Origin of the sequence: Bradyrhizobium sp. 190, from assembly GCF_023073415.1 — a bacterium.
Lineage (GTDB): Bacteria > Pseudomonadota > Alphaproteobacteria > Rhizobiales > Xanthobacteraceae > Bradyrhizobium.
In genome coordinates, this window is record NZ_JADPJL010000047.1 from 227,595 (window position 1) to 339,433 (window position 111,839).

115 protein-coding genes and 1 tRNA gene (2 of these 116 cut by a window edge) are annotated in these 111,839 nt (G+C 62.9%); 54 read left to right on the top strand and 62 right to left on the bottom strand.

Annotated elements, in window-relative coordinates; genetic code table 11:
* Both IVB22_RS25450 and IVB22_RS25455 read left to right on the top strand, forming a co-directional pair.
* Positions 1-235, top strand: the 3' end of a protein-coding gene (locus IVB22_RS25450; RefSeq protein WP_247519991.1) for a CCA tRNA nucleotidyltransferase. Its footprint begins 1,025 nt before the window's first position; 235 of the gene's 1,260 nt are visible here — the last part of the coding sequence; its start codon lies off the left edge, out of view; it ends in the stop codon at positions 233-235.
* Positions 232-993: a TSUP family transporter gene (locus IVB22_RS25455; RefSeq protein WP_247519992.1), complete on the top strand. Its 762-nt coding sequence runs from the start codon at positions 232-234 to the stop codon at positions 991-993. The genes IVB22_RS25450 and IVB22_RS25455 overlap by 4 nt, the downstream gene beginning before the upstream one ends.
* Positions 994-999: 6 nt before the next feature.
* Here the strand turns inward: IVB22_RS25455 and IVB22_RS25460 are convergent, their stop codons facing one another.
* The 6 genes from IVB22_RS25460 to IVB22_RS25485 all read right to left on the bottom strand — a co-directional run bounded on the left by IVB22_RS25460 (position 1,000) and on the right by IVB22_RS25485 (position 4,614).
* A complete protein-coding gene (locus tag IVB22_RS25460) occupies positions 1,000-1,728 on the bottom strand; it encodes an HAD family hydrolase (RefSeq protein WP_247519993.1) in 729 nt (242 codons plus the stop codon).
* Between the two features lie 144 nt (positions 1,729-1,872).
* Positions 1,873-2,148, bottom strand: coding sequence for a YodC family protein (locus tag IVB22_RS25465; RefSeq protein WP_247519994.1), 276 nt, complete (start codon positions 2,146-2,148; stop codon positions 1,873-1,875).
* A gap of 75 nt (positions 2,149-2,223) precedes the next feature.
* Complete coding sequence (gene hemF / locus IVB22_RS25470) at positions 2,224-3,111, bottom strand: oxygen-dependent coproporphyrinogen oxidase (RefSeq protein WP_247519995.1); 888 nt, start codon at positions 3,109-3,111, stop codon at positions 2,224-2,226.
* 6 nt (positions 3,112-3,117) lie between these two features.
* Complete coding sequence (locus IVB22_RS25475) at positions 3,118-3,483, bottom strand: 6-carboxytetrahydropterin synthase (RefSeq protein ID WP_247519996.1); 366 nt, start codon at positions 3,481-3,483, stop codon at positions 3,118-3,120.
* Positions 3,484-3,499: 16 nt separating this feature from the next.
* On the bottom strand, positions 3,500-4,132 hold the full coding sequence (queE, locus tag IVB22_RS25480; RefSeq protein WP_247519997.1) for a 7-carboxy-7-deazaguanine synthase: 633 nt from the start codon (positions 4,130-4,132) through the stop codon (positions 3,500-3,502).
* Positions 4,129-4,614 (bottom strand): tRNA (cytidine(34)-2'-O)-methyltransferase, encoded by a 486-nt coding sequence (locus tag IVB22_RS25485; protein WP_247519998.1) that lies wholly within the window; start codon positions 4,612-4,614, stop codon positions 4,129-4,131. The genes queE and IVB22_RS25485 overlap by 4 nt, the downstream gene beginning before the upstream one ends.
* 280 nt (positions 4,615-4,894) lie before the next feature.
* On the opposite strand from IVB22_RS25485, the gene petA reads away from it, so the two are divergent.
* The 4 genes from petA to IVB22_RS25505 all read left to right on the top strand — a co-directional run bounded on the left by petA (position 4,895) and on the right by IVB22_RS25505 (position 9,449).
* Positions 4,895-5,425: a ubiquinol-cytochrome c reductase iron-sulfur subunit gene (petA, locus tag IVB22_RS25490; protein ID WP_247519999.1), complete on the top strand. Its 531-nt coding sequence runs from the start codon at positions 4,895-4,897 to the stop codon at positions 5,423-5,425.
* 66 nt (positions 5,426-5,491) lie between these two features.
* The gene (locus IVB22_RS25495) at positions 5,492-7,564 is read left to right on the top strand and encodes a cytochrome c1 (RefSeq protein ID WP_247520000.1); all 2,073 of its coding nucleotides are present in this window, start codon (positions 5,492-5,494) and stop codon (positions 7,562-7,564) included.
* A gap of 249 nt (positions 7,565-7,813) precedes the next feature.
* Positions 7,814-8,488: a dienelactone hydrolase family protein gene (locus tag IVB22_RS25500; RefSeq protein ID WP_247520001.1), complete on the top strand. Its 675-nt coding sequence runs from the start codon at positions 7,814-7,816 to the stop codon at positions 8,486-8,488.
* 61 nt (positions 8,489-8,549) lie between these two features.
* Positions 8,550-9,449, top strand: a complete 900-nt coding sequence (locus IVB22_RS25505; protein WP_247520002.1) for an NAD-dependent epimerase/dehydratase family protein — start codon at positions 8,550-8,552, stop codon at positions 9,447-9,449.
* 184 nt (positions 9,450-9,633) lie between these two features.
* On the opposite strand, the gene IVB22_RS25510 is transcribed toward IVB22_RS25505, so the two are convergent.
* On the bottom strand, positions 9,634-10,635 hold the full coding sequence (locus IVB22_RS25510) for a VOC family protein (RefSeq protein WP_247520003.1): 1,002 nt from the start codon (positions 10,633-10,635) through the stop codon (positions 9,634-9,636).
* A 329-nt stretch (positions 10,636-10,964) separates the two neighbouring features.
* Between IVB22_RS25510 and IVB22_RS25515 the strand changes: the two genes are divergently transcribed.
* Together IVB22_RS25515 and IVB22_RS25520 are read left to right on the top strand one after the other, a co-directional pair.
* Positions 10,965-13,127, top strand: a complete 2,163-nt coding sequence (locus tag IVB22_RS25515) for an anthranilate synthase component I (RefSeq protein WP_247520004.1) — start codon at positions 10,965-10,967, stop codon at positions 13,125-13,127.
* Between the two features lie 16 nt (positions 13,128-13,143).
* Complete coding sequence (locus IVB22_RS25520) at positions 13,144-13,683, top strand: adenine phosphoribosyltransferase (protein ID WP_247520005.1); 540 nt, start codon at positions 13,144-13,146, stop codon at positions 13,681-13,683.
* A gap of 230 nt (positions 13,684-13,913) precedes the next feature.
* Here IVB22_RS25520 and IVB22_RS25525 read toward each other — a convergent pair whose 3' ends face one another.
* The 11 genes from IVB22_RS25525 to IVB22_RS25575 all read right to left on the bottom strand — a co-directional run bounded on the left by IVB22_RS25525 (position 13,914) and on the right by IVB22_RS25575 (position 24,778).
* The gene (locus tag IVB22_RS25525; RefSeq protein ID WP_247520006.1) at positions 13,914-14,243 is read right to left on the bottom strand and encodes a GIY-YIG nuclease family protein; all 330 of its coding nucleotides are present in this window, start codon (positions 14,241-14,243) and stop codon (positions 13,914-13,916) included.
* A 104-nt stretch (positions 14,244-14,347) separates the two neighbouring features.
* Positions 14,348-15,016, bottom strand: a complete 669-nt coding sequence (locus IVB22_RS25530; RefSeq protein WP_247520007.1) for a hypothetical protein — start codon at positions 15,014-15,016, stop codon at positions 14,348-14,350.
* A gap of 60 nt (positions 15,017-15,076) precedes the next feature.
* Positions 15,077-15,829: a hypothetical protein gene (locus tag IVB22_RS25535; protein ID WP_247520008.1), complete on the bottom strand. Its 753-nt coding sequence runs from the start codon at positions 15,827-15,829 to the stop codon at positions 15,077-15,079.
* A gap of 165 nt (positions 15,830-15,994) precedes the next feature.
* Positions 15,995-17,191 (bottom strand): M48 family metallopeptidase, encoded by a 1,197-nt coding sequence (locus IVB22_RS25540; RefSeq protein WP_247520009.1) that lies wholly within the window; start codon positions 17,189-17,191, stop codon positions 15,995-15,997.
* A gap of 34 nt (positions 17,192-17,225) precedes the next feature.
* Entirely contained in the window at positions 17,226-17,786 is a 561-nt protein-coding gene (locus IVB22_RS25545) for a LemA family protein (RefSeq protein ID WP_247520010.1), read from the bottom strand.
* A gap of 285 nt (positions 17,787-18,071) precedes the next feature.
* Positions 18,072-19,046 (bottom strand): small ribosomal subunit Rsm22 family protein, encoded by a 975-nt coding sequence (locus tag IVB22_RS25550; RefSeq protein ID WP_247520011.1) that lies wholly within the window; start codon positions 19,044-19,046, stop codon positions 18,072-18,074.
* A 169-nt stretch (positions 19,047-19,215) separates the two neighbouring features.
* Complete coding sequence (smc, locus tag IVB22_RS25555; RefSeq protein ID WP_247520012.1) at positions 19,216-22,680, bottom strand: chromosome segregation protein SMC; 3,465 nt, start codon at positions 22,678-22,680, stop codon at positions 19,216-19,218.
* A 238-nt stretch (positions 22,681-22,918) separates the two neighbouring features.
* Positions 22,919-23,575 carry a DsbA family protein gene (locus tag IVB22_RS25560; RefSeq protein ID WP_247520013.1) on the bottom strand — a complete coding sequence of 219 codons (657 nt, stop codon included), beginning with the start codon at positions 23,573-23,575 and terminating at the stop codon, positions 22,919-22,921.
* A gap of 116 nt (positions 23,576-23,691) precedes the next feature.
* Positions 23,692-24,171, bottom strand: a complete 480-nt coding sequence (locus tag IVB22_RS25565) for a DUF721 domain-containing protein (protein WP_247520014.1) — start codon at positions 24,169-24,171, stop codon at positions 23,692-23,694.
* 30 nt (positions 24,172-24,201) lie between these two features.
* A complete protein-coding gene (locus IVB22_RS25570; RefSeq protein ID WP_247520015.1) occupies positions 24,202-24,522 on the bottom strand; it encodes a HigA family addiction module antitoxin in 321 nt (106 codons plus the stop codon).
* Positions 24,494-24,778, bottom strand: a complete 285-nt coding sequence (locus IVB22_RS25575; protein WP_247520016.1) for a type II toxin-antitoxin system RelE/ParE family toxin — start codon at positions 24,776-24,778, stop codon at positions 24,494-24,496. Before IVB22_RS25575 ends, IVB22_RS25570 begins: the two co-directional genes overlap by 29 nt.
* Positions 24,779-24,850: 72 nt before the next feature.
* Here IVB22_RS25575 and mutY point away from each other — a divergent pair, with 72 nt between their 5' ends.
* Together mutY and IVB22_RS25585 are read left to right on the top strand one after the other, a co-directional pair.
* Positions 24,851-25,948 (top strand): A/G-specific adenine glycosylase, encoded by a 1,098-nt coding sequence (gene mutY, locus IVB22_RS25580; protein WP_247520017.1) that lies wholly within the window; start codon positions 24,851-24,853, stop codon positions 25,946-25,948.
* Positions 25,949-26,024: 76 nt separating this feature from the next.
* Positions 26,025-26,480 (top strand): PaaI family thioesterase, encoded by a 456-nt coding sequence (locus tag IVB22_RS25585; RefSeq protein WP_247520018.1) that lies wholly within the window; start codon positions 26,025-26,027, stop codon positions 26,478-26,480.
* Here the strand turns inward: IVB22_RS25585 and IVB22_RS25590 are convergent.
* Together IVB22_RS25590 and IVB22_RS25595 are read right to left on the bottom strand one after the other, a co-directional pair.
* Complete coding sequence (locus IVB22_RS25590) at positions 26,449-27,735, bottom strand: flavin-dependent oxidoreductase (RefSeq protein ID WP_247520019.1); 1,287 nt, start codon at positions 27,733-27,735, stop codon at positions 26,449-26,451. The two genes, IVB22_RS25585 and IVB22_RS25590, sit on opposite strands and share 32 nt — an antisense overlap.
* 106 nt (positions 27,736-27,841) lie before the next feature.
* Positions 27,842-28,216 carry a nuclear transport factor 2 family protein gene (locus IVB22_RS25595; RefSeq protein WP_247520020.1) on the bottom strand — a complete coding sequence of 125 codons (375 nt, stop codon included), beginning with the start codon at positions 28,214-28,216 and terminating at the stop codon, positions 27,842-27,844.
* 133 nt (positions 28,217-28,349) lie between these two features.
* Between IVB22_RS25595 and IVB22_RS25600 the strand changes: the two genes are divergently transcribed.
* The 3 genes from IVB22_RS25600 (at position 28,350) to IVB22_RS25610 (ending at position 30,369) form a co-directional block, all read left to right on the top strand.
* Positions 28,350-29,174, top strand: coding sequence for a helix-turn-helix domain-containing protein (locus IVB22_RS25600; protein ID WP_249805341.1), 825 nt, complete (start codon positions 28,350-28,352; stop codon positions 29,172-29,174).
* 19 nt (positions 29,175-29,193) lie between these two features.
* Entirely contained in the window at positions 29,194-29,670 is a 477-nt protein-coding gene (locus tag IVB22_RS25605; protein WP_247520022.1) for a nuclear transport factor 2 family protein, read from the top strand.
* An 81-nt stretch (positions 29,671-29,751) separates the two neighbouring features.
* On the top strand, positions 29,752-30,369 hold the full coding sequence (locus IVB22_RS25610; protein WP_247520023.1) for a glutathione S-transferase family protein: 618 nt from the start codon (positions 29,752-29,754) through the stop codon (positions 30,367-30,369).
* A 94-nt stretch (positions 30,370-30,463) separates the two neighbouring features.
* Here IVB22_RS25610 and IVB22_RS25615 read toward each other — a convergent pair whose 3' ends face one another.
* Positions 30,464-31,387 (bottom strand): LysR family transcriptional regulator, encoded by a 924-nt coding sequence (locus IVB22_RS25615; protein ID WP_247520127.1) that lies wholly within the window; start codon positions 31,385-31,387, stop codon positions 30,464-30,466.
* Between the two features lie 90 nt (positions 31,388-31,477).
* Between IVB22_RS25615 and IVB22_RS25620 the strand changes: the two genes are divergently transcribed.
* Positions 31,478-31,909, top strand: coding sequence for a nuclear transport factor 2 family protein (locus tag IVB22_RS25620; RefSeq protein ID WP_247520024.1), 432 nt, complete (start codon positions 31,478-31,480; stop codon positions 31,907-31,909).
* Between the two features lie 145 nt (positions 31,910-32,054).
* On the opposite strand, the gene IVB22_RS25625 is transcribed toward IVB22_RS25620, so the two are convergent.
* The 3 genes from IVB22_RS25625 to IVB22_RS25635 form a co-directional block, all read right to left on the bottom strand.
* Positions 32,055-32,741: a glutathione S-transferase family protein gene (locus IVB22_RS25625; protein WP_247520025.1), complete on the bottom strand. Its 687-nt coding sequence runs from the start codon at positions 32,739-32,741 to the stop codon at positions 32,055-32,057.
* A gap of 150 nt (positions 32,742-32,891) precedes the next feature.
* Positions 32,892-33,218: a hypothetical protein gene (locus tag IVB22_RS25630; RefSeq protein ID WP_247520026.1), complete on the bottom strand. Its 327-nt coding sequence runs from the start codon at positions 33,216-33,218 to the stop codon at positions 32,892-32,894.
* Between the two features lie 200 nt (positions 33,219-33,418).
* A complete protein-coding gene (locus IVB22_RS25635) occupies positions 33,419-34,552 on the bottom strand; it encodes a site-specific DNA-methyltransferase (protein WP_247520027.1) in 1,134 nt (377 codons plus the stop codon).
* Between the two features lie 256 nt (positions 34,553-34,808).
* Here IVB22_RS25635 and IVB22_RS25640 point away from each other — a divergent pair, with 256 nt between their 5' ends.
* Both IVB22_RS25640 and IVB22_RS42000 read left to right on the top strand, forming a co-directional pair.
* Positions 34,809-35,747: a neutral zinc metallopeptidase gene (locus IVB22_RS25640; RefSeq protein ID WP_247520028.1), complete on the top strand. Its 939-nt coding sequence runs from the start codon at positions 34,809-34,811 to the stop codon at positions 35,745-35,747.
* Between the two features lie 313 nt (positions 35,748-36,060).
* Positions 36,061-36,336, top strand: a complete 276-nt coding sequence (locus tag IVB22_RS42000; protein WP_374207655.1) for an integrase arm-type DNA-binding domain-containing protein — start codon at positions 36,061-36,063, stop codon at positions 36,334-36,336.
* 151 nt (positions 36,337-36,487) lie between these two features.
* Here IVB22_RS42000 and IVB22_RS25645 read toward each other — a convergent pair whose 3' ends face one another.
* Entirely contained in the window at positions 36,488-37,843 is a 1,356-nt protein-coding gene (locus IVB22_RS25645) for a PIN domain-containing protein (RefSeq protein ID WP_247520029.1), read from the bottom strand.
* A gap of 369 nt (positions 37,844-38,212) precedes the next feature.
* Here IVB22_RS25645 and IVB22_RS25650 point away from each other — a divergent pair, with 369 nt between their 5' ends.
* The 4 genes from IVB22_RS25650 to moaB all read left to right on the top strand — a co-directional run bounded on the left by IVB22_RS25650 (position 38,213) and on the right by moaB (position 40,378).
* Positions 38,213-38,464, top strand: a complete 252-nt coding sequence (locus IVB22_RS25650; protein ID WP_247520030.1) for a hypothetical protein — start codon at positions 38,213-38,215, stop codon at positions 38,462-38,464.
* Positions 38,448-38,663: a hypothetical protein gene (locus IVB22_RS25655; RefSeq protein ID WP_247520031.1), complete on the top strand. Its 216-nt coding sequence runs from the start codon at positions 38,448-38,450 to the stop codon at positions 38,661-38,663. Before IVB22_RS25650 ends, IVB22_RS25655 begins: the two co-directional genes overlap by 17 nt.
* Complete coding sequence (locus tag IVB22_RS25660) at positions 38,663-39,487, top strand: TIR domain-containing protein (protein ID WP_247520032.1); 825 nt, start codon at positions 38,663-38,665, stop codon at positions 39,485-39,487. The genes IVB22_RS25655 and IVB22_RS25660 overlap by 1 nt, the downstream gene beginning before the upstream one ends.
* Before the next feature lie 327 nt (positions 39,488-39,814).
* Entirely contained in the window at positions 39,815-40,378 is a 564-nt protein-coding gene (gene moaB, locus IVB22_RS25665) for a molybdenum cofactor biosynthesis protein B (protein WP_247520033.1), read from the top strand.
* Here the strand turns inward: moaB and IVB22_RS25670 are convergent.
* The 3 genes from IVB22_RS25670 to IVB22_RS25680 form a co-directional block, all read right to left on the bottom strand.
* Positions 40,353-40,508 (bottom strand): RSP_7527 family protein, encoded by a 156-nt coding sequence (locus tag IVB22_RS25670; RefSeq protein ID WP_247520034.1) that lies wholly within the window; start codon positions 40,506-40,508, stop codon positions 40,353-40,355. The two genes, moaB and IVB22_RS25670, sit on opposite strands and share 26 nt — an antisense overlap.
* Positions 40,505-41,434, bottom strand: a complete 930-nt coding sequence (locus IVB22_RS25675) for a helix-turn-helix domain-containing GNAT family N-acetyltransferase (protein ID WP_247520035.1) — start codon at positions 41,432-41,434, stop codon at positions 40,505-40,507. Before IVB22_RS25675 ends, IVB22_RS25670 begins: the two co-directional genes overlap by 4 nt.
* 145 nt (positions 41,435-41,579) lie before the next feature.
* On the bottom strand, positions 41,580-42,152 hold the full coding sequence (locus IVB22_RS25680) for a glycosyl transferase (RefSeq protein WP_247520036.1): 573 nt from the start codon (positions 42,150-42,152) through the stop codon (positions 41,580-41,582).
* 187 nt (positions 42,153-42,339) lie between these two features.
* Between IVB22_RS25680 and IVB22_RS25685 the strand changes: the two genes are divergently transcribed.
* The 4 genes from IVB22_RS25685 (at position 42,340) to IVB22_RS25700 (ending at position 46,592) form a co-directional block, all read left to right on the top strand.
* Entirely contained in the window at positions 42,340-43,500 is a 1,161-nt protein-coding gene (locus tag IVB22_RS25685) for a PA0069 family radical SAM protein (RefSeq protein WP_247520037.1), read from the top strand.
* A 201-nt stretch (positions 43,501-43,701) separates the two neighbouring features.
* Positions 43,702-44,151, top strand: a complete 450-nt coding sequence (locus IVB22_RS25690; protein WP_247520038.1) for a VOC family protein — start codon at positions 43,702-43,704, stop codon at positions 44,149-44,151.
* Positions 44,152-44,222: 71 nt separating this feature from the next.
* The gene (locus tag IVB22_RS25695) at positions 44,223-45,002 is read left to right on the top strand and encodes a ribonuclease HII (RefSeq protein ID WP_247520039.1); all 780 of its coding nucleotides are present in this window, start codon (positions 44,223-44,225) and stop codon (positions 45,000-45,002) included.
* An 81-nt stretch (positions 45,003-45,083) separates the two neighbouring features.
* Positions 45,084-46,592 (top strand): glycosyltransferase family 39 protein, encoded by a 1,509-nt coding sequence (locus IVB22_RS25700; protein WP_247520128.1) that lies wholly within the window; start codon positions 45,084-45,086, stop codon positions 46,590-46,592.
* A 102-nt stretch (positions 46,593-46,694) separates the two neighbouring features.
* Here the strand turns inward: IVB22_RS25700 and IVB22_RS25705 are convergent, their stop codons facing one another.
* Positions 46,695-47,522 (bottom strand): uracil-DNA glycosylase family protein, encoded by an 828-nt coding sequence (locus IVB22_RS25705; protein WP_247520129.1) that lies wholly within the window; start codon positions 47,520-47,522, stop codon positions 46,695-46,697.
* A gap of 134 nt (positions 47,523-47,656) precedes the next feature.
* Here IVB22_RS25705 and IVB22_RS25710 point away from each other — a divergent pair, with 134 nt between their 5' ends.
* The 3 genes from IVB22_RS25710 (at position 47,657) to IVB22_RS25720 (ending at position 52,277) form a co-directional block, all read left to right on the top strand.
* Entirely contained in the window at positions 47,657-49,315 is a 1,659-nt protein-coding gene (locus tag IVB22_RS25710; RefSeq protein WP_247520040.1) for an electron transfer flavoprotein-ubiquinone oxidoreductase, read from the top strand.
* Between the two features lie 267 nt (positions 49,316-49,582).
* Positions 49,583-51,364, top strand: a complete 1,782-nt coding sequence (locus IVB22_RS25715) for a tetratricopeptide repeat protein (RefSeq protein WP_247520041.1) — start codon at positions 49,583-49,585, stop codon at positions 51,362-51,364.
* 28 nt (positions 51,365-51,392) lie between these two features.
* A complete protein-coding gene (locus tag IVB22_RS25720) occupies positions 51,393-52,277 on the top strand; it encodes a 4-(cytidine 5'-diphospho)-2-C-methyl-D-erythritol kinase (protein ID WP_247520042.1) in 885 nt (294 codons plus the stop codon).
* A gap of 100 nt (positions 52,278-52,377) precedes the next feature.
* Here IVB22_RS25720 and IVB22_RS25725 read toward each other — a convergent pair whose 3' ends face one another.
* Both IVB22_RS25725 and IVB22_RS25730 read right to left on the bottom strand, forming a co-directional pair.
* Positions 52,378-53,007 (bottom strand): LysE family translocator, encoded by a 630-nt coding sequence (locus IVB22_RS25725; RefSeq protein ID WP_247520043.1) that lies wholly within the window; start codon positions 53,005-53,007, stop codon positions 52,378-52,380.
* A gap of 138 nt (positions 53,008-53,145) precedes the next feature.
* Entirely contained in the window at positions 53,146-54,153 is a 1,008-nt protein-coding gene (locus IVB22_RS25730; protein ID WP_247520044.1) for a polyprenyl synthetase family protein, read from the bottom strand.
* A gap of 133 nt (positions 54,154-54,286) precedes the next feature.
* Between IVB22_RS25730 and IVB22_RS25735 the strand changes: the two genes are divergently transcribed.
* From IVB22_RS25735 to IVB22_RS25765, 7 genes are all read left to right on the top strand, one after another.
* Positions 54,287-54,514 carry a DUF2007 domain-containing protein gene (locus tag IVB22_RS25735; RefSeq protein ID WP_247520045.1) on the top strand — a complete coding sequence of 76 codons (228 nt, stop codon included), beginning with the start codon at positions 54,287-54,289 and terminating at the stop codon, positions 54,512-54,514.
* Entirely contained in the window at positions 54,507-55,274 is a 768-nt protein-coding gene (locus IVB22_RS25740) for a tRNA1(Val) (adenine(37)-N6)-methyltransferase (RefSeq protein ID WP_247520046.1), read from the top strand. Before IVB22_RS25735 ends, IVB22_RS25740 begins: the two co-directional genes overlap by 8 nt.
* A 261-nt stretch (positions 55,275-55,535) precedes the next feature.
* Positions 55,536-56,447, top strand: a complete 912-nt coding sequence (locus IVB22_RS25745; protein ID WP_247520047.1) for a S49 family peptidase — start codon at positions 55,536-55,538, stop codon at positions 56,445-56,447.
* Between the two features lie 120 nt (positions 56,448-56,567).
* Positions 56,568-56,759 carry a hypothetical protein gene (locus IVB22_RS25750; RefSeq protein WP_247520130.1) on the top strand — a complete coding sequence of 64 codons (192 nt, stop codon included), beginning with the start codon at positions 56,568-56,570 and terminating at the stop codon, positions 56,757-56,759.
* Positions 56,760-56,876: 117 nt separating this feature from the next.
* The gene (locus IVB22_RS25755; protein ID WP_247520048.1) at positions 56,877-57,812 is read left to right on the top strand and encodes a glycine--tRNA ligase subunit alpha; all 936 of its coding nucleotides are present in this window, start codon (positions 56,877-56,879) and stop codon (positions 57,810-57,812) included.
* Entirely contained in the window at positions 57,812-60,106 is a 2,295-nt protein-coding gene (glyS, locus tag IVB22_RS25760) for a glycine--tRNA ligase subunit beta (protein WP_247520049.1), read from the top strand. Before IVB22_RS25755 ends, glyS begins: the two co-directional genes overlap by 1 nt.
* Positions 60,107-60,109: 3 nt before the next feature.
* The gene (locus IVB22_RS25765) at positions 60,110-60,712 is read left to right on the top strand and encodes a bifunctional 2-polyprenyl-6-hydroxyphenol methylase/3-demethylubiquinol 3-O-methyltransferase UbiG (RefSeq protein ID WP_247520050.1); all 603 of its coding nucleotides are present in this window, start codon (positions 60,110-60,112) and stop codon (positions 60,710-60,712) included.
* A 233-nt stretch (positions 60,713-60,945) separates the two neighbouring features.
* Here the strand turns inward: IVB22_RS25765 and IVB22_RS25770 are convergent, their stop codons facing one another.
* On the bottom strand, positions 60,946-61,308 hold the full coding sequence (locus IVB22_RS25770; RefSeq protein WP_247520051.1) for a DUF1236 domain-containing protein: 363 nt from the start codon (positions 61,306-61,308) through the stop codon (positions 60,946-60,948).
* 234 nt (positions 61,309-61,542) lie between these two features.
* Between IVB22_RS25770 and IVB22_RS25775 the strand changes: the two genes are divergently transcribed.
* From IVB22_RS25775 to IVB22_RS25810, 8 genes are all read left to right on the top strand, one after another.
* Positions 61,543-61,698, top strand: coding sequence for a DUF3096 domain-containing protein (locus IVB22_RS25775; RefSeq protein WP_247520052.1), 156 nt, complete (start codon positions 61,543-61,545; stop codon positions 61,696-61,698).
* A 193-nt stretch (positions 61,699-61,891) separates the two neighbouring features.
* Positions 61,892-64,762, top strand: a complete 2,871-nt coding sequence (ppdK, locus tag IVB22_RS25780; RefSeq protein WP_247520053.1) for a pyruvate, phosphate dikinase — start codon at positions 61,892-61,894, stop codon at positions 64,760-64,762.
* A gap of 518 nt (positions 64,763-65,280) precedes the next feature.
* Entirely contained in the window at positions 65,281-66,732 is a 1,452-nt protein-coding gene (locus tag IVB22_RS25785) for a cell wall hydrolase (protein WP_247520054.1), read from the top strand.
* Between the two features lie 307 nt (positions 66,733-67,039).
* A complete protein-coding gene (locus IVB22_RS25790; RefSeq protein WP_247520055.1) occupies positions 67,040-68,290 on the top strand; it encodes an MFS transporter in 1,251 nt (416 codons plus the stop codon).
* 43 nt (positions 68,291-68,333) lie between these two features.
* Entirely contained in the window at positions 68,334-69,320 is a 987-nt protein-coding gene (locus IVB22_RS25795; RefSeq protein WP_247520056.1) for an MDR family oxidoreductase, read from the top strand.
* Between the two features lie 107 nt (positions 69,321-69,427).
* Positions 69,428-70,045 carry a hypothetical protein gene (locus IVB22_RS25800; RefSeq protein ID WP_247520057.1) on the top strand — a complete coding sequence of 206 codons (618 nt, stop codon included), beginning with the start codon at positions 69,428-69,430 and terminating at the stop codon, positions 70,043-70,045.
* 223 nt (positions 70,046-70,268) lie between these two features.
* Entirely contained in the window at positions 70,269-70,502 is a 234-nt protein-coding gene (locus IVB22_RS25805) for a hypothetical protein (RefSeq protein WP_247520058.1), read from the top strand.
* A gap of 169 nt (positions 70,503-70,671) precedes the next feature.
* On the top strand, positions 70,672-72,360 hold the full coding sequence (locus tag IVB22_RS25810; RefSeq protein WP_247520059.1) for a methyl-accepting chemotaxis protein: 1,689 nt from the start codon (positions 70,672-70,674) through the stop codon (positions 72,358-72,360).
* On the opposite strand, the gene IVB22_RS25815 is transcribed toward IVB22_RS25810, so the two are convergent.
* The 5 genes from IVB22_RS25815 to IVB22_RS25835 form a co-directional block, all read right to left on the bottom strand.
* The gene (locus IVB22_RS25815) at positions 72,361-75,081 is read right to left on the bottom strand and encodes a DUF2339 domain-containing protein (protein WP_247520060.1); all 2,721 of its coding nucleotides are present in this window, start codon (positions 75,079-75,081) and stop codon (positions 72,361-72,363) included.
* A gap of 175 nt (positions 75,082-75,256) precedes the next feature.
* Complete coding sequence (locus IVB22_RS25820) at positions 75,257-75,763, bottom strand: tyrosine phosphatase family protein (protein ID WP_247520061.1); 507 nt, start codon at positions 75,761-75,763, stop codon at positions 75,257-75,259.
* Between the two features lie 92 nt (positions 75,764-75,855).
* On the bottom strand, positions 75,856-76,467 hold the full coding sequence (locus tag IVB22_RS25825) for an HD family hydrolase (RefSeq protein WP_247520062.1): 612 nt from the start codon (positions 76,465-76,467) through the stop codon (positions 75,856-75,858).
* Positions 76,464-77,090 carry a DNA-3-methyladenine glycosylase I gene (locus IVB22_RS25830; RefSeq protein WP_247520063.1) on the bottom strand — a complete coding sequence of 209 codons (627 nt, stop codon included), beginning with the start codon at positions 77,088-77,090 and terminating at the stop codon, positions 76,464-76,466. The genes IVB22_RS25825 and IVB22_RS25830 overlap by 4 nt, the downstream gene beginning before the upstream one ends.
* Complete coding sequence (locus IVB22_RS25835) at positions 77,087-77,968, bottom strand: folate-binding protein YgfZ (protein ID WP_247520064.1); 882 nt, start codon at positions 77,966-77,968, stop codon at positions 77,087-77,089. Before IVB22_RS25835 ends, IVB22_RS25830 begins: the two co-directional genes overlap by 4 nt.
* Before the next feature lie 151 nt (positions 77,969-78,119).
* On the opposite strand from IVB22_RS25835, the gene IVB22_RS25840 reads away from it, so the two are divergent.
* Complete coding sequence (locus tag IVB22_RS25840; RefSeq protein WP_247520065.1) at positions 78,120-79,454, top strand: dihydroorotase; 1,335 nt, start codon at positions 78,120-78,122, stop codon at positions 79,452-79,454.
* Between the two features lie 134 nt (positions 79,455-79,588).
* On the opposite strand, the gene IVB22_RS25845 is transcribed toward IVB22_RS25840, so the two are convergent.
* The 5 genes from IVB22_RS25845 to IVB22_RS25865 form a co-directional block, all read right to left on the bottom strand.
* Entirely contained in the window at positions 79,589-79,855 is a 267-nt protein-coding gene (locus IVB22_RS25845; RefSeq protein ID WP_247520066.1) for a hypothetical protein, read from the bottom strand.
* 152 nt (positions 79,856-80,007) lie between these two features.
* Positions 80,008-80,643 carry an HAD family hydrolase gene (locus IVB22_RS25850; RefSeq protein WP_247520067.1) on the bottom strand — a complete coding sequence of 212 codons (636 nt, stop codon included), beginning with the start codon at positions 80,641-80,643 and terminating at the stop codon, positions 80,008-80,010.
* A 6-nt stretch (positions 80,644-80,649) separates the two neighbouring features.
* The gene (locus IVB22_RS25855) at positions 80,650-81,027 is read right to left on the bottom strand and encodes a TIGR02301 family protein (RefSeq protein ID WP_247520068.1); all 378 of its coding nucleotides are present in this window, start codon (positions 81,025-81,027) and stop codon (positions 80,650-80,652) included.
* A 63-nt stretch (positions 81,028-81,090) separates the two neighbouring features.
* A complete protein-coding gene (locus IVB22_RS25860) occupies positions 81,091-81,510 on the bottom strand; it encodes an NUDIX hydrolase (RefSeq protein ID WP_247520069.1) in 420 nt (139 codons plus the stop codon).
* Positions 81,511-81,603: 93 nt separating this feature from the next.
* Positions 81,604-82,119, bottom strand: a complete 516-nt coding sequence (locus IVB22_RS25865; RefSeq protein ID WP_374207660.1) for a hypothetical protein — start codon at positions 82,117-82,119, stop codon at positions 81,604-81,606.
* A 62-nt stretch (positions 82,120-82,181) separates the two neighbouring features.
* On the opposite strand from IVB22_RS25865, the gene IVB22_RS25870 reads away from it, so the two are divergent.
* Positions 82,182-82,946, top strand: coding sequence for an SOS response-associated peptidase (locus IVB22_RS25870; RefSeq protein WP_247520070.1), 765 nt, complete (start codon positions 82,182-82,184; stop codon positions 82,944-82,946).
* A gap of 105 nt (positions 82,947-83,051) precedes the next feature.
* Here IVB22_RS25870 and IVB22_RS25875 read toward each other — a convergent pair whose 3' ends face one another.
* Genes IVB22_RS25875 through IVB22_RS25890 form a run of 4 tightly spaced genes read right to left on the bottom strand, consistent with a single transcriptional unit; the run spans position 83,052 to position 86,563 of the window.
* Positions 83,052-83,633: a GDP-mannose pyrophosphatase gene (locus IVB22_RS25875; protein ID WP_247520071.1), complete on the bottom strand. Its 582-nt coding sequence runs from the start codon at positions 83,631-83,633 to the stop codon at positions 83,052-83,054.
* A gap of 23 nt (positions 83,634-83,656) precedes the next feature.
* The gene (locus tag IVB22_RS25880; protein ID WP_249805357.1) at positions 83,657-84,085 is read right to left on the bottom strand and encodes a GNAT family acetyltransferase; all 429 of its coding nucleotides are present in this window, start codon (positions 84,083-84,085) and stop codon (positions 83,657-83,659) included.
* A gap of 29 nt (positions 84,086-84,114) precedes the next feature.
* A complete protein-coding gene (locus IVB22_RS25885; RefSeq protein WP_247520073.1) occupies positions 84,115-85,542 on the bottom strand; it encodes an FAD-binding oxidoreductase in 1,428 nt (475 codons plus the stop codon).
* A 28-nt stretch (positions 85,543-85,570) separates the two neighbouring features.
* A complete protein-coding gene (locus IVB22_RS25890) occupies positions 85,571-86,563 on the bottom strand; it encodes an L-threonylcarbamoyladenylate synthase (RefSeq protein ID WP_247520074.1) in 993 nt (330 codons plus the stop codon).
* A gap of 69 nt (positions 86,564-86,632) precedes the next feature.
* On the opposite strand from IVB22_RS25890, the gene IVB22_RS25895 reads away from it, so the two are divergent.
* Positions 86,633-86,709 (top strand) — tRNA-Pro (locus tag IVB22_RS25895).
* Between the two features lie 821 nt (positions 86,710-87,530).
* Entirely contained in the window at positions 87,531-88,211 is a 681-nt protein-coding gene (locus IVB22_RS25900) for an ankyrin repeat domain-containing protein (RefSeq protein WP_247520075.1), read from the top strand.
* A 175-nt stretch (positions 88,212-88,386) separates the two neighbouring features.
* Here IVB22_RS25900 and IVB22_RS25905 read toward each other — a convergent pair whose 3' ends face one another.
* The 7 genes from IVB22_RS25905 to IVB22_RS25935 form a co-directional block, all read right to left on the bottom strand.
* Positions 88,387-89,319, bottom strand: a complete 933-nt coding sequence (locus IVB22_RS25905; protein WP_247520076.1) for a hypothetical protein — start codon at positions 89,317-89,319, stop codon at positions 88,387-88,389.
* Positions 89,316-90,647, bottom strand: coding sequence for a tetratricopeptide repeat protein (locus IVB22_RS25910; RefSeq protein WP_247520077.1), 1,332 nt, complete (start codon positions 90,645-90,647; stop codon positions 89,316-89,318). The genes IVB22_RS25905 and IVB22_RS25910 overlap by 4 nt, the downstream gene beginning before the upstream one ends.
* Before the next feature lie 2 nt (positions 90,648-90,649).
* A complete protein-coding gene (locus tag IVB22_RS25915) occupies positions 90,650-91,846 on the bottom strand; it encodes an AAA family ATPase (protein WP_247520078.1) in 1,197 nt (398 codons plus the stop codon).
* Positions 91,843-92,409, bottom strand: a complete 567-nt coding sequence (locus tag IVB22_RS25920) for a hypothetical protein (RefSeq protein ID WP_247520079.1) — start codon at positions 92,407-92,409, stop codon at positions 91,843-91,845. Before IVB22_RS25920 ends, IVB22_RS25915 begins: the two co-directional genes overlap by 4 nt.
* Before the next feature lie 260 nt (positions 92,410-92,669).
* Entirely contained in the window at positions 92,670-92,837 is a 168-nt protein-coding gene (locus IVB22_RS25925; RefSeq protein WP_247520080.1) for a hypothetical protein, read from the bottom strand.
* Between the two features lie 533 nt (positions 92,838-93,370).
* Positions 93,371-93,664 carry a hypothetical protein gene (locus tag IVB22_RS25930; RefSeq protein WP_247520081.1) on the bottom strand — a complete coding sequence of 98 codons (294 nt, stop codon included), beginning with the start codon at positions 93,662-93,664 and terminating at the stop codon, positions 93,371-93,373.
* Positions 93,665-93,841: 177 nt separating this feature from the next.
* Entirely contained in the window at positions 93,842-94,930 is a 1,089-nt protein-coding gene (locus IVB22_RS25935) for a mandelate racemase/muconate lactonizing enzyme family protein (RefSeq protein WP_247520082.1), read from the bottom strand.
* 654 nt (positions 94,931-95,584) lie between these two features.
* Between IVB22_RS25935 and IVB22_RS42005 the strand changes: the two genes are divergently transcribed.
* The 3 genes from IVB22_RS42005 to IVB22_RS25945 all read left to right on the top strand — a co-directional run bounded on the left by IVB22_RS42005 (position 95,585) and on the right by IVB22_RS25945 (position 97,516).
* Positions 95,585-95,818, top strand: coding sequence for a hypothetical protein (locus tag IVB22_RS42005; protein WP_374207662.1), 234 nt, complete (start codon positions 95,585-95,587; stop codon positions 95,816-95,818).
* Positions 95,818-96,063, top strand: a complete 246-nt coding sequence (locus tag IVB22_RS25940; protein WP_247520083.1) for a hypothetical protein — start codon at positions 95,818-95,820, stop codon at positions 96,061-96,063. The genes IVB22_RS42005 and IVB22_RS25940 overlap by 1 nt, the downstream gene beginning before the upstream one ends.
* A 145-nt stretch (positions 96,064-96,208) precedes the next feature.
* Positions 96,209-97,516 carry a hypothetical protein gene (locus IVB22_RS25945; RefSeq protein WP_247520084.1) on the top strand — a complete coding sequence of 436 codons (1,308 nt, stop codon included), beginning with the start codon at positions 96,209-96,211 and terminating at the stop codon, positions 97,514-97,516.
* A 204-nt stretch (positions 97,517-97,720) separates the two neighbouring features.
* On the opposite strand, the gene IVB22_RS25950 is transcribed toward IVB22_RS25945, so the two are convergent.
* Complete coding sequence (locus IVB22_RS25950) at positions 97,721-98,659, bottom strand: LysR substrate-binding domain-containing protein (protein WP_256467450.1); 939 nt, start codon at positions 98,657-98,659, stop codon at positions 97,721-97,723.
* A 214-nt stretch (positions 98,660-98,873) separates the two neighbouring features.
* Between IVB22_RS25950 and IVB22_RS25955 the strand changes: the two genes are divergently transcribed.
* Together IVB22_RS25955 and IVB22_RS25960 are read left to right on the top strand one after the other, a co-directional pair.
* Complete coding sequence (locus IVB22_RS25955; RefSeq protein ID WP_247520086.1) at positions 98,874-100,625, top strand: acyl-CoA dehydrogenase family protein; 1,752 nt, start codon at positions 98,874-98,876, stop codon at positions 100,623-100,625.
* A gap of 3 nt (positions 100,626-100,628) precedes the next feature.
* The gene (locus IVB22_RS25960) at positions 100,629-101,411 is read left to right on the top strand and encodes a 2-keto-4-pentenoate hydratase (RefSeq protein ID WP_247520087.1); all 783 of its coding nucleotides are present in this window, start codon (positions 100,629-100,631) and stop codon (positions 101,409-101,411) included.
* Positions 101,412-101,477: 66 nt separating this feature from the next.
* Here the strand turns inward: IVB22_RS25960 and IVB22_RS25965 are convergent, their stop codons facing one another.
* On the bottom strand, positions 101,478-101,792 hold the full coding sequence (locus IVB22_RS25965; RefSeq protein ID WP_247520088.1) for a hypothetical protein: 315 nt from the start codon (positions 101,790-101,792) through the stop codon (positions 101,478-101,480).
* 231 nt (positions 101,793-102,023) lie between these two features.
* Here IVB22_RS25965 and IVB22_RS25970 point away from each other — a divergent pair, with 231 nt between their 5' ends.
* From IVB22_RS25970 to IVB22_RS25980, 3 genes are all read left to right on the top strand, one after another.
* The gene (locus tag IVB22_RS25970) at positions 102,024-102,224 is read left to right on the top strand and encodes a hypothetical protein (RefSeq protein WP_247520089.1); all 201 of its coding nucleotides are present in this window, start codon (positions 102,024-102,026) and stop codon (positions 102,222-102,224) included.
* Positions 102,225-102,532: 308 nt separating this feature from the next.
* Entirely contained in the window at positions 102,533-102,850 is a 318-nt protein-coding gene (locus IVB22_RS25975; RefSeq protein ID WP_247520090.1) for a hypothetical protein, read from the top strand.
* Between the two features lie 297 nt (positions 102,851-103,147).
* Positions 103,148-103,393: a hypothetical protein gene (locus IVB22_RS25980; protein ID WP_247520091.1), complete on the top strand. Its 246-nt coding sequence runs from the start codon at positions 103,148-103,150 to the stop codon at positions 103,391-103,393.
* Positions 103,394-103,742: 349 nt separating this feature from the next.
* Here IVB22_RS25980 and IVB22_RS25985 read toward each other — a convergent pair whose 3' ends face one another.
* The 7 genes from IVB22_RS25985 to IVB22_RS26015 form a co-directional block, all read right to left on the bottom strand.
* Complete coding sequence (locus IVB22_RS25985; protein WP_247520092.1) at positions 103,743-104,711, bottom strand: ABC transporter ATP-binding protein; 969 nt, start codon at positions 104,709-104,711, stop codon at positions 103,743-103,745.
* On the bottom strand, positions 104,708-105,700 hold the full coding sequence (locus IVB22_RS25990; protein WP_247520093.1) for an ABC transporter ATP-binding protein: 993 nt from the start codon (positions 105,698-105,700) through the stop codon (positions 104,708-104,710). Before IVB22_RS25990 ends, IVB22_RS25985 begins: the two co-directional genes overlap by 4 nt.
* A complete protein-coding gene (locus tag IVB22_RS25995; RefSeq protein WP_247520094.1) occupies positions 105,700-106,620 on the bottom strand; it encodes an ABC transporter permease in 921 nt (306 codons plus the stop codon). The genes IVB22_RS25990 and IVB22_RS25995 overlap by 1 nt, the downstream gene beginning before the upstream one ends.
* Positions 106,586-107,545: an ABC transporter permease gene (locus tag IVB22_RS26000; protein ID WP_247520095.1), complete on the bottom strand. Its 960-nt coding sequence runs from the start codon at positions 107,543-107,545 to the stop codon at positions 106,586-106,588. The genes IVB22_RS25995 and IVB22_RS26000 overlap by 35 nt, the downstream gene beginning before the upstream one ends.
* Positions 107,546-107,572: 27 nt before the next feature.
* Positions 107,573-109,363: a peptide ABC transporter substrate-binding protein gene (locus IVB22_RS26005; RefSeq protein WP_247520096.1), complete on the bottom strand. Its 1,791-nt coding sequence runs from the start codon at positions 109,361-109,363 to the stop codon at positions 107,573-107,575.
* A 292-nt stretch (positions 109,364-109,655) separates the two neighbouring features.
* Positions 109,656-111,074 (bottom strand): M20 family metallopeptidase, encoded by a 1,419-nt coding sequence (locus IVB22_RS26010; RefSeq protein ID WP_247520097.1) that lies wholly within the window; start codon positions 111,072-111,074, stop codon positions 109,656-109,658.
* Between the two features lie 515 nt (positions 111,075-111,589).
* Positions 111,590-111,839, bottom strand: partial view of a multidrug effflux MFS transporter gene (locus tag IVB22_RS26015; RefSeq protein ID WP_247520098.1) — the 3' portion only. The gene runs 998 nt beyond the window's last position; only the last 250 of its 1,248 coding nucleotides appear in the window; its start codon lies off the right edge, out of view; the stop codon is at positions 111,590-111,592.

The following is a 111,839-nucleotide window of genomic DNA, read 5'->3' on the forward strand; positions in this document are numbered from 1 at the left end:
CGCCGCGCGCTGGCACGATCTCGCGACTTTGCCGCAGCGCTGGAGCGCGCCGAAATTTCCGTTGAGGGCGGCCGATTTCATCTCCCGCGGCATTGCCGAAGGCCCCGCGCTCGGTCACGTGCTGACGCTTGCGGAAGACGCCTGGTTGGCCGCGGATTTTCCGCTGGATGCGTCCGCGCTTACCGCGATCGCCGACCAGACCGCCGCCCGTTTCACCCGCGATCACCGGCTGTGAATATTCTGGCCGGCTTCGCCGATATTTCGCTCGGCCAACTCGTGCTGGTTGGCGGCATGGCGCTGCTGGCCTCCATCGTCGGCGGCCTTGCCGGCTATGGCACCGGCGCCTTGATGCCGCTGGTGCTGGTGCCGTTGGTCGGTGCCGAACCCGTGGTGCCGATCATCGCGATATCAGCGATCATCACCAATATCAGTCGCTTCGTGGCCTATTTCCGTTACGCCGACCGGCGCCGCGCCCTGATCGTGATCGGGGCCGCCGCGCTGACCACCGCGCTCGGCGCCTACGGTTACACCCGGCTTAGCAGCGCGGGCGCGGCGCTGGTGATCGGCACCATGCTGATCCTGAGCGTGCCGCTGCGCCGGTTGGCCAAGAAGCGCGAGATCAGGATTGGCGACACCGGCCTCGGTGTGGGCGCGGTGGGCTATGGCGTGGTGGTCGGCGGCACCTCAGGTTCCGGCGTGATCCTGCTGTCGCTGCTGATGGCGTCGGGGCTCGAGGGAGCGGCGGTGATTGCGACCGACGCCATGATTTCGGTGGTGACCAGCCTCATCAAGATTTCGGTATTCGGCCTGGCCGGCGTCGTCACCGCGCAGGTGCTGGCCTTTGCCCTCTTGATCGGCGCCATCGCGATTCCCGGCGCGTTCCTCGCAAAAGCCTTCGTCGAGCGCATGCCGGTGCATATCCACACGGCGATCCTCGACGCAGCCGTGATGGTCGGCGGTGTGGTCATGATCACGGCGGCGCTGCGGCACTGATCTCTATCAGCGCTCGCGGGCCAGCAGTTCCGTCAGCGAGCGGATGATGCGATCGGGCTTCACGGTGGAGTCCGGAGGCAGTCCGTCGCCATGCACGTCGATCCAGATGGCGTAGATGCCGAGCCGCTGCGGCGCCACGACCTCCCATTCCAGATTGTCGCCGATCATCCAGGTGTCGGATGCGGTGACGCCGAGCGTCTGCATGGCGTGCAGATAGGCGCGCTCGTCCGGCTTTCCGAAACCGTGCTCGCCCTCGATCTGGATGTGATCGAAACGGTGCGACAGCGCAAACCGTTCGACCTTGGCGCGCTGGGTGCCGGCGGCACCGTTGGTCACCAGCGCCAGCTTGACGCCGCGCACCTTCAATTCGTCGATGGCGTCATGCGCGCCGGGGAAGACGAACATTTCCTCTTCGCGGTAGGCGGTAAAGCGGTCGGCGAACCTTATCGCCAGCTCTTCAGGCAGGACATGGCCGCCTGCGGCAAGGGCGGTAAATCCGTTCTGGACGGTCATGCGCCGCGCCTCATCCAGCTTCAGCCGCCATTCGGCCCCTGCGACCGCCCAGAATTTGCGCGCGGAATCCAGGACTGCGTTGGCAACCTGCTGCGAGGTGAATGGCCCGAACTCGGCGGCGAATTCCGCGGCGACGTTGTGCCAGGCGATCTCGGGGCGGCCATAGGCCGACAGGATGGTGTCGTCCATGTCGATCAGCATGGCAAGGGGCAGGTGGGTCATCGTTTCACGGCCATTTCGCTTCCAGCGCTGTCGACCGCGGACAACCGCGGCCGATTTGCCGCGAATATCAGATCCTCCGCACGGGGTCCAATTCCAGGAAACGACGTCGCCGGGCTGTGGATGCCGGGCGACGTCGAAATTCGCTTAGGCGACCTTGCTTTTGTGCTCGCCCTCTTCGTCGTCCTCGTCATCCTCTTCTTCGTCGTCATCCTCTTCTTCGTCGTCTTCCTCTTCTTCGTCGTCGTCATCCGACGTATCGTGCTCGGCGAGTTCAAGGACGGCTAGCGGAAGCGTCTCGCGAAAGAGGTCGCCTTCATTGCCCATCCACACGCACAAGACATTGCCGTCGTTGACTTCCACCACGCTAAGCGGATGGCCGCCGGACTTTAGAATGACGACGTCGCCTGGTTTCAAATCCATGATCTGCTCCTTGAAATGCATGACGCGATTCACATTCTAGCTATCGGTCATGACAAGCCGATCATGACAGTCCAATCATGGCCACTTTACCTCCGGCGGCATCGACGAGAGAATAGAATCCACATTGCCGCCGGTTTTCAGCCCGAAGATTGTTCCGCGGTCATACAGCAGGTTGAACTCGACGTAGCGTCCGCGCCGGATCAACTGCTCCTCGCGGTCGGCGGCATTCCAGGGCAGGGCGAAATTGCGCCGGACGAGTTCGGGATAGATTTTCAGGAAGGCGCGGCCGACGTCCTGCGTGAAGACGAGGTCGGCATCCCAGTCGCCTGAGTCATGCCAGTCGTAGAAGATGCCGCCGATGCCGCGCGCTTCCTTGCGATGCGGCAAGTAGAAATATTCGTCGCACCATTTTTTGTATTTGTCGTAGTCGGCCACATTGTTCGATTCCCCGCAGGCTTGCTTCATCGCCTGATGGAAGGCCAGCGTGTCCGGGTCCTCCTGGGTGCGCCGCCGATCCAGCACCGGCGTCAGGTCAGCCCCGCCGCCGAACCACGCCTTGGTAGTGACGACGAAGCGGGTGTTCATATGCACCGCGGGCACGTGCGGATTGCGCAGGTGCGCGATCAGCGAAATGCCTGACGCCCAGAACCGGGGATCGTCGGCCGCGCCCGGAATCTGTGCACGGAATTCGGGCGCGAACTCGCCGTGCACGGTGGAACAATGCACGCCGACCTTCTCGAATAGCCGCCCGCGCAGCATCGACATCACGCCGCCGCCGCCGGGCTTGCCGGTGTGGTCGGTGCGATCCCAGGGCGTGCGTACGAAGCGTCCGGCGTCGCCGGGATAGAGTGAAGCCGGCGCATCGTCTTCCAGCCGCTCGAAGGCCGCGCAGATGTCGTTGCGCAAGGCTTCGAACCAGCCCCTCGCGCGCGTCTTGCGATGCTCGATGACAGACATGTCCATCGGTGTTCAGCCCTGTGGTCCGAAATAGGTGCAGCTCTCGCTGCAACTGTCGCGATGAACGCTGACGCGGGTGATCTTGCCGGCGTGCTGGACCCGTTCGAAGATGTAGCGCGAGATATTTTCCAGCGTCGGTGCTCCCAGCGCCTCAACCTTGTTCAGGAGCTTGTGGTCGAGCGTCTTGCGGACTTCTTCCATGCTGCGTTCGAGCAGGCCGAGATCCACCACCATGCCGGTGGCCGGATCGGGCGTGCCGCGCACGCTCACCTCGGCGCGAAACGAGTGGCCGTGAATTTCCTCGCTGTCGGCGCCAAACGTCGTCCCCTTCAACGAATGCGCGGCTTCGAAGCGAAATGATTTCGTCAGTTCCCACATCTTGAAAATCTGGTTCCTATCTGATGCCGAGTGTCTTGTGTGTCTGCAGACTGAGCCGCCATTGCGGATGGCGCAGGCAGTAGTCGACCGTGCGCGCGGTGTTTTCGATCACGTCGGGTCCATCCATCGGCTGCAGCGAAAAACGTTCGAAATCGAGCCCCGCAAAATCTTCCGGCGCGGCGCCTTCCTGCGGATAGACCAGCTTCAATTCGTGGCCGCGGCGCACCACGAGCCCGGCGCCGGCTTTCGGGCTGACGCAGACCCAGTCCATCCCGTCGGGCGGTTCGATCGTCCCGTTGGTCTCGATACCGACGGCGAAGCCGCGCGCATGCAGCGCATCGATGAAGGGGGTATCGACCTGCAGTAGCGGCTCGCCGCCGGTCAGGACCACATAGCGGTTGGTATTCTCGCCGGTCCATTGCCCGGCGATGGTATCGGCCAGTTCGTCCGCCGTAGCGTAGCGGCCGCCCAGCGTGCCGTCGGTGCCGACAAAGTCGGTATCGCAGAACGTGCAGGTGGCGCTGGCGCGGTCCTGTTCGCGGCCGCTCCAGAGGTTGCAGCCGGAAAAACGGCAAAACACCGCCGCGCGGCCGGCATGCGCGCCTTCGCCCTGCAAGGTCAGGAATATCTCTTTGACCGCGTAGCTCACACTTTCTCCCTGGAGCCGATCTCGCCCGCAGTCGGGTGATCCGTTTGCCGCAGCGCCTCGCCCAATGCCATGGCCGCCGCCATGGCCACATTGAGTGAGCGCAGGCTGGGCCTGATCGGGATCACCAGCCGCGCATCGGCAGCGGATGCGACCTCATCGGTAACCCCCGCGGATTCCCGCCCGAATAGCAGCACATCGTCCCGCCGGTAGCTGAAATCCAGATAGGAACTGGCTCCCTTGGTCGTAAACAGCACCAGCCGGGACCCGGCTTCGTTACGCCATTGCTGGAATTTTGACCATGAGTCATGGCGCGTAAGGGCGACGTGGTCGAGATAGTCCATGCCCGCCCGGCGGAAATGCCGGTCCGAGATCGGAAAGCCGGCCGGCTCGATGATGTGGGCAGCCGCGCCCAGGCATGCGCACAGGCGCAGAATCGTTCCCGTGTTCTGGGGAATATCGGGCTGGAAAAGCGCAATCTGCATGGTGTCGAGGCTTCGGCAGCGTGGGTGAATGTATTGAATAAATCACGGTCGGGCGCGGATTTAGTGCATTGCACGCTTGCGAGCCGATAGCGGGCTTGCGCTCTTACGGCAAGGGTGCCAATAGAACGATTCTGGACTGCTTGTTCCGCCGGTTTGGGGGAGGAATAGCGGTTTTTCTGCCGCCGCGGGGGCCGCGGGCGCCGGCAGCCTCTTCCGGTCGCGCTTTCAGCGTGCCCCGGGGCGGTTCCGCTGGCTGCAGATTAAGAAAGGGCTTGGAATCGTGACGACAGCGTCTTCGGCGGACCATCCGACACGCCGTGATTTCCTTTACGTTGCAACGGGAGCCGTCGCCGCCGTAGGCGCGGCTGCCACGGTCTGGCCGCTGGTTGCCCAGATGAACCCGGATGCCGCGACGATTGCGGCCGGTGCGCCGATTGAGGTCGACCTGACCCCGATCGCCGAAGGACAGGACATCAAGGTGTTCTGGCGCGGCAAGCCGATCTACATCAGCCACCGGACCAAGAAGCAGATCGACGAGGCCCGCAAGGTGCCGGTCGCGAGCCTGCCGGATCCGCAGAGCGACGAGTCGCGCGTCAAGCCGGGCCATGACCAGTGGCTGGTCGTGATCGGCATCTGCACCCATCTCGGCTGTATCCCGATCGCCCATGAGGGCGCCTACGACGGCTTCTTCTGCCCCTGCCACGGTTCGGTCTACGACACCTCGGGCCGCATCCGTCAGGGACCCGCGCCGACCAACCTGCCGGTGCCGCCCTACACCTTCGTCTCCGACACCAAAATCCAGATCGGCTAAGGGCTCGGACGCCAGTCCGAGACCCCTTAACCCGTCGCGTCGTTTTACTTCCTCAGGATCGCATCAATGAGCGGACCATCCGATTTCCAGCCGACCAATCCCGCCTTGAAGTGGATCGAACGGCGCCTCCCGATCATGGGACTCATGCACTCCTCGTTCGTGGCGTATCCGACGCCGCGTAACCTGAACTATTGGTGGACCTTCGGCGCCATCCTTTCGCTGATGCTGGGCGTGCAGATCCTGACCGGCGTGATCCTGGCGATGCACTACACGCCGCATGCCGATCTCGCGTTCAAGTCCGTCGAGCTCATCGTCCGCGACGTCAATTACGGCTGGCTGCTGCGCAACGTCCATGCCTGCGGCGCGTCGATGTTCTTCTTCGCCGTCTACATCCACATGTTCCGCGGCCTCTATTACGGGTCGTACAAGGAGCCGCGTGAGGTGCTGTGGATCCTCGGCGTCATCATCTACCTCCTGATGATGGCGACCGGCTTCATGGGCTACGTGCTGCCGTGGGGCCAGATGAGCTTCTGGGGCGCCACCGTCATCACCAACCTGTTCTCGGCCGTGCCCTATTTTGGCGAGAGCATCGTGACGCTGCTGTGGGGCGGCTATGCCGTCGGCAATCCGACGCTGAACCGCTTCTTCTCGCTGCACTACCTGCTGCCATTCGTGATCGCGGGCGTGGTCGTGCTGCACATCTGGGCGCTGCATGTCGCGGGCCAGAACAATCCGGCCGGCGTCGAGCCGAAGACTGAAAAGGACACGGTAGCGTTCACGCCTTACGCGACCATCAAGGACATGTTCGGGGTTTCCTGCTTCCTGCTGTTCTTCGCGTGGTTCATCTTCTACATGCCGAACTATCTCGGCGACGCCGAGAACTACATTCCGGCCAATCCCGCTGTAACGCCTGCGCATATCGTGCCGGAATGGTACTATCTGCCGTTCTACGCCATCCTGCGCTCGATTCCGAACAAGCTCGCCGGCGTCGTTGCAATGTTCGGCGCGATCATCATCCTGGCATTCCTGCCCTGGCTCGACAGCGCGAAAACGCGTTCGTCGAAGTACCGCCCGCTGGCCAAGCAGTTCTTCTGGATGTTCGTCGTGGTCTGCATCGGGCTCGGCTATCTCGGCGCCCAGCCGCCGGAAGGCATCTACGTCATCGTGGGCCGCATCCTGACCATCGCCTACTTCGCCTACTTCCTGATCCTGTTGCCACTGCTCTCCCGGATCGAGAAGCCACGTCCGGTGCCTAACTCGATCGCCGACGACGTGCTCGCGAAGTCGGGCGGCAAGGCGGTCCCGATGGTGTCGAGCGTGGTTGCCCTGATGGTTGCCGGCGGCTTGCTGTTGGGCGGCGCAGAGAGCGCCCGCGCTGCCGAAGGTGCACCCAAACCGCCGGCGCAGAAGTGGTCGTTTTCAGGCCCCTTCGGCACGTTCGATCGCGGCGCATTGCAGCGCGGCCTGCAGGTCTACAAGGAAGTTTGCGCTTCCTGCCACGGCCTGTCCTTCGTCGCATTCCGAAACCTCGCCGAATCCGGCGGTCCCGGTTATTCGGTGGCCCAGGCCGCGGCGTTCGCCTCCGAATACAAGGTCAAGGACGGCCCGAACGATCAGGGCGAGATGTTCGAGCGGCCGGGCCGGCCTGCCGATTATTTCCCGTCGCCGTTCCCGAACGAGCAGGCGGCTCGCGTGGCCAATGGCGGCGCCTTTCCGCCCGACCTGTCGCTGATCACCAAGGCGCGTTCCTACGGCCGCGGCTTTCCGCAGTTCCTGATCGACTTCTTCACCCAGTATCAGGAGCAGGGCCCGGACTACCTGGTGGCTCTGATGCAGGGCTATGAGGACAAGCCGCCGGCCGGTTTCACGCTGCCCGAGGGCTCTTACTACAACAGGTATTTCCCCGGCCACGCCATCAAGATGCCGAAGCCGCTGAACGACGGCCAGGTCACCTATAGCGACGGCTCGCCGGCAACGGTTGCCCAATACTCGAAGGATGTCACCACGTTCCTGATGTGGGCTGCGGAGCCGCACATGGAAGCGCGCAAGGCGCTCGGCCTGCAGGTGTTCGTGTTCCTGATCCTGCTCACCGTGCTTCTGTACTTCACCAAGAAGAAGGTCTGGGCCAACGCCCACTGATCAAGGTGCACGCGATTTCGGAAAAAGCCCCTGCGGGGGCTTTTTTGTTGCCCTGACCCGACCATAGCGTTTTCGAGAGAAGTGGGTACCGGTTCGCGTGAAGAAAACGCGTCAAAACAAGAATCTAGAGCTTCGGTTCTGATTCAATCAGAACCGATAATGCTCTAGGCGCGGATCAAGCGATTGCTTCCGGAACGCACTGCGGACAAAATGCCGGTCAATCATCCAGAAATCAGCGCGGAGGAACCCATGGGTACCAGCATCACTTTCAAACGGCCGGACGGCAAGGATGCCAGCGGCTATCTCGCCAATGCCGCGCGCGGCAACGCGCCGGGCGTGGTCGTGATCCAGGAATGGTGGGGCCTGCAGGACCAGATCAAGGGCCTGTGCGATCGGTTCGCGGTGGCGGGCTTCGATGCGCTGGCACCGGATCTCTACAAGGGCACGGTGGTGCCGTATCACGACACGGATGCGGCCGGCAAAGAGATGAACTCGCTGGATTTCATGGACGCCACTACCCAGACCGTGCGCGGCGCCGCGCAGTATCTGTCGCGCAACGGCGCCAAGGTCGGGCTGACCGGCTTCTGCCTCGGCGGCGCGGTGACCATCATCGGCGCCACCAAAATTCCCGAGCTTGCGGCCGGCGTGGTGTTCTACGGCATTCCGCCGGAGCAGGCGGCAAAGCCTGCGGATGTGAAGATTCCGCTGCAGGCGCATTTCGCCAACAAGGACGACTGGTGCACGCCGCAGGTGGTCGATGCCTTTGAGCAGGGCATGAAGGCCGCCGGCAAGTCGCTCGAATTGTTCCGCTATGACGCCGAGCACGCCTTCGTTAACGAGCAGCGGGAATCGGTGCATGACCGTCAGGCTGCGGAACTGGCTTGGGGAAGGGCGACGGACTTTTTCAAGAAGCATCTCGGGTGAGCTGCCCGTCGGATGCGCCAGCTATCGCCGAGTTCGGCAACGACTCGCTTGAGGTTCTGAGATGAAAATCTTTTGCACGGGCGCGTCGGGCTATATCGGCGGATCAGTTGCGGCGCATCTCATCGCCGCTGGACATCAAGTGACCGGATTGGTCCGCTCGCCTGAGAAGGCCGACGCAGTTCGCGCGCGGGGCATCCAGCCCGTGCTGGGAACGCTCGACGACGGGCAAATTCTGGCGCGGGCGGCGCAGGCCGCCGACATCGTCGTCAATGCGGCGAGCGCCGATCACAAGGGCGCGGTCGAAAGCCTGCTTGGCGCGCTCGCCGGAAGCGGCAAGCCGTTCATCCACACGTCAGGATCAAGCATTGTCGGCACGCGCGCCAAGGGTGAACGTTCGGACGCAATCTTCGACGAAGATGCGCCGGTCACGCCCTCGCCGGCACGCGTGGCGCGGGTCGCGTTGAACGAGTTCATCCTCTCACACCGCGACAAGGGCTGCCGGCCGGTCATCATCTGCCCGAGCCTGATCTACGGCGTTGGGCTTGGCGCCGGGCCTGACAGCGTGCAGGTGCCGTTACTGATCAGGCTGGCAAAAAAGCGCGGCAACGCGGCGCACGCCGGACCTGGCGAGAACATCTGGTCGAACGTGCATATCGACGATCTCGTGACGCTCTACGCGCTTGCGATCGAAAAGGCGCCGGCGGGAGCGTTCTATTTCGCCGAGAACGGCGAGCATTCGATGCGCGAAGCCTGCGAGACCATCAACCGCATGCTGGGCTTTGCAGGGCCGCCCACAGCGATGTCGATGGCAGAAGCGGCCGCCGAATGGGGTGAGGGCACGACAGAGGATACGATGGCATCGAACAGCAGGGTGCGGGCGAAGCGAGCAGCGCAGCTTGGCTGGAAGCCGAACGCGCGGGGACTGATCGAAGAGATCGAGCAGGGGTGTTACCGGGAGTAGCGCCGCAAACTCACTGTCGTCCCTGCGAACGCAGGGACCCATACGCCGCGGCCTATCGTTTTGAGAAATGCTGTTCGACGACTTCGCGCAACGACAACTCCCTGTGGTTATGGGTCCCTGCGCCTGATGCGCAATTGCGCACTAGGCAGGGACGACAGAGGTAGTTGGGCGACCTTCCGACCGTCTAATTCTCCCCGCGCACCCCGTCCCACCACGCGCACGTTCCCGACATCAGCTTGTAATTGCCCTCCATCACCTGCACCGGGGCGCGCAAGCCCGAAGCTGCGGCGCGCAGGCGCATCTCGCGCGCGACCTCGCGGTCTTCGGGCGGCAGCCAGACGCGTTCGTGGCCCCACAGGCTCGGGCCGTCATGCATCTCGACCGGCTGCCACGTCGCGGGATCGATCTCGCGGCCGCCCCAGCCGCATTCGATCATGAAGGACGACGGCGTCTTGGCGTAGAACGAGGTCATGAAATCGTTGGTGTGCCGGCCGAGCGTGACGCCGACACGGTCCTGTTGCGTCAGCGCGATGTCGTAGCACTGGCCGACGTCGTCGAGCGAGAACAGCTCCACCATCAGGTGATGCATGCCGTTCCTTCCGGTCTCGATCAGGGCGAGGCTGTGATGCCGCGCGTTGACGTGGAAGAAATAGGCGCGGAACGGTTTTGAGATGTAGTCGGAGAGGCCGAAGCCGAGCACGTCGACATAGAATGCCATGACCGGCTCGATATTCTCGACCGTCAGCACGGCATGCCCGAGCCCGAGCGGGCCGGTGCGGAATCCCGAAATTGATCGTCCCGGCGTAAAGGGCGTATCGTCGATCTCGGGGTCGTAAAAGGCTTCCAGGCGATTGCCAGCGGGATCACGAAATGAAATCAGGCTGCGGACGCGCCGGGCATCGGCCAGCGTCTGCGGCTCGGCCGTGACATTCACGCCGGATTTTTCCAGGCGGACTGCGAGTGCGTCCAGCGCCGCCGCGTCGGCGACTTCCCAGCCGAAGAAGCGCGTGCCTTCGCCCATCGCGCGGTCGATCACGATGCGCTGCTTGCGGTCGTCCATCCGGAACGCCAGCAGCGAATTGCCGCGTTCGACCGCCTGCAGCCCGACCAGGCCGGTCCCGAACTGCCGCCAGTCCTCGAGGTTATCAGATCCGAAACCGGCATATCCCAGACCCAGCAATGCCATCGCCTGCCTCCCTCGTTTGCAATCTTTGCGCGCCAGAAAGCGCCGCTGCTTGCTCAAATCCTACGCAAGTTTTCCGCTTTCCGACACCCCGGGATGGGCCCGGGGGCGGGGCGTCCCGGCCGGCCCCTCTCTTGACATCGTCAGCGGCGGATGTGATTAGGCTCCCATGAACACCGTTATCAGCCCATCTCGTCTTTGGTGGCGCACCTCTTAAAGAGGTGGCCGGTGCGATTTCATTTTTTCAATCGTCGAAGGTCGCCATCGCAGTGCGACGGTCCCTTCGTTTGTCCTGTGTGGCGCTCCCTCCCGAAGTTTCGTAAGAGGATCACATGAACAGGACAGCCTTCTCCCTGCCGGAGCACAGCGAATACCGGACCAGCGGCGGCCTCGCGATTTCGCGTGCCGTCGAGCAGTTCACCGGCAACGCCAAGCGCCTTGACGACCTGATCGAGCTGCTCGATCGCCGCCGCGGTGTGGTGCTGTCCTCCGGCACCACGGTGCCGGGCCGCTATGAGAGTTTCGACCTCGGCTTTGCCGATCCGCCGCTGGTGCTGGAAACGGCTGGCTCTGACTTTTCGCTTTCGGCGTTGAATGCGCGCGGTGAGGTGCTGATCGCATTTCTCGGCGACGTGCTGCACGAGCCCTGCGTGGTCATTTCTGAAAAGAGTCCGACCCGTCTGGCTGGCCACATCATCCGCGGCGTGGCGCCGGTCGAGGAAGACCAGCGCACCCGCCGCGCCAGCGTGATGTCGCTGGTGCGCGATCTCGTCGCCGCCTTGTCAGCCAATGACGACCCGCTGCTCGGCCTGTTCGGCGCGTTCGCCTACGACCTCGTATTCCAGATCGAGGACCTCGTGCAAAAGCGGGCGCGGGAGAGCGACCAGCGCGACATCGTGCTGTATGTGCCGGATCGCCTGCTGGCCTATGACCGCGCCACCGGCCGCGGTGTCGTGTTGAGCTACGATTTTTCCTGGAAAGGAAAATCCACCAAGGGTCTGCCGCGCGACACCGCCGAGAGCGTTTACGCCAGGACGCCGCGGCAGGGATTTGCCGATCACGCGCCCGGCGAATATCAGGCCACCGTCGAGGTCGCGCGCGCAGCATTCGCGCGCGGTGACCTGTTCGAGGCGGTGCCGGGGCAATTGTTCGCCGAGCCCTGCGAGCGTTCGCCGGCCGAAGTGTTCCAGCGGCTTTGTCGTATCAACCCGTCGCCCTACGGCGCGCTGATGAATCTCGGCGACGGCGAGTTTCTGGTGTCGGCCTCGCCGGAAATGTTCGTCCGCTCCGACGGTCGCCGGGTCGAGACCTGCCCGATCTCAGGGACTATTGCGCGCGGCGTCGATGCGATCGGCGATGCCGAGCAGATCAGACAGTTGCTGAACTCGGAAAAAGACGAGTTCGAACTCAACATGTGCACCGACGTCGACCGTAACGACAAGGCGCGCGTTTGCGTGCCCGGCACCATCAAGGTTCTGGCGCGGCGGCAGATCGAGACCTATTCGAAGCTGTTCCATACCGTCGATCATGTCGAAGGCATGCTGCGTCCGGGCTTCGATGCGCTCGATGCCTTCCTGACCCATGCCTGGGCAGTCACCGTGACCGGGGCGCCGAAATTGTGGGCGATGCAGTTCGTCGAGGACAATGAGCGCTCGTCACGGCGCTGGTATGCCGGCGCGATTGGTGCTGTGAATTTCGACGGCAGTATCAATACCGGGCTCACCATCCGCACCATTCGCATGAAGGACGGTCTGGCCGAAGTGCGCGTCGGCGCCACCTGCCTGTTCGATTCCGATCCTGCGGCGGAAGACCGTGAATGCCAGGTCAAGGCGGCGGCGCTGTTCCAGGCGCTGCGCGGCGATGCGCCAAAACCGCTGTCGGCGTTTGCGCCCGATGCTACTGGCTCCGGCCGGAAGGTGCTGCTGATCGATCACGACGACAGTTTTGTGCACATGCTGGCGGATTATTTCCGTCAGGTTGGCGCCAGCGTCACGGTGGTCCGGCATGTGCATGCCCAGGAGATGCTGAAGAAGAACTGGGATCTGCTGGTACTGTCGCCCGGTCCGGGCCGGCCAGAGGATTTCGGGATTTCGAAAACCATTGGCACGGCGCTCGACCGGAAACTGCCGATCTTCGGCGTCTGTCTCGGCGTGCAGGCGATCGGTGAGTATTTCGGCGGCCAACTCGGCCAGCTCACCCACCCCGCGCATGGACGGCCGTCGCGGGTTCAGGTGCGCGGCGGACGGCTGATGCACAACCTGCCCAATGAAATCGTGATAGGCCGCTATCATTCGCTCTATGTCGAACGCGACAGCGTGCCGGAAGTTCTCGAGGTCACCGCGACCACCGAGGACGGCGTTGCGATGGCGATCGAACACAAGACCTTGCCGGTCGGCGGCGTACAGTTTCACCCGGAATCGCTGATGTCGCTCGGCGGCGAGGTGGGGCTGCGTATCGTCGAAAATGCCTTTCGTCTGAACGTGCCAGTCAATTGAGGATTGCGAGATACCGATGACATTCGATCATGACCTCAAGGCCACCGTCCGCACCATTCCGGATTACCCGAAGAAGGGCATCCTGTTCCGTGACATCACGACCCTGTTGGCGGATGCGCGCGCCTTCCGCCGCGCGGTCGATGAACTGGTGCAGCCCTGGGCGGGATTGAAGATCGACAAGGTCGCCGGCATCGAGGCGAGGGGATTCATTATCGGCGGCGCGGTGGCGCATCAGGTCTCCGCCGGCTTCGTGCCGATCCGCAAGAAAGGCAAGCTGCCGCACACCACCGTGCGGATCGCGTATTCGCTGGAATACGGCCTCGATGAAATGGAGATGCATGTCGATGCGATTCAACCCGGCGAGCGCGTCATCCTGGTCGATGATCTCATCGCCACCGGCGGCACCGCCGAAGGCGCGGTGAAACTGCTGCGCCAGATTGGCGCGAACGTGGTCGCCGCCTGTTTCATCATCGACCTGCCGGATTTGGGCGGCGCCGACAAGCTGCGCGCGATGGACGTGCCGGTACGCACGCTGATGGCGTTCGAGGGGCATTGAGTTTTCGTACCCACATGTGTGCAGCGACATGCGGGCCACGCTTTCATCCTCCCCTGGAGGGGGAGGATCGGTTCGCATGCAATGCGAACCGAGGTGGGGTGACGGTCTTTCCACATTCGACAGTGCCCGTGTTGAGAGATCACCCCACCCCGTCTCACATTACGCTGCGCTCCATGTGAGCCGACCCTCCCCCTCCAGGGGAGGGTGAGCAGCGCGCCGGTGATGGATCACTACACCGCCTCTGCGGCCAACTCCTTCCGCCAATGCAGCGCGCGCTCCTTCAGCAGCGCATCGCGGATGTAGGATGTTTCTTCTTCCATCCGTTCGCATTCCTCGAACATCAGGCTGTCAGGCCCATGCGCGGTCCATGCCGCCTGCAGGGTGCGGCAGGTGTGGCTGCCCTGGCGCAGCGTGAACCAGATCCGGTTCTGGATCTTCTCCAGATTGGGCGTCTGGCCGACCCATGCCTGGGGCGAGGCCTTGCAGCGGATGACGAAGACCCCTGCGAAGGTTTTCCGCTCCTTGTAGGCAGTGATCGCCGCCTTTCTGTCTGATGTCATAGGGTTGGTCTCGCCAGTTAGGTCAGGCGGAGGCGATACCAGACAAGGCAGGTTACGTCAATATTACCCGGGTAATATTATGACGTGGCACTCGTCGCGACGACTCACGATCGCTGCGGGAGCAGGCTGAACTCAAGCTCCCGAAAGCTGGTGTAATTCCTGCGGATCCACTGGTGCAGCTCGGTCGACGAGTCCCTCTCGTTGCGCAGGTAGTCGGTGAAAGAGAAGGTCAGCCGGTTGACATAAGTCTTCAGGAACGAGGGCAGGGCCGATATTCGTAGCACCCGCCCCAGCCCCATGTCCTCGGGCAGTTCGCCACGCACCACATACTCATTGTCGATCGTAATCAGTGTCTTCAGCGGGATCTGCTCCCGTAATGTCGGATAGGCGCGCGCGGAAACGCGATCGGTATCGGCCACGAACAGGATGATCGGCGCGACGCTGCGCCGCGCGGCTTCTTTCAGGAAACCGATCTCGTTGGTCATCTTGAAGAACTCGTCGAACGCATGAAAGCCGAGGTCGACCACCTTGGCGACACCGTCATCGACGATCAGGCGGTCCATGAGCTGCATCTTGCCATAGGTGTCCATGACGTCGGCCGTCTCGGTCAGGCGCGGCAGATATTCGAGCAGCGACGGTTCCTTCAGGTTGATGTCGAAGGAAGATACTGCGCCGTCTTTCAGCAGCAGGAACTCGCTCAGGAGCCGCGCAAGTAGCGTCTTGCCGACCAGCGGTCGGGGCGAGCAAATGATGTAGACGGGCGTGGGGTTCATCACCCGCTATATCAAAGGAATTTTTCGGCTATTCCAGCCCCCATCGCGGCAGGTGCGCGACTATTTTTCACCGCCGCGCACGCCAGGCTTGGCGCCGACCAGATCGGTCAACTTAATGCGGTCGAACTCGCTCCAGACATTGGCGAGCCAGTGCCGGACATAGCCGCGCAGCACGAACGAATAGTTCGCGGCTTCGTCGTCCTTACCCTTGTTGGCGACGAATTTGAGGAACGGCACCGAGGAAACCTCGACCTGCTCATAGGCCATTTCGTTGAGCTTGGGGATCGTAAGTTCGGTGGCGTCCTTGATGCGGTGGAAATAGGAATTGTAGGTCGCCTGGTCCCACTGGAAAAACTGGGTGTCGTTGATGAAGTTCTTCACCAGGTAATATTTGGCCCCTTGCATAAAATTCGCGGTCTCGGCGATTTCGTCCAGCGAGGCGATCGAGGGGCCCAGTATATGGAACACGGAAAAGGTGATCTGTCCCGCCTTCGCCGCATCGAGAAAGCCGATGTCGCGCAGCGAGGCCAGCGCCGGGGAGAGCAATCCGGCGCGGACGTCGATCACGGTGACCGAGGGGCTGGCCGCGTTCAGCGTATCGAAGATTTTCATCTGGTCCGAGGTTGTCGTCATATCGACGATCTCGGTGATGTCGGGGTGGAAGCGCTTCAGGGTGCCGCGCGGCGATTCGGTGTCGAATGCCCGGGTCGGCACGTTGTTGGCACTGAAATAGTCCAGAAGCGTCCGGGATACGGTCGTCTTGCCGACCCCGCCCTTATCCGCGCCCACCACAATCACGACTGGCTTTGCCATGGAATTCCCTTGAAGAGCAGTTCCGACCGCGGGAGCGGCCGGCAGTCCCATTCCCTGCTTTGGGCGCGAACATGGCAGAAACAAGGGATAATTCAATTCCTTGGACGGCCATCGCCGTTATTCATAACGGAATTCGTTAATCCGGGGCAACGACGGGACGGCTCCTCAGCGGTGAGGGCCCCAAGGGCCCTCTGAGGGGCCGGGGCGCTTGCCGGGAACGCCGGCAGGCTCGCTGGCAGGCTCGCTGGCATCGTTCCACGGGTCGCGGGGAACCGGCGGTTGGATTTGCCCGGCGGCCGATTCCTCCGGCTCATCGGATTCGTCCGCCGTATCCGACGGCAGGGCGAGCGGGCCGGGGTCATGACCGCCGGCAAACTGCACCAGCGCCTTGACGCGCTTATCGACCGACGGATGGGTCGCGAACAGGTCGGCAAATCCCTCGCGCGGATTGTCGACGCAGAGCTCCATGACCGCGGACGTTGCGCCGGGGAGCTCGCCGCGGTTCTCGATCTTGCGCAGCGCCATGATCATGGCATCGGGATTCTTGGTCAGTTCGACCGAGCCGGCGTCGGCCAGCAACTCGCGCGACCGCGATAGCGCGAGCTTGACGACTTGCGACAACAGCCATGCCAGCAGGATCAGCACCACCGCGATGATAACAGCGATGATAGCGCCGCCGGCCCCCTTGCTGTCACGGTCGGACGATGATGACGAGGCTGAAGATGAGGACGAGCCGCCGCTGCCGCTGGAATTCCACGACAGGTTGGTGAACATGCGAAAGAACAGTTCGCCGAAGAATCCGACCACGCCGGCGATGATGACCGCGATCACCATCAACTGCACGTCACCGTTGCGGATGTGTGTCAGCTCGTGGCCGAGCACGGCCTCGATTTCCTGGTCGTTGAGCGCCTCCAGAAGCCCCGACGTCACCGTAACGGCGTATTGCCGCTGGTTGAGGCCGCTTGCGAATGCGTTCAGCGCTGGGCTGTCCATCACCTTCAGCTTCGGCATCGGGATGCCGCGCGAGATGCAGAGATTTTCCAGCAGATTATAGAGCCGCGGCTGCTGCTGCCGCGTCACGCTCTCGCCGCCCGTTACAGCGTCGATCATGTTCTGGTGGAAGAAATAGGCGATCACGATCCACAGCGCGGCGATGATTGTCGCGTAGGGGAAGGCCGCAATCAGATCGCGCGATGCGCGCGTCAGGTAATAGTCGACCGATTTACCGCTATGCATCAGCGCTTCGGCGACCAGCGCGCCGGCAAACACCAGCACGTAGATCAGCAGAAACAGGCCCGCGAGCATCAGCATCGAACGAAACTTGTTCGATGCGATATGCGTGTAGAGACCGTAAGCGGCCATGACGTGCTGCTCTTGGGGGACGCGTTGTCGGGCCTTAGAACTTCACGGTCGGCACGGCCTCGACTTCGGTGCGGCTGGCACCGAGGTCGAAGAAATCCTTGCGGGTGAAGCCGAACATGCCGGCAAACAGCGCCGCGGGAAGCTGCTGGATGCCGGTGTTGTATTCCTGGACCGCGTTGTTGAAGAAGCGCCGGCTGGCCGCGATCTTGTTTTCGAGGTCGGACAATTCGCTCGCCAGCTGTTGGAAATTGGCGTTGGCCTTGAGATCGGGGTAGGCCTCCGACAGCGCGATCAGGCGTCCGAGCGCGCCGCTCAACTGGTTCTCGGCGGCGGACACCTGTGCCGGCCCCTGCGCCGACATCGCCGAATTGCGCGCCTTGATGACGTCGTCGAGCGTGCCGCGCTCGTGCGAGGCGTAGCCCTTGACGGTCTCGACCATGTTCGGGATCAGGTCGTGGCGCTGCTTGAGCTGGACGTCGATGTCGGCAAAGGCCTGACTGACGCGCTGGCTGAGCGCGACCAGGCGGTTATACGCGCCGAAGGCAAACAGCACGATGATGACGATGACGCCGAGAACGATCCAGCCGGTCGACATGACGGACAACTCCTGTGGGACGAAGAGGCAGGGAAACTAGATGAAAAACCGGGCGCGCGGCAGCCCGCCGCGGCTTGAAGGGCAACTTGGGGCATGGCTTTAGTCGGATGTAAGGCGGGATAAGTTCATTCGGTCGTGTCCCGGACGCGGTGCAGCGTCCCTTGACGGTGCACCGCAGAGCCGGGACCCATCGCCGCTCGGAGAGCTGGGCCCGGACCAGCAGCGCATCACGCCGCAAGAGCGGCGCGCTGCACAGCATCCGGGGCACGGGGACCGCCGTCTGAATCAGCTTTCTTCCATCACCGCATCGCCCCACCGCCAGCGCCGGGCGGCGGCGTACTCCGCCTTGGCGCGGCGAGGCACCTTTGTGACGGCGAGACCTGCGGGGGTGCAGAGCTTTGCTGTTATTTCGATGCTGACGGCCGGTTGCGCCAGCACGCGGGAAGGGCGCCGTGCGACCGCCGCGCGCGTCAACGCGACATAGGCGAACTTCTCGTCCTCAAACGGCAGCTCCGCACCCTTGACCTGCTTGTGCGCGCGGGAGCGTTGCAGGCGCTGGGTGAAATGGCACCAGTCCGGCGGCCGCAGCGGGCATTTGCCGTCATGTGGGCAGGGAGCCGCGACGTGCGCGCCTATTGCGATCAGTTGCCCGCGTAGCGCGATGATCCGTGCGTAGCCGGCGGGCGTACCGGGTTCGACGATGAGCAGCGTGTCGGCGGTCTTTTCCCACATCAACTCGGCGAGTGCGCGTTGTTCGGCATCGCCGATCTCGCCGATCATGTAGCTGGCGACGATGAGGTCGGCGGCATCCGCTTTGGCCAAGGCAGCGCGGGCCTCGCCGCGTTCGTAGCCGATATTCCCTAACCGTGTGCTGTCCCGTGCGAGGTCGAGCGCCAGCGCGCGCAGCGCGTCGTTGGCGTCGAGCAGCGTGAAATCCTTCAGGGAAAGGAAAACTTCGGCGGCCGCCCAAGTCGCTGTGCCCGGCCCGGCACCGATGTCGAGCAGGCTGATGGGCGCAAAATCCGGCCTGATCTCAACAAGCGCGTTCAGGCTTGCGACGACAGCGGCATAGGTCGCGGGCATTCGCGCCAGCGCATAGGCGAGGGCGTCGGCCTCGGAGCGGATGGCGCCTGAGTTGCCACCGTCGCGATAGGCTTTCGAGATCGTTGCGGAGCGGCTGGCGGCGTCGCTGCGCGAAAAACCGCGCAGCTTGCCGTCGAGCGCGGCTTTCAGTTCGGCGGGAAGGTTGGGTGAGGTCATCTCGTGATCTTTTCCCTCTCCCCTTGTGGGAGAGGGTGGCACGGACGCGCGGAAGCGCGTTCGTGACGGGTGAGGGGTATCTCTCCGCGAATTGTATCTTCGTGGTGAGATTACCCCTCATCCGGCGCTTCGCGCCACCTTCTCCCACAAGGGGAGAAGGGAAGAAACGTCACGCCACGTTCTGATCCAGAATCTTTACGGCGTCGTCGAGGCCGACCGAAACCAGTTGCGACACGCCGCGTTCGGCCATGGTGACGCCGAACAGCCGGTTCATCCGCGCCATTGTGATCGGGTTGTGCGTGATGATGATGAAGCGGGTTTCCGTCGACGACGTCATTTCGTGCAGCAGGTTGCAGAACCGCTCCACGTTATGGTCGTCGAGCGGCGCGTCGACTTCGTCCAGCACGCAGATCGGCGACGGGTTGGTGAGGAACACCGCGAAGATCAGCGCCAGCGCCGTCAGCGCCTGCTCGCCGCCCGAGAGCAGCGACAGCGTCTGCGGCTTCTTGCCGGGCGGTTTTGCGATGATTTCGAGGCCGGCTTCCAGGGGATCGTCGCTTTCGATCAGATGAAGCGCCGCTTCGCCGCCGCCGAACAGTTCGGTGAACAGCCGCTTGAAGTGCTCGTTGACGGTCTCGAACGAGGTCAGCAGCCGCTCGCGGGCTTCCTTGTTGAGGCTCTGGATGCCCTGGCGAAGCCGCTTGATGGCTTCGACCAGATCGTCACGCTCGGTGGTCAGCGCGGTGTGCTGGGTCTCGACCTCGCGCAGCTCTTCCTCGGCGCGCAGATTGACGGCGCCCAGGCGCTCGCGATCGCGGCGCAGCTTTTCGAGGCTTTCCTCGATCTCGTTGAGCGGCGGCAGTTCCGCGCCCGGCTCGATCTCGGCGAGCGCGGCCACCGCATGCGGCTCGACTTCGAGCATGTCGTGGATTTCGCGCTCGATGTCGGAAAGCCGGCGCTTGCTGCCTTCCATGCGCTCCTCGGCGCGGGCGCAGGCTTCGCGGGCAGAGGAGAGCGCTTCGAGCGATGCCTTGGCTTCGCGGTCGGTCTGCGCCATCACGCTCTCGGCAGCGGCGAGCGCGTCGGCGGCGACGCGGCGGGCGCTTTCGGCGGATTCGATTTCGTTGATCAGCGCGCGACGCTTTTCGGCAAACAGAGCCGGCGCATCTTCAAGCTCGGCGCGCTCGGCCGTCACTTCGGTGATACGTGCCTCGACGGTGGCGACCTGGGAGGCCGAGCTTTGCCTGCGGTTCTGCCATTCGGTGCGTTCGGCCGTTATCGCCTGTACGCGCTTGTCGGCCAATTCGGCCTCGCGCGCCAGCGCCTGGGCTTCGGCCCGCACTTGCGCGGCAAAGCGGCGGTGCCCGTCAATCTCGCTGCGAACGGCGCTAAGTTTCGCTTCTGTCTCGTCGGTCGGCGGCAACTCGTCCAGCGCGGCGCTGGCGCTCTCATGCGCCGCCTCGGCCTCGCTGCGATCGGCGGCGAGACGGGTATGGGCTTCGGTCAGCGCGGATTTGCGCGCGGCGTGGCGATTGATCTCACGCTCGGTCGTGGCATGGCGCTCGCGCGTCGCATCGGCTTCGCGCTGCGCGGCACGCCAGGCCTCGCGGGCGGCGGACTCGGCGGCGGAGGCGGCTTTCAGTTCGGCCTCGGCGTCTTCGAGCGCCTGCCGCTTATTGGCGGCGTCGGTGCGGGCCTGCTCCAGCTCGTGCTCGATATCGACGAGGCGCGCGCGTTCGGCGAGACGCCGTGCGGCGCCGGTCGGCGCATGAGCAGCCGCGACAAATCCGTCCCAGCGCCAGACATCGCCTTCCAGCGACACCAGCCGCTGGCCGGTCTTCAATTGCGAAACCAGTTCGGCGCCGCGCTCCTTCGGCACGACGCCGATCTGCGCGAGACGACGCGCCAGCTCGGACGGCGCCTCGACATGGGCGGCAAGCGGGTCGACGCCTGCCGGCAGCGACGGATCGTCGAAGCTTGCGCCCGCATTGGTCCAGCGCATCGGCGCGGAGGGGTCGACGGGGGCGTCAAGATCGTCGCCGAGGACGGCGCCGATCGCCTTTTCATAGCCCTTGGTGACGGTGACGCCGTCGATGATCGGCGGCCACAAATTCTTGGTCTCGCCGTTGACGAGTTTTGAAATCGTGCGCGCTTCGGTCTCCAGCCGCTGCACGCGCTTGTCGGCCTCAGTGAGCGGCGCGCGGGAGGCTTCGAGCTTCTGCCGCGCGGCGACGTGACCGGTCTCGCTGGCTTGCGCGGCAGCTTCGGACGCGGCCAGCGTTTCCTGCGCGGTTTCCATGGCCGCGGCAAGCGCGTCGAGGTCGCCGAGATTGCCGGTCTCGTCGCTGAGCTTCTGCTCGTCGGCCTGAACGCTGGCGATTTCCTGATCGAGCCGGGCCAGCCGGTCGCGATGGGTGCGCACGCCGGCTTCGAGCTGTTTGCGCTTCGCGGTAAGGTCGGCGAGCGCGGTGGTCAGCTCGCCGAACATGCGCTCTGCGGCGGAAAGCGTCGCTTCTGCTTCGGAAACACGTTCATCAACGCCGGAGCGCTTTTCGACGCGTGACTTGATCTCTTCCTTTAACTCGGCGTCTTCGGTATCGAGTCGCTGCAGCGCGATCTCGGCGTCGGACGTCTGCTGCTGCTCGCGCGCAATGTCGGCGGCGAACTGCGTCAGGCGTCGGTCGAGCTCGGCGACGCGCTCCTTGGCGCGCTCTTCCTCGCGGTCGAGCTGTTCGCGTGCATTGGTAAGCCGCTGCAGTCCCGCCGCGGCGCGGGCTTCGCCCTCGCGGAGCGCCGGCAGTTCGGAGGCGCGGATCGCCTGGATACGTGCGGCCTCGGCCTGTTCGCGGGTACGCTCGGCCATTTCGCGCACGTTGATGTCGTGGGTATGCCCGGCTTCCGCAACGTCGGCATTGGCCTCCAGCCAGCGCAGATGGAACAGCGTGGCCTCGGCCTTGCGCACCTTGGCGGCGACTTCGCGGAAGCGAATGGCCTGGCGCGCCTGCTTCTTCAACCCGTCGATCTGGCCGGACAATTGCCCGATCACGTCCTCGACGCGGGTGAGGTTGGTTTCGGCCGCCTTCAACCGCAGCTCTGCTTCGTGGCGGCGGGCGTGAAGTCCGGCGACGCCGGCGGCGTCTTCCAGCACGCGGCGGCGTTGCTCGGGTTTCGCCTGAATGATCTCGCCGATCTTGCCCTGGTGAACCAGCGCCGGCGAACGCGCGCCGGTCGCGGCATCGGCAAACAGGATCTGCACATCGCGGGCCCGGACGTCGCGGCCGTTGATGCGATAGACCGAGCCGGCCTCGCGTTCGATGCGGCGGGAGATTTCCAGCACCTGGCTGTCATTGACGGCGGCCGGCGCGGTGCGATCGGCATTGTCGATCGTCATGGTGACTTCGGCGTGGTTCCGCGCCGGACGGTTGCCGGAACCGGCAAAGATCACCGCATCCATGTCGGCGGCGCGCAGCGATTTGTGCGAGGTTTCGCCCATCGCCCAACGCAGCGCCTCGACCAGATTGGATTTGCCGCAGCCGTTCGGACCGACCACGCCGGTGAGGCCGGGTTCGATCATGAAATCAGTAGCTTCGACGAACGACTTGAAACCGTGGAGGCGGAGGCGCGTGAGTTTCATGAACACAAATCTCTGTTGGCCGGGCGCGAATCTCCCTGCCGTGACAATACCATAGAAGGCAATGTCGGTGTGTGGACGAACAGCCTGTTGCGGCTCTTATCGGTGCGACAATGGCGAGGCCGGGGCCGAAGGGCAACGGTCCTGGGGAGCTTTTCCCAAGAGTTTTAGGGCCTTTTGAGGCGCTTTTGTCCAGTCTTTTGCTGGACTTATGGCCGCGTGTGAATCCAGCAGAAGCGAATCAGCTCTTCAGCATCGCATTGATGCGCTTTGCGAATTCTTCGAAGGTCTGCTCGCCCTTGATCATCTCGCCGTTGATGAAGAAGGTGGGTGTCGACTGCACCTTCAGCACATCGGCGGCGAACTTCTGGTCGGCCGCGATCTTGTCGAGCAGCGCCTGATCCTTCAGGCAATCCTCGACCTGCGCCTGGGTGAGGCCGGCCTGCTTGCCGATCCGGGTCAGCGTCTCCGTGGTGTTCTTCACCACCCAGTCGTTCTGCTGTCTGAACAGGAGGTCGATGACGGCGAAGTATTTCGGCGCGTCGTCCTTGGCGATGCAACGCGCCAGCATCGAGCCGGCGGCAGCCTTGATGTCGAGCGGGAATTCGCGGAACACGAAACGGATCTTGCCGCTGTCGATGAATTCCGACTTGATCTTTGGAAACACTTTCTCGGTGAAGGCCGCGCAGTGCGGGCAGGTCATTGAGGCGTATTCGGTGATGGTGACCGTAGCGTTGGCCGGCCCAAGCGCCATGTCGGGCAGGGACTGCGGCTTGGCGACGTCGGCGGCGCTCTGCGCCATCGCGTCCGTGATCAGCCGCAGCGGCGAGAGGCCGGCCAGCAGGCTAAGCCCGGTCAGCGACAGGGCGGCGGTGAAAGCGCGGCGCGTGATCATCAAGGTCTGCTCCCGAGTGGCGCGTTCACGCCCGAAAGAAGTACGAAAAGAAGCCTTCGCTAGCTTGAAACGCCAGTTGTGGCAATGGCGGGTTGCAGCGGCTGCGCCGCGCCCAAGGCTCAATTTCGCTTGATCGCGGCGCCGAGCCGCGCCAGTGCGGCGCGCAGTTCCTCGTCCTCTACCGCGGACAGGGTTTCGGCGACCTTGGCCACCGATTTCGGGTCCGGCACGCGGCTGGGCGCGGGGCCTTTGCGGCGCGACAGCGGCGCTTGCCGCAGCGCCAGCCGGCCGACCGCGCTCCAGCCGAAGAAGCGGTTGACCCGTTGCAGGATCACGTCGGAGGAATGCTGGATCTCCAGCGCCATCGGGCCTTCGACCCGCAATATCAGCGTGGCCGGTTCCTGCGGCTGCCCCTCCACCGGCCGCGGCCATTGCATCTTCAGCGGCTCGGAATGGGCTGATATTTCGGGTCCTGCGATGTCGGCCCAGCGCGTGACGAGTTCGCGCGCGGCAAATCCCTGCTTGGCGTAGGCGTCCGAAAACACGTCGCTGAGCAGGACGGAAAGGGGTTTTGCCGAGATCGGGCGAGGTTTTGCCATGGGGTCTTATACCCGTGGCGGCGGTCGGGGTCACGCCGCGCGCGGCCGTATCGTCTTCAGGTCGCGGTCGATCTCACGCCGCCGCTGCATCAGATCGTAGTCCATCTGCAACCCGAGGAAAAATCCCTCCGACAGACCGAAGTAGCGCGCCAGCCGCAGGTCGGTATCGGCCGTAATATCCCGCTTGCCCAGTACAATCTCGTTGATGCGGCGCGGGGCGACGTGAACGGCACGCGCCAGCCCGTTCTGGCTGAGTCCCATCGGCTTGAGGAACTCCTCAAGCAGGATTTCGCCGGGATGCGGGTTTTGAAGCAACCCGCTCCTAGACGTGGTAGTCGACGATTTCGACATGCGTCGGTCCTCCCTCATTCCAGACGAAACAGATACGCCACTGGTCGTTGATCCGGATCGAGTGCTGTCCTTGTCGATCCGCTTTCAAGGCTTCAAGTCGATTGCCCGGGGGAACGCGAAGATCGCCGAGTACCCGAACCTGGTTCAAAAGACGAAGTTTTCGGAGCGCGACATTCTGAATATCGGCCGGTAGTCGTCGGCTCCGCTGGCCGGACCAGATCCGCTCTGCTTCCGGATCGGCGAAGGTTTGAATCACGCGCGACTATAACGCGTCGCGTTATAGCTTGTAAACTCTGGTCATGGGTCGAATCCGATTTTAAAGTGAGGCGTGCCCTCACTCGCCGCCAGCAAGAAAAAGCAGTCCGCCACAGAACACGGCGCCTCCCGCCCCGCGTTGTTGCTCGACTGGTATGACCGCCATCGCCGTCGCTTGCCCTGGCGGCCGCCGGCGGGCGAGCGGGCTGATCCGTACCGGGTCTGGCTGTCCGAAATCATGCTGCAGCAGACCGGCGTCAAAACGGTCGGGCCGTATTTCGAGAAGTTTCTGGCGCGCTGGCCGGATGTCGTCTCGCTCGGCCGCGCCTCGCAGGACGACGTGCTGCGGATGTGGGCCGGGCTGGGCTATTATTCGCGCGCGCGCAATTTGCATGCCTGCGCCGTCGCTGTGCTGCGCGACCATGGCGGGGTGTTTCCCGATACTGAGGAAGGCCTGCGCAAATTGCCGGGGATCGGCCCATATACGGCGGCGGCGATCGGCGCGATTGCCTTCGATATCAGGACCATGCCGGTGGACGGCAATATCGAGCGCGTGGCGTCGCGGCTGTTTGCGGTGGAAGAACCGCTGCCGCAGGCCAAGCCGCTTATTCAGCAATTGGCGGCGACGCTGCTCGGCGAATCTCGGGCCGGCGACAGCGCGCAAGCGCTGATGGATCTGGGCTCCTCGATCTGCACGCCGAAGAAGCCGGCCTGCGCGTTGTGCCCGCTGAACGCGGATTGTGTGGCGCGCGCGCGGGGCGATCAGGAGACTTTTCCGCGCAAGGCGCCGAAGAAGGCGGGTACGCTCCGCTGCGGCGCTGCCTTCATCGTCACGCGGGGCGATGAGCTCCTGGTCCGTACACGGGCGGAAAAGGGTCTGCTCGGCGGTATGACCGAAGTACCGGGATCGGAATGGCTGGCCGGACAGGACGACAAGGCGGCGCTGAAGCAGGCGCCTGCGCTCAAGGGCGTGGCGCGCTGGCACCGCAAGGCGGGCGTCGTCACCCACGTCTTCACGCATTTTCCGCTCGAGCTTGTGGTGTACACCGCTGATGTCACTGCGCGCACGCGGGCGCCGGAGGGCATGCGCTGGGTGCCGATCGCAACGCTGGCCGACGAGGCTTTGCCCAACGTGATGCGCAAAGCGATCGCACACGGGCTGGGCCTCTAGGCGCGGCGCGCCGAAGTCTGCTGACACCATGCTGGCAGCAGGCCCTCGATACAGAGGGAGCCTAACGGAGGTTCCCATGATCAGCACCGCCCTCGATAATTTCACTGCCCCGCCGTCTTCCAGACTGCTCGGCTGGCACGTGCTCGACGCGCGGCCGAAGGATGGCTGGATCCGGATCGGCTTCGACGGCAAGCCGGATTTCTGCAACCCGGCCGGCTTCGTTCAGGGCGGCATTCTCTCGGCGATGCTCGACGACACCATGGGGCCGGCGGTGTTCACCATGACGGACGGAAAGCTCTACACGGCGACCATCACCATGACGGTGAATTTTCTGGCGCCGGCCAAGCCCGGGCCGATCACCGGCGAGGCCAAAGTCACCCAGCTCGGCAAGACCGTCGCCTTCGTGGAGGGGCGGCTGACGGCCGCGGATGGCACACTGCTGGCGACCGCCACGACCAGTGCGCGGCTGGTTGAGACCGCAAAGGCGATCGCGCCTTCCGCTAGCTCGCTGCCCGCGGCGCTTCCGGCTTGAACTGGACGATCGGCGGCTTGGCGTTGAGCCCCTCGACCTGGAAGCCGGCAACGCGTTTGTAGTTCGCGGCGATGTCTTCCAGTTCTTTCAGCGACAATACGTCGGTGACGACGTCATAGCCGTTGGGCGCGCGCTCTTCGACCATCTGCATGACCTGCTCGGGGCCGTTGCGACGGTTGAGCATGACGAGGTCTGTGGTAGCGGGCCGGCGCTCCGCCTCATAGGCCACAAGCGCGGCGTTGGTCGCGCCATGCGCCAGGATCTCGCGGGTGATGACGCGGGCGTCCAAAATCGCCTGCGACGCGCCGTTGGAGCCGATCGGGTACATCGGATGCGCGGCGTCGCCCATCAGCGTGACGCGGCCGAACGTCCATTGCGCAACGGGATCGCGATCGACGAGGGGATACTCATAGGCGTGCGGGCAGTTCTCGATCAGGCCGGGCACGTCGAGCCAGTCGAATTTCCAGTCCTTGAACCAGGGCAGAAACTCTTCGAGCCTGGCGGCCCGGTTATAGTCCTCGCGCCGCCACTGATAGGTTGGCGGCATGTGCCGCTCGGCAACCCAGTTGATCTTGAATTTGCCTGCGCCGTCTGCCTGCTTCGAAATCGGATAGCAGACGAATTTCAGGATTTCGTGGCCGGCCATGATCATGGTGCGGCCGGACAGGAAGGCGTCGCTTTCGGTAATGCCGCGCCACAGGATGCGCCCGTTCCAGATCGGTGGGCCTTCCTGCGGATAAAGCTTTTCGCGAACAGCCGAATGGATGCCATCCGCCGCGATCAGCAACGTGCCATCGTGATGGCCTTGTGATTTTCCGGTTGCCCTGTCGATGAATTCGGCGCGGATGCCGTTCGCCGTTTCGGTCCAGGTGGAGAGGTGATGGCTGGTGAGGATGTTCTCTGCTCCCAACCGTTCGATCGCGGTATCGAGCAGGATCTGCTGCAGCGTGCCGCGATGGATTGAGAACTGCGGCCATTTGTAACCGGCCTCGACGCCGCGCGGCTCGCTCCAGATCGGCTTGCCGTGCTTGGAGAAATAGGCGAGCTCCTTGGTGCGCACGGCTGACACATCGAGCCGGTCGTGCAGGCCGAGTTCGATCAGCTCGCGCACCGCATGCGGCAGCACGTTGATGCCGACGCCGAGGGGTTTCAGCTCGGACACGCTTTCGAAAACTCTGGCGGGAATGCCGATCTGGTGCAGGCTGAGCGCCAGCGTCAGCCCGCCGATGCCACCGCCGGCGATGAGTACGGTCATGATACGCCCCTGTTACTACACCCCTGTTATTCCCCGGGCGTCATGACATGAGAGGCGGCAGGGGGCAACTGCGAAAGCCTGGCAGATATCCCCTGCGCCAGACAGGTTACGGGAGTGAGGGGGGCGGGCCGAAGAAGCCGATGATCTTGACCAGCCGGCCGTCGGGACCGACCTCGCCAAAATCGATCGACGTGTCGCCGCAGGTTCCATCCGCGCGCACCAGGCGCCAGAGGAAGCGGACCACGTTGTGATGCACGTCGATACCGCTCATGAACTCAAGCCGCGCGCCCGGCCGCCCGGCTTGAACCGTGGCGATGTGGCGCGCGAGGGCTTCGCGCCCGGCCAGGGAAACTTTCGGGTCGACGTAAACCCCGCCTTCGCTCCAGCATTGCTCCAGCAGCGCGTGTCTGGCCGCAGCCTCTGGTTCGTTCCACGCCGCCATGTATTGCGTCACGATGTTTGCGATTGCGTTGCCGTCCATGAATGCTCCCCGTTCCGTCTCCGCAAAGGTGTTCGTTGCACCTGCGTCCGCTGAATTCTCGCAAGGATTTGCCGGCTCGTCACTTACATCCGAGGTAATTGCCCTTCTGACGTGATGGTCTAGATTGCCCGGCATGGATGCGCCAAACCGGAATTCGCAGGTTATTCCAGCCGGGCATTTCAGTAGCCTGCTGAAGCATTGGCGAAGTGTGCGCCGGCTTACCCAGATCGAACTGGCGGCGGATGCAAATGTCTCCGCCCGGCATCTTTGCTTTCTGGAGACCGGCCGGTCGCAGCCGAGCCGCGAGATGGTGCAGTTGCTCGGCAGTGCGCTCGATCTGCCGCTCGAGGAGAGGAATGCCCTGCACGTCGCGGCGGGCTTTGTGCCGCCCTATGGCGACAAGGGATTGGCGGCCGAAAATTTGCAGCCGGTGAGGCAGGCGCTGGATTTCATTCTCCGGCAGCAGGAGCCCTATCCGGGAATCGTGATTGACGGACGCTGGGACGTTCGCATCCGCAACCAGGGATCGGCGCGCCTGCTCAAGCCGTTTCGTGATTCATACGAGATGGAAAACGGGCTTGCGGACAACGCCATGCATGTCGTTTTTCATCCAAAGGGCCTCCGGCAGTTCATGTTGAACTGGGACGAGTTCGCCCGGCAGTTGATCCAGATACTGCATCGCGATGTCGCGCAAGGCAGCCGGGCGGCGGCGCAATTGCTCGATGAAATCATGACCTATCCCGGGCTGTCGGCCGAATGGCGGCTTCCACGCCATTCGCAGGCGTCCTCGCCTGTCATGACGATGCAACTCGCGAAGGGCGACTATCGCCTTGCCTTCTTTTCCACCTTTACGACGCTGGCGATGCCGACGGACGCAGTGCTGCAACAGATCAAGATCGAATGCTTTTTTCCGGCTGATAACGCGACCGCCGAGAAGGCGCGACAACTCGCAATTTGACAAAACTCAGGAGATTGAAATGCAACTTGCCCTGCGTGATCATCAATCGGCCGAGACCATGAACGAACTGCGCGCGTTGAACGCCCGCTTCATCCATAATTTCGTGACCAACGACGTGCCCTCGCACGACGCGATACTTCATCCAGCCTTCATCACCATCTTGCCCACGGGCCAGCGATGGGATCGTGCGACTTATCTAAAGTATTGGGCGACCGCGTTCGATCCTGATGTCATCGTGTACTGGGACGTCCGTGATGAACTCATTACCGTCATCGGCGACGTTGCGCTGGTGCGTTCCACCAACAAATGCACGCGGCGCCGCGATGGAAATGAAGTGACCGGCATGACCACTTATACCGATACCTACCTGTTCGAGAACGGCGCGTGGAAGTGCATTCAGGCCCAGATCACCGCGGTCGCGCCCGAGCATTATCCCGCCGATGACACGATCGTCAGCGTCTATATCGAGGGAAAGCTTCAGCCGCGCGCCAGTTGAACTACGACGGCTGCTCCACCCGCTGGGGGTGGACGGCGGATGAGCGTGCCGTTAACGTCCGGCTTTCCCATGAGGACAGCCATGCTCAAGCTTTACTACGCCCCCGGCACCTGCGCGCTGGCTTCGCATATTGCGCTGGAAGAGGTCGGCGCTCCCTATTCTGCAGAGCGGCTCGACTTCAAGAACAGCCAGCAGACCACCCCGCAATATCTTGCGATCAATCCGAAGGGGCGGGTGCCGGCACTGGTGACGGACCGTGGCACCTTGACCGAAACGCCGGCGATCCTCGCCTACATCGCGCAGAGCTTCCCGCAGGCCAAGCTGGTGCCCGACGATCCCTTCGCGTTCGCACAGGCGCAGGCCTTCAACAGCTATCTCTGCTCGACGGTGCACGTTTCCCACGCCCACAAGATGCGCGGCTATCGTTGGGCGACTGAGGAGTCGTCGTTCGCCGACATGAAGCGCAAGATACCGGAGACTATGGCCGCCGGTTTCGCTCTGATCGAGCGGGATATGCTGCAAGGACCGTGGGTGATGGGCGAGCAGTACACGGTCTGCGATCCCTATCTGTATACGATCGGGCTTTGGCTCGAAGCCGATGGCGTTGATCTTGCGTCGTTGCCGAAGGTGGTGGCTCACCGCAAACGGATGTCGGAGCGGCCCGCGGTGCAGACCGTGCTGGCCGAGGAGAAGGCTTAAGCTTGTAGGGTGGGCAAAGGCGCTCTTGCGCCGTGCCCACCATCCATCCGCATCGTCATTGGTGGGCACGCTTCGCTTTGCCCACCCTACGCAGCTACGCAGCCTTCCGCTTGTCGCGCTCCATTTCGCGGCCGATGCCGAGCATGATGTTGCGCAGCCAGATCGAGCCGGGGTCCATCTGCGCGCGGGTCGGGTAGAACATGAACTGCTCGTCGATCCCGGGATCGAGCGGTGGCGCGATCGTTGTCAGCGACAATTGCTTCGACAGCGCGGCGATCAGGCGGCGCGGCACGAAGGCGACGAGGTCGGTGCGCGCCGTGACGTGCAACGCTTCGATATAGCCGGGCACGACCAGCGCGATCCGCCGTTCGATGCCCTTGGAGCGTAACCAGCCGTCGATCAGATCCTCGCTCTGGCCGCGGATCACGACCGCGACATGCCGCGCATCGAGAAAGACTTCGTGGCGTTTCAGCCGCGCGCCGGCGGGGTGGCCACGCCGAACGGCGAGGGCGTCGCTGTCGATGTAGAGCCGTTGCCGGTGAAATCCCGTAAAGGCGTTGCCGATCGAGATCACCATGTCGATCGTGCGGGCGAACTCCGCCGTGAAGATCGCCGGCCCCCGCCACGGCACCACATCGATCCGCACGTTCGGCGCCGCTCTTGTGATCTTCTCCATCAGCGGCGGCATCAGAAGCTCGACGGCGAGATCAGGCATCATCAGGCGAAACTGACGCTCGCTTCGCGCCGCGTCGAATTCATCGGGAATGAACAGGGATCGCACCTGATCGAGCGCCTGCGCCAGGGGCGCGCGTAGCGCCTGCGCCCGCGGCGTCAGCTCCATCCGCGCTCCGGTCCGCACCAGCAGCGGGTCGCCGATCAGGTCGCGCAGCCGCTGCAGCGCATGGCTGGCGGCCGGCTGCGATAGTCCGATCCGCATCGCGGCGCGGCTGACATTGGCTTCCCTGAGCAAGGCGTCGAGCGCGACCAGCAGATTGAGGTCAAGCGAATTCAAATTCATGAGATGAATATATATCATATTCACTATCAATTGGAAGAATGGCGTGCCGCGCGCGATGATCTGCAACCCAGATCAAAAGGAGAAGCCGCCATGAGCGCAGCAGCGAACAAGAAACTAGTGCAGCAGGTCTACACGGATTCCGCCAACCGGAGCGGGACCACCTTCGTCGACAATCTCGCCGAGGACGCGACCTGGATCGTGACCGGCCAATATTCCTGGTCGCACGAGTTCAAGGGGCGTGATGCCATCAACAACGGCCTGATGGGCCATTTCCGCTCGTTCTTCGCCGTGCGGCCGCGCACGGTGGCGTTCAACTTCATCGCGGAAGGCGATTATGTCGTGGTCGAAGCCCGCGGCGACAATGTCACCAAGTCCGGCGTGCGCTACGACAATCAATATTGCATGGTCTGGCGCATCGAGGACGGCAAGATCAAGGAGATCAAGGAATATTGCGATTCCGCGCTGGTCGAGCGCGTGCTCGGGCCGTTCCCGGCAGAGCGAAAGCTCGCCGCCGCGGTGTGAAGCATTGAGCTGCTGCGAAGCATTGAGCTTGTAGGGTGGGCAAAGCGAAGCGTGCCCACCATTCTTCAAGCGTCAGAGATGTTTCGAAAAGAAAAAGGTGGGCACGGCTGCGCCTTTACCCACCCTACGACTTTCTCGGTGTTGATCAGGCCGCCTTCACCGACATATGCTTGAACATGTTGCCGCGGGCCTCGTCGTCCATCTCGGCCTTGAACTTGAAGCTATCCTTCAGCGCGATCGCCTTGGCCGCCGCAGGCCGTGCCATGATCTCGTCGACCAGCCGCTTGACGTTGGGATATTTCGCGACCGCGTCCTCGCCCATCACGAAGGGCATCATGCGGGCCCAGCCCCAGACGTCCATGTCGACGATCGTATAGGTGTCGCCGACCATATAGCGGCGGTTGGCGAGGTGGTCGTTGAGAATGCCGAAATGCCGCTGCGCCTCGAACTGATAGCGGTTATGGGCGTAGTCGATCTTCTCCGGCGCAAAATGCTTGAAGTGGACGGCCTGGCCGGAATACGGGCCGACGCCGGTGGCGACGAACATCAGCCATGACAGCAATTCGGCCCGGTTGGCGGGCGTGTTCGCGGGGAGAAACTTGCCGGTCTTTTCCGCGAGATAGAGCAGGATGGCGTTGCTGTCGAACACCTTGACGCCGTCGTCGTCGATCGCAGGCACCTTGGCGTTCGGATTAATGGCAAGATATTCCGGCTTGAACTGCTCGCCCTTGCGGGTATCGACGGCGACCGGCTGGTAGGCAATGCCGGCTTCCTCGAGGAAGAGGGCGACCTTGGTCGGGTTGGGCGATCCGTTGAAGTAGAATTTGAGCATTTGGAATTTTCCCCCATTGCTTCTTGCAGGCAGGCTTGTTGCGGATTCCGGACACGGCAGGATGCCACCGGACCGCACGTCCATGCTCAAATTTTTATAGGGTGCGCAAGCGACGAGTTCGTGAAAGGCAGCCTTACGAAAAAATTGGCCTTACGACATGGCCAGGCCAGCTATGCCGGCGACGGCAAGGGCGCCGCCGGAAGCAATCATCACCTGCGCAAAGCGAATTTCCGAACGCAATGCGGTGCGCTGCCCCCTGCGTTCCGATCCTTTTGCATAACCGTGGACGATGATCTGCTCACTGAAGGTGCCGTTGGCGTCCAGAATGTCGGTCAGGCCCGCGCTGGCGATCAGTATGCCGAGGATGATCAGGCCGGCGGGGCCCAGCAAGCTCATCAGCAGCATTGGAAAGATGCCGATCAGGAAGATCGGCAGCAGAGGCAGCACAATGAACGACTCGGAGCCTCGCGTGCGCATGACAGTAATCTCTTTTGAGAAATAAATGTAGCACGTATGCCCTCAAATGGGAGCGAAAAGGCGCACCGCCAACTGCGTGCATGACACGGCTGCCATGCTGGCGGATCACGCCGGCTGCGCGAGGTATGGGCAAGGCCGCATTTCGCGCCGTCGTCGGCCCGGCGAACCATACGCACGTTGCGGTGCTTTGACGCGGCCGCTCAGCCCACCGCCATCCCGGAGCGGATTTCGGCGCGCAGTTCGTCGATCAGCCTGAGGCCGGTCTTGGTCTCGACATGCCAGAAGGTCCAGCCGTTGCAGGCGCCAGAGCCCTGGGCAACCGCGCCGATGCGATGGATCGAGCCGACCTTGTCGCCGAGCATGATGGCGCCGTCGGCACGAACCAGGGCGCCGTGGCGCTTCTTGGAATCGACCAGCTTGGTGCCGGGCGGAATCATGCCGCGTTCGATCAGTTCGGAGAAAGCCACGCGGGGGGCGTCGCGCGCGGTCATGAACGGCGCCAGCGTCGCCTCGGGCAGCGGTTCGACCGCCGCAATGCGCTCCTCGGCCGCTTTCGCGTAGATCTTGTCACGTTCGAAGCCGATATAGCGGCGGCCGAGACGTTTTGCCACGGCGCCAGTGGTGCCGGTGCCGTTGAAAGGATCGATCACGAGGTCGCCGGGCTTCGACGACGACAGCAGCACGCGCGCCAAAAGGCCCTCGGGCTTCTGGGTCGGGTGCACTTTCTTGCCGTCGGCGCCCTTGAGGCGTTCTTCACCGGTGCAGAGCGGGATCAGCCAGTCGGAACGTGCCTGCACGTCCTCGTTGGCGGCCTTCAGGGCTTCATAATTAAACGTATAGCCCTTGGCCTTTTCGTCGCGCGCCGCCCAGATCATGGTTTCATGGGCATTGGTGAAGCGGCGGCCGCGGAAATTCGGCATCGGGTTGGTCTTGCGCCAGACGATGTCGTTGAGGACCCAGAAGCCGAGGTCCTGCATGATCGCACCGACGCGGAAGATGTTGTGATAGGATCCGATCACCCACAGCGTCGCCGACGGTTTCATGATCCGGCGGCAGGCGAGCAGCCAGGCGCGGGTGAAATCGTCATAGGCGGCAAAGGATGAAAACTTGTCCCAGTCGTTGTTGACGGCATCGACATGGGATTCGTCAGGGCGCTTCAGGTCGCCCTTCAGCTGAAGGTTATACGGCGGATCTGCGAACACCAGATCGACCGAACCGGCCGGAAGCTTCGACATCTCGGCGACGCAATCGCCGACGACGATGCGAGCGCTGGAATCAGACTCAAATTTAGTGCGGGGCGCCCTTGCAGACGCCCCGCGACGCGACACTACCATGACTCAATTACTCTGACTCAGGCGACGCTGTCGGCGACGCGGGACTAAACAACCGACTGGCGATACATTGACCCGGCAAAGTAAAAATCGACTTAATCGGTAGAGTTGCTGAGAAGAGATTGCCGAGAGAAATTGCGGGGTTGGTTGCACTAGGCAATATTTGCCGGGCGGGTTATTGATTAATGGAATGGAAATTTTACGTGATTGCTGCGTTGGGTATTCAAGCAAACAGCCCCGGGGATGAGGAAACAGCGCCATGCGTTACGATGATTTCCGTCGCAGCGACGAAATCGACGACCGCCGCGACGACAGCGGCGGCGGAATGGGTGGTGGCGGCGGCGGGTTTGGCCTGCCGATGGGCGGTGGCGGGCTCGGCATCGGCACCATCATCGTGCTCGGTCTCGTCGGCTACGCCTTCGGCATCGACCCGCGCATCCTGATCGGCGGCGCCGAAATCCTGACCGGCGGCAATCAGGCGCCGACCTACCAGACCGATCGCAAATCGGGACCGGCCAAGAGCGGCGCGCCGAAGGACGAGGTCGGCAGCATGATCGCCGGTATTCTCGGCGAAATCGACGACCGCTGGAGCGAGATCTTCCAGTCCAGCGGACAGAATTACACGGGACCCCGCATCGTGCTGTTTCGCAACGCCACCAATGGCGGACGCTGCGGCATGGCGCAGTCGGCGATGGGGCCGTTCTACTGCCCGCCGGACAAGCAGATATTCCTCGACACCAGTTTCTTCCGCGAGGTCGAGACGCGGTTTCGCGGCTGCTCGGGAAGCGCCTGCAAGTTCACGACGGCCTACATCATCGCGCATGAGGCCGGCCATCACATCCAGAACCTGCTCGGCATCCTGCCGCGCGTGCAGCGGCTGCAGCAGCAGGCCGGCAGCAAGGCGGAAGCCAACTTGCTGCAGGTCAAGGTCGAGCTGCAGGCGGATTGTCTTTCCGGCGTCTGGGTCAACCGCGAAGAAAAGAAACGTCCGGGCTTCCTCGAACCCGGCGACATCGACGCGGCATTGAGGACGGCAGCCGCGATCGGCGACGACACGCTGCAGCGGCAGTCGACGGGCAGGGTGGTGCCGGACAGCTTCACCCACGGCTCCGCCGCGCAGCGCAAGCAATGGTTCATGACCGGCTACCAGCAGGGCACGGTGCAGGCCTGCAACACGTTTGCTGCGGGAGCGTTGTGAGTTGAAACAAAACGTGGATGTCCGGCACAAGGGCAGGCCCCCACTCGTAGCCAATTGCAGGCGGTCGCAACTCCTCCGTTCGTTCTTGCAGCCCTGTCCCCGACTGGTTGCATTTGGTTGCTCGGGGTCGCACTTGGATGCGCCAATCTGCTGCCCCGGCGTTTGCGCCACAAGGACGCTGATTTTCAAGGTCGTATCCCGGGATAGAACGGGACGACGCCGCTATGAGAAGAAATTTCACCGACAAGTTTGTCCGCGGCCTCCAGCCTGCGCCGCCAGGCAAGCGGGTCGAGCACTGGGACGCGAAGGTGCCGTGCTTCGGGTCCGCGTTACCGACCGAGGGCACAAGACGTTCTTCCTCTACCTGCGTTGGCCAGGCGCGCGATGGGCGGCCCTGCGTGAGATTGGAAACGAAGACCGTCTGCCACTGGAGGCTGCCCACCGGGTCGCCCGGGAGTGGCTGGCCAAGGTCGAATTGGGCGTCGATCCTCACGAGGTGCGCCGGCTGACGCGGTCAAACGGATCGCTGAGCAGCGAGCAAGGGACAATGCCTTCGAGATCGTCGCAGGGCGGTGGTTCGCCACCCTAGACGGTCAGCGCCGCTGCAGGGAGGTCAGATCGGACGTGCGCCGCGAGCTCGTCGAGCGCTGGTGCGGTCGTCACCGAGATAACGAAGGCGAAGGCACGCAATCCCTCGGATAGCAACGTGATCGCGCTCCGCCGATGATCCAGGGGGAGGTTTACTCTTCGTCGTCTTTGAGAATGTCTCGAACGATTTCATCGGACCAGTCAACGGCTTTTTCGACTATGTTAAGTTTTGCCAGGATGTCGATGGGCGCGGGCAGGTTCTCGGCACTCACGTGAAGACGAATACTCATCGTCGTAGGCAAATTATCAAAGGACATGACGAAAATCGAATCGCGAAATTTGCGTGTGGCTCTAAAATCTTGGCACTGCAACGCACTGTGCTTTCCGCCGATATTTGGGCGATCGTACCAATAGAAATGGACAGGATCTCGCGGCGACCCTAGGTCAGGCAGATTGGGAAAATGCGAATACTTCTCAAACTGATCCAGGATCGAGCGGGGTTTTGCCGGGGGTTCAGGCATTCTTGATTTCTTGTGGCCCAGAAGATGGTGTGTCCGATCAGCGAGCAATGTTCCATTGCCTTCGAGATCGAATTCAACGCGCAACCCCTTTGCCGATACGCCGCTATCGTTCTCCACGAAGTAGCGAATCGCAACAGAAGCACCCATCTTTCGCACTTGTTTGTGGAGGTTCGCGAAATGCGCGCGGACATTGGATTGGAATTTGTTGTAATCTTCGTTGTAGCGCTCAGCTTGCGACTCGGAGACGCCAGCGAAATGACCACTCAGTTGATGAGCGAGACCTCTCGGTCCCGTGTATAGTGAGGCCCGCGGGTGCTTGGCCAAGTATTCATTGGAGAGCTGCTCTATCTTCTCTCGCTCAAGCTGCTGAAGAACAGGAATGATCGCCCGCACTTCGGCAGTTGACTCGTCGTAGTTTTCGAAGGCCGCAATGATGGTCGGACTGTTGCTGAGAGCCCTCCTAAGGTCGCGTTCTAAGCTGGTCACCCTTCGCTGCTCGTCTGTTTGCTCGATGGGGAGCATCCATTCGGGTAGCGGTTCATAAGACTCAAGCCCAGCGATGCGCGCTCGAATTCGGGGGCCAGAGTCATGCGAAAATACTGCAGCGCCATTGCCGCATGACAATGCTTCGGCGACAAGCTGATCATCAGGCTTTGCGGGATCAAGAACAGAATGGCTTGCCCAATCAAAACGGGGCGCTGCGGAAATGACGATCCGCACGCGGACCGGTTCCTCTCTGACAACTATCGCTAAGTCGGCTTCACGCGCCGCTCTGTCTATGAGTTGCAGCGCGGCTCGCGCACGGTCGCGCCGACGCTGATTGGTGCCAGACTTATGTTTGTCGAGTTCTTCGATAACACGTGGCGCGACCATCACATCGACGGCCCGTACGTCGTGAAACATGTCTCGCCATGGAATATCTTTCAGGTCGCGAACCTGAAGAAAGGCGTTCGTGTCTGCATAGAGCGTTTCAATTTCGGGGGGCATGCCATGTCATTTAAGACCATCTGCACGGGCTCGCAATGATCCAGCCAAGGCATATGATTCTAGCGACAATATTTCTCGACCGCTGCGGTATCCGCTCGTCGCGGCGTATTGCCCGCCACTATCGCGTCGATGGCCTGCTTGGGAGCGCCCCTGGGGCTACCCCCTTGCGGCAAGCTTTGTGCGTTGCAGCATTGGTAGGTCCGTCGCACCAGCTGAGGCGCGGGTAAACGCGCCGTCGAAGCGCTATCCGGAGGTGGGTGCGCCTACATATGCGGGGATTAGGCGGTGGATTTCGGTCAGCGGCCCAAAACCTGATGTATCAGAGATCGATTGCTCTTACCGATTCGCACAACCCTCGCGAGGTGAAAAGTGGCTGATAATAAGGAGACGCTAGACATTTGGCTGCCAGTTATCGGCAACGCCTTGGCTTACCTCTGCTTGGACCGGCACGAGCGCAAGTATCCCGACAAGACCGACAGCGTCCTTAAGAAAGTGAAGTTTCTTACAGGCCTTGGCGTTCCAGAGAAGGACGCCGCTGGCGCGGCAGGCAGCACGGCAGAATCGGTCCGCGTGATGAAAATTCAAGGTGGGAAGGGAGGTAATCGTGGCCGCAAAAAGTAGTATCGTCGAGCCCATCGAGAAAATAGCGCGGCTGCTCGCCATTCATGTGACGAGCGGCATGGATAAGGAAGAAGCAGCTAGGCGACTCCTTGCCTCAGGTTTCACAGCTCCTGAAATTGGTGGGCTTCTGAACGTCAACGCCAACTTCGCCAACGTAGCGAAGAGCAGGAAACCAAAATCGGCGAAGGATAAGAACTGATGGCTGAGCGCATTCCGCCTAAGCTGCTGGAGAAGCTTGTCAACGTCCTAGGCGTGACGCGCCGTCGAGTGTACAGGCTAATCGAGGAACGAGCGACCGCGAACCACTTCTCAAGCGTGCTTGGCGCGCTGCTGCTTGCTTCCGAAAACGGAGTAAGCATTCAGCGTTTCGCATCGGAGGACCAACTCGCGATCTTGCGCGGTGCACCGCGTGCTGCGCCGGTGCAATCCGCGGCCGAGCCTGCCCCGTCAGCCAAGAAGTCCTCGCCGCCGCCGCGGCGGCCATTGGCAATCCGGACAACGAAGGACAATTCAATCTTCGTGGTACACGGTCGTGATGCGAAGCTAAACGAGGATATGTTTGGTTTTTTACGTGCAATCGGTCTTAACCCTAAGGAGTGGAGTCAGGCGATAAAGGACGCCAAGGGCGCGAACCCGAATGTCGGTCAAGTCATCAACAACGCAATGAAGCAAGCGCAGGGCGTGCTCGTGATGTTCTCGCCCGACGAGGACGCGAAGCTCAAGAGTAAGTTCTGCGGCGTCAAGGATAAGAAGAAGGGCCTCGACAAGCTCGACGGACAGGCGCGTCCTAACGTTCTGTTCGAAGCCGGGCTTGCGCTGGGGGCCCATCCCGACAAGACACTTCTCGTCCAGGTCGGAGACACCCGGGACATTAGCGATATCGCCGGCATGCATCTCATCAATCTGTCGGACGAACCCAGCAGTCGTAAGGAGCTAGCTCAGAGACTAGCAACCAAGTTGAAGTTCAAGGTGGACATGACGGGTACTTCTTGGCTGTCGAATGCGTTCAAGTTCAATCGGTAAGGCTCTGGAGACTGTGGTTTCGCCTAGCCTAGGGGGCTCCCAGATCCTGCGGCCGCAGCCACTCGAACGCGCGTTCTGTTACCTTGCGAAACCCCGGATAATCCTGCGGGATGACTGGACAAGGTGAATCCATCATGCATGCCCCTGCACTCTGGATGACGGTCAAGACGAACCGCCGCCAGTCGGGGCCCTTCCTGTTCTCGGCTGGCGGCTTTCCCGGATAAGGTGCTGCCCTGGTCTCGACCGGCGTCGGCATATGTCGTATTTCTCGTGAAATCAAAGGATGGGTGCCCGGCACAATGCCGGGCATGACGAGAAGAAAAAATCATGTCTTCCATCGATGAATCCAAGCAATTCGTGCCGCTCAACATCGCGGTGCTCACCGTTTCCGATACGCGCACGCTAGCGGACGATAAGTCCGGCACGACGCTGGCGGACCGGCTGACCGCGGCCGGTCATAAACTCGCCGCGCGCGAGATCATCGTCGACGACGTCGATGCGATCCGCGTCATCATCAAGCGATGGATCGCGGATGCGGGCGTCGATGCGATCATCACCACCGGCGGCACCGGTTTCACCGGCCGCGACGTGACGCCCGAGGCGATCGAGCCGCTGTTCGAAAAGCGGATGGATGGTTTTTCCATCGCCTTCCACATGCTGAGCCATGCCAAGATCGGCACCTCGACGGTGCAGAGCCGCGCTACCGCAGGGGTCGCGGGTGCGACCTTCATCTTCTGCCTGCCGGGGTCGCCAGGCGCCTGCCGCGATGCGTGGGACGGCATCCTCGCCGCCCAGCTCGATTACCGCACGCGTCCCTGCAATTTCGTCGAGATCATGCCGCGGCTGGACGAGCACTTGCGGCGGCCTAAAGCACAAGGCGCTTCAGCCTGACCAGCAGCGCGCCTATCGCGCGCCACATGTCGCGATAGGCTTCGATGCGCAATTGATGCGCGCGCTTGATATGGAAGTCGATGAGTGCAGGCGTCACGCGCCGCGAGGTGTCGCGACGCACGGGCTTCACAGTTCCAGTTCCCAGGTTTCGCCGATCAGATCCTGGCCGAAACTGCGATGCGGCTCGGTGGCGACCAGTTTGAATCCGGCCTCCTGATAGATTTTGCGGGCGGCAACCAGATTGCTCTGGGTCCAAAGCGTGATCCGGCGATAGCCGCTGGCCTTCGCGAACGCGACGCACTCGCCGACCAGCCGCCGGCCCAGCCCCTGTCCGCGCCCGGCCGGATCGACCAGCAAGAGGCGCAGCTTCGCTATGTCATCCGTATGTCGCACCAGAAAGATCGAGCCGACCTGCGCTCCATCGATATCGGCGATCCAGCAACGCTCGCGCGATGCATCGAACGAGGCGAGGAACTTTGCCGCGATCTCGGCGACGAGGCCCTCGAACGAAGAATCGAAACCGTATACGCGGGCGTAAAACGCGCCGTGGCTCTGCACCACCCACCCCATGTCGCCGGGACGCGGCGCGCGCAGCACCGCGGGCGAAGGCAGGCCGCCGGATTCACCGAGCAGCCGTTCGATCGCGGCCATCGCACCGATCAAGCGCGTTTTGCCGTCGTGCGGCAACTTCGCCAGCATCGCGGCAACTTCGTCCTGCATGCTGCGCTCGAGTTTTGCGAATGTCTGACGCCCCTTGGCCGTCAATGCGAGGCGGTATTGCCGGCGGTCGGACGGCAGCGGTTCGCGGCTGATCAACCCGGCTTCATCGAAATTCTGCACGATGCGGCTGAGATAGCCGGCATCGAGACCCAGTTCGGCCCCGATCTCCTTTGCCGAGAGATTTTCACGGTGGTCGAGTTCGTACAGCACCCGGGCCTCGCTCAGCGAGTACGGACTCTTCAGCAGTTGCTGGTCCAGTACGCCGAGCTTGCGGGTGTAAAATCGGTTGAAGGCGCGGACCGCCGCGACTTCCTGTTCGGAATCCAGTTGGGGCATGGTTCTCCCTCGATACTTGCTATTATCAAATATATAGTTGCTGTTGGCAACTATTTTCTCGTGAAAAGCGTCCTGGCTTGATGCCGCTTCTACTTTGCATGGGGTTGTTTTCGATATTTTGAGTCTGGCCCTGCGGTGTACCGCTTTAGGCGACGACCATGATCCGGCTGCGCAGCTGGGTGCGTGCGGAGCGGCCGAGTTGGCGCAACAGCCGCGTCTCTGAACGGCGGGAATCCGGACGGTAGCCGCCAAGCCGTTCATAATGATCGCGCGCGATCAGGAGCCCCTGTTCCGCCGACGGCCCTGTAATCATGCGGGCGACGAATTTGAAGCCGTCGCGCAGCCGCGTGTCGGCATAGGGCGAGCGGGCATAGCGAAAGACGCCAGCGCGCGGCCGGTCGCTGCTCGATACGTTCTGGATGAATTGCGTGGTCTCGTCGATCCAGCCGCTGTCGAGCACAGCGCCGGCATGCAGGAACATCAGCCATGGCGAGCGGGCCGCCCGCGCACCGGCGGCCAGCGCCGCAGCGCGTGTTCCTTCAAACCCGAGAAAACGGCAGCCGGCGACATCGGCCACCCGTTCGATCACGCCGTTGCCGGCCGTGTCGACCAACAGCACCTCACGGATGACGCCGGCTGCAGCTCCCGGCACCAGCGCCGCCAGCGTTGCGACGGCGGGCTGCTCTACTCCTTCGGTCGGAATGATCACGCTCAACATGAATGAGGCTTCGGTGGCTCAACGGGAAAAACGCTGCACTGTTATCACCTTGTCATAATCAAAGCAGCCGTTTGCGTGCAGTTTTTTGCGGCACTGCCGCTAATGCCTTTTCCGACGTTTGCGCCGCGTTGTGAATTGTTCTCGATGATGTTCTTGATTTGTTCTTTTGACGTGCTATGTTCGCTTCATGAGCCGAGCATCCTCTCATGCCCTCAAGCACCCGCCGGTCACGGCGCCCTCCGAGCCGGCGGGTGCGACACCTTTTCCTGAGCTTGCGGTCGCCATCGAAAGCCAGCGACGGCGTGGCCGCGGCGCGCAATCCAACCAGAGCGGCCGGTTCGAGGCTGAAGCGCGGGTCGCCTTCGACGATGGCTGGCAGAGCCTGGACGAACTGCCGCCGTTCAAGACGACGGTATCGCTCGATACCTCGCGCAAGGTCATCACCCGCAACGACTCGCCCGACATCGGCTTCGACCGCTCGATCAATCCCTATCGCGGCTGTGAGCATGGCTGCGTCTATTGCTTCGCGCGGCCGACCCACGCCTTTCTCGGAATGTCGCCCGGACTTGATTTCGAATCCAAGCTGCTGGCCAAGCCCGACGCACCGGAATTGCTCGAGAAGGAACTGGCCGCCTCGGGTTACGAGCCGCGCATGATCGCGATCGGCACCAACACCGATCCCTATCAGCCGATCGAGCGCGAATACAAAATCATGCGCGGCATTCTCGAAGTGCTTGATAGAGCCGGCCATCCCGTCGGCATCGTCACCAAATCGGCGCTGGTGACGCGCGACATCGATATTCTGCAGCGGATGGCGAAGCGCAATTTGGCCAAGGTCGCGATATCAGTGACCACGCTCGATCCCAAGCTCGCACGCACCATGGAGCCGCGCGCCTCGACGCCGCCGAAGCGGCTGGAGGCGCTGCAGCAATTGTCGGAGGCCGGAATCCCTGCGACCGTCATGGTCGCGCCCGTCATCCCCGCGCTGAACGATTCCGAGATCGAGCGCATTCTCGATGCCGCAGCCCATGCCGGCGTCAAGGAAGCAAGCTACGTGCTGCTGCGGCTGCCGCTGGAGGTGCGCGACCTGTTTCGCGAATGGCTGATGGCGAACTACCCCGACCGTTACCGTCACGTCTTCACCCTGATCCGCGACATGCGCGGCGGGCGCGATTACGACTCGCAGTGGGGAACGCGGATGAAGGGTACCGGCCCGATGGCCTGGATGATCGGGCGGCGGTTCGAAATCGCCTGCGAAAAGCTCGGCCTTAACAAGCGCCGCTCGAAACTGACGACCGATCATTTCGTCAAGCCGAACCGCAGCGGGCAGCAACTGAGTTTATTCTAGGTAGTTATCGTCATTGCGAGCCACCGGGTCGCGCGAATGCGCGCCCGATGACAGGCTCCGCGACGCAATCCATGCATCCGCGCAAGAAGTGTGGATTGCTTCCGCCTTCGCTCTTTGAGCTACGGCGGACAAGTCGTCGCTATCACTCCCTTGCGCAAACGCTTCGCGTTTGTCGCAGGCAATGACGGATAGGAGAGTAACATGAACACCAAGGCGCCAATCCCGCGGTTCACGGTCATCACGCTCGGCGTCAGCGACATGCGCGCCAGTATCGCGTTTTACGAAGCGCTCGGCTTTGCCCGAAAGATGCAGGCAACCGGTGAGGCCGTCGCGTTCTTCGACACCGGCGGCACGGTGATTGCGCTTTTCCCGTGGGATCAACTCGCCCGCGACGCCACGCTGCCGGATGAGCCGCGGCCGAAAACCTTTCGCGGAACGACGCTCGCCTGGAATTGTGGCTCCGTCGAGGAGGTCGACGCCGTGCTGGATTTCGCTATCACCTGCGGCGCGTCGCTATTGAAGTCCGCACACAAGACCGATTACGGCGGTTACTCCGGCTATTTCGGCGATCCCGACAACCATGCCTGGGAAGTCGTGGTCGCGCCCGGCATCGAGGTCGGCGACGACGGGCGGGTTCACCTGCCGGATTAGATGGACTGAATAACGGGAATTGTGCCGGGTTCCCGGTTGCGCCGGGGCGCGCACTTCCGCACGATCCCGGCATGATTCGGGACAAGTCCGCCAAGAAAATCGACAAGAAAGCCGGCAAGGAACAGGCCGAGCTGCCCAAGGGCATCATCGCGATCGCACCGCCGAGCTTTCGTCGCGAACGGGGGCTGATCAAGCGCGGCGTCTGGCCGGTGGCCGGCTGCGACGAGGCCGGGCGCGGTCCGCTGGCCGGTCCGGTGGTGGCCGCCGCCGTCGTGCTCGATCCCAAGCGAATTCCCAAGGGTATCGACGACTCCAAGCGGCTGACGGCCGAGCGCCGCGAGGAATTGTTCGAGGAGATCTGCGCGACATCGTCCTTTGCGGTTGCCTTTGCCTCGCCGGCGCGGATCGATCGCGACAATATCCTGCGTGCCTCGCTCTGGGCGCTGGCGCGCGCGGTCCGTGCGCTGCCCGAGTTGCCGAAACATGTGTTCGTCGACGGCCGCGACAAGATCGACGTGCCCTGCGACTGCGATGCGGTGATCGGCGGCGACGGCATTGTCATGTCGATCGCAGCCGCCTCGATCATCGCCAAGGTGACGCGCGACCGCCTGATGAGCGCATTGGCGCTGGATTGCCCGGGCTACGGCTTCGAAAACCACAAGGGCTACGCCGTGCCGGAACATCGCGAGGCGCTGGACCGGTTAGGTCCGAGCATCCACCACCGCCGATTTTTTGCGCCGGTGATTGCCGCGCGGCTGAAACATTACCCCGAGACGGTCGAAGAGACGCTCGAACCCGATCTCTTTACCGTGGACGGGGAGATTGCTTCCGACGTTTCAATCTCGATCTGAGGCCGGTTGCCTCAGCGGCTCGTGCGCTCTATCAAACGTCCCTGGGGGACAGGGCTGCTCGGCCCGGTATTCGGACGTTTCATGCGCTTCACCTCGCTCGTTGTCGAACTGATCCGTGCCCGGCCGCGGCTGGTGGTCTGGATCGTGGTGCTGGCCCAGGCCGCACTTTGGCTGATCCTGCCGATGCTGCTCTATCCGAGTCCGCCCGGTGACCTTGCGGCCGTGCTGGCTTTTGGCCGCGAATACCAGGTCGGAACCTGGCTCGGTCCGCCGCTGGCGTTCTGGCTTGCCGACATCGCCTTCCGCGCCGCCGGCAACAACATGTTCGGCGTCTATCTGCTGGCGCAAGTCTGCGCCGTCGTCACCTTCTGGATCTATTATCACCTGGCCCGCGCGATCGTCGGCGGCCAGCAGGCGGTGCTCGCGGTTCTGCTCTCGATGACGGTGGTGGCGTTCAGCTCGCCCGGCGTCGAGTTTGGCCCGCTGGTGCTGGCGCGCCCGCTATGGGCGCTGCTGTTGCTGCATTCCTGGCAATTGATCGGCCAGAACCGGCGCAACGCGTGGTTCGCCTGGTCGATCGAGGCCGGGCTGTTGCTGCTGACGACCTCGGCAGCGCCCTTAATATTGCTGCTGCTCGCCGGATTTGCCGTTGCCACCGCGCGGGGGCGGCGCGTGCTGATGTCGCTCGACCCGCTCTATGCGCTGCTCGTGATCGTTGTCCTGGTGTTGCCCTATCTGATCTGGCTGCTCCGCGCCGACGCACTCGCCATGCCGCCGTGGCCCGCAATCTCAGATCTCGGCGCGCGCGTCCTGCAATGGGGCGGGCTGCTCATAGGCCTGGTGCTCGCGATGTCCGCCATCGTGCTGCTGGTAATCCTCAACTCCGGCTGGTTCGCCCGCAACGCCGGGGAAGCGCCGATCATCTACCGGCCACCGGTCGATCCGCTGGCGCGCGACTTCGTCTATTTCTTCGCCATCGCGCCCGCGCTGCTCGGAAGTTTCCTGGCGGGGCTGTTCAATTTCGACCATGTCGTGGGCGGCGCAGGCGTTGCCTTGCTGATGTCCGGGCTTGCCGTGATCGTGGCGACCGGCGATTTGCTCCATCTGCGGCGTCAGCGCGTGCTGCGGGCGGTGTGGGCTGCTGCGCTCGCCGCTCCCGCCCTCGCGGTGATAGCGACCACATTTTTTGTGCCCTGGACCGGCGTTGCCGAAGTGCCGACCTCGCTGCCGGCGAAAGCGATTGCCGCATTCTTCGGCGACAATTTCGAACGGCGAACCAACCAGCGGCTGCGCGCCGTGGCCGGCGATCCGCAACTGGCAAGTTTCATTGCGATGAACCGCGGGCGCCCGCATCTGCTGCTCGATGCCACGCCGGAACGAACGCCGTGGCTGTCGGTCGCGAAATTCAACGAGACCGGCGGCGTCGTGGTCTGGCGCGCCTCAGATACATCAGGCACGCCGCCTCCCGAGATCGCGCAACGCTTTCCGGGCCTGGTGCCGGAAGTGCCGCGCGCTTTCGAATGGATGGTGAACGGCCGTCAGCCGCTGTTGCGCGTCGGCTGGGCCATCGTGCGGCCGAAAGCGCCGTAGCCGGATCCTGAGATTGTAGGGTGGGCAAAGCGAAGCGTGCCCACCACTTTGAATCGTATTTGGATAAATGGTGAGCACGGCGCAATTGCGCCTTTGCCCACCCTACGAAGCTGTCTGTTCCAGCGCCTTCGCGATCGCGCGCAGGTCCTGCCACGACATCCGCTTGTAGGACGGTGAGCGCAAAAGATAGGCCGGATGGAACGTCGCCATGGCGCGGATGGTGCGGGTGCCGGTGTCGTAGTCGAACCATTTTCCGCGGGTTCTCATGATGCCCTCGCGGGTCGACAGCAGCGTTTGCGTCGAGGGATTGCCGAGCGTCACCAGCACGTCCGGATTGACCAACTCGATTTGCCGCTGGATGAACGGCAGGCAGATCTGCGTCTCCTGCGGCGTCGGCGTGCGGTTACCGGGCGGTCGCCAGGGAATGACATTGGCGATGTAGGCCTTGCTGCGGTCGAGCCCGATCGCCGCAATCATCCGGTCGAGCAACTTGCCGGAGCGTCCGACAAAGGGCAGGCCCTCGATGTCCTCGTCGCGCCCGGGCGCTTCGCCGACGAACATGATGCGCGCCTGCGGATTGCCGTCGGCAAACACCAGCCGCGTCGCGGTGTTTCGAAGCGCGCAGCCCTCGAAATTTTCCAACAGCGCGCGCAGCGCTTCCAGCGTCGGCGCCGTTCGGGCCGCTTCGCGCGCGATCGCGATGGCCGCTTCCGGCGGGGGCGCTATTTCGCTGCGCGGAACAGCCGGCGTCGCGGCGGGCATTTCCCTGATCGGGCGGGGTTGCGCAGTCTCGCGGACCGGGGTGGGGGCTGTGGGGGCGTCGGGCTCGCTCAGCCGATCGACCGGCTCCTCCGCCAACGCGCAATCGACCCCGGCCTCCAGATAAAAGGCCAGCAATTGCCGAAGATTAGGCGCGGGTTCGGGGATCAAATCCATTATTCCAATCTAATATGGATCGCGCCTGCGTGAAACGCCTCGCATTACCATTTCCATGGTTGTCCTCCCCGCAAAAATCGGAAACAACGAGCCTTTAGAGCCGTTCTCAATCGGGCTGAGATCAGATCATGAGTGCAGAAGAACTTCCTCCTCGCGAATCCATGGAATTCGACGTCGTTATCGTCGGCGCCGGGCCGTCAGGCCTCGCCGCGGCGATCCGGCTGAAGCAGCTCAATGCCGATCTCAGCATCGTCGTGGTGGAGAAGGGTTCCGAGGTCGGCGCGCATATCCTGTCGGGCGCGGTGATCGATCCGGTCTCCCTCGACAAGTTGATCCCGGATTGGCGTGAAGACGCGGATTGTCCGTTGAAGACGCAAGTCAAGGACGACCGCTTCTACTGGACCACGGCAACCAGCGCGATCCGGCTGCCGAACTTCGCCATGCCGCCACTGATGAACAACCATCACTGCTATATCGGCTCGCTCGGCGATGTCTGCCGTTGGCTGGGGCCGAAGGCGGAGGCGCTCGGCGTCGAAATCTATCCGGGCTTTGCCGCGGCCGAGGTGCTCTACGACGATAACGGCGCGGTGCGGGGTATTGCGACCGGCGACATGGGCGTCGCCAGGGATGGCAGCCTCAAGGATTCTTTCACGCGCGGCATGGAGCTGCTCGGCAAATATACGCTGTTCGCCGAAGGTGCGCGCGGCAGCCTCAGCAAGCAGCTGATCGCGAAATACTCGCTCGACGCCAAGAGTGAGCCGTCGAAATTCGGCATCGGGTTGAAGGAAGTCTGGGAGATCGATCCCGCCAAGCACCAGAAGGGTCTGATCCAGCATTCGTTCGGTTGGCCGCTCAACAATTCGACCGGCGGCGGCTCGTTCCTCTACCACTACGACGACAACAAGGTGGCGGTCGGCTTCGTCGTGCATCTCAACTACGACGATCCGTATCTGTCGCCGTTCGACGAATTCCAGCGCTTCAAGACGCATTCCGCCATTCGCACCGTGTTCGAAGGCGGCAAGCGGATTTCCTATGGCGCGCGCGCCATCACCGAGGGCGGATATCAGTCGGTGCCGCGCCTGAGCTTCCCGGGCGGCGCGCTGATCGGTTGCGCGGCCGGCTTCGTCAACGTGCCGCGCATCAAGGGCGTGCACAACGCGATGGGCAGCGGCATGCTGGCCGCCGAACATGTCGCCGCAGCGCTTACCGCCGGCCGCGCCAATGACGAACTGGTCGAGTACGAAAACGCCTGGCGGAATTCCGCCGTAGGCCGAGACCTGCACCGGGTCCGCAACGTCAAGCCGCTATGGTCGAAGTTCGGCACCATCATCGGCGTAGCGCTTGGCGGCTTCGACATGTGGTGCAACACGCTGGGCTTCTCGCTGTTCGGAACCCAGTCGCATGCCAAGCTCGACCGCTCGACGCTGGATGCGGCGAAGACGCACACCCCGATCGCCTATCCCAAGCCGGACGGCAAGCTGAGTTTCGACAAGCTGTCTTCGGTGTTCCTCTCCAATACCAACCATGAGGAGGACCAACCGGTTCATCTCAAGGTCGCCGACATGAACCTGCAGAAGGCGTCCGAGCACGATGTCTATGCCGGTCCGTCGAACCGCTATTGTCCGGCCGGCGTGTATGAATGGGTCGAGGAGGCCGCAGGTCCGCGCTTCCAGATCAACGCCCAGAACTGCGTCCACTGCAAAACCTGCGACGTGAAGGACCCGAACGGCAATATCACCTGGGTTCCGCCGGAGGGCGGCGGTGGGCCCAACTACCAGGGTATGTAGAGAGGCCGTATCGACCACGATTGCGTGAGCTGGAGGAGGGTGATACCGCCTCCGGCCACGATACCGCCATAGTAAAAGCGTTTCCGGGTTAGGCTGGCTAAATCGGAGCCCCCAAGGGCCTAATCTGCCAATCGATTCGCCAACCCGTATCCTTGCGGTTAAGGGCCAAAAGCGGCATTGTCGCTGCCCGAGATGCCGCCGCTTGGGTTTGCATTCGAGACCGATCGTAACGATCCCGCCATACATCCTGGAGCTAGGCGAACCGTGATGCTTTCCACTCGTATGAATCGTTGGACCTTCGCCGCAATTACTCTCGCCGCACTGGCCGCACCGGCTGCGGTTTTGGCCCAGACGCCCGAACACACGGGCGATAGCGCCGCGCAATTTCCGAGCAAGGCCGATCTCAAATCGTTGACGACGTCCGGCAGCTATCTTGCCGCGCGCCACGCCAGCGTCGAGCGCGACGCGGCTTCGGCGGCGGCATTCTATCGCTCCGCGCTGCGCACCGATCCGAAGAACAACGAACTCTTGGACCGCGCCTTCATCTCCTCGCTGGCCGATGGCGACATCGATGAAGCGGTCAAGCTTGCCGACCGCATCCTGACGATGGACAAGGCGAACCGCGTTGCGCGGTTGGTCGTCGGCGTGCGTGACCTCAAGCAGAAGAAATATGCGGCCGCGCAACTCAACATCAACCAGTCGATCCGCGGACCGATTACCGACCTGGTGGCGACGCTGCTGTCGGGATGGGCGAGCTACGGCGCGGGCGATGCGAAGGCGGCGGTTGCCGGTATCGACAAGCTGACCGGCCCTGAATGGTATCCGATCTTCAAGGATCTCCACACCGGCATGATCCTCGAGACCTCGGGCAAGGACAAGGATGCCGGCACGCGGTTCGAGCGCGCCTACAAGCTCGACGATTCGATGCTGCGCGTGTCCGACGCCTATGCGCGCTGGTTATCGCGCAACAAGGATGGCGCGGCGGCGGCCGGCATTTACGAGGCGTTCGACAAGAAGCTGCCGCGGCATCCGCTGGTGCAGGAAGGGCTGCGCGACACCAGGGCCGGCAAGAAGTTGCCGCCGCTGGTCGATTCGGCGCAGGCCGGCGCGGCCGAAGCGCTGTACGGCATCGGCGCCACGCTGACCCGCCGCGGCGGCGAGGATCTGGCGCTGGTCTATTTGCAACTCGCACTCTATCTGCAGCCCAACCATCCGCTGGCGCTGCTGTCGCTCGCCGATCTCTACGAGTCCGTGAAGAAGCCCAAGATGGCGATCAAGGTCTACGAGCGTATGCCGGCCAGTTCGCCGCTCAAGCGCAACGCGCAGATCCAGCTTGCCACCAATCTCGACGCCGCCGACCGCAGCGACGAGGCGATCAAGATCCTGAAGGGCGTCACCGCGGAAGCGCCGAAAGACATCGAAGCCATCATGGCGCTCGGCAATATCGAGCGCGGCCGGAAGAAGTTCAACGATTGCGCTACGACCTATTCGCTCGCGATCGATGCGAACCCCGGGGTGACGGACAAGAACACCTGGGTCACCTACTATTATCGCGGCATTTGCGAGGAGCGTTCCAAGCAGTGGAGCAAGGCCGAGGCCGACATGCGCAAGGCGCTGGAGCTGCAGCCTGAGCAGCCGCATGTCCTGAATTATCTCGGCTATTCCTGGATCGACCAGGGCATCAATCTCGACGAAGGCATGAAGATGATCAGGCGTGCCGTCGATCAGCGTCCCGACGACGGCTACATCGTGGATTCGCTGGGCTGGGCGTTTTACCGGATCGGTAACTTTGAGGACGCGGTAAAGAATCTCGAGCGCGCGATCGATCTCAAGCCCGAGGATCCGACCATCAACGATCATCTCGGCGATGCCTATTGGCGCGTCGGGCGGACGCTGGAAGCCAAATTCCAGTGGGCCCACGCCCGCGACCTCAAGCCCGAGGCGGAGGAGTTGCCGAAGATCGAGGCCAAGATTGAGAACGGCCTGCCCGACGACACCTCTTCTGCGGCTTCCGCCGACAAGAAGAAAGAAGACGGCAGGGGCGGCTGAAGCAAGGACTTTGGGGGCCTGTTCGGTAATGCCGGCATTGAGTGATGAGGCGCGCGCCAAGGTCAACCTGACCTTGCAGGTGAACGGCCGTCGTGCGGACGGCTTTCATGATCTCGAAAGCGTGGTGGCGTTCGCCGACTGTGCCGACCGGCTGACGCTGACGCCGGGTTCGAATCTGGAATTGAAGATGTCCGGGCCGCTGGCGCAGGCTTGCGGTGAGGCGTCGGACAATCTGGTGCTCAAGGCCGCACGCCTGCTGGCCGAGCGCGTATCAAATATGAAGGCCGGCAGCTTCTCGCTCGACAAGGTCTTGCCGGTCGCGGCCGGAATCGGTGGTGGTTCGGCCGACGCAGCGGCCGCGCTCCGGCTGCTTTCGCAGCTGAACGGGCTCGCGCTCGACGATCCCCGTATCATCGAGGTCGCGCAACTGACCGGCGCCGATGTGCCGGTCTGCGTCAACTCACGCTGCTGCGTCATGACCGGCGTCGGCGAAACGCTGCAGCCGCTGAACTTGCCGAAAATGCCCTGCGTGATGGTCAATCCCGGCGTTCCCGTAGCGACCCGCGACGTTTTCAACGCACTCGGCCTGCGCAATGGCGAATTGCTGGTCGGCGCCACCGACGTGTTGCTGCAGGATCGCTGGCCCGACGAGAGGGCATCGCTCGAAGACTGGGTTGAAGCGCTCGCCGCCAGTTCCAACGATCTGGAAGCGCCGGCCATGCGCGTCCAGCCCGTGATCGGTAAGGTCATCTCGGCGCTCAACGCGACCAACGGCGCCTGGCTGGCGCGGATGTCCGGATCGGGCGCCACCTGCTTTGCAATCTACGAGAACACCGCCGAAGCCGGCCGCGCCGCGGAGAAGATCCGGCGCGATCACCCGGGATGGTGGGTGCATGCGGGAACGCTGAGCTAGGCCGATTTCGAAGGGTGGGCAAAGCGAGAGCGTGCCCACCATTCCTGGCGGAGTGCTGATGGTGGGCACGGCGCAAAAGCGCCTTTGCCCACCCTACGGCCTAGCTTGCGGGCCGCCGCGCCAGCGCAAGCGAGATACCGAGGCTTGCGATGAACAGCCCGGAGCCCTGCTGCAATCGTAGAAGCAAATCCGGCTTGCGCGTGAGACCGCTGCGCGCAGTCGCGGCCATCATCACCACGACGACATCGGCCAGCGTGTTGAGCGCTACCGAGATCAATCCGAGCGTGATGAATTGCAGCGCAGGATAGCTGCTGGCCGGGTCGAGGAATTGCGGAATGAAAGCCAGAAAGAAGGCCGCAGTCTTCGGATTTAGCGCTTCGACCAGCACGCCTTCCCGAAATGCCCGTTGACTGCCGACAGCGATCGCCTGTTGGGGCAGCAGGTCGCGCGCCTCGCGAAACGTCTTGAGGCCAAGCCAGACCAGATAGAGCGCGCCGGCGAATTTGAGTGCGGTGAACAGTTCGGCGCTGGCAAGGATGACCGCCGAGACGCCAAGCCCGCCCGCGATCACATGCACGAGCCCCCCGAGCGCCGTCCCGAACGTCGACGCGATGCCGGCGCTTTTACCACCCGACAGCGTCCGTGCTGCGACGTAGAAGATTCCGGGACCCGGGATGGCGGCAATGACGAGCGCGGCCAGGAGGAATAATGTGAAATTGGTGCCGTTCAATGCGATCTCTTTTTTAGGATGGGTTGAGCCAGGTTGATTTCGTAGGCTGGGCAAAGAGCGTGCCCACCATTCCTGGCGGAGCGCTGATGGTGGGCACGGCGCAAGAGCGCCTTTGCCCACCCTACGGCCTTGCGGCAATCAATGCGATCTCGCCAGACAGAACGCCACGACCTGCTCAAGCGCGGTCTTCATGGGCGAGGCCGGGAACAGCGCCAGCGCGTCGACGGCCATCGCGCCGTAATGCTGGGCGCGGCTGATCGTGTCTTCCAGCGCGCGGTGCTTGGTCATCAGGCCGATGGCATGATCGAGGTCGCTGTCGCCGATCTCGCCGCGCTCCAGCGCCTTGATCCAGAACTTGCGCTCGCTGTCATTGCCGCGGCGGAATGCCAGCACCACCGGCAGCGTGATCTTGCCTTCGCGGAAATCGTCGCCGATGTTCTTGCCGAGTTTCGCGGCCTTGCCGCCATAGTCCAGCACGTCGTCGACGAGCTGGAACGCGATGCCGAGATTCATGCCGACCGAGCGGCACGCGGTCTGCTCGGCCTTCGGCCGGTTGGCGATCACGGGTCCGACCTCGCAGGCGGCCGCGAACAGTTCGGCTGTCTTGCCCCGGATGACGGCGAGGTATTCGTCCTCGGTGGTCGCGGTGTTCTTGGCCGCCGCAAGCTGCATCACTTCGCCCTCGGCGATGGTTGCCGCAGCGGAAGAGAGAATATCCAGCGCGCGCAGCGAGCCGACCTCGACCATCATGCGGAAGGCCTGGCCGAGCAGGAAGTCGCCGACCAGCACGCTCGCCTCATTGCCCCACAGCATCCGCGCCGACAGCTTGCCGCGGCGCAGTTCGCTCTCGTCGACCACGTCGTCATGCAGCAGGGTCGCGGTGTGCATGAACTCGACGGAGGCGGCGAGCTTGATGTGGCCGTCGCCGGAATAGCCGGTGAGGTTGGCCATCGCCAGCGTCAGCATCGGGCGCAGACGTTTGCCACCGGATGAGATCAGGTGGTTGGCGACTTCCGGAATCATGGTGACTTCCGACCCCGTCCGCGACAGGATCGTGGCGTTGACCCGCTCCATGTCGGCGGCGACGAGCCCTACAAGCGCATCTATCGAGGCGTTCGGGCTTTCGAAGGGTACAATAACCGCCACGCGGGTCTCCAATTTTGGCCAATTCGCACTATCCTTAATCTACAATAGAAAGTGCGGGCTATGGCGGCAAGGGCAGGTAGCGGTTGACAGGCCCGATGCCATCGCCGCACCGGGGCAAAAAGGAGAGCGTCACGTGCGGGAATTGCTCAGGACCAACGATATCGTGCTGGTTTCCGCAGTCGGCGCGCTGCTCGACGGCGCCAATATCCATCATCTGGTTCTGGACCAGAACATGAGCGTCATCGAGGGATCGCTCGGCATCCTGCCGCGCCGAATCCTGGTTCATGAGGACGACAATCGTGCGGCCCGCCAGCTGCTGTCCGACGCGGGCCTGGCTCACGAATTGCGCCCCGATGACTGACCCCGTCCTCGAACTCACCGAGGACGCGTTTCTCGGCGGGCAATTGCGTCTGATGCAACTGAAATCGGGACATCGCGCCGGTCATGATGCGGTGCTGCTGGCGGCGGCGACCGCGGCCCGTTCGGGCGATCGCGTAGCTGATCTCGGTGCCGGCGTCGGGGTTGCGGGCCTGGCGGTTGCCAGGCGGGTGACCGGCATCGATCTGGTCCTGGTCGAGATCGATGCGGCGCTGGCGGGACTTGCGCGCGCCAATGCGGATGCAAATGCGATTCAAGCCGACGTGATCGTGCTCGATGTGGAAGCCGATGCCACAGCCTTTGCCGCTGCCGGGTTAGCTCCAGATAGCGTCGATGCGGTGCTGATGAATCCGCCCTTCAACGATCCCGCGCGGCACCGCGTCTCGCCGGACACCGCGCGCGGGATCGCGCATATGGCGACCGCAACGACGCTCTGGAAATGGGTTCACGCGGCGCGGCGCATTCTCAAATCGAGGGGAGCGCTGACGCTGATCTGGCGCGCTGATGGAATTGCCGAGGTGCTCTCGGCGCTCGATCACGGGTTCGGGAGCTTGCAGCTCCTGCCGGTTCACGGCGAGCCGCGGGCGCCTGCCAATCGCATCCTGGTTCGCGCTACCAAGGGTGGACGGGCGCCGACGCAAATCCTTCCCGCTCTGATGCTCAATGACGAGCAGGGCGTGCCCAATGAAAGGGTGCAGGAGGTTCTGGCCGGGAGGGGGAGCTTGCCGCTCTCGAACCCGTAAAACTGGCTCGCACGCCCAAATTCCTGGAACAGGACGCTATTGCGGAAGCGTCTCTGACTGTTGCTTGGGCGCTGATGTAAAATGGATCGCGGCCAGAAGGCTGCCGATGAGCATTATCAGCAGGTAGATTTTCATGTCAGTCTCCGCTGCGCCATTGCAGCTTTAACGTCTGCAATGCAAAAGGCGTTCCGGCCAAAAACGGCGTTTCTGCCTTTGCAATGACAGTGGTGCGATAAAAAATGGTTAATTCGAGGTAACGGCATGAGTGAACAAATAAGTGATCGCGCGGGATTGCCGAACCTCATTGACAGGGTGAAGCAACTCATTCCGGCAAAATTCCGGCGCGACGCCGCCGTCGTTCCGGTGGTGCGCCTGTCGGGTGTCATCGGTGCGGTGACGCCGTTACGGCCGGGCCTGACGCTCGCGGGCATCGCCAAGACGCTCGAACGCGCTTTCGCCACCAAGCACGCCAAGGCGGTGGCGTTGGTGATCAATTCGCCCGGCGGCTCGCCGGTGCAATCGCGCCAGATCTATTTGCGGATCAGGCAGCTTGCCGCGGAAAAGAAACTGCCGGTGCTGGTGTTCGTGGAGGATGTAGCGGCATCCGGCGGCTACATGATCGCCTGCGCCGGCGACGAGATATTTTGCGATCCGTCCTCGATCCTTGGCTCGATCGGCGTGGTCGGCGGCAGTTTCGGTTTTCAGGACTTGCTCAAGAGAATTGGCGTCGAGCGGCGGCTTTATACGGCAGGCGAGCACAAGGCGATGCTCGATCCGTTCCTGCCGGAAGACCCCGATGACGTGGCGCGCCTGAAGGCACTTCAGCGCGAGATCCACGCCATCTTCATCGCGCTGGTCAAAGGCAGCCGCGGTGCGCGGCTCAAGGGAACCGAGGACGTCCTGTTCACCGGCGAGTACTGGGCGGGCGAGAAGTCCGTGTCGCTGGGCCTTGCGGACAAGATCGGCGATATCCGCTCGACGCTGCGCGAGCGCTTTGGCGAGAAGGTGCTGACGCCCGTCATTGCGCCCGCAAGCGGGATGCTGGCCGGCCTGTTGGGCCGGAAGTCGCCGGGGGCGGGCTCGCTGGCCGCATTCGACGGTATCGGAGGATTGCCGGATGACCTGATTTCCGCGCTCGAAACCCGGGCGATTTGGGCCAAATTCGGGTTCTAGAAATCAACTGGAGGTCATCGAGCCGCGCCATTTAGTCCCAAAAGCGGAATTGCGGCGCAGGCCGGCTTGGGCGACAATGCACCTATTGGGGGCTGACACGTGAACGACAAGGATCGACCGATGCCGCCGCTGATCGCATTCGCGGGTGCCCTGGGTGGGCTCGCCGTGGTCCGATGGGCCTACAAGACTGCCGTCCGCATCAACAGGGAGCTGGAAGAGGCGCGCCTGGCACGCGTCGCCGAAGCCGCCCAGACGTCCGACATTCCGACGCTGCGCCGCGACCCCGTCACCGGCGCTTATCGGCCGGGTTAGAACAAACCCTTAGCGCCAATTGGGCGGTGCCATACCACCGGCACCGCCTTGATTCCCTGCTTCCGCGTCGATACGGTCCCGCGCTCTTCAACCCCCTTCGCGAGACCGATTCTGCCGATGGACGCACTTCCTGCCCATATGCGCCCGGAACGTTCGTTCCAGGGCTTCATCCTTGCCCTGCAACGGTTTTGGGCGGAGCAGGGCTGCGTGATCCTGCAGCCCTACGACATGGAAATGGGCGCCGGTACGTTCCATCCCGCGACGACCCTGCGTGCGCTCGGGCCGAAGCGCTGGAACGCGGCCTATGTGCAGCCGTCGCGACGGCCCAAGGACGGCCGCTACGGCGAAAATCCCAACCGGATGCAGCACTATTATCAGTTTCAGGTGATCATGAAGCCGTCGCCGCCGAACCTTCAGGACCTGTACCTGAAGTCGCTGGCCGCCATCGGCATCGATTCCAGCCTGCACGACATCCGTTTCGTCGAGGACGATTGGGAGAGTCCGACGCTCGGCGCGTGGGGGCTGGGCTGGGAGTGCTGGTGCGACGGCATGGAAGTCAGCCAGTTCACTTATTTCCAGCAGGTCGCGGGCGTCGAATGCGCGCCTGTGGCGGGCGAGCTCACCTACGGGCTGGAACGATTGGCGATGTATGTGCAGGGTGTCGATCGCGTCTACGATCTCAACTTCAACGGTCGCGACGGCGCCGACAAGGTCACCTATGGCGACGTCTTCCTGCAGGCCGAGCAGGAATATTCCCGGCACAATTTCGAATATGCCGACACCACGATGCTGTTCGAGCAATTCAAGATGGCCGAGGACGCCTGCAAAAAGTATCTCGCCGCTGGGTGGCGCGAGGGCGGCAACCAGAAAGAACATCTGATGGCGCTGCCGGCCTATGACCAGTGCATCAAGGCGAGCCACGTCTTCAACCTGCTCGACGCCCGCGGCGTGATCTCGGTGACGGAGCGGCAGAGTTACATCATGCGCGTGCGCGAACTGGCAAAAGCCTGCGGCGACGCCTGGGTTCACACCGAAGCGGGCAGGGCGGTCTGATGCCTGATCTTCTGTTAGAACTTTTCTCCGAAGAGATCCCCGCGCGCATGCAGGCGAAGGCGGCGGACGATTTGCGCCGCATGGTCACCGACAAGCTCGTCGCCGAGGGCCTTGTTTACGAAGGCGCAAAAGCGTTCGCGACGCCGCGGCGGCTGGCGCTCACCGTGCACGGCATTCCGGCGCGGCAGTCCGACCTGAAGGAAGAACGCCGCGGCCCGCGCGTCGGCGGCCCCGATGCGGCGATCCAGGGATTCTTGAAGGCCACAGGCCTTGTCCGGATCGAAGACGCCAAGATCCAGACCGACCCGAAGAAGGGCGACTTCTACATCGCGCTGATCGAAAAGCCGGGACGTGCCACGATCGACGTGCTCGCCGAGATCCTGCCTGTCATCATCAGAACCTTCCCCTGGCCGAAATCGATGCGCTGGGGCGAACGCTCGGCCAAGTCGGGTTCGCTCTCCTGGGTGCGGCCGCTGCATTCGATCATCGCGACCTTTGGTCCGGAGACCGAAGAGCCCGACGTGGTGAAGTTTTCCGTCGACGGCATCGAGGCCGGGCAGACCACGTTCGGCCACAGATTCATGGCGCCGGCTGCGATCTCCGTGCGCCGCTTCGAGGATTACGAAGCCAAGCTGAAGGCGGCCAAGGTCGTGCTGGACCCGCAGGCGCGCAAGGACATCATCCTCGCCGACGCCAAGCAGTTGGCGTTCGCGCAAGGTTTTGAACTCGTCGAGGACCAGGTGCTGCTGGACGAGGTCGCCGGCCTCGTGGAGTGGCCGGTTGCGCTGATGGGGTCGTTCGACGAGGAATTTTTGTCGATCCCGGGCGAAGTGATCCGCGCCACCATCCGCAACAACCAGAAATGCTTTGTCGTCAGCGATCCCAAGACGGGCAAGCTCACCAACAAGTTCATTCTCACCGCCAACATCGAAGCCGCCGACGGCGGCAAGACCATCATCGGTGGCAACGAACGCGTGATCCGCGCGCGGCTGTCGGACGCGAAATTCTTCTACGAAACCGACCTGAAGACGAAGCTCGAAGCCCGCTTGCCGAAGTTCGAGCAGATCGTGTTCCACGAAAAGCTAGGCACGCAGGCCGAACGGATCAAGCGGATCGAGCGGCTGGTGGCCGAGATCGCGCCGCTGGTCGGCGCCGATGTCGAAAAGGCCAAGCGCGCCGCGCATCTGGCGAAAGCTGATTTGCTCACCGAAGTCGTCGGCGAGTTCCCAGAGCTGCAAGGCTTGATGGGGAAGTACTATGCGCTGGCACAGGGCGAAGACGCCTCCGTCGCCGCCGCGAACGAGGAGCATTACAAGCCGCAAGGACCCGCCGATCGCGTGCCGAACGATCCGCTGAGCGTGTCGGTCGCGCTGGCTGACAAGATCGATACGCTCGTCGGATTCTGGGCGATCGATGAAAAGCCGACTGGAAGCAAAGATCCATATGCCCTGCGGCGAGCGGCGCTGGGCGTCATCAGGTTGATACTAGAGAACCAACTTAGGGTCCGAATAACAGATTTGGCTGCGAGTTCTTATCTTTGGCACCTCGCGCTGATCAACTCTCAGTGGCGATTGTTTTCATACGATGGCGCTGAAGATAGTTCGCAGCTCATTGCATGTGATTCTATACAAGATTGGTCAAAGTATTCTGAGAGACAGCTCTTTGTAATGTACGGACGAGCTAGAAGTCCTCATGAAGGTGATGATGAGATTGCATTTCCTGATCAACCTGGGGGGCCATTTCGTTGGCCTAAGATTAAATCTTTGCCAAGGGATATGCTCTCCTTCTTCGCCGACCGCTTGAAGGTCCAGCTCCGCGACCAGGGCGCGCGTCACGATCTCGTGGATGCCGTGTTCTCGCTCGGCGGCCAGGACGATCTGCTGTTAGTGGTCCGCCGCGTCGAAGCGCTCGGAAAGTTCCTTGACACCGACGATGGCAAGAACCTGCTTGCAGGGATCAAGCGCGCGAGTAACATCCTTGCGATCGAGGAGAAAAAGGACAAGCGCGCGTTTGACGGCGCCCCGGATGCCGGGCTTTACAATCTGCCTGAGGAAAAGGCGCTCGCCAACGCGATCGATCAAGTCAAGCGTGAGGCCGGTGCTGCAGTGCAGAAGGAAGACTTCGCCACCGCGATGAGCGCGATGGCCAAGCTGCGACCGGCAGTCGATGCGTTCTTCGACAAGGTCAAGGTCAATGACGATGAACCCAAGGTGCGCGAGAACCGACTAAAGCTTCTGAACGAGATCCGCGCGGCGACCCGCGCGGTTGCGGATTTTTCGAAGATCGAAGGCTAAATCATGGATCGTCAGACGCTCGCCGCTTACGACCTGGATGCGGCGGCGTTCGCGAAGGATTGGGTCGGTCAGCCGGCGCCCGTCGACCTGCAGGAAGTCGTCGAGCGGTTTTTCGTGCGTGGCGGCACTTCGGCCGATGTCGGCTGCGGCTGCGGCCGGGAGGTCGCCTGGCTCCACGCCAACGGTTTTTCGGCCGTGGGCTTCGATCCTTCCGAAGGCCTGCTCAACGAGGCGCGCCGGCGATATCCCTCGTTCAAGTTCGCGCATGCCGAATTGCCCGAACTGCGCGGCGTCGGGACGTTCGATAACGTCCTGTGCGAAACCGTGATCATGCATCTCGACCGCAAGCAGATTGCAGCATCGGTTCGCCGGCTGCTCGATATCGTCAAGCCCAGCGGCATTCTCTATCTGAGCTGGCGCGTCACCGAGGGCGCCGATCAGCGCGATGCGCAGGGCCGCCTTTACGCGGCGTTCGACGCCGCCGTGGTGCTGGCGGAACTGAAGGCGACGACGGTGTTGCTGGATGAAGAGACGGTCAGCGCCTCATCGGGAAAGAAGATTCACCGGCTCGTGGTGAAGAAGCCAGGCCTGGAAATCAGGGAATAAATTGTAGGGTGGGCAAAGCGAAGCGTGCCCACCACCTTCCCAACAAACACGCCGCTGGACTGGTGGGCACGTCGCTAACGCTCCTTTGCCCACCCTACGGCACCGCGTTCGCGATAAGCATCACACAAAGAAAACCCCGCCCGGAGGGGACGCCGGGCGGGGCTTCGTGTCCGGTCGTGTCTCGCGCACATCCGCTTGCGCGGCGCCCGGACTAATCGTTCAGGCTACTGAGGTCAATCGACCACCTGAACGATGCGACGCGAACGCGGTTCGACCAATATCGTCTGGCCGTTCACCACGGTGTAGCGATAGGGCGTCATGCCGAACGATTGCGGCACGTCGTAGTAGGTGACGCCGGCTTCCGGCAGCACCCCACCGACGGTTACGCGCTCGGAAATCGTGTAGTTCGGCACGCGTTCACGCACGATGTATTCACGGAAGGCCGGCCGCTGGTCGGCAGCGATGCCTTCGTGTTCACCGATGACGACCGTGCTGCCGCCGGCGGTGCCGGTGGTGATCGTGCTTTGCGCCTGAGCTGCGATCGGGGCAGCCATCGCGCCGGCGATCGCTGCAATGGCAAGTACTCTGTTCCGCATGGTCAACTCCTTCGCGAGAAGAGGCGCCAGCTTTCGCCAGCACACACAATGCGGGCCAATTCATCCCGTGCAGCATTGTTCCGGCAAAAACGCGGCCTCATACGCGGCATTTCTGGGGAATTGTTGAGGAGGCTGGAACCCATTGAAGTGGTGGGCGTCTTGCTATTCCGAAACCGCGCCAGCGGCTAAGTTGCCACCCTCGATTCGATTCCCCCTCATCAGCCGGAGATTTCAATGACCATCACCGCTGCGCACATTTCCCCGCTCGTCGCCCTGATCGCGGGCGTCTTGATTCTGATTATGCCGCGGTTCCTGAATTTCATCGTCGCCATCTACTTGATCGTGGTCGGTTTGGCCGGTCTCGGTGTGTTCAAGATGCTTCGGTTCTAAAGCTCCGCTTCTGATGCAACCAGAACCGGCGCTTTAGATTTCTGTTTTGACGCGTTTTCTTCACGCGAACCGGTATCCACTTCGCTCGAAAACGCTATACCGCGCGGGAAAGCAGGGTTCGCGGCTTGCGCGGAACCCTTCAAAGTGGTGTAAGGCGCGCAATCTTCTCACCTTTTTCGGATAGTTGGAATCCATGGCCAAAGCCGTCGCGAAGTCCAAGAAGGCCGCAGTGAAATCTGCAGCGAAATCAAAGCCATCGGCCCGGCCTAAGGCCGCTGCCGCGCCTGCCGCCCGCAAAGCGCTGAAGAAGGCCCCGGCCAAGCCGGTGGCCAAGGGCGCGGCCAAGAAGGCTGCGGTTCGCAAGCCGGCCGCCGAGGCGGTAAAATCCGGCAAGTGGGTCTATACGTTCGGGGACGGCAAGGCGGAGGGCAAAGCGGGCCTGCGCGACCTCTTGGGCGGCAAGGGCGCCAACCTCGCCGAAATGGCCAATCTTGGCCTGCCGGTACCCCCGGGCTTCACCATTCCGACCTCGGTCTGCACCTATTTCTACGCGCACGACAAATCCTATCCCGCCGCACTGAAGGCGCAGGTCGAGAAGGCGCTCGATCATGTCGGCAAGCTGACCGGCAAGGCGTTCGGCGATTCGAAGAATCCGCTTCTGGTGTCGGTCCGCTCCGGCGGCCGTGCCTCGATGCCGGGCATGATGGACACCGTGCTCAATCTCGGCCTGAACGACAAGACCGTCGAAGCGCTCGCCGATCTCTCCGGCGATCGCCGCTTTGCCTATGACAGCTATCGCCGCTTCATCACGATGTATTCGGACGTGGTGCTCGGCTTCGAGCATCATCACTTCGAGGACATCCTCGACACCTTCAAGGACGGCCAGGGCTATACGCTCGACACCGATCTCTCCGGCGACGACTGGGTCGAACTGGTCGGCAAGTACAAGGAAGCCGTGGCGCGCGAGACCGGCAAGGATTTTCCGCAGGATCCGCACGAGCAATTGTGGGGCGCGATCGGCGCGGTGTTCTCATCCTGGATGAATGCGCGTGCGGTCACCTACCGCCGCCTGCACGACATCCCGGAATCCTGGGGCACCGCCGTCAACGTGCAGGCCATGGTGTTCGGCAACATGGGCGAGACGTCCGCGACCGGCGTCGCGTTCACGCGCAATCCCTCCACCGGCGAGAGCAAGCTCTACGGCGAATTCCTGATCAACGCGCAGGGTGAGGACGTGGTGGCGGGCATTCGCACGCCGCAGGACATCACTGAGGAAGCGCGCCAGGAATCCGGCTCCGACAAGCCGTCGATGGAAAGCGCGATGCCGGAGGCGTTCAAGGAACTGACGCGGTTCTACACACTACTCGAAAAGCACTACCGCGACATGCAGGACATGGAGTTCACGGTCGAGCAGGGCAAATTGTGGATGCTGCAGACCCGCGGCGGCAAGCGCACGGCGAAGGCCGCGCTGCGCATCGCGGTCGAACTCGCCAATGAAGGCCTGATCTCGAAAAAGGACGCGGTGATGCGGATCGATCCGGCTTCGCTGGATCAACTGCTGCACCCGACCATCGATCCCGCGGCCAAGCGCGACGTGATCGCGACCGGCCTGCCGGCATCGCCCGGCGCTGCATCGGGCGAGATCGTGTTCTCGTCCGACGAAGCCGCCAAGCTGCAGGCCGACGGCCGCAACGTCATTCTGGTGCGGATCGAAACCAGCCCGGAAGACATTCACGGCATGCACGCCGCCGAAGGCATTCTCACCACCCGCGGCGGCATGACCTCGCACGCTGCCGTGGTGGCGCGCGGCATGGGCAAGCCCTGCGTCTCCGGCTGCGGCGCCATTCGCGTCGATTACGGCCGGGGCACGATGAGCATCGGCTCGCGCACCTTCAAGACCGGCGACGTCATCACCATCGACGGTTCGCTGGGCCAGGTGCTGGCCGGCCGGATGCCGATGATCGAACCGAAGCTGTCGGGCGAATTCGGCACGCTAATGGGCTGGGCCGACCAGGTCCGCAAGCTGGGCGTTCGCGTCAACGCCGACACGCCGGAGGATGCACGCACCGCCATCAAGTTTGGCGGCGAGGGCATCGGGCTGTGCCGCACCGAGCACATGTTCTTCGAGGAAACCCGCATCCGCACCGTGCGCGAGATGATCCTTTCCGAGGACGAACAGTCGCGCCGCGCGGCACTGTCGAAGCTGCTGCCGATGCAGCGCGCGGATTTCGTCGAGCTGTTCGAGATCATGAAGGGGCTGCCGGTCACGATCCGCCTGCTCGATCCGCCGCTGCACGAATTCCTGCCGCACACCCAGGCCGAGATCGAGGAAGTCGCGCGTGCGATGAACACCGATCCGCGCCGGCTCGCCGATCGCGCCCGCGATCTCGCCGAGTTCAACCCGATGCTGGGCTTCCGCGGCTGCCGCCTCGCCATCGCCTATCCTGAGATCGCCGAGATGCAGGCGCGCGCGATCTTCGAAGCTGCGGTCGAAGCCGAAAAGCGCACCAGCAATGCCGTCGGCCTCGAGGTGATGGTGCCGTTGATCGCGACCAAGGCCGAGTTCGATCTGATCAAGGCGCGGATCGACGCCACCGCGCAGTCGGTGATGAAGGAGACTGGCAAAAAGCTCGCCTATCAAGTTGGTACGATGATCGAGCTTCCGCGCGCGTGCCTGATGGCCGGCGATATCGCGCAGACCGCGGAGTTCTTCTCGTTCGGCACCAACGACCTGACCCAGACTACCTACGGCATCAGCCGCGACGACGCCGCGAGTTTCCTCGGCACCTATGTCAGCAAGGGGATCCTTGAAATCGATCCGTTCATCTCGGTCGATCGCGATGGCGTCGGTGAACTGGTGAAGATCGGCGTCACCCGCGGCCGCAAGGCCCGGCCCGGTCTCAAGGTCGGCATTTGCGGCGAGCATGGCGGCGATCCTGCTTCAGTGGCGTTCTGCCACGAAATCGGGCTCGACTATGTGTCGTGCTCGCCCTATCGCGTGCCGATCGCCCGCCTTGCCGCCGCGCAGGCCGCGCTCGGCAAGACGGTTGCGAGCCAGGCGTAGTTCTTCTTCAACAGTACAAGCATAAAGACGACGTCATGCCCGGGCTTGTCCCGGGCATCCACGTTTTTATGCCCGCGAGAGCGAAGACGTGGATGGCCGGGACAAGCCCGGCCATGACGATGGAGGCCGTCATTGCGAGGAGCGCAAGCGACGAAGCAATCCATCTATCCGTTGTGCCATGCGATGGATTGCTTCGCTCGCAATGACGGCGGAACTTCAGTCTCGCAGACTTCTTCGACATCTTGGCAGGCCGCGCCGCTATGCACGCAAAGATGCGAAAGAGGAAATTCGCGCATCAATTTCTTCATCATCTTCGTTGACGGGATGTTTACCACTTTTGTCGCCCGCCTGTTTACCAACACTTCTCATGCAATCCGCGAAAATCACGCGATGTCTTGCGTGTAGCACGCAGGTCACGCCGATTAACTCCCCGGCAACCTAAATTCGATACCAACAAAAAAGGTCGAATTGCACGGATGTACTGACGTTCGATCGTGTAAGCGTTGCGTGAGCGTACAATGTTTGTGTTGCGTAGCCAGCCGAAGGGCGCGCGGTTCGCGTCCTTCGGCCTCGGTCTCTGCGTCTTCGCTTTGATGCCGACCGAGATCGGATATCAGGATATCGCTTCGCTGCTGGCGCGCCAGCCCGGCGTCGCCGAGCGTTGGCAGAACCGGGTATTCTCCGCCGCAGGCACCATCCAGGTCGCAACGTTCTCTTTCGGCCGTCCGATCGGAACCTCCTCGCCGCAAACTGCGACCTACCGGCTGGCGAGCCTCGATAACCAAGGCATCGACATCACGGGATCCGTGACGCGCAATCCGCTCGTCGCTCCGCCACCGCGTTATCACGCCGCCGATTTTCCCAAGGTTGATCGCACGCTGAAGGGCGATCGTCTCGTCGTGACGCCGCCGCCTGCGGAAGCCGCAAGCCCGGCCGAGCGCGCGCCGGCGACCGAGGACCCCGCGACATCGAATACATCGGTCAAGGGCGCCAAGACCGCCGAGACGGCGCCGCCCGTCGAGCGCGCGCCGCTCGATCCCGAGTTGCAGGCCGCGTTGAGCGCGCCGCCGCTGGCGCAATACGACATGTCGCTGTCGCTCGAAACTAGACCTCAGGACGAACTCAAGACCGTTCCGGAAAAGCGCGAGGCCGCGCGCACGCCTGTGCCGCCGCGCGATGGTTTCTCCTTCAAGACCTCGAGCCTCTTCTTTGGTTCGTCGCTCGGCTCTCCCGAGAGCATCGAGCGCTGGCGGCCCGGCGAAGAGCCTGTCATCGTGATGCCGGGCGCGATCCCCGATCCCGACATGAAGGTGATGGCTTCGCTGCCGGTCGATGCCGACGGTCCGGTGCGGGCCGGCGAGATGGGCGAGAGCGTTGCGCCGAAGGGCGAGGTCAATTCCGACAACCAGCGCGCCACGACGCCAGCCGAACGTCTCGGCCTGTTCGACGAAAAGTCGCGCGCCAAGTCGGAGAAGTGCCTGGCCGAGGCGGTCTATTTCGAAGCCCGCGGCGAAGCGGTGCGGGGCCAGATCGCGGTGGCGCAGGTGGTGCTGAACCGCGCCTTCTCCGGCAAATATCCGGAAACCGTGTGCGGCGTGGTCTACCAGAACAAGCACCGTCATTTGGCCTGCCAGTTCACCTTCGCCTGCGACAACAACAAGGACGTCATTCGCGAACCCGACATGTGGGAGCGTGCGCAGAAAATCGCGAAAGCGATGCTTGACGGCCAGCTCTGGTTGCCGGAAGTCGACAAGTCGACGCACTACCATGCCTATTGGGTGCGGCCGTCCTGGACCAATGAAATGAAGAAGATGTACAAGACCGGCGTGCATACCTTCTACCGGCCGCGCGCCTGGGGCAACGGCAGTGACGCACCGAGCTGGGGAAGCCAGGCCGAAACCGCGGCGATCTCCGCCAAACTCGCCGAAGCCGCACAAAGCTCGGCCGAGCAGACCAGCGCGAAACGGTAGCTCTCGGCGTCGTCCCTGCGAATGCAGGGACCCATAACCACCGGCGGTGATTGTCGAAACGAAATCGAACGACGGGCACTTCCTTAAACTGCGCGGCCGCGGCGTATGGGTCCCTGCGTTCACAGGGACGACGTCGGCGCGGGGCGTCAGCCCGGCAAATTGCTCTGATTGCCCTCGCTAATTTTGCAGAGCTGCCCTGCAGCGGAAAATTTTTCTATGCGCCCCCTTGGGGTTTTCATGCAGCTGCATTAACTCACCGTAACGTTTCGCCTGGCGGTTCCGGGCGCCGATGGTCCAGGGGAAATAAATGGCAGTGACGACCGGCGACCTTCGTCCATCTTCCGGCCTTGGCGCCTGGCGGACGCCGCTCGTCATCATCATCTGCGGCTGCGCGATCGCACTGTTGAGCTTCGGGCCGCGCTCGACCCTCGGCTTTTTCGTCCAGCCGATGAGCCGGGAATTCACCTGGGGCCGCGATGTCTTCGGCCTCGCGCTGGCGCTGCAGAACCTGTTGTGGGGCCTGGGCCAGCCGATTGCGGGCGCCATCGCCGACCGGTTCGGCATCTTGCGCGTGATGATCGTCGGTGCGCTGCTCTATGCCGGCGGCCTGCTCTTGATGCGTTATTCCACGACGCCCTTGTCGCTCGATCTTGGCGCCGGCGTCCTGATCGGCTTCGGTCTTTCCGGCTGTTCGTTCAACCTCGTGTTGTCGGCGTTCAGCAAGCTGCTGCCGCCCGAGAAGCGTGGCATGGCGCTCGGCGCCGGCACCGCGGCCGGCTCGTTCGGGCAATTTTTGTTCGCACCGTTCGGCGTCGCGATGATCGACAATTTCGGCTGGGAGGCGGCGCTGACGGTGTTCGCGTTGCTGATGCTGCTGATCGTCCCGCTGTCGCTCGCGATCGCGACGCCGCCTGCGGCGTCGTCGAACGTTCCTGTCGCCGACCAGCAATCATTCAAGACCGCGCTGGCGGAGGCGTTCGGCCATCGCTCCTATGTTCTATTGGTGCTCGGCTTCTTCACCTGCGGCTTCCAGCTTGCGTTCATCACCGTGCATCTGCCGGCCTATCTGGCCGATCGTGGGGTCTCGGCGCAGACCGGCGGCTGGGTGGTCGCGGCCATCGGTCTGTTCAACATCATCGGCTCGCTGAGCGTCGGCTGGCTGCAGAACAAATATCCCAAGCGTTATATCCTCTCGATCATCTATTTTGGCCGCGCGCTTTCGATCATGGCGTTCATCTCGTTTCCGATCACCACATTCTCGGCGATCGTATTCGGCGCCGCTACCGGCCTGACCTGGCTCTCGACGGTGCCGCCGACCTCCGCGCTGGTGGCGCTGATGTTCGGCACCCGCTGGTTCGCCACGCTGTACGGCTTCGCCTTCGTCAGCCATCAGGTCGGCGGCTTCCTCGGTGTCTGGCTCGGTGGCGTGGTGTTCGAGCAGTTCGGTTCCTACACGCCGATCTGGTGGCTCTCGATCGTGTTCGGCGTGCTGTCGGCGCTGATCAACCTGCCGATCGTCGAACAGCCGGTCGCGCGGCCGGTTGCACAACCCGCCTGATGCGGTAAACACTCCCGACAAAGAAAAGTCCGGGGAGTTCGCCATGGGAACGTTCAAGGCCATCAGGATCGACAAGGCGGAGAAGGGCACCACCGTCGCGCTGACGCAGTTCGACGAAGCCGAATTGATGGAAGGCGACGTCACGGTTGCGGTCGAGTGGTCGACGCTGAACTACAAGGATGGCCTGGCCGTCACCGGCAAGGCCCCTGTGGTGCGGCGCTTTCCGATGATCGCCGGCATCGATTTCGCAGGCACCGTCGAACAATCCTCACACCCGGCGTGGAAGGCCGGCGACAAGGTCGTCTGCAACGGCTGGGGCATGGGTGAGACCCATCTCGGCGCCTATGCCGAAAAGGCCCGCGTCAAGGGTGACTGGCTGGTAAGGCTCCCGGAAAACATCTCGACGCGCGAGGCGATGGCGATCGGCACCGCCGGCTATACCGCGATGCTGTCGGTGCTGGCGCTGGAGAAGCATGGCCTGACGCCTGCGAGCGGCCCTGTCGTGGTGACCGGCGCCGCCGGCGGCGTCGGTTCGGTCGCCACCGCCGTGCTCTCCAAGCTCGGCTATCACGTCATCGCATCCACCGGGCGGCTGTCGGAAGCCGACTACCTCAAGGGCATCGGCGCAGCCGAGGTGATCGACCGTGCCGAACTGGCAGGGCCCGCCAAGCCGCTGGCGAAGGAGCGCTGGGCGGGCGGCGTCGACAGCGTAGGATCGACCACGCTCGCCAACCTGCTCTCGATGACCAAATATGGCGGCGCCATCGCCGCTTGCGGGCTTGCCGCCGGCATGGACCTGCCGTCTTCGGTCGCGCCTTTCATTTTACGCGGGGTGTGCCTTCTCGGCATCGATTCCGTGATGTGTCCGTTGCCCCAGCGCAAGCTTGCCTGGAACCGCCTTGCCAGCGATTTGGATAAGGGTAAACTGGCTGAAATTACTCGGGAAATCACCCTCGACCAAGTCATTGGAACCGGTGCGCAAATCCTCGCCGGCCAGGTCCGCGGTCGAATCGTGGTAAAAATTCTCTAACGGCGTTCAGACTTTACCAACCAACCTGCTCCAATGTTGCCACGGTTGGTATGGTAAGCACGGGGTAAAGGCGGGCGCCCGCGCTATTGTTAAGTTGGAGTAGCTGCATGCTTGCGCGTTTGGTTCTGGGGGCCGTCACGGCCAGTGCGATGATTGTTCCTGCGCTGGCCGGGAGCATGAATGCCGACGAGGCGCGCAGGTTTGTGAGCGGCAAGGTTTTCGCCTTTACCTGTTTCGACGGCACCCGCGGCGCTGGCCGCATCCTCGACGATCTCGGTGCTGCCGGCTCGGTCCAATTCGCGGGCTCGGGCCCGATCCGCCATGTACGCCTGCCCGGCAACACGCTGCAGATTCGCGGCCAGGCCGTCTGCGCTTCGATCAAGGGTCTTCCGTTCGAGCCGTGCTTCAATCTCGACAAGCGCGACGATCGCTCGTTCCGCGGCTCCGTCTCGGGTATGGGCTTCGCCTATTGCGATTTCCGCCATCAGGGAGCCTCGCAGATGCTGATGGCGCGCTCCGTGGCGCGACCGCGCTCGCTGCATCGTCGGGAAGAGCCGTCGCGCGGGGCGGCTGATGCACGTGCCGAGGTAACGGCGCGGGTCGAAACGCCGGCCGTCGAGAGCGCCAAGCTCGAGCCGGTGAAATCCGAGCCGAAGGCCGAAGCGGCCAAGTCTGAGCCGGCCAAGGCCGAGGGCGCCCCAGAGCTGCGCCGCTCGACCGATTGATCGCGGAAACCGCGTTCGGGACCGCAACAAGCTGCCTCGGGATGGGCGCGCAACCGGTCCGAGAGCCGGCGCGCCGCCGATGGGTCAGCCGCTATCCTGCCTTGTTGGCGAACGGGAACCCGTAGTCATACGGGCTGGCGGATTCATGTCCTGGTAGCGAATCTCATCCCAACTGGTGACGGGCAGAGAAGGCCGGGAGGCGGCCCAACCCATGAGATCAATCATGCCGCTGTATTTTTTTCGGATCAGCCACGGCCGCTACGCGGGCGCATCCGATCAGGGGTCCGAATTCGAAAGCCGCGAGGCGGCGTGGACCGAGATGACGAACGTCTGCGGTAATCTCCTCGGCAGCCTTTCGCGCAGCCTGAAACAGAACGCCGAATGGCAGATGGAGCTTCTGGACGAAGCCAAGAAGCCGGTTTTCCGGATTCGTCTCGTTGCCGAATCCGTTGGTTAGCGCTCGATCCAGCGTACGCCCCCGAACCGGGTAATTTTACGGAGCGGCGAGTTAACCATCGCTTGGAACCTGATGCGTACGGTTGCCGAATATTCCCGGCGCATCGAGATTTGACGGCAGTTCCTCATAATTCAGCGGCGCCTGTCTCCAACGCTTGAGAGAGCCAGCCATGTCCGCACTTTCCATTCGCGCCAAGGTCATCGCCGTGATCGCATTCATGCTGATCGCAATGTCCGGCATGGGCCTGCTGGCGATCCGCAGCATGCAGGTGATCAACGCACATACGGTGGAAATCGCCTCGAGCTGGCTTCCGAGTGTCCGGGTGCTCGGTGAACTGCGCGCGGACATCAATCTGTTCCGCGTTGCGCTACGCGCCCATGTCATGGCGGAAACGCTGGAGGCGAAGGCCGCCAACGACAAGCGACTGGCCGGCATCCTCGAAAGGATCGCGAAGGATCGCAGGGCTTACGAGCCGTTGATTTCCACTCCCGAAGAGCGCTCGATCTACGAGAACTGGGCGCGCGCCTGGGACAAGTATATCACTGGCGTCCAGGAGGTGATCGAGCTGTCGCGCCAGAGTATCGGGCGTATTCCCCATGAGGCGAGCGAGGCCATCTCGAAGAAGGTTGCAGTCATCGCCGCCGAATCCGATGCGTTCCTGGAAAAATCCATCAACCTCAACAATGCGGGCGCAGACACTGCGACACGGCAGGCCGCGGAGGGATATAATTTCTCGTTCTGGATCGTCCTGGGCGTTGTCGCTGCCGTCATCATCTGCGGTATCGGCGTGGGACTCTATCTGGTCCGCGACCTCTCGACCGGGATTGCCTCCATCGTGAAGCCGATGCAGGCGCTGGGAAGCGGAGATCTTTCCGCCGAAGTGAAGCGCCGCGGTGAGAACACCGAAATCGGCGCCATGGCGGACGCCTTGCAGGTATTCAAGGATGCGCTGATCGCCAAGAAGGCCGCCGATGAAGCCGCCGCCCGCGATGCCGAAGCCAAGATCGAGCGCGGCCGCCGTGTCGACGGCATCACCCGCAACTTCGAGGCCATGATTGGCGAGATCGTCGAAACCGTATCGTCGGCCTCGACCGAACTGGAGGCGTCTGCAGGCACGCTGAGTTCGACCGCTGAGCGCGCGCAGGAACTCGCCACCACCGTCTCGGCAGCCTCGGAGGAAGCCTCCACCAATGTGCAGTCGGTCGCATCCGCCACCGAGGAAATGGCGTCCTCGGTCAACGAGATCAGCCGGCAGGTGCAGGAATCCGCGCGGATGGCCAGCGAAGCCGTGGATCAGGCTTCAAGGACCAACGATCGGGTCGGCGAATTGTCGAAAGCCGCCGCCCGCATCGGCGACGTGATCGAGCTCATCAACAACATCGCGGGCCAGACCAATTTGCTTGCGCTCAACGCCACCATCGAGGCGGCGCGCGCCGGTGAAGCCGGCCGTGGCTTCGCGGTCGTTGCGTCCGAAGTGAAGGCGCTGGCCGAACAGACCGCCAAGGCCACCGGCGAGATCGGGCAACAGATCACCGGCATCCAGGCTGCGACCCAGGATTCGGTCGGCGCCATCCAGGAGATTTCGGGCACCATCGGAAAGCTTTCCGAAATTTCCTCCGCGATCGCGGCCGCCGTGGAAGAGCAGGGCGCGGCGACGCAGGAAATCTCCCGCAACGTGCAGCAGGCGGCGATGGGAACACAGATGGTCTCTGCCAACATCACCGACGTGCAGCGCGGCGCGACCGAGACGGAGACCGCCTCGTCACACGTTCTCTCCGCGGCGCAGTCGCTGTCAGGAGACAGCAACCGTCTCAAGCTCGAGGTCGCTAAATTCCTCGATTCGGTACGCGCTGCCTGATCAGCTCCCTGTCGGCATTGCCGGGGCGACCGGCGCCGTCGCTTGCCTGCGGAACAGGATCCGCTGGTACAGCCAGCCGATCGCCACCAGCACCAGCCCGAGGCACATGAACGATAGCGCGCGATAGACGCCCGTCAGTGTCGACATGTCGATCAGGAAGGCTTTCAGGATTGTCAGCGCGATGACGACCGCTGACGCCAGCCGCGCGCGCTGCGAATTGAAGAGAATGCCGATCCCGAGCAGGACGACGCCGAACGCGAGGTAGGCGATCGAGTAAGTGTATTGCTCGGCGCCGGTGGTCGGGCCGACCGACATGACCGGGCCGTGATAAATTCTTCTGATTTCAAACGTCACATAGGCAAGCGCGAGAATGAGCGCACCCGCCGCGATCGTGTTGGCGTAGCTGACTGGGCGCTGGCCTGCGACAGCATATGACAACAGCAGTGCGAGAACTGCGGGCAGGGCGTAGCCGAGCAGCAGCAGGTTGATGACTGCGCCGCCGACGTCGATGTACCAGAGAATTGGGTTCTCCAGCATCAGCAGCCCGAACACCGCCGCGAGACCGGCGAAGGCCGTGAGCAGGGTCGCGCCGGCATTGTGAATGACGCTGCCGGTGCGGATGCGCAGGCGCTCCAGCCCGATCGCCATCGCGAGTGCAACGCAGACCTGCAGCGCAACCTCGGTAAGGCCGGCGCTCTGCCGGTATACGTCGCCATTGTTGACGGCATGGCGGATTTCCATGAACGCCAGCAGCACCGTGAACAGGATCGCCGCCGATTCCACGGTTCGCAGCGGCGCATCATCCCCGCCACGGCGCAGCAAGATGCTGCCGGCCCAGAACGATGCCGCCGGAATGCCGTAGCCCCACAACAGCCAGTTGAAGATCGGGGTGGTGCCGACGGCACTGCCCACGATGCGCGGCTCGTAGCCGATGCGCAGCACGACAATGCCGGCGAGAATGGCGGCGAGCGTGCGGAGGAACGGGATCGGCCGCTGCGTCGAAATCCAGGCAGTACCTGCCGACATCAGCGCGAGCGCGATCGTCAGCCAGCCTTTTTCCAGCGCAAAGGTCAGCGCCAGCGCCAGCGCTGCCAGCGTGCCGGTCGCAAACAGCGCGATCGAGGCCTGTAGTCCCGGTCGGTCATCGCGTTTGCTGAGGATCTCGGTCGCGGCGGCATAGGCCGCAGCCAGCACGACCGCGAGAATCGCAAACGGGATCGAGCGGTCGAGATGCGCGATGCGGGCATAGAGCGCGACCAGCAGCGCCAGCGGCGTGAAGACGGCCGAGGCCGACCAGATCACCGGTATGACCGGCCCCGCGAAGCGGCCCTGAGCGAGGAATCCCGCCACGCCAAAGCCTGCAGCGAAGATCGCGGCCGATATCAGGTGCAGCGACACCGATCCGTCGGTGGCGTTCGGCCCGATGTCTGACAACGGGCCGCCGGGCAGCACCAGCATGTCGGGATTGGCGCGAACGGCCCATTCGGCGAATACGACAAAGACCAATGCAGCGGCGGCCCCGACCGCACCGGCGGCGGCATCGCTGCGCCAGGCGACCAGGAGACTGCCGGCCACCAGCAGGCCAAACACAATCATCGCGGTGTCGGCATGAAAACCGTTCAGCACGATCAAGGTTGCGCCGAACAGATAGGCGGCGAGCGAGCCGGATGAGATCGGCTCGACCTGCCCCTCGTCGGCGGGCGGGCCGAACATGAATCCGCACACCACGAGCAATGCGGCGAGAATGAAGCCGGCGAGCACGTGGAACGCATGCGGACCGACCATCGACGGACCGCATTGCAGGCAAGGGAACGTCCAGAGCAGCGCGAACGCGATCGTGGTGACCGCGAGCCAGCGCCACAGCCTCACGCGCGCAAGGCCGAAAGCGGCTGCGGTGACGATCGCGAGATAGATGTAGAGCGCCCAGAAGTCCGGCTTGCCGGATGAAACCAGGACTGGCGTGACAAAGGCGCCGACAACGCCGAGACCGGCGAGCGCCGGCCCATGCAGCAGCGCCGCGGCCAGCGTGCCCAGCGCCACCAGTCCCAGCAGGATGAACGCGGTGGCCGGCACCAGGAAGCCGTACAGCGCATAGGCCGCATACACCGTCGCGAACGCCACTGCCGTTCCGGCGGCCGTCAGGATAGCCGGGATATTGGCGATCGGCAGCGCTGCGATGGAAGACACGCTCTCCTTGCGGCGGGTCCATTCGCCGGCCAGCAGCAGGGCCAGCGCGAACAGGCCGCCCAGCATCGTGCGGACCTCTGGCCCCAGCAGGCCGGCCTCGATCGAATAGCGCACCATGAAGAATCCGCCGAGCGCCAGCGTCAGCCCGCCGATCCACACCACCCAGCGCGTGCCGACGGTTTCCTCGAAGCCGCGGTCGGGCTGAGGCAGCGGCGGCGGTGGTGGCGGCGGCGCGCCGGCAGCTTGCTCTGCAGCCTCAGGCGTTGCGGCAGGCGCAATGGATTCCGTATCCGGAATGATTGGCGGCGGCTCCGGTGCGACCCCGGATGAAGCCGACGGTCGACTCTGCTCGAACTCCTGCAACGGTGGTAGCGGCGGAGGCACGGCGGTGGTAGCGGCGGCCGCCGCCAGTTTCTCCATCAAATCCAGCCGCTCGCGCAGCTCGGCAACCTGGTTAATGGCCTTTCGCGCGAAGATCAGGGCGACGATCGCGATCGCGATCGGCGCGAAGAAAACGAAGGGTTCGTCGAACATGGAGCCTCCAGGCGGACGCGTCAGACCGTTAACCGGCCACGTCGGCAGCCCGGTTGCAATCCTGTGTGCGCCTTTGTCCGCTAAAAGTTCAAATCAAGCCCGTGAGGCAATGTCGCACGCTTCGCAGCAAAGGATATGGCATTTTCGTGCCATATCCCTCAGGAGCGCACAGGTTCTATTCCAGATCGAGCTGGAATGGCCGGCCTTCGACCGTCATGCTGCCGAGGCCCATTTCGTCCAGCGCGCGCAGCATCCGGCCCTCGCGCCCCAGCGCCTTGTCGGCGAGGCTGACGATCAGCCGGTTGGGAGAGGCGATCGGCGAGCGGGCGCGAATTTGCCGGGCGATCTCGATCTCGTTGCGGTGCGGATTGAGCATGCAGGCGGCGGCAAAGGCGCTCGCGGTCGAGCGGCTGATGCCGGCATAGCAATGCACCACCATCGGCGCGCTGCGATCCCAGCCACGGACGAAATTCAGCACCCTTTCGATATGAAGATCCGACGGTGCCACAAAGCCATCCATCTGCTCGGTGATGTCGTCCATCGAAACCCGCAGATGGTTGGCCTCCAGCACCGAAGCCGGCCGCAGCACCTGATCGACATTGGCCATCACGGTGAGAATGTGGCTGGCGCCGGTGGCTCTTACGGTCTCGGGAAGGGCGGCAAGCGAACAGATGTGAAGCATGGCGATCCTGCGAAGCGTTCCCTGGAAGGTCCTGTTTTGTCGCAATTATAGGCCCGCGAGTGGGGCGGTGAAAGCGGGTTTGCGCCGGCCGTTCAACCGAGCAGCAGCTTGAATCGCGCCAAAAACTGCTTCTCGGCCCGGGCTGCGGTCCACGGTGTCAGATAATCGCGCACTGTGGCCTCGGTTAGGCCGGGGTCCCTGCCGAACAGGCGTTTCGCCTCGGCCTGTGAAAATCCTGCCAGATGGGTGGCTTCGAGATAGGCCGCGCCGCGATCGGCCGCCTTGATGGTCTTGGTGATTTCGTCCGCCAGAACCGGCGGCAAACCAAAGCGAATATGGATTGCCGCGAGCAGGCGCTTCTCCACCACCTTGTAGTCGCCGCCCAGCACCGCCTTGAACGGCGAGATCATGTCGCCGATGACATATTCCGGCGCGTCGTGCAGCAGCGCTGCAATCCGGAAGCGCACGTCGACGCGCGGCATCTGCTCGCGCATGACGGTTTCCACCAAGAGCGTGTGCTGCGCCACCGAGAAGATGTGCGCACCGCTGGTCTGCCCGTTCCAGCGCGCGACGCGCGCCAGGCCATGAGCAATGTCGGCGATCTCGATATCGAGCGGAGAGGGGTCGAGCAGGTCGAGCCGCCGCCCCGACAGCATCCGCTGCCAGGCGCGGTCGGCGACATGGTACGATTTTGGCGTCGTCATTTGGCTTTGAGGCGGGGCTTGCGAAGTTTGCCGCTGCAGTTCTCGTGGCAGAAGCAGGTGACCAGGTGGTCGTTGACCATGCCGGTCGCCTGCATGAAAGCGTAGACGATGGTCGGGCCGACGAATTTGAAGCCGCGTGCGCCGAGCTCCTTTGAAATCTTGACCGAGACCGGCGTCGAGGCCGGTACGCTGGCGGTGGTCTTGAACTGGTTCACGACAGGCTTGCCGTCGACGAAGTCCCACAGGAAATTGGAGAAGCCGGCGCCTTCCTCCATGATCGTCAGATAGGCCTTGGCGCTGTTGACGGCGCCTTCGATCTTGGCGCGGTTGCGCACGATGCCGGCATCGTTCATCAGAGCGTGGATCTTCTTGTCGCTGTAGCGCGCGATCTTTTCCGGCTGGAAATCGTCGAACGCTTTGCGGAAGTTTTCGCGCTTGCGCAAAATCGTGATCCACGACAGTCCGGCCTGGAAGCCGTCGAGGATCAGCTTTTCATAGAGCGCCCGGTCGTCGTACTCAGGCACGCCCCATTCGGTGTCGTGATAGGCCATGTAGAACGGATCTTCGCCGGGCCATGGGCACCGTGTTTTGCCGTCGGCGTGCAGGCGCGCAGATTTGCTCATGCGACGGTCTGTTTCGGTGGGGTGCGAACGTCGTTCGGGTCGGTCAGCCGGATCGCAAGGCCGCCGGCCGTCAACGCAAGCCCCGCATCGAGCGCGTCCGCAACGCGGTCGATCCGAACCAGCGCGAGGCCGTGGCCGCCGGCGGTCGATCCCATGGTGCCGACCTGCTTGTCGCCGCCGAGAACGGCGACGCCGGTCTCCGGCGAAAAGTCCTCGAGCGTGATGCGCACGATCCGCGTGCGCGCGGTGCCGCGGTGCTGCATCCGCGACACCACTTCCTGGCCGACATAGCAGCCCTTGTCGAAATCGACGCCGTGCAGGCGGTCCATGTTGGTCTCGTGCGGAAACGCGTCGCTGTACATGAAATCGAGTCCGCCGCGCGGGACGCCCGAGGCGATGCGATGGGCCTCATAGGCGTCGCTGTCCACGAGATCGGCGCCAATCAGATCGGCCACCTTCTGCTTGAGATCTTCGGGCACGAGAATGCGCCAGCCCAGCGCCTCGAGCCGCGGATCGGCAAAAGCCAGATCGGGTTTCACGGCCGGCTCGCCGTCCCATACCGCCAGCACGCCCAAGCTGTCGGAGATGTTCTCGACCGCGACCTTGGCGCGCAGCTTGTAGAAGCCGAGCTTGTCGGCGAGGTTCTGTGCCAGCGCGCGGGGCGCATCGATCAGGAAGGCTCCGCCATGGCCGGCCGGGGCTTCGGTGATCAGGAAGTCGAACGTGATCTTGCCCTGCGGCGTCAAGAGCGCGCCGAACCGGCCAAGGCCGGGCTGCAGCAGCGTGACATCTGTGGTGACGAGGCCATTGAGGAAGTCGCGGGCATCCTCGCCGCTGACCTTGACCACGCCCCGGTCCGGAAGAAACGCTGCTTTCATAAGCTAAATCAGCCTCTTTTGACGTGCTTTTTGAAGTTCCTGGGGAAACGCAGGTGGCGGATATCCCATCCGAAGTTAAGGCGCTAAGGTGCCGCCAACAAGGCCCGCGCGATAGCCTTAAAGCGGGCGTCCAGGGACCTTTGAAGCTCCGATGAATCAACGATTTGACACCATTCTAAAATCCGGCACCGTGGTCAATCAGGACGGTGAGGGCATCCGCGACATCGGCATTTCCAATGGCCGGATCGCCGCGATCGATGGGCTGGGACAGGCCTCTGCCGGCGAGACGATCGACTGCAAGGGCCTGCACATCCTGCCCGGCGTGATGGACACGCAGGTCCATTTCCGCGAGCCTGGCCAGACGCATAAGGAGGATCTTGAAACTGGATCGCGCAGTGCCGTGATGGGTGGGGTGACGGCGGTATTCGAAATGCCGAACACCGATCCTCTGACCGTCACGGAAGCCAACTTCACCGACAAGGTGAAGCGCGGCCGTCACCGCATGCATTGCGACTTCGCTTTCTTCATCGGGGGCACCCGCGAGAATGTTCAGGATTTACCTGAACTCGAACGCGCGCCGGGCTGCGCCGGCGTCAAAGTGTTCATCGGCTCCTCCACCGGCGCGCTGCTGGTCGAGGATGATGAAAGCCTGCGACGAATTTTTCAGGTGATCCGCCGCCGCGCCGCGTTCCACGCCGAGGACGAATATCGCCTCAACGAGCGCAAGCCGCTGCGTATCGAGGGCGACCCGCGCTCCCATCCGGTATGGCGCGACGAGACCGCGGCGCTGATGGCGACCCAGCGGCTGGTCGGTCTCGCGCGCGAAACGGGAAAACGCATCCATGTGCTGCACATCTCGACCAAGCAGGAGATCGAGTATCTGCGCGATCATAAGGACGTCGCATCCTGTGAGGCGACGCCGCATCACCTCACCATGGCCGCGCCCGAATGCTACGAGCGGCTCGGCACCCGCGCGCAGATGAACCCGCCGGTGCGCTCGGCCGATCACCGTGAAGGCATCTGGCGCGGCATCGAGCAGGGCATCATCGACGTGCTCGGCTCCGACCATGCGCCGCATACGCTGGAGGAAAAGGCCAAGACTTATCCGGCTTCACCCTCGGGCATGACCGGGGTGCAGACGTTGGTGCCGCTGATGCTCGATCACGTCAACGCCGGGCGGCTGTCGCTGGCGCGCTTCGTTGATCTCACCAGCGCCGGCCCCGCACGCCTCTTCAACATCGCCTGCAAGGGCCGAATCGCCGCGGGCTATGACGCCGACTTCACCATCGTCGATCTGAAGCGCACGGAGACGATCACCAACAAATGGGTGGCTTCGCGCGCCGGCTGGACACCCTATGACGGCGTGCGTGTCACCGGCTGGCCGGTTGGCACATTCGTGCGCGGCAAGCGCGTGATGTGGCAGGGTGAGGTGACGACGCCGTCGACAGGCGAGCCGGTGCAGTTTCTGGAGACGTTGAAGGCGTAGGGCAGAGTGTTGCTCCAAAAAACAACTGTCGTCGCCCGGCTTGACCGGGCGATCCAGTATTCCAGAGACGTTTGTATTCTATTGAGAAGCCGCGGCGTACTGGGCCTTCGCGGGTGACGACATTGGAACTGCAACTACTGCTTCGCAAGCTTCAGCGAAAACTCGCCATTGCGGACGCGGGCAGGAACGCCCTCCACGAACTTTGCCACCGCATCCTCGCCGTAGGTCGAGACCAGTTCGGCCAGCGCCGTGAACAGGCTTGCCTGTGCAAGGCAGTCGCCATCGACACCCTCGTGCCGCGCTTCCGCCCAGGCTTCGTTCAGGTAGCTCAGGGCAGTCTGCTTCTGCTCGAGGTCGGGAAGCGGGTCGCGGGCGATCGAGAAGGAGGCTGGGCGGCTCATGAAGCTCAACGAAATCTGCGCGCGAACCAGGGCGGAACGCATCCTAACGCGACAAGCAGTAGCACGCGCGGCGGGCGCGCCTAGGCCACATCTTTAGGAAAGGTTAACGGCGCTGCTCGAATTTCAGGCGGCGACAAAAGTTCCCGCGCGTTTCACGGAATGCAGCCGAGGATCGCGCCCGGAGTCGCGCAAACATGCTGCGCGCCGGCCTCCAGCAATTCGTCCCGGCTGCCGTAGCCGTACAACACGCCGATGCCCTTCATGCCGTTGTTTTTCGCACCGACCATGTCGTGGCTGCGGTCGCCGATCATCAGGGTTTTGGCCGGATCGACGGAGGCTTGCTTCAGCGCGTATTCCAGCAGATCCGACTTTTCCACGCGGGTGCCGTCGAGCTCGGCACCGAACACGCGCTCGAAATGATGGCGCAGGCCGAAATGGTCGATAATGCGGTCGGCGAATACGTGCGCCTTGCTTGTGGCGACGAACAGCCGGTGGCCCGATGCGCATAGCGACGTCAGCACCTCGCTGATGCCGTCGTAAACGCGGTTCTCATAGAGGCCGACGTCGGAAAATCGCTCACGGTAGAGCGCCACCGCGCGATCGGCTGGGTGATCGCCGAGCAATCTCACAAAGCTCGTGCGCAGTGGCGGACCGATGCACCAGGTCAGTTCGTCCTCGGTCGGGATCGTGGGATGATCGAGCCCTTGCAGCGCGTACTGGATCGAACGGGTGATGCCCGGCTTGGGGTCGGTCAGCGTTCCGTCAAGGTCGAAGAAAATCGCGTCCATGGTTGCCTAGTTCGCGTAGCGCGCGGTCAGATCGCGCGAGATCTTTGAGCCTTCCTCGATATACCTGCGGATCGCGACGGTGGCTGCGGGCGTGCAGGTCCGGTAGGTCTGCTGGAAGCCATTATAGCCGCGGTTGAAGCCCGCGATCATGCGGGCGCGGCGGTCGCCGGAGGGGGTTTCGGCGTCGATCAGCGCCTGCATTTCGTTGCGCCATTTCGCCCCTTCATTGGAGCCGCAAATGCCCCGGAGATAGTGCAGGGTGCCGAGAATCTCGGCCAGCCGCTGCAGGTCGCCGTCAAACGGCGCGGCGGCATCCTGGGCCCGTGCGGGGGCCAGATGGCAGGCCGAAATGAGGATGAGGGCGGCGAGGGCGTGCTTGAGCATTTGAGGGCCGATATGCCCCCTCAATACGCCGGAGGCAAGGTGTGAGGCCCCTGGAATGGCCGCCTAGACCAGCTTCCGGGCGGCCTCGATCACCTCCAGGAGGCCGCCGGTCACCTTGAGATCGCCGAGCCCATCCGGCGCCAGCCATTTGAAATCGTCGTGCTCGTCATTCAGGACCGGCTCCCGGGCCGTCCAGCGCGCCGCGAACGACATGATCAAATAGTGCCCGCCGGCGCCGGCCCCGGGCAGCACCTCGCGCCAGCCGGCCAGGCCCAGAATCTCGATTCTTAAGCCCGTTTCCTCGTCCACCTCGCGATGAAGCGCGGTGTGCAGGGATTCGCCGAATTCGACCCGGCCGCCGGGGAACGAGTAAAAGCCCTTGCCTGGCGAGCGGGCGCGGCGGACCAGCAGGACCTTGCCATCACGGAAGATCGCGCCGCTGACGGCGAGCTGGGGGCGGGTCGGCTGGACAGGGGAAGCCAAGGGGAAATCCGGTACGCAGGGGAACTTGCTGTGATCATGCCCGATCGGTTCGCGCAGGTCTAATGCGGCTGATAGCAGCGAAGCGCGGGGCGGCTAGTTCGACATGACCGCTTCGACGTCGTTCTCGGCGTTGCCGTTGATGACGCCGCCGGCCAACGCCACCAGCGGCTTGACCCAGGCGGTGGCCTGCTCGGCCAGCGTCGAGCGGGTCTTGTCCTGCTGGGCCTCGCGCATCGCCTGGCCCACCGCGGTCAGGATCGAGGTCATGGTAGCGGTGAGATTATCGAAATTGGCACGGACCTTGGGGTCGGCGCATTCATAGGCCTCGATCGCGAGGTCGCGGGCCTTGAAGTTGGAGGCCCAGAAATGCTCGGCGTAGGACAGCGGGGTCCAGGTGAGGAAATCCTCCGCGCATTCCGGCATGTCCGGGACCATTTCGAGCAACATGATGGCTTCGTTGAAATGATTCAGGTAGTCGGTGGCGAGCCCGGTGCGGGGATTGATGTTGGCCGCGCGCAACTGCTCCGCGCGCGCCTCGTCTATACGAGCCATCGTCGGTGGCGGCATCAAGCGATCGGATTGCACTTCTGTGGTGGCCGTGGAGATCATCTGTTCCACTGTTAACATCTGGGGTTAACACACGTTAAACAGAGGCTTATCTTGGTCAGATAATGTGCGGACGTTTCGTCATTACATCGCCGCCTGAGGCACTCCGGCAGATCTTCGGCTATTTTGAACAGCCCAATTTCCCGCCGCGGTATAATATCGCGCCTACTCAGCCAGTTCCGGTTGTCATCCTGGAAAATGGCGGCCGCCACTTCCACCTGATGCGCTGGGGGCTGGTGCCGGCCTGGGTGAAGGATCCCCGTAAATTTACGCTGCTGATCAATGCGCGCTCCGAGACCGTTCTCGATAAGCCTGCGTTCAAAAATGCCATCAAGCGGCGGCGGTGTCTGATTCCGGCCGACGGCTATTACGAATGGCAGGACGCGAGCGGCCGCAAGCGGCCGTTCTTCATCCATCGCCGCGACGGCGCGCCGATAGGCTTTGCCGCGCTTGCGGAAACCTGGATGGGGCCGAACGGCGAGGAGACCGACAGCGTCGCCATCGTCACCGCGCCGGCCAGCCGCGACCTCGCCGTGCTGCATCACCGCGTGCCCGTGACGATCGCGCCCGAGGAGTTCGACCGTTGGCTCGACGGCCGCGCGTACGACGCCGAGGATGTCATGCCGCTGCTGCGCGGGCCGGCTGAGGGCGAGTTCGCCTGGCACGAGATTTCCATCCGCGTCAATCGCGTCGTCAATGACGACGCGCAATTGCTGCTGCCGATCACCGACGAGGAGCGCGCGGCGGAGGAGCCGAAGCCTGCGAAGCGGGCTGCTCTGCGCAAGACGACGGCGGTGCCGGAGGATGACGGGCAGGGCTCGTTGTTTTGAGGCGCAGTATTTGTAGGGTGGGCAAAGCGAAGCGTGCCCACCATTTCCACCGCGCAATTCCGCTCGCAATGGCGGGCACGCTTCGCTTTGCCCACCCTACGGTCCTCACTTGAAAATATGCAGCGCGGCGTATTGCAGCAGCATGATGGTCTTGGCATCGACGATGCGGCCGTCTGATATCATCGCGAGCGCAGAATCGATCGGCAGTTCCAGCACCTCGATGTCCTCGCCTTCGTCGGCGAGGCCGCCGCCGCTGCCGACCCGCATCGAGGGGTCGTACTCGGCGACGAAGAAGTGCAGCTTCTCGGTGACAGAGCCCGGGCTCGAGAAGGCTTCGAAGATCTTTTTGATCGCCCCTAACCGATACCCGGTTTCCTCCTCCGCTTCGGCGCGGATCCGTACCTCGGGCGCTTCGCCGTCCAGCACGCCGGCCGCAGCCTCGATGAGGAGATCGTCGTAGCCGTTGACATAGACCGGATAGCGAAACTGGCGGACCAGCACCACCGTGCGCTGCGCAAGATTATAGGGCAGCACCGTTGCGCAGTTGCCGCGGTCATAGGCCTCGCGGGCTTGCGTCTGCCACTCGCCATTGGCGCGGCGATATTCGAAGGTGGTCTTCTTCAGCAGGTAGTAATCGTCGGAGAGGACCTCGACGTTCTTGACGCGGACGCGATCGGAGACGGTCATATCTGTTTGCCTGGTCGTGATGGCTACGGTGTCGGCTCGCGGCCGTCGAGCCATTTGGCGAACGTCACGGTTTGCTGGTTGTAATAGCCGAGCGACTGGTAGAACGCGTGGACCTGCGCATTGTCTTTGCGCACCATAAGTTGAAGTTTCAGGATGCCGCGAGCACGAAGCCATTCTTCGGCGGCGTTCATGATTACTCGACCATAGCCTTCATAGCGTCGATCCGGATCGACAGTGACATAATAGACCCAGCCGCGATGGCCGTCGTGGCCGACCAGCACCGACGCGACAAGCGCGCCGTTATTGCGGCCCAACAGCACCGTTGAGTTGGTTTCCTTGCGCGCCAAGGCGATGTCGCTGGCCGGATCGTTCCACGGTCGCGTCGACCCGCAGCGCTGCCACAGCGCGATCACCTCAGCGATGTCGCGGTCTTCAATTGTCGTAATGTTCAGTCCGTCGGCGGTCGCAGCAGGAGGAATATTCACAGCACTTTCCCGGGATTCATGATGCCGAGCGGATCGAGCATCGCCTTGATGCCGCGCATCAGCTCGATCGCGACCTTGTCCTTTACGTCGGGCAGTTCGTCGCGCTTGAGCACGCCGATGCCGTGCTCGGCCGAAATCGATCCGCCCATCCGCAGCACGATCGCGAACACGACTTCATTGACCTCGTGCCAGCGCGACATGAAGTCGGCGGTGTTGCCGCCGACCGGCTGGCTGACGTTGTAGTGGATGTTGCCGTCGCCGAGATGGCCGAACGGCACCGGCCGCGAGCCCGGAATGAGCTTTACCACCGCGGCATTGGCTTCCTCGATGAAGGCGGGAACGGCGGCCACCGGCACCGAGATGTCGTGCTTGATCGAGCCGCCTTCCGGCTTCTGCGCGGCCGACATTTCGTCGCGGAGTTTCCAGAACCCCGCGCGCTGGGAGAGATTCGCCGCGATCACCGCGTCGTCGACGATGCCTTCTTCCATGCCCTTGGCGAGGATGGATTCCAGCGCCGCGCTGGCGTCGTCGCGCGAGGACGACAATTCCATCAGCACGTACCAGGGATGCTTGGTCGTCAGGGGATCGCGGATGTCGATGCCGTGACGAAGGCTGAAATCGACCGCGATGTCGGCGAGCAATTCGAAGCTGGTGAGGCTGCCGGCCGCCTCGTTCTGCGAGATCGACAACAGTTTCAGCGCCTGCGCCGGCGACTTGAGGCCGACATAGGCGGTTTCCACCGCATGCGGCTTCGGGAACAGTTTCAGCGTCGCCGCGGTGATGATGCCGAGCGTGCCCTCGGCGCCGATGAAGAGGTTGCGCAGGTCGTAGCCGGTATTGTCCTTCTTCAGCTTCGACAGCCCGTTCAGGATTCGTCCGTCGGCGAGCACGACTTCCAACCCGAGCGCCATCTCGCGCGCCACGCCATACGCCAAGGCAGCCGTGCCGCCGGCATTGGTGGAAAGATTGCCGCCGATGGTGCAGCTTCCTTCCGCGCCGAGCGATAGCGGGAACAGGCGATCGACCTCGGCCGCGCGCTGCTGCGCTATCTGCAGCACCACGCCGGCCTCGCACGTCATGGTGTTGGAAGCGGCATCGATCTCGCGGATCTTGTCCAGCCGCCGCAGCGAGACGACGACCTCGCCATGATGCGGAGTTTGTCCGCCAACGAGACCGGTATTGCCGCCCTGCGGCACCAGCGCGATCTTGTGCTCGCTGGCGAGCTTGCAGATCGCGGACACTTCCGCCGTGGAGCCCGGCCGCAACACCAATGGCGAGCGGCCGTGAAACAGGTCGCGTTCCTCGGTGACATAAGGCGCAATATCGGCGGCATCGGTCACCGCATATTTGTCGCCGACGATGGCGCGAAACTTTGCGATCAGCTCGGCGGGAAGAGGCGGCACGGAACCTTGGACCATATTCATTTTCTTCTTCTCTTTCATTCCCGTCCGATCATTCTCGCCCGACCGCTGCGCGGCGCAGCCGGTCGTTGATGGCTTCGCCCAATCCCTCGTCCGGAATCGACATCACCGCGATGGTGCTTACGCCTTTGCTGTCGAGCGCGCGCAGATGGCCGAACAGATTGGCGGCGGCCTCGTCGAGATCGCCACGCTCCGACAGATTCATCACGATGGAGGCCGCGTCAATTCCCGAAATTGCTCCGAGGCTGAACGCGAGCAATGCTTCGCCGGCTTCGAGCTTGATCGCATTGAGCCGCACTTTCGCACGCGGCGCGTAATGGGACGCCAGCATGCCCGGTGCCAGCGGTTGCCCGCTGTCGGCCTCAGTATCCGCCGGCGGTTGTACAAGCGCGCGGCCCAGCACGCGTTCGATCTCTGCGCGCGGCAGGCCACCGGGACGCAACAGCATCGGCTGATCGAAGCAGCCTACGATGGTCGATTCGACGCCGACCTCGACCGCGCCGCCATCGACGATCAGGTCGATCCGTCCCGCAAGATCGCTCTGAACATGCGCGGCCATGGTCGGGGAGACGTGGCCCGAGATGTTCGCGGATGGCGCCACCACGGGACCGCCGAATACACGCAGGATGTCGCGCGCCACGGGGTGTGCCGGTATCCGGATCGCGACCGTGTCGAGGCCGGCGGTGGCGAGGTCGGCCACCGCGCAGTTCGGCGTTTTCGGCAGCACCAGCGTCAGCGGGCCAGGCCAGAACGCCTCGGCAAGCGCAGTCGCCGGCGCGTCAAAGCACGCGATCTGCCGCGCGGCTGCGATATCGCCGACATGGGCGATCAAGGGATTGAACGCCGGCCGGCCCTTGGCCTGGTAGAGGTGGGCGATCGCGGCCGGATTGGTGGCATCGGCGCCGAGGCCGTAGACGGTCTCGGTCGGGAACGCGACCAGCCCGCCTTCGGCCAGCACACGCGCCGCAGCCGCCGCGGCGGCCTCGCCGGCGGGCAAAATCTGGGTTTTCAGGCCAACATTCACTGTGATTAATTTCCTTAATTCGGCTGCTTGCGGTCGCCGAAACCCAAGGCTATAAGCCGCGTTCCAAGTCGGAGTGTGGCTCAGCCCGGTAGAGCACTGCGTTCGGGACGCAGGGGTCGCAGGTTCGAATCCTGCCACTCCGACCACTTAATTTTGCCATTCATTTTTCAGGGCTTTTTCTGATTGCTGGCGGTTCCCGAGTCAACCGCGGATTCCCTGCCTGAAACGAAACATAAACATGCGTTCTCGCGGCGCAATCGGCGTCCGAGGCTTGCATGAACCTTGTCCCTCCTAGAGGGAGCAGGGAATGCCGGGTGCTTGCTGCACCCGCGGTCTCGTGTGCAATGTGGAGATAGGGGCGCACACGAGCATACAGGTACAGCCGGAGCACTCCGGCATTCCCTGCGCAATGGTTGACGGCTTATGCCGCGCTCTCCTTGGAGACGAATTCGTCTTGCCTCCATCACTGCCGGCTTGATGGCTCAGCCGATCCGGTTGGATCGAACGCGCCACCGGCAGCTTGGCACCAGCCACGGGTGTCAGGACCACACGGTTTTGCCGTACGCTTCAGCGTCGTTCGTCAGCGCGCTGGGCTCGCTCACGGATAACCGCCCTGCGAACAACTTCTCGCGCCCGACGCTGCTGCGTCCACCACATCCCGCCTCGCGTTCGTGACGACCGCGATACGCCCCTCTTGTCGAGGCGGGACGCGCGGAAATAGCCACTGATTTGGGGGAAGAGGGAAGCGAATTATTTTTGCCGCGAAAACTGGACGACCCAAATCAGATTGAAACTGCTCAAGAAATTAGATTTTTGGCGCACTGCTTTTCCGGTGCGATGGAGGTCGTTTGTGGACGTCCGCGAGTAACCCAAAGGCATATCGCGATACCAGACGGCAAACTCGATTTGTGTCCCGTACCGCCGCTGCTATGTTTTCTGATGATGGCCAGTGGCCGGAGCTTTCTCGATGCATTTCCTCGCTGCCCTTCTCGTCGTGCTCCTGGCCGTGCTCCCGGCGTCGGCGCAGGTCGCTCCGACCGAGGCCGAACTCCGTGCTTATGGCGGCCTGCATGCCGCCGCGGCCCGTGGCGACGTCGCCGATATCGAAGCGCGCATAGCTGCTGCCGAAAACAAGGAAGCGCTCGACGCACGTCATCGCACGCCGCTGCATGTCGCGGTCTATCAGAAGCAGCACGATGCCGCGCGCGCTCTGATCCGGCTCGGCGCCGATCCGAACAGACTGGACATCGATCGCTATGACATCATCACCATTGCAGCTGTCGCCAACGACGTGCCGATGCTTAAGGTCGCGCTTGAAGGCGGCGGCAACCCGAAGGCTGTTACCAGCCGTTATGACGGCACGGCCCTGATTGCAGCCGCTCATCTCGGTCACGCCGAAGTCGTGCGGACACTGATTGGCGCCAAGGCGCCGCTCGATCACGTCAACAATCTGCAATGGACCGCGCTGATCGAATCGATCGTGCTCGGCGATGGCGGCAAGAACCACACCGAGACCTTGCGCGCTTTGGTCGAAGCCGGCGCCAACGTCAATATTCCCGATGGCAACGGATCAACGCCGCTCAAGCTCGCGCGAAGCCGCGGCTATCGCGACATGGTTGCGATTCTGGAAAAATCCGGCGCGAAGTGACGCCGCCGCGGGCGAAAGCCTGCCAGCCTATGCACCAAAAGCCGTAATAATCGCGAAGGGTTCGCAGAGCGGGTCCGGCTCGAATATTTCGATAACGACTCCGTCGGGAGTGCCGAGCATCAAATGGCGGCTGTCGCCGCCAAGTGCCACAGAGTCATCTGATGGGAATCCGCGATCAACCGGCAGCAGTCCGTGGCGCATGCCAGCGCAGGAACTTTCTCGCGAACGCGAAGCCCAGCAACGTCGCAAGCAGCACCGGCGGAAAATAGATCGATTGGGACGCGAGGATGCCGTCGGGCGCATGTGTCGTCGTGGAAAGGTATCCGATCGGCAGGCTGACCGCGACGCACCAGGCCCAGTGCCTGCTCACAAATCCGATCGCCATGCCGAGTGCGATCCAGAGAATCCCCCACGGCAGCAAATAGGCGGCCCACAAGATAATAATGGGCAGACCTGCTGTTCTAAACCCGGCGAGCGCGATCGTTACGGCAAACAGCCCTGCAATCAGGCTGGGCCAGGACCATTTGGTCGGGGACCGCAGCAACGTCGGCAGTGGAGAGATATCTGTCTGCACTCGCTCATCCCATGACCCCGACGAAGGCAAGGCGAGGCACTTTGATGCGCCATGGGCAACGAGAACGATCAGGCTTCCGAAGAAGACGCCGAAGGCAATAAAGGCGATCCCATGAAATAGGCTCATGATAGCCGTGCCCTGGAACGCCCCAAAGAAGGCGGTTGCGAGCGCCGGCAGGATCTCGCTCTTCATCAACCGCGGAAATGTGAGATAGAACGCCCCAAATCCTGCGCACAAAAGCGAAATGAACAGCGTGACGAATGTCACCCGTATGATGGCAAAGGACCCGGCGGCCATCTTCCGCGCCAGGCTGGGGTACGATTTCGTCGGCCAGATCCAGTACCCGAAGGCTGCGGACAGCAGCAACGGGAAATAGATCGGCGTCCAGGGCATGACTTGCGCAATGGGCCGGTCGAAATCGATGCCCCCTATGACCTTCGGTTCTGTCGCATAGTCCAGAATCGTGCTCTTGAGGAAGTAGGCGAAAAAGAGCGCGAACAGGAGCGAGGCGATTTTTTCGGCCCTGATGATCATCGCGGTGCTATCTCCCGGAATCGCGGCATGTCGGAGCTCGACTGCATCGGACGCGTATTCGCTTCCAGCTGGATCTGGATCAGCTCCTGGCTCGACAATTCCTTGGTGAGTTCGGCCAATCGGTTTCGGGCCTTGTCGTTCCCGCCGTCCCGATTAGCGATCTGATACATCGCGTAGATCTGCTTGACGTCGCGTTGCCCGAATCCGTTGTCCAGGAACGTGGCGTATGGCATTGCGCATACCGGGCTGGCGGTCCGATCGACGCACTGCTTCAAGAGCCCGACACCCTTCGCGAGGTCGCCCTGGCCGGAGCGGGCGGCAAACTCGGTGTAGTACATCGAGAGCGTCAGCATCGCCGTTGGTTCATTCAGCTCGGCGGCGCGCTCGAGCCACTTGAGGGCGTCGGACGGATCGTCGGAAATTCCCTGCGCGTAGGCTTGCATTCGGCGGACACCGAGGAATGTCAGCGCTTCGCGATGGCCGCGCGTGGCAGCCTTTTCCGTCAGCCGGTCGGCCTCGAGATCGTCCTTCGCCACGCCCCGGCCCGTGGAATAAAGTACGGCAAGATAGAACGCGGCCTTCGCATCGTCCCGATCGGCCGCGAACCTGAAATATTTCGCCGCGCGTGCGGGATCGATGCTGCCCATCCAGCCCGAGAGATATCCCTGGGCGACGACGCGGGCGGCATCGACGTCGCCTTTGGCGGCCGCGTTCAGAACGAGCTTCTGGCCCTTTTCAAGATCGTGCTGGATGCCGGGCACGCCGATGATGTGCAGCACGGCGAGCACCGCCATCGACTTGACGTCGCCTTTGCCCGCGGCCTGCTCGAGACTGAGAACGCCGCTGCGAAGCGCCGCGCCGTCCGGCTGCGCCATCAACGCCAGTCCGCGGACCAGCAGCACGTGCGGATCATCCGATCCGGTTGCCCCAAGCAATTCCAGCGCCTTTGGCGAGTTCTTGCTCCGGTAGGCGCGCCAGGCCTCCGTGAGCATCGATTTTTGCGGCTCTGGATCACCGGCAAAATATCGCTCGTCGAGTCCGAGGTCGCCCAGTTGCGGCATCATGCTGCTGTCGCGGCGGGCGAGCTTGGCAATGTCGCCCTGCGTCTTGATGTCCTGATCGCTCAGCTTCGGCGGCGTGACGGCGCTGCGCGTCGCATTGCCGATCATCGAGAACGACTGCAGTCCATGAATGAACATCAGCACGATGGCGCCGATGACGGCGAACTCGCAAAATCCGCGAAAGGTGGCGTTGGTCGCATAGAGGTCAAGGAGGAGGCGGAAGGCGCTCTTCCTTTCACCCTGCAGGATGTGGGATTGACCAGCCATCGTCAGCCAACGGTTGCGCGTTGCAGGCTCGGCGCCGTCTCGCGGCTGCCGCGAACGGTCTCGATGCGGACGCGTTCACCGTCCTGCACGAGGCGGATTTCGGCTGCGCCGGCGGCGCGCGCATCGATCAGGCCGTCGGTGATCTGGCGTTCGATGGCGCGCGTCATGTCGCGAACGCCGCCCTGCATGCGGCCGGAGAGGGCGTCGATCGCCCGCATCAGGATCTGCGGATCGATGCCACTGCCGGCGATCCGCAGGCCGAACTGCTGTGCGATGGCTTCGATCTCCAGTGCGACGACGCGCGCGATGTCCAGCCCCTTGAGCGGGCGGAACGCGAAGACATCGTCAACCCGCGACAGCACCTCGGGCGCAAACTGGGCATCGCCGAGGGCCGCCTTCGCCAGCCTGCCTTGTTCTTCCGCGGTCTCGCCGGTCTGATCGGCGATCTCGCCGATGCGCCGCGAGGCGGCGTTGGTGGTGAGGATGAAGATGGCTTCGTTGGTCGCGACGCGTGCGCCGTCGCTCACCTCGGTGATGAAGCCGTCGTTCCAGGCCGTCAGGAAGCGCTTGTGGACTTCCGAATGTGCTTTCTCGAACTCGTCCAGCAGCACGATCGCGTTGGGCACGTCGCGCAGCGCCGCCGTCATCGAGCCGTAGCTGTTCGAGCCGACATAGCCGCGGGCCTGGCCGAACAGGCTGGCTGCCGCGTGCGGCTGGCCGAACTGGCTCATGTCAAAGAAGTGCAAATGGCTGCGCCCGCCATAGAGTTCCTCGGCGAGGATCTTTGCGAAATGCGTCTTGCCGACGCCGGGCGCGCCGGCAAGGCAGAACACGGCGACGGGCTTGTCCAGCCGCCGCGCCGCAAAGCGACGCCGCAATTGCTGGGCGATGGCCTTGATGGCATCCTCCTGGCCGACCACGCGGGCGCTGACGCGCGCCGCCAGATCGTCGGCGTCGATCGTGACCAGGCTCTGGCTTCGCTTCTCATAAGCCTGTTGCAGACTGGTCTTGTTGGAAAGCCGATCCAGAATATCCATGACGAACCTCGGCAGATATGAACCGCGATAGAGAAAGATGGCTGTGGCCGCGCCCGCCGCGCCGATCACCAGCGTGACGGCAAGCGCAGGCGAAGCGTGGTCGATGGTGATCAGCGCCAGCAGCAGGATCAGCCGGCCGAGCCAGGGCGACATTCCCGTCATGGCACCACCTCGATGCGTTCGCCCGGCCGCAGGATCCGCATTGGCATCGTGCCGGTGCTGGTCGCAAACGCCACGGTGATGCCGCCGCCTTGTCCGTCGCGGACCGCGGTGACGGCGATCGGACCGCTGTCGGCGAGAGCAACCGCGACCGGCGTCCAGGCCTTGGTCAACACGATCTGCTGCGTCAGCCCGGAAGCTTCCACCGCGACGGTGTCGCCATCCGGATCCATGCTGTCAGTAAAGACGATCCAGCCGAGCCGCTGCCGGCGATCGATTACGGCCTGCTCGATCTCGGCACGTTGCGGCGGCGCAACCTTCAGGACGGCAACCGCCGAGGCGACGGCCGCGCGATCATCCGGCGACACGAAGGTGACGACATTGGCCGAAAGGTCTTCAGGCCGCGAAGGAATCTTTGTGTTGGGCTTCGTGTCCGCATCGGTCGCGGCATAAACGCCGCCGCCGATCAGCCCCAGCAGAAGCAATGCCGGAGCAAGCCGCGACGGCTGCCGGGCAGGGAGCGGCAACGGAAGTTCGAGTTGCGGTTCGTCGTTTGAGGAAGGCATGCGGTCCCCGGGGAATTGCCCGGGGAGGTTGCATGGGGATTCCCAGCGCAATGTTAATGTGGGGGGAGCGTTACGGCTTGCCGCGGAGTGAGGTTAAGGATTGTTTAGTCGGTCGTATCGAATTGAAGGTATCGGCCCATCGCAACTCATTCGGAGTCCACGCAAGGAAAGTCGCCTGTCGCGGCGCCCTGCAGGAGCTCGCGCGTCTCGGCAAGGATTATGAAATGTGCAGCTCTGCGGCTTTCATCCGGTTCGCGAAGCTACTTCCCTGAGCACTCCGCTTCTTCAATCTGCGCTTCTTCTTCAATCTGAACGTCGAACCAGCCCAGATCAGTCAGCTCGCGTGCTTTCCTTTCGGCAGCCTCGCGATTTTCCCGCTTCAAAACGATGCTGCTCGTGCCGTCGCGGGCAAAAATGGAATAGGTCATTTGAATTCCTATTCTTCTGAATTCCTATTCTTCCTCTGAAAGCGAGGGAAAAAGATCGCAGGCATTTTCGCACTGCGACCTGCGGGCAAAATAATTCAGTAATAAAAAAGCTCGATCCGCCAGCCCGATGCTTTCGATACTGACTCAAGCAGTGAGGACCGTGGAGTCCTAATTGCTGTTCCAGATCAAGGAACAGTGCCGCTGTTGCTGCGATGCGACATGAATATGGTGGAAGCGACTCTTGGAGACCGGGCTTTTGTAATCCATGGGTGGTATTCCCGCGGAGGGGACGATCTGCAGTGGCGAAGCTCGACGCATGCTGTCCGGGGTTATCGTGCGTCGGGTTGGGAGGAGCAGGCTGATAAGATCATCCTGTCATCCGACTCTGTTGCGGCCCCTTAGAGACGTCAGACCAACGAGTGCGAATCACGACGGCGCACAGCGCGAGCCTTCGAGTCCCGCTACGCCCTCGATCCACGTCGGAGACGGCGAAGGCGGACCCTCTTGCGTGCAGTCCCGTGCTGAACTCCGAGCTAGCGCGGCGTGCGGCTAGTCTCGGAACCGCCACTTGTACCGGCACCCGACCCGGTCGTCGTGTTGCTCGGATCGGGACGCCCAGGCGGATGCGCGGAAGCACCCGGCTTTTCCTGTTGCCCCACAAATCCGGATTCTCCGGAGTCGCGGGTCTTGATGCCTTTATCCGCTTCCTCCTGCATCTGCTTGTCGGATTGCATCTGTTGGCCAGGCGCCGTCGACTGCTGAGCCTGTGCCGACGCGGCGATGGCAATGCCAAAAGCGGCCGTCGTGGCGAGAATCGAGGTTCGCATGAGCTATCCTCCTATTTTTTCCTCTCCACACAACGCGCGAGGCAGCAATCGTTTCCCGAGAGAGTTTTGAAGGAGGAGAGGACAGGGACAGCGATCCTGCCTTGCCGCGAACGAGTGTTCGCCGACCCCTTTTATTGCTCTTGGCTGTCCTTCCGAGCGCCCACGCAGCCTCTGCGATCATCGTGCGAGTTGCGCCAATCCCTTCCAGTCGAAGCTGATTCCGTGGCCGGGCCGGGTTGGCGCCAATGCCATGCCCTGGTCGAGGACGAGCGGGTGCTCGATATAGCGATCGAGCCCAAATCCGTGCGCTTCGAGATAGGAACGATTTGGGCAGGCTGCGAGAAGGTGGACTGTGATGTCGTGTGCGCCGTGGCTGGTGACCGGAAGATTGAATGCTTCTGCGAGCCGCGCGATTTTCATAAAGGCCGTGACGCCGCCGCAATTGGTGACGTCAGGCTCGGGATAAGACACCGCGCCAGCCGCGATATAGTTCTTGAACTCCCAGAGCGAGCGCAGGTTCTCGCCGGCCGCAATCGGCACGCCGCCGGCAGCCATGATGCGGGCATGACCGGCAATGTCATCGGGAATGATCGGCTCCTCGAGCCAGGTGAGGTCGTGGGGCTGCAGGGCGCGCGCGGCGCGGATGGCTTCCTCGACCGTCCATTTCATGTTGGCATCCGCCATCAGAGGAAAGCCGGTGCCGAGATGTTTGCGCATCGCCTGCACGCGCGCGACGTCGGACGCAAGATCCGGGCGGCCGACCTTCATCTTGATGGCGCGAAAGCCCTTGGCAAGATTATCGTCGGTTTGCTTGAGCAGCGCTTCGACGGAAAGATCGAGATCGATGCCGCCGGCGTAACAGGGCACGCGGGCGTCGAAGCCACCGAGCAGACGGAACAGCGGCAGATCGGCGCGTCGCGCCTTCAGGTCCCACAGGGCGATATCGAGCGCCGAGAGCGCAAGCACGGTCGGTCCGCCACGTCCGCCATAATGCAGGCCCCACCAGACGTGATGCCAGATCGCTTCTGTGTCGTCGGCTTGCCGGCCCTCGATCAGTTCAGGGATCTCCCGCCTGAGGATGTCGGCAATCGCGCCGCCATTGCGGCCGACGGTGTAGGTATAGCCTGTGCCTTCAGCCCCGTCTGAATCGCGAACGAGGCAGGTCACCAATTCGAAGGCTGCGATTTCGCCATGTGTGCTGTCGGAGAGGGTACCCGTCAGCGGGATCCGATAGTGCCCAGTCTCGACCGTTTTGATGAGTGCCATTGATTTCCACCCGAGTTTTCTTCGTGCATGTTTGGTTGGGCGCGCGATAGGTTGATCTAGTTCCCCTTCATTTCGTTCACTTTACCCCGGTCCCGTTTAGCGCACCACATACGCACCGCGGCATGCATGCGGCTGATCGGTTTCGCAGACCTTAAGTTTGCGTAATCTCATTGCAGCCAAGCACGTCTGAACCATCTAAGTGACAGGCGGGAGCGTTAAAACCTGCCGTTCAACTGACACCCAGCGGCCGTGCTCAGAAAGGCGAGCTGGGTCCTTTTGAAATATCAACCTTAGGCCCTGCCTCATTGGCCTCAGAGGCGACGATGATGTCTAACCCTCAATTTCGAAATGCCCGCTGGTCGGAAGAAGACGACAGGCTCTTGCGTGCGATGTCTGACGCCGGAAAGAGCCTCACACTGATGACGGTCAAACTCAACAGGCCAATGGCGTCCATCAAGGCGCGCGCCGCAGACCTGGGAATTGCCATTCGCGGAACCGAGATTGGAAAGCGCAGGCACAGGAGATCTGCCTGACACGAGGTGCCTCAAGTAGCAGCCGCCAGGGATAATGTGGGAACCGATGAGAGCGGGTCGCGCCTTAGGTTGAGGTCCAGGCGACTTAGGAACTCCCGAGAATTGCCGGCGTTTGAAGGCCATGAAGAGATATTATTTCGACCTGATCGGGGATATCCGTGCCAGGGATTTCCTTGGGCATGAATGCTCGTCCCGAAATGAGGCGAGAACGCATGCCAGCTTTATCGCTCATCGCATCGGGACGGAGCACCCTCACTTCGTGAAACCTGGAAATCGAATAGCGGTGCGAGAGGAAGGTGGAGAAGCCTTCTACCAGGCACCTATTGCTATGACGAGCCGTACGGGTTTTCACTAATGCCTTTCTACTACTTCGATCTTCTGATCGACGGTCAGCCGAACAATCAAGGCGGTATGATCCTGGAGGATCTTTCCGTCGCGTCTGATCGAGCCGATGCGTTAGCGAGCGAGCTTCGCACTCTCAAGCCAGAGCTTCGTTCAAGGAATTGCTTTGTTCGGGTCGTGGACGAGAATGACACTGAAATCTACCGCACTCCGCTGGATCCGATCCCGAGTTGGTCGGTGCGTTCGCCTCAAAAGTGATAGGGTCAGGTTCGCCAAGCCAGGTGCAGGCGCTCGGTGGACAGAAGCATCGGGCTAGCGCCGGCTCTTCCTCGCCAGCTCTATTCGAAGTGAACCCGATGCGGCCTTGAAACGTTAGATCAGGCACCCAATCGGCGGAATTTACGTGGAGAGCGTCCAGGCGTATCTAGATCGGAAGCACCAGGAACTCAGGCTGATAAATGACTGCCTGAGCCATCCCTTGCCGTTGACCTGTCCACGGTCGGTCAGCGAAGTTATCAGACACAAGTTTCAGCTCACCGCTGCGCTGAAGGCAGAGCACGCTCTGCATGACTGGAACGTCACCGAGACGGCCTGGGCACATCCCGGCCAACGACGCATCGGCCCCTTCGAATTCAGATACGATTACCAACGCGCCGATCTCGATGTGCGCGGCCCTTCCTTTTACGACGTCGAGCGCAGCGCGATCGATACCATCTATACGGCTTCCGGCATGGCTGCGATCTCGGCTCTGCTGTTGGCGTCTGCTCGGGTGATCGGAAAGGCGGACATTCTTGTCCTTGCTGGCGCCTATGGTGAGACGCAGGAGCTTATCGAAGGCTATGCCGATCGGTTACGGATGATTACGCTGAACCACCCCTTGGAAGAGGGCGCCGGTCCGAGATCAGCTTCATCGCGGATAATGTTGCTGGATTCCTCCGCATCCGCTTCCGCGTTTGATGCCGGACTTCGCTGCACGAACGCGGCGCCTGATCTCTTGATCTTCGACACCACCTGCTTCTCCAGCGGGTCGGGCCGTATCCGACGGGTCTTCCGACGTGCCCGTGAACTGGCTATCCCCCTTGTCATGGTGCGTAGCCATACGAAGCTGGATTCGCTCGGGGCAGAGTACGGTCGCCTTGGCTCCGTGGCTTTCGTTTGTTGGGAGAAGAACGTTTCCAGGCGATCGAAACTCAAAGAGCTTCCAGCTGAAGCGCGAAACGCTGTTCGGCTACTGGGTGGCGCGGCGCTGCCAGCGCATTTCCCGCCTTACATCGGAACACCATTATATCGCGAACTGACGAACAAACGGATCGCGGCCATTTTGCGCAATAGCCGCCGCGCCGGTCGGTATTTTGCGACTGCGCTTTCAGGCTTGACGGCCGAACTCCATTTCGTTCACGGCCTCTATATCACGCTCAGTAGCGAGCGGCCGCTTGATGCGGCAGCAGCGAGACAGGCGGCTGCGGAAATGAGCACCGATCTGGCCCGAGCTGGTTTGCCAATCGAGCACGCGGGAAGTTTCGGATTTGATTTTGCCGCGACAGAATGGTTTCATAATTCCACAACCGATCGCTATAGCGTTCGCATCGCCGTATCAGATCTTCCCACTGCGATCTGGGATGATCTCACTGAAGCGATCGCCAGGTGGTGGTCGACGCACCAGCGCAGGAGAGCCGAGGATCGATCTCGCGTGGGACTGGCGGAGAGCTAGAGCCCGCCAACCAGGCCACGATGGCCGTTGCAAACTAAAGCTGCAGATCAGCTTCAGGAAGGACGCCGTAGCCTTCGAAGAAAAGTTTTTAGATTCCGGCCGTCATTCCCACAGTACGGGCGGGCGAAAGCCGAGTCCCACCACTGCGCCCAGGAAATCGACTTCCAGATCTTCGGCCATCCGACGGTGAGACCTGGATGAAACTCAACGCGCATATTCCGCGCCTGCCTTCGCAGCCGTCTTCCTTGCGGTGGGCTTCTTTGGCAACTGCTGACTGCGCGCGTTGTTCAGCCAGGCGACGAAAGCGGTCAGCGCGGGATCATCAGCCATGCGTTGCTCGTATTCGAGCACGAACTGCCGCCGCGTCGGGCGAACGGCTGGATGGGCGCGCACGAGGTTGCCGCGTGCGAGGTCGGGCGCGAGAAGGCCCTCGATCGCGATGGCGACGCCCATGCCGGCTGCGGCGGCTTCAATCGTCAGGCTGAGACTTTCGAAACTGCTTCCGCCCTGCATGGGTATGTCGGTGAAATCAGCGTGATCCAGCCAGCGCCGCCAATCGTCCGGACGAGGCCGCGCATGCAACAGAGGAACGGTCGCAAAATCCAGAGGGCCGTTCTTCATGAGTTCGGGCGAGCAGACCGGCACCGTCGATATCGGCATCAACGGATGGGTGACCAGCCCGGCGCGAGGTTGTCCGTCCGAGACGGCGATGACCGCATCGAAGCGGCTGGCGAGCAGGTCGAGCGGATCGGAACTCGTATGCAGGTCGATTTCCAGGTCGGGATGTGCCGCCTTCAGCGTGGGCCAGATCGGCAACAGGAAGCGCGAGACGAAGAAGCCATAGACCCCTACCGAAAGCCGCCTGAAACGTCGCAGCCGCAGCCCGTCGGCGGCGTCTGCGATCCGGTCCAGTGCCTCGCGCGCGGAATCGGCGAAGGCCTTGCCCGCGGAGGTCAGCACCAGGCCGCGCGAGCCGCGCAGGAAGAGGGCGGTCCCCATTCTTAGCTCGAGGGCGCGCACGTGCCGGCTCACCGCGCCAACCGTCACGTTCAGCTCATTGGCTGCCCGCGTGATCGACAGGTGCCGTGCAGCGGCCTCGAACGCCCGCACCGCATGCAATGGAGGAAGTCGTCGTGATGCCATCGCGCGAGCTTAGTCCAAAAGGACTGGCCGGCAAACGGGAGGGCTGCAGGGGGAGAGTGGGCAGATATTCCGTCGCCAACGCCTGGCCGGGCGTTGAGTCTGGCTCAAGGCGCCGACCCAAGAAGTCGTTTGCACTGACAGGTCGCCGGTCATACGCCGGTATTCGCTTCGGGCTCGGTACGGCCCGGGCAGGCACAGCCGAGGGAGAATACCCATGACCATTCACGTCGATCTGGCCAGCCGCGACGCGTCGGCCCGGCGCTCCGCTGCGTTGGCGCCTACCTGTCGCGGGCTGAACTATTATTCGCTCGACCGAAGCGTTCGGGACCTGTTGCCCCAATACATGGAAGCGCCGCTGCTGGCGCATCTCGAGCCGCATCTTGCGGAACTGGGCGAACTCGCCGGAGGCCGGCTGCACGATTTGTCCGATCAGGCCGAGCGACATCAGCCGGTGCTGCATCCGCGGGACGGATATGGCCGCGATGAGGAGTGGGTCGAATATCACCCCGCTTATCGCGAGATGGAAAGCATCGCATTCGGAAAATTCGGAATGCACGCGATGTGCAACCGCGGCGGTGTTTTGGGCTGGCCTTCGCCGATGCCGCCGGTCGCAAAATACGTATTTCACTATCTGTTTGCGCAAGCCGAGTTCGGTCTTCTCTGTCCCGTCAACCTCACCGACAGCTCTTCCGAACTGGTGCGCCGTTTCGGAACGGATGAACTGCGCGGGCGATATCTCGAACGGATGTGGAGCCAGGATCCCGCCACGCTGTTCAAGTGCGCGCAATTCATGACGGAGAAGGCCGGCGGTTCCGATGTCGGAGCCGCGGAGCTTGTCGCCGTTCGCGATGGCCAGGATTGGAAGCTGTGGGGCGAAAAGTGGTTCTGCTCCAACGTCGACGCTGAACTGGCGGTGTTGCTCGCCAGGCCTGAAGGCGCTGCGGCCGGCGGGCGCGGTCTCGGCCTGTTTCTGATGCCAAAAGTGCTGCCCGATGGACGGCGGAATTCCTACCGCGTCCTGCGCCTGAAGGACAAGCTCGGCAGTCGCACCATGGCCAGCGGCGAAATCGTTTTCGAGGGCGCCGTCGCCTACCAGCTCGGCGAACTGGATCAGGGCCTCAAGCAGATGCTGGTCATGGTGAATTCGAGCCGCGTGTCGCACCTTGCCCGCGCCGCCGGCATGATGCGGCGATGCCTCAACGAAGCCATGCTCGCCGCCAGGCATCGCAATGCGTTCGGGCGTGCCGTGATCGACCATCCGCTGATGCGCCGGCAACTGCTCAAGCTGATGGTTCCCACCGAGCAGGCGCTATCGGCTCTCCTGTATTCGGCGACGGCATCCGACAAGGTGCTGCGGCTGTTGACGCCGATCGTAAAATACCGGGCGTGCCGGGACAACGTCACGGTCGCCACAGGTGCGATGGAGGCTCGCGGCGGCAACGGCTACATCGAGGACTGGCCCAACGCGCGGCTCGTTCGCGACGCCCATCTCGGCCTGCTGTGGGAAGGCACCAGCAACATCAACGCGCTGGACGCGGTGCAGCGCGCCGTCGGAAAGGCGCGCGGCCATGAAGCATTGCGCGACGATCTCGGCCGTCGGCTGGAAGAGGTGACGGGGATGCCGGGCCAGTTTCGAACGCGGCTTTCCGGGGCGTTAACAGACGCCATACGGTTCGCGGAGCAGGTGGCGGCCACCCCTGAGAACGAGCGCTTTTGCAGGGTCGCCGCCGGAAAACTCTACCATGCGACGACGGCCGCGCTGCTGGCGTCCGAGGGCACGCGTCTCGGCAATGAAGGCGGCGATGCGCGCCGCCTGCTGCTCTCGCGTTTCGTGCTCGAGCATCGCCTTGCCGAACATTCCTCCGCCAATCTGCAGGCGCAGCGTTGGGAGAACGAAGCGATCGATCTGTTACTCGGCGATGCGCCGGTCTCGATGCAGCAGGCTGCCGCGCTGGTGCAGGGCTAGGCCATGGACATCGCGCTTCAACGCGAACTCGCCCGCCTGCTGGCTGTGCTGCGCCGTGAAGAACGCCAGCAGAGCGGACTCGATCCGCGGCTCGTGCCGTCAGACAACGCGACAGCCTATCGCGTCGCCGGCCTTGTCGAGGAAGAGCTAGGCTGGGAGGTCGTCGGCTGGAAGATTGCCGCCATGAAGGAGGGGCTGCAGCGCCAGCTTCGCACGGATGCGCCGATCTATGGCCGGGTGTTCGCGCCGATCATGGAGTCGCCGGCCAGCGTCGAGCACGCCAGGCTCTGCAGCCCGATTCCCGAGGTCGAGTATCAGGCGCGCTTAGGGGCCGATCTGCCGCCGCGCGAAAAGCCCTACACGCTGGCGGAAGTCACCGAGGCGGTGGCCTCGCTCCACACCGGGATCGAGCTTGCCGAATGCCGCTTTGTCCACGACGCCGCGTTTCCGGCACTGCCTGCGATCCTCGCCGACGGCGCGGGCGCCGGCATCATCGTCTGCGGCGCGGCGATTCCCGACTGGAAGACACGCGATATCGCGGGACAGGAAGTGGTGTTGACCTGCAACGGCACGCTGCGCCGGAAGGGCACGGCCGGGGAGGCGCTCGATCATCCCATGGTTCCCCTTACGTGGCTCGCCAACGAACTCTCGCGCACCGGTATCGGAATGACGGCGGGGCAGACGGTCAGCACGGGGACGCTGACAGGCATGCTGCGGCCGAAGCCCGGCGAGACCTATGTCGCGGATTTCGGTCCGTTCGGGAGCGTCACGGCGACCTACGCGTAAACAGCCGAAACGACGCGCGCTTACCTTTGCTTTGGCCGCGCCGTGCTGATCGCGGCAACCTCGATCTCACTTGCCCGGTTCGGGAAGATCGCCAAGAAGGTTTGACAGCTTGACCGCAAGCTTTCGAAGCCGGGCATTCTCTTCGAGCAGCACCGGAAGGTTATCGGTGTCCTGATGCCACGCTTCATCTCCCCGAAGTCCGTCGACTTCGTCGAGCAGGGGCGACAGAGCGGTGAGAAGGTCGTCGTCCTGATGCGGCGCTTCATTTGCCTGACGCACGTCATTGCCTTCACGCAGCGGCACGACGTTGTCGGCTTGGCCGGCATTTCGAAATGCATCGCGGCGGGCCTGTCTGTCGTGCGGCGGATGTTCGATACTCATGACAAATTCCTGATCACAAGGTGGCCCAGTCGCGTCGGTTCCACGATGAGCTTTCCCTTGAGTCGAAGGCAAATTTGCGTCGGAAAGGCAACGGCGAAGTGGCTCGGCAGATCGGTCACACGTTCTTTGATTCACACGGCAGATCGAATTAGGCCAAATTTTTGACGTATCGCGAACCATTCTGACGTCTGCGCGGCTGGGGAGCAAAGCATCTTATTTAGGGGCGTATCGATGACGGATTTCCTGACCAATGCGGATCACTGGCGCAGGCGCGCGGAACTGACACGGGCGTTAGCCGCGAGTGCGGTCAAGGACCAGGGGCGGCTGCTCAAGGTGGCGGAGGAATACGACCGGTTGGCGGCTCACGCCGAACGGCGGCGAAGTGCTCCAGTCCCGGCGGATTCCTACGCTCAGGCACGCCAGCCCGAGTAATCCCCCTTCAATCGAAAACGTCGGAGAGGCGGGCGTTTTCCGCTTCAGTTGGCGCATTGCGGTGCGGTCGTGGCGGCGCAGTGTGCCGCCATTACCCAGATGTGTGACCCGTAAAACACAACCGCAGGACAACGTTCAAAGCATTGTGATCGCGCGATTGCAGTCGAATCAACGAATCGCCTAGACCGTTAGCGGGGCTGGGAAGCGGAGAGTGAGTATGAGAGTCGCTTCCTTAGAAAGTGTACTGACGGCGGCTACGCTGGTATTGGCCATCGTCATCGTGCTGTGGGGAATCAAGATTTTCCACGGTGTATGAGCAGGGCGAAGCTGGCGTCGAACTAGAGACCTCCGTCAAGAAGAGGCTCGCGACAAAGGCGTCAAAGGCGTCACTTCCGCGGCGGCGGAGGCCTTTCTTTTTAGTTGCCGACGAATCTTTCGCCGGGGGCTTGTCCCTTCCGACGCGTATCGAGTTTGGTTTACGGCCTGGCGCGAGATCCGCACGGGCCGCGAAAGGCATTGGTTTCAAATTTCGCATGCATTTTGGTTATTATCTGATGATCGCAGCGCTCGTTCTCATGGGGCTGGAAGTTCTTTACGCGCTCTATCAATTGGCCACGTTTCTTTAGAAACTTTTCGGTTCTGATTGAATCAGAACCAGGCCCTAGATTGTTGTTTTGACGCGTTTTCCTGACGCGAACCGGTGTGCGGTCCGAGAGCACGCTTCGCTCGAAGACGCTAAACATCGCACGCGCAGGCTGCTGCGCGGGCTTAGAGATTCGCCGCAATCACGCCGCTTTAGCGCCGGGGTCGCCTCCGCGCGTTTCCAATTTTAGTCGCAAAATTGCCTGCCGACTCACCTCATTCTCCGCGCGCGACAAAGAGACTGGGGGCTCGTTCCGCATTTTAAAATTGGAGTATCAATCATGCGAATAGACCATCCGCAGCTCAATAAGCGAGACCGACGCGCAGAACCCTCATTTTGGGTTGAGGAACCGACCGACGATGCTTTTTCATTGCTTGAGAATGCCCTGCGCGGGGACGAGCCCGCCCGTCGTCGCCACGAGCAGGCCGACGAAGCTCACTCGCTGATCGAGGAGAACGCCCGGCTTCGGGAGCTTTTGGCTCAGCTCTCGGACATCATTCGCAAAAACGGCGTTCACCCGAGGTAACGCCACGACCAGATCTCGGCCCCGCCCCGGCAAGTGTGGTTCAACCACGCCGGGGCGGGGCCGCTTCATTTTCGACGATTGATTTCACGCCAACGCCGCTCGCACGGGAAGCGGCGAATAGAACGCGCCACCGCTGTCCTGGTACCGGCCTGTTTCAAAAAGCGGCCGCTCAAAAGAAACGACCCCAGCTTCGGGGGCTAGTCCCGCTGGGGTCGTTCTATGCCGGGGCGCGCCGATCCCCATGCTATCCCGGCATGCGCGCAAGCTAAAGTCTGGCCCAGCCGCTGTCTGTAGGGAACCCGACAGTGGCCTGGTTTCAGGAAGCGTTGCTTATTTCGGCCAGTATCCGTCAGCTCAGATGGCAGGCCACCAAATGTCCGTCGCTGCCTTGCTTCAGTTCGGGCGCGCTTTCCCGGCAGCGGGGCTCGGCGATCGGGCAGCGGGTGTGAAAATGACAGCCGCGCGGCGGGTTCATCGGGCTCGGCACATCGCCCTGCAGGCGGATCCGCTTGCGCTTCACCTTCGGGTCCGGCACCGGCACGGCGGAGAGCAGCGCCTGGGTATAGGGATGCCGGGGATGGCGGTACAGGTCGCGCGCGTCAGCCAGTTCGACGATGCGCCCGAGATACATCACCGCCACGCGGTCGGAAATATGCTCCACCACCGAGAGATCGTGGGCGACGAACAGATAGGTGAGGTTGAGTTCGGCCTGCAGGTCTTCCAGCAGGTTGATCACCTGCGCCTGAATCGAGACATCGAGCGCTGAAACCGGCTCGTCGCAGACGATGAACTTCGGCTCCACCGCGAGTGCGCGCGCGATCCCGATGCGCTGGCGCTGGCCGCCGGAAAATTCGTGCGGGTAGCGCCGCATGTGCTCGGCCTTCAGTCCGACCTTGACGAGCAGGCTCGCCACGCGGTCGTCCCGCTCGCTTGCCGAGGAAGCGAGCTCGTGGATGGTGAAGGCCTCGCCAAGGATCGCAGCGACGGTCATGCGCGGATTGAGCGAGGCAAACGGGTCCTGGAACACAATCTGCATGTTGCGCCGCATGGCGCGCAGGTCGCCGCCGGAAAGGCCGCACACGTCGCGTCCGTCAAAGACGATCTCGCCTTCGCTCGGTTCGATGAGGCGCAGCACGCAGCGCGCCGTGGTCGACTTGCCGCAACCGGACTCGCCGACCAGTCCGAGCGTTTCGCCGCGATTGACCGCAAACGACACGCCGTCCACCGCGTGAACGCGCCCGACCTCGCGCGAAAGGAGTCCGCCCTTGACGGAAAAATGCTTCTTCAGGCCAGTGACGCGCAGCAGGGGTTCGCTCATGCGCTCGCTCCCTGCGTCTGTTCCAGGTGGCAGGCCATGCGATGGCCCGGTGCGACCTCGCGCAGCATCGGCTCCTGTTCGGAGCAGAGCGCGAAGGCGAAGCGGCAGCGCGGCGCGAAGCGGCAGCCGGGCGCGGGATTGATCAGGATCGGCACCGAGCCGCCGATCGCTTCCAGCCGGGTCTTGTGCGCGCTGTCGAGGTCGATGCGCGGGATCGAGCGGATGAGGCCCTGCGTGTAGGGATGGCGCGGGCTTTCGAACAGGCTGTCGACATCGGCCTCTTCCACCACCTTGCCGGCATACATGACGACGACGCGCTGCGCGGTCTCGGCCACGACGCCCATCGCATGGGTGATCAGCATCACCGCCATGCCGAAGCGTTCCTTCATGTCCTGCAACAAATCGAGGATTTGCGCCTGGATGGTGACGTCGAGCGCGGTGGTCGGCTCGTCGGCGATGACGAGTTTTGGCTTGCAGGCCAGCGCCATGGCGATCATGACGCGCTGGCGCATGCCGCCCGAGAACTGGTGCGGGTAATCATGCACGCGGCCCTCGGCATTGGGGATCTGCACCAGCTTGAACATCTCTATTGTGCGGGCGAGCGCGTCCTTTTTCGAGAGTCCCTCGTGGCGGCGCAGGCTCTCGGCGACCTGCTCGCCGACCGACAGCACCGGGTTGAGCGAGGTCATCGGCTCCTGGAAGATGAAGCCGATCTCCTTGGCCCTGATGTCATCCATTTCGCTGCTCGTGAGCGGCACGAGGTCGCGGCCCTCGAACAGGATCTGGCCTTCGACGATGCGTCCCGGCGGCATTGCGATCAGTTTCAGGATCGACATCGCGGTGACGGTCTTGCCGCAGCCGGATTCCCCGACCACGCAGAGCGTCTCGCCCTTGTTGAGCGCGATGTCGACGCCGTCGACCGCCCTCAGCATGCCGTCGTCGGTGGAAAAGTGAGTCTTCAGGCCCTTGATCTCGAGCAGCGGCGCCATCAGATCACCCGCCTTGCATCGAGCGCGTCGCGCATCCCGTCGCCGATGAAATTGATGGCGACGACCGCAACGAAGATGGCGCCGCCTGGAAACAGCGCCCAGTGGGCGGCGATGTCGAGAAAGTCCTTGGCGTCGAACAGCAGCCGGCCCCAGGTCGGGGTGTCAGGCGGAAAGCCGAGGCCGAGAAAGGACAGCGTCGATTCCGCGATGATGGCGGCGGCGACGTCGATGGTGCCTGCAATGATCACCGGTCCCAGCGCATTGGGCAGGATGTGGCGCACCACCTGCCGCAGCGGGCTGGCGCCGAGCGCACGGGCGGCTTCGACAAAATCCTTTTCGCGCAGCGAGAGGAATTGCGCGCGCACCAGGCGGGCGACCGGCATCCAGCGCAGGCCACCGATGACAAGCACGATCAGGATGAAGATACCGCCTTCGGGTCCGAACATGGCCTTCAGTCCGTCGCGGAACAGGTAGATCAGAAGCAGCAGCAGCGGCAATTGCGGCAACGAGAGGAAGAGGTCGGTCAGCCACATCAGGGCATGCCCCAGCGCGCCGCGTGACATGCCGGCGAGCGCGCCGATCACCGTGCCGACGATGACGGCGACCGCCATCGCGGCGAGGCCGACCGCGAGCGAGATGCGTCCGCCGTAGATCATGCGGGCGAGGATATCCTGTCCGAGATCGTCGGTGCCGAAGGGATGGGCGAGCGAGGGGCCCTCGAGGCGGGCGTTGAAATCGATGTCGTTGATGCTGACGCGCCAGACGAAGGGGCCGAACACCACCGCCAGGATCAGGACGAGCAGCAGGACCGCGCTGACCACGGCGAGCTTGTGGCGGCGATAGCGCCGCCAGGTCTCGCGCCAGGGCGACCAGACCGGCCGCCGCTCAGCGGAGGGAGATGCGAGGGTCAAGCCAGCCATAGAGGATATCCGCGATGAGATTGAAGAGCACGACAAGACAGGCGAAGACGAAAGTCACGGCCATCACGACCGGCGTGTCGTTGGAGAGGATGGAGGAGATCAGGAGCGAGCCGATGCCCGGAATGCGAAAAATCTGCTCGGTGACGATGGCGCCGCCGAACACGGCGGGCATCTGCAGCGCGACCAGGGTGACGACCGGGATCATCGCATTGCGCATCGCATGCTTGACGATCACCCTGGGCTGCCCGAGGCCCTTGGCGCGGGCCGTGGTGACGTAGTCGAGGCGGATCACATCCAGCATGGCCGAGCGCACGAAGCGCGTCATGGAGGCCGCCTGAAACAGCCCGAGCACCATCACCGGCATGAGGGCCTGCCGAACCTGTTCGATCACCCAGCGGAATCCGGTCGCCTTGATATCGGTGGTGTAGACGAAAGGCAGCCAGTCCAGCGTGATTGAAAAGAGCAGGATGAACAGCAGGCCTGTGAAGAAGGTCGGCAGCGAAAAGCCGATAAAGGCGAGCGTGTTGGCGATCTGGTCGAAGATCGAGTAGGGCCGCGTCGCGGCATAGACGCCGACCGGTATGGCAATCAGCAGCGCAAGAAGCTGCGCCGAGCCGATTACATAGAGCGTCGTCGGCAGGCGCTGCAGGATAAGCGTGTCGACATTCATCCGGCTGACGAAGGAAAAGCCCCAGTCGCCCTGCAGCATGGCCGAAAGCCAGTGCAGGTAGCGGAGGTAGATCGGATCGTCGAGGCCGAACTTGGTCCGAAGCGCCGCCGCTACTTCGGGCGGCACGTTGGGATTGGTCGCAAGCTCTGCGAAGGGATCGCCGGGAGCCAGCGCAAGTACCGTGAACAGAACGAGCGAAATGCCGAGCAAGCTCGGCACCGCGATCAGCAGGCGACGCAGGATGTACTGACGCATGAGAAACGATCCGCCTAACGCCGGCTATCAGATCTCTCGATACCAGTCCTGGATATTGTCGGTGTCGTTGGTCCAGCCGCTGAGCACCGGGCGCAGCGAATTGGTTGCCGCGCCCACCTTCAGGCGGTGCATCACCGGGATGACCACCGTGTCCTGCCACATGATGTCGTTGGCCTTGATGTAGAACGCGGCCCGCTTGACCGGATCGACTTCAGCCTCGGCCGCGTCGATCGCAGCGTCAAACTCCTGGTTGACCCAGCGCGGGAAATTCCGGCCCTGCCATTTGTTTTCCTTGGTGGCCACGAAGCGCGAATGAAAGCGCCGCATATGCTGGGCCGGGTCGGGCTGGGTCATCGGAATCTGGAACATTTCGATGTCGGCATAGAATTTGGAATAGGTGTCCGGATTGGCGACATCCGAAGAGAAAAAGACCGAGGCCACGACCGATTTCAATTCGACGTCGATGCCGGCCTTCTGGCAGGCCTGTTTGACGATCGCCTGGGTCTTCTGGCGCGGGCCGTTGGTCGAGGTCTGGTACAGCAGTTTCAGTTTCTTTCCGTCCTTCTCCCGGATGCCGTCGACCCCGACTTTCCATCCGGCCTCCTCCAGCAGTTGGGTCGCCTTCTCGATGCTGAACTCCCATTTCGTGTTCTTGGAGACGAACTGTTCGGGACCGTTGAGGAAGCTGGCCGTGGTACGTCCGGCGCGACCGTAGATGTGCTTTTGAATGGCATCGCGGTCGACGAGGAGCGCCAGCGCCTTGCGAACGGCCGGATTGGAGAGCAGGGGATGCTTGGTCTTGATCGAGGAACGTTCGCCGTCGACCTCGGTGTTGGGATCGGTGAAGTTCAGCGCGATGAACTCGATATCGCCGCCGGTCGAGTAGACAGTCTTGCCCTTGCCGCCCTTCTCCAGACGCAGCAGGACATCGTCTTCCACCTGCATGTTCCAGGCATAGTCATATTCGCCGGTCTGAATCACCGCGCGCGCCGCCGAGACGGCATCGCCGCCGCCCTTGATCTCGATCGTATCGAAGTAGGGCCGGTTCGGCATGTGGTAGTCAGGATTGATTTCCCCACGCACGAGGTCGCCCGGCTTGAACTCGACGAACTTGTAGGGCCCGGTGCCGACGGGCTTGAGATTGTTCGGAGCCTCGCGGGATTTGGCGCCCTTGTAATCGGCAAACAGATGCTTGGGCAGGATGCAGCCGACCACCGCGACAAAAGCATCGGCCCAGAACGGGGTGGGATTCTTGAACAGGACGCGGACGGTGAGATCATCAACCTTTTCGACTGATATGTCCTGGTAAACACCGATGGTCAACGCCGCGGTGGCGGGATCGCGGGCGTATTCCCAGTTGAACACGACGTCGTCGGCAGTGAACGGCTTGCCGTCATGCCACTTGACGCCCGGCTTGAGCTTCCAGGTCACCGACTTGCCGTCGGCGGCGAGACCGCCGTTCTGGATCGACGGAATTTCCGCCACTAGAATCGGACAGAGGTTGCCGGCGGAATCCCAGCTCGCCAGCGGCTCATAGAAGATACGCGAGCCGTCCTGGTCCTTGGTGCCGGTGGCAAAATGCGGATTGAGCAGGGTCGGTCCCTGCCACCACAGCAATTTAAGCGGCCCGCCGCCGCCGCGTTTGGTCGGTTTGTAAGGAGCCGGACTCTGCGCCATCGCCACACCACCGATGGCAAGGATCTGCGTGGCCATCGGCGCGGTGAGGCCGAGAGCGATCATCCGCTGAACGAAGCCGCGGCGATCCATGCGCCCGTCCTTCACCTCGTCGATCATGGTTCGCAGTTCGGTGTCCAGCATCGTTGTCCCCGTCTGGTTCTGATGTTGTCGCAGTGCGCCGCCGGGCGGCAGCGTGGGATGTTCACCGGTAAGATGGCACACCAAATACCCCGTAGGTCAACGGCTGCCTGTCAACAATTGGCAGCATCGACGGGGGGCGATGATTTTTGCTTGGGCAGAAACGCGCTGCGGCGCACATCGCTTTGGCAATCCGGCGGCGTCGGCGCGGCAAAAGCGCGCGGAATCGCGCTCTGCACTGCAAAAAATTTGTTCGCCTGGCGCCAGTGCCAAGTCCCGGTCAAGCCGGCGTCAGTCAGATCCGCGACATGTCCAGCGGCGGCGCGACGCTGTCCGGCAGCGGGCTGACATAGGGAGTGCGGGTGGTGCGCTTGTTCAGGTCGGCCTTGGCGGCGGCGATCAGGTCCGGTTCCGTCAGCGCCCTGACGCCGAGCCCCGCCATCGCCTTGGCCGCCTGCACCATGGCCTTGTGGGCGTGCGGGCTCTTGCCCTGCGCCACCACCTGCCAGGTGTGAAAGGGAGTGCCGATGGCAACCGTCGGGGCATGAACCTGCACGGTCGGCACGACCCAGCTCACGTCGCCGACGTCGGTCGAGCCGATTTGCGGGTTACGCTTGGCGTTAAGCGGCACGATGAAATCGGCCAGCGGCCGGTCGGTCGGATCCATGCCGATCGAGTGATAGACGCTCGCGATATCCTTATCCGTCAGCGTGGAGCGGATCCTGGCCGCGAAATCCTTGTCGGTGTCATCGAAATGCGGCGGGCCGAGTTCCTCCATGATGCGATGAAGCGCCGCCTCGAGCGGGGTGTTCGGCAACAGATTGGAGACGGCGGAAATGATCTTTATCTCCACCCTGGTTTCGGTCATCAGCGCCGCGCCCTGCGCGATCTTGTGGACCCGCTCGACCAGTTCGTTCATGCCGGGCAGGTCGCGGTCGCGGATCGAATAGCGCACGCGCGCATGGGCCTGCACCACGTTGGGGGCGATGCCGCCGGTGTCGAGCAGGGCGTAATGGACACGGGCGTCGCTCGGCATGTGCTCGCGCATGTAGTTGACGCCGACATTCATCAGCTCGACCGCATCCAGCGCGCTGCGGCCGAGATGCGGCGAGGCGGCGGCATGTGAGGTGCGCCCGGTGAAGATGAAATCGGCGCGCGTGTTGGCGAGCGAGGGCGTCACCACCACTTCCCAGAAGCTCGACGGGTGCCAGGTGATCGCGATGTCGGCGTCGTCGAAGGCGCCATCACGCACCATGAAGGCCTTCGCCGCGCCGCCTTCCTCCGCGGGGCAGCCGTAATAGCGCACGCGCCCCGGCACCTTGTGTTCGGCGAGCCAATCCTTCACCGCGGTGGCGGCGAGCAGGGCGGCGGAGCCGAGCAGATTGTGGCCGCAACCATGGCCATGGCCGCCAGCTTCCAGTGGCCGAGGCTCCGCCACGCCGGCTTCCTGGCTGAGACCGGGTAGCGCGTCGTACTCGCCCAGAAAGGCGATCACCGGCCCGCCTTCGCCCCATTCACCCATCACCGCGGTGGGAATGCCTGCGACCTGCTCGGTGATGCGGAAACCCTGATGGCGCAGCTCGGCCAGATGTTCGGCGGACGAGCGCGCCTCGGTGTAGCAGACCTCGGGCATCGCCCAGACCCGGTCGCTCAAGTCGACGAAGCGCGGCTTGATGGTGTCGACGCCACGCCAGATGTTACTGCGGTTATCCATCGTTCGATTTCCGATCCCAAACGCGATGTGAGCGTGGAATTGTTACCAGCTTCGCCAAAAGACGCCCAGCGCCGAACGGACAATCAGCCATGCGGCCGGGGCGGGACGCTACCTCAACTAGCGTTTGGGCTGAGCGCGGCTGGAGAAAGGTCGGGCGATCGAACGGCCGCCCGACGTAGACGGAAAGGAGATCGGTCAGCCCTTGCGATTTAGAACAAGCCGCTGACAATGAATCCGAAGGTGCAGAGCACCATAAAAATTGCGCCGACCATAACCCAGGTCGGGGAATCGGGCGGGGGCACGGCATGTGGCTTCATGGCAAGCACCAACGACGATCGTGACCGGTCGCGAATCTAACTTCGGCTCGCAGGCAAGCCAACCGCCCTTAGGTTGATCTGCTCCAAAAAATCGAACACGCGCTGCTCGGTTCAAAAGGTAACACTGGAACGAAAGCGGGAGAGACCGGGAGCTTGGGAGATGCGCGGCAATCCGGGCAGATGAGCGAGCGTCGGCTTTCACATCACAGCGTTGTGCGGCCGGAACAGCCGGCCTTTCTCCACCACCAGCACCACGGCGAGCGCGGCCAGTGTGCATAGGAAGAAGCCGGTCGCGAACGGCACCAGCGTGCCGTCGTAATCCTGGCCGATGGTGGCGCCGATGCCGATGGCGAGGAGCGTGGTGATCGAGCCGTACAGCGAGGCGGCGGTGCCGGCGATATGGCCCTGCGGCTCCATGGCGAGCGCGGTGAAATTGGCGATCATCAAG

Coding starts and splice junctions, on each gene's coding strand:
- IVB22_RS25460 (WP_247519993.1), bottom strand. CDS start 1,728: ATGACCCACCTGCCCCTTGCCATGCTGATCGACATGGACGACACCATC.
- IVB22_RS25465 (WP_247519994.1), bottom strand. CDS start 2,148: ATGGATTTGAAACCAGGCGACGTCGTCATTCTAAAGTCCGGCGGCCAT.
- hemF (WP_247519995.1), bottom strand. CDS start 3,111: ATGGACATGTCTGTCATCGAGCATCGCAAGACGCGCGCGAGGGGCTGG.
- IVB22_RS25475 (WP_247519996.1), bottom strand. CDS start 3,483: ATGTGGGAACTGACGAAATCATTTCGCTTCGAAGCCGCGCATTCGTTG.
- IVB22_RS25485 (WP_247519998.1), bottom strand. CDS start 4,614: ATGCAGATTGCGCTTTTCCAGCCCGATATTCCCCAGAACACGGGAACG.
- IVB22_RS25495 (WP_247520000.1), top strand. CDS start 5,492: ATGAGCGGACCATCCGATTTCCAGCCGACCAATCCCGCCTTGAAGTGG.
- IVB22_RS25500 (WP_247520001.1), top strand. CDS start 7,814: ATGGGTACCAGCATCACTTTCAAACGGCCGGACGGCAAGGATGCCAGC.
- IVB22_RS25505 (WP_247520002.1), top strand. CDS start 8,550: ATGAAAATCTTTTGCACGGGCGCGTCGGGCTATATCGGCGGATCAGTT.
- IVB22_RS25510 (WP_247520003.1), bottom strand. CDS start 10,635: ATGGCATTGCTGGGTCTGGGATATGCCGGTTTCGGATCTGATAACCTC.
- IVB22_RS25515 (WP_247520004.1), top strand. CDS start 10,965: ATGAACAGGACAGCCTTCTCCCTGCCGGAGCACAGCGAATACCGGACC.
- IVB22_RS25520 (WP_247520005.1), top strand. CDS start 13,144: ATGACATTCGATCATGACCTCAAGGCCACCGTCCGCACCATTCCGGAT.
- IVB22_RS25525 (WP_247520006.1), bottom strand. CDS start 14,243: ATGACATCAGACAGAAAGGCGGCGATCACTGCCTACAAGGAGCGGAAA.
- IVB22_RS25530 (WP_247520007.1), bottom strand. CDS start 15,016: ATGAACCCCACGCCCGTCTACATCATTTGCTCGCCCCGACCGCTGGTC.
- IVB22_RS25535 (WP_247520008.1), bottom strand. CDS start 15,829: ATGGCAAAGCCAGTCGTGATTGTGGTGGGCGCGGATAAGGGCGGGGTC.
- IVB22_RS25540 (WP_247520009.1), bottom strand. CDS start 17,191: ATGGCCGCTTACGGTCTCTACACGCATATCGCATCGAACAAGTTTCGT.
- IVB22_RS25545 (WP_247520010.1), bottom strand. CDS start 17,786: ATGTCGACCGGCTGGATCGTTCTCGGCGTCATCGTCATCATCGTGCTG.
- IVB22_RS25550 (WP_247520011.1), bottom strand. CDS start 19,046: ATGACCTCACCCAACCTTCCCGCCGAACTGAAAGCCGCGCTCGACGGC.
- smc (WP_247520012.1), bottom strand. CDS start 22,680: ATGAAACTCACGCGCCTCCGCCTCCACGGTTTCAAGTCGTTCGTCGAA.
- IVB22_RS25565 (WP_247520014.1), bottom strand. CDS start 24,171: ATGGCAAAACCTCGCCCGATCTCGGCAAAACCCCTTTCCGTCCTGCTC.
- IVB22_RS25570 (WP_247520015.1), bottom strand. CDS start 24,522: ATGTCGAAATCGTCGACTACCACGTCTAGGAGCGGGTTGCTTCAAAAC.
- IVB22_RS25585 (WP_247520018.1), top strand. CDS start 26,025: ATGATCAGCACCGCCCTCGATAATTTCACTGCCCCGCCGTCTTCCAGA.
- IVB22_RS25590 (WP_247520019.1), bottom strand. CDS start 27,735: ATGACCGTACTCATCGCCGGCGGTGGCATCGGCGGGCTGACGCTGGCG.
- IVB22_RS25595 (WP_247520020.1), bottom strand. CDS start 28,216: ATGGACGGCAACGCAATCGCAAACATCGTGACGCAATACATGGCGGCG.
- IVB22_RS25600 (WP_249805341.1), top strand. CDS start 28,350: ATGGATGCGCCAAACCGGAATTCGCAGGTTATTCCAGCCGGGCATTTC.
- IVB22_RS25605 (WP_247520022.1), top strand. CDS start 29,194: ATGCAACTTGCCCTGCGTGATCATCAATCGGCCGAGACCATGAACGAA.
- IVB22_RS25610 (WP_247520023.1), top strand. CDS start 29,752: ATGCTCAAGCTTTACTACGCCCCCGGCACCTGCGCGCTGGCTTCGCAT.
- IVB22_RS25615 (WP_247520127.1), bottom strand. CDS start 31,387: ATGAATTTGAATTCGCTTGACCTCAATCTGCTGGTCGCGCTCGACGCC.
- IVB22_RS25620 (WP_247520024.1), top strand. CDS start 31,478: ATGAGCGCAGCAGCGAACAAGAAACTAGTGCAGCAGGTCTACACGGAT.
- IVB22_RS25625 (WP_247520025.1), bottom strand. CDS start 32,741: ATGCTCAAATTCTACTTCAACGGATCGCCCAACCCGACCAAGGTCGCC.
- IVB22_RS25630 (WP_247520026.1), bottom strand. CDS start 33,218: ATGCGCACGCGAGGCTCCGAGTCGTTCATTGTGCTGCCTCTGCTGCCG.
- IVB22_RS25635 (WP_247520027.1), bottom strand. CDS start 34,552: ATGGTAGTGTCGCGTCGCGGGGCGTCTGCAAGGGCGCCCCGCACTAAA.
- IVB22_RS25640 (WP_247520028.1), top strand. CDS start 34,809: ATGCGTTACGATGATTTCCGTCGCAGCGACGAAATCGACGACCGCCGC.
- IVB22_RS25645 (WP_247520029.1), bottom strand. CDS start 37,843: ATGCCCCCCGAAATTGAAACGCTCTATGCAGACACGAACGCCTTTCTT.
- IVB22_RS25660 (WP_247520032.1), top strand. CDS start 38,663: ATGGCTGAGCGCATTCCGCCTAAGCTGCTGGAGAAGCTTGTCAACGTC.
- moaB (WP_247520033.1), top strand. CDS start 39,815: ATGTCTTCCATCGATGAATCCAAGCAATTCGTGCCGCTCAACATCGCG.
- IVB22_RS25675 (WP_247520035.1), bottom strand. CDS start 41,434: ATGCCCCAACTGGATTCCGAACAGGAAGTCGCGGCGGTCCGCGCCTTC.
- IVB22_RS25680 (WP_247520036.1), bottom strand. CDS start 42,152: ATGTTGAGCGTGATCATTCCGACCGAAGGAGTAGAGCAGCCCGCCGTC.
- IVB22_RS25685 (WP_247520037.1), top strand. CDS start 42,340: ATGAGCCGAGCATCCTCTCATGCCCTCAAGCACCCGCCGGTCACGGCG.
- IVB22_RS25690 (WP_247520038.1), top strand. CDS start 43,702: ATGAACACCAAGGCGCCAATCCCGCGGTTCACGGTCATCACGCTCGGC.
- IVB22_RS25695 (WP_247520039.1), top strand. CDS start 44,223: ATGATTCGGGACAAGTCCGCCAAGAAAATCGACAAGAAAGCCGGCAAG.
- IVB22_RS25700 (WP_247520128.1), top strand. CDS start 45,084: ATGCGCTTCACCTCGCTCGTTGTCGAACTGATCCGTGCCCGGCCGCGG.
- IVB22_RS25710 (WP_247520040.1), top strand. CDS start 47,657: ATGAGTGCAGAAGAACTTCCTCCTCGCGAATCCATGGAATTCGACGTC.
- IVB22_RS25715 (WP_247520041.1), top strand. CDS start 49,583: ATGCTTTCCACTCGTATGAATCGTTGGACCTTCGCCGCAATTACTCTC.
- IVB22_RS25720 (WP_247520042.1), top strand. CDS start 51,393: ATGCCGGCATTGAGTGATGAGGCGCGCGCCAAGGTCAACCTGACCTTG.
- IVB22_RS25740 (WP_247520046.1), top strand. CDS start 54,507: ATGACTGACCCCGTCCTCGAACTCACCGAGGACGCGTTTCTCGGCGGG.
- IVB22_RS25745 (WP_247520047.1), top strand. CDS start 55,536: ATGAGTGAACAAATAAGTGATCGCGCGGGATTGCCGAACCTCATTGAC.
- IVB22_RS25750 (WP_247520130.1), top strand. CDS start 56,568: ATGCCGCCGCTGATCGCATTCGCGGGTGCCCTGGGTGGGCTCGCCGTG.
- IVB22_RS25755 (WP_247520048.1), top strand. CDS start 56,877: ATGGACGCACTTCCTGCCCATATGCGCCCGGAACGTTCGTTCCAGGGC.
- glyS (WP_247520049.1), top strand. CDS start 57,812: ATGCCTGATCTTCTGTTAGAACTTTTCTCCGAAGAGATCCCCGCGCGC.
- IVB22_RS25765 (WP_247520050.1), top strand. CDS start 60,110: ATGGATCGTCAGACGCTCGCCGCTTACGACCTGGATGCGGCGGCGTTC.
- IVB22_RS25770 (WP_247520051.1), bottom strand. CDS start 61,308: ATGCGGAACAGAGTACTTGCCATTGCAGCGATCGCCGGCGCGATGGCT.
- IVB22_RS25775 (WP_247520052.1), top strand. CDS start 61,543: ATGACCATCACCGCTGCGCACATTTCCCCGCTCGTCGCCCTGATCGCG.
- ppdK (WP_247520053.1), top strand. CDS start 61,892: ATGGCCAAAGCCGTCGCGAAGTCCAAGAAGGCCGCAGTGAAATCTGCA.
- IVB22_RS25785 (WP_247520054.1), top strand. CDS start 65,281: ATGTTTGTGTTGCGTAGCCAGCCGAAGGGCGCGCGGTTCGCGTCCTTC.
- IVB22_RS25790 (WP_247520055.1), top strand. CDS start 67,040: ATGGCAGTGACGACCGGCGACCTTCGTCCATCTTCCGGCCTTGGCGCC.
- IVB22_RS25795 (WP_247520056.1), top strand. CDS start 68,334: ATGGGAACGTTCAAGGCCATCAGGATCGACAAGGCGGAGAAGGGCACC.
- IVB22_RS25800 (WP_247520057.1), top strand. CDS start 69,428: ATGCTTGCGCGTTTGGTTCTGGGGGCCGTCACGGCCAGTGCGATGATT.
- IVB22_RS25805 (WP_247520058.1), top strand. CDS start 70,269: ATGCCGCTGTATTTTTTTCGGATCAGCCACGGCCGCTACGCGGGCGCA.
- IVB22_RS25810 (WP_247520059.1), top strand. CDS start 70,672: ATGTCCGCACTTTCCATTCGCGCCAAGGTCATCGCCGTGATCGCATTC.
- IVB22_RS25815 (WP_247520060.1), bottom strand. CDS start 75,081: ATGTTCGACGAACCCTTCGTTTTCTTCGCGCCGATCGCGATCGCGATC.
- IVB22_RS25820 (WP_247520061.1), bottom strand. CDS start 75,763: ATGCTTCACATCTGTTCGCTTGCCGCCCTTCCCGAGACCGTAAGAGCC.
- IVB22_RS25825 (WP_247520062.1), bottom strand. CDS start 76,467: ATGACGACGCCAAAATCGTACCATGTCGCCGACCGCGCCTGGCAGCGG.
- IVB22_RS25830 (WP_247520063.1), bottom strand. CDS start 77,090: ATGAGCAAATCTGCGCGCCTGCACGCCGACGGCAAAACACGGTGCCCA.
- IVB22_RS25835 (WP_247520064.1), bottom strand. CDS start 77,968: ATGAAAGCAGCGTTTCTTCCGGACCGGGGCGTGGTCAAGGTCAGCGGC.
- IVB22_RS25840 (WP_247520065.1), top strand. CDS start 78,120: ATGAATCAACGATTTGACACCATTCTAAAATCCGGCACCGTGGTCAAT.
- IVB22_RS25845 (WP_247520066.1), bottom strand. CDS start 79,855: ATGAGCCGCCCAGCCTCCTTCTCGATCGCCCGCGACCCGCTTCCCGAC.
- IVB22_RS25850 (WP_247520067.1), bottom strand. CDS start 80,643: ATGGACGCGATTTTCTTCGACCTTGACGGAACGCTGACCGACCCCAAG.
- IVB22_RS25855 (WP_247520068.1), bottom strand. CDS start 81,027: ATGCTCAAGCACGCCCTCGCCGCCCTCATCCTCATTTCGGCCTGCCAT.
- IVB22_RS25865 (WP_374207660.1), bottom strand. CDS start 82,119: ATGATCTCCACGGCCACCACAGAAGTGCAATCCGATCGCTTGATGCCG.
- IVB22_RS25870 (WP_247520070.1), top strand. CDS start 82,182: ATGTGCGGACGTTTCGTCATTACATCGCCGCCTGAGGCACTCCGGCAG.
- IVB22_RS25875 (WP_247520071.1), bottom strand. CDS start 83,633: ATGACCGTCTCCGATCGCGTCCGCGTCAAGAACGTCGAGGTCCTCTCC.
- IVB22_RS25885 (WP_247520073.1), bottom strand. CDS start 85,542: ATGAATATGGTCCAAGGTTCCGTGCCGCCTCTTCCCGCCGAGCTGATC.
- IVB22_RS25900 (WP_247520075.1), top strand. CDS start 87,531: ATGCATTTCCTCGCTGCCCTTCTCGTCGTGCTCCTGGCCGTGCTCCCG.
- IVB22_RS25905 (WP_247520076.1), bottom strand. CDS start 89,319: ATGATCATCAGGGCCGAAAAAATCGCCTCGCTCCTGTTCGCGCTCTTT.
- IVB22_RS25910 (WP_247520077.1), bottom strand. CDS start 90,647: ATGGCTGGTCAATCCCACATCCTGCAGGGTGAAAGGAAGAGCGCCTTC.
- IVB22_RS25915 (WP_247520078.1), bottom strand. CDS start 91,846: ATGACGGGAATGTCGCCCTGGCTCGGCCGGCTGATCCTGCTGCTGGCG.
- IVB22_RS25920 (WP_247520079.1), bottom strand. CDS start 92,409: ATGCCTTCCTCAAACGACGAACCGCAACTCGAACTTCCGTTGCCGCTC.
- IVB22_RS25925 (WP_247520080.1), bottom strand. CDS start 92,837: ATGACCTATTCCATTTTTGCCCGCGACGGCACGAGCAGCATCGTTTTG.
- IVB22_RS25930 (WP_247520081.1), bottom strand. CDS start 93,664: ATGCGAACCTCGATTCTCGCCACGACGGCCGCTTTTGGCATTGCCATC.
- IVB22_RS25935 (WP_247520082.1), bottom strand. CDS start 94,930: ATGGCACTCATCAAAACGGTCGAGACTGGGCACTATCGGATCCCGCTG.
- IVB22_RS42005 (WP_374207662.1), top strand. CDS start 95,585: ATGAAGAGATATTATTTCGACCTGATCGGGGATATCCGTGCCAGGGAT.
- IVB22_RS25940 (WP_247520083.1), top strand. CDS start 95,818: ATGCCTTTCTACTACTTCGATCTTCTGATCGACGGTCAGCCGAACAAT.
- IVB22_RS25950 (WP_256467450.1), bottom strand. CDS start 98,659: ATGGCATCACGACGACTTCCTCCATTGCATGCGGTGCGGGCGTTCGAG.
- IVB22_RS25955 (WP_247520086.1), top strand. CDS start 98,874: ATGACCATTCACGTCGATCTGGCCAGCCGCGACGCGTCGGCCCGGCGC.
- IVB22_RS25960 (WP_247520087.1), top strand. CDS start 100,629: ATGGACATCGCGCTTCAACGCGAACTCGCCCGCCTGCTGGCTGTGCTG.
- IVB22_RS25965 (WP_247520088.1), bottom strand. CDS start 101,792: ATGAGTATCGAACATCCGCCGCACGACAGACAGGCCCGCCGCGATGCA.
- IVB22_RS25970 (WP_247520089.1), top strand. CDS start 102,024: ATGACGGATTTCCTGACCAATGCGGATCACTGGCGCAGGCGCGCGGAA.
- IVB22_RS25980 (WP_247520091.1), top strand. CDS start 103,148: ATGCGAATAGACCATCCGCAGCTCAATAAGCGAGACCGACGCGCAGAA.
- IVB22_RS25985 (WP_247520092.1), bottom strand. CDS start 104,711: ATGAGCGAACCCCTGCTGCGCGTCACTGGCCTGAAGAAGCATTTTTCC.
- IVB22_RS25990 (WP_247520093.1), bottom strand. CDS start 105,700: ATGGCGCCGCTGCTCGAGATCAAGGGCCTGAAGACTCACTTTTCCACC.
- IVB22_RS25995 (WP_247520094.1), bottom strand. CDS start 106,620: ATGGCTGGCTTGACCCTCGCATCTCCCTCCGCTGAGCGGCGGCCGGTC.
- IVB22_RS26000 (WP_247520095.1), bottom strand. CDS start 107,545: ATGCGTCAGTACATCCTGCGTCGCCTGCTGATCGCGGTGCCGAGCTTG.
- IVB22_RS26005 (WP_247520096.1), bottom strand. CDS start 109,363: ATGCTGGACACCGAACTGCGAACCATGATCGACGAGGTGAAGGACGGG.
- IVB22_RS26010 (WP_247520097.1), bottom strand. CDS start 111,074: ATGGATAACCGCAGTAACATCTGGCGTGGCGTCGACACCATCAAGCCG.